Below are 111,655 nucleotides of genomic sequence, written 5' to 3'. Positions count from 1 at the left end.
CGCTTGAGTTCATCCTGGGTCGCTTCCAGTTGGGCGAGCTGTTCCAGCTTGGCCGGCTCCTCGGCGTTCAGGGTCTGGCTGCGGCGGAAGTCTTCCAGCGCCTTCTGCGCGTCGAGCACGTCCTGATAAAGCTTGTCCGCCTGCGCCTTGCTGGCGTTGCGGTCGGCGGCCACGGCCTGCTGGGTCTTGAGCTGCTTGAGCTCCTTCTCCAGGCGTTCCTTCTGGTCGCGTAGGGCGGCGCGGTCGGCCAGGGCCTGCAGGGCCGGCGGCTCGATGTGCGAGAGGTCGATGGTTAGACCCGGCACTTCGAAGCGTTCGCCCTTGAAGGCATCAAGGATCTTCTCGACGCTGCCGACCCACAGGCCGTTCTCGTCGAGGTCCACGCCTTTCTCGCCCAGCGGCAGGCTGAACAGCGCGCCGTTGAACAGGCGCATCAGGCGTTCCACGTCCTGCTGGGAGAATTCCTCGCGCAGGCGGGCGTAGCTGTTGTTGTCGGCATGTTCGAGCTGCTGGCGAACGCCTTTCAGGCGCTTCTCCAGGTCGCGCATGCGTTCTTCCAGGTCTTCGCTGGAGAACTGCCGGGAATGCGCCAGGGCACCGGCCAGTTCGTCGTGGGCGTCCTTGGCGGCGAGCAGCTGCTGCTCCAGCACCTTGGCGTCCTCGACCAGCGCGAAGCGGTTCTTCAGCACGGCCAGTTCGCCCATCCAGCGCTGGATCTCGCTGATTTCGCGCTCCAGGCGCATCAGCTCGGCGGTACTGCCGCGCTGTTCGTTCTGCAGGCCGTCCTGCTCGCGGCGGTAGTGCTCGGCCTGGATTACCAGCTCTTCCTTGCGCGCGCCGGAATAGTCTTCCCAGGTGCCCAGCAGGTTATCCAGCAGGGGCGAGAGGCGGTGCATCTTGCCGCGCAGGATTTCGCGCTGCTGTACGCCGTTGGCCAGGGCCTCGACCAGCGGACCGGCGGCGACCAGGGCCTGGTAATCGCCCTCCATGCGACGCACGTCGCGGAAGGCTTCCTCGCAGGCGGCGATGTAGTCGACGCTGCCCGAGCGCAGGCTGTGCTCGAAGGCATCGAGGAACAGCTGCTTGAGCTTGGCGGCGGTGATCTCGCGCATGTGCAGCAGGTTGATGAACAGCGAGCGGAAGGTCTTCAGGCTCTGTTCGCTGGTGGAGCGCAGCGGGATCAGGGTCAGGTCCAGCGGGATCGAGGTGTGGCCGCCGACCAGCAGGCGACGCAGCTCGTCGGGCTTGAGTTCATAGGACTTGATGCCCTCGCGCTCCAGGTTCGCGTACAGCTCGCGCAGGCGCAGGCAGGTGCCGTTCTTCTGGTAGTGCTCAAGGTCCAGCTCGCCCTGGTAGGCGAAGAACTGGTGGCCGAAGCCGCCGCCCGGACCGCGGCCGCCGACGCCGATCACATGGCGGCCGTGGGGCAGGTCGAGTTCGATGAGGATGTAGCTGGTGTCGGTGGCGAAGTAGAACTTGCGCGAGGCTTCCAGGCTGTACTTGCCGAAGCTCATGTCCGACATGCGCGCGAGGATCGGGAACTGCAGCGCGTTGATCGACGCCGACTTGCCGAGGTTGTTCGCGCCGTACACCGACAGCGGCTGTTCCAGCGGGAAGATGCCGAGGCTGTAGCCGGCGGTGTTGAGCAGGGCGAAGCGGCGGATGCCGTAGCGTTCCTGGGTCATGCCTGGGCCTCCATGTCGGCTTGTTCTTCGGCGATGGCGCGGGCGAGGGCGTCTTCTTCGCTCTCTTCTTCAGCGATGACTGCCGGCTCGTCGATCACGACGATGGCGTCGGCGGGATCTTCGGTAGGCTCGTTGGAATACGACTCCAGGATCACCACCGGCTCGTCGTCCTCGTCCATCAGCACCGGCGCTGTGAATTGCATGTCGCTGCTGTGCAGGTTGGCGGCCAGGTCGCGGTCCTGCTGGACCGACAGGCAGACGTCGAGGAAGCGGTGGATCGGCGGCAGGAAGCGGTACACGCCGTTGTCCTCGGCGGCGAAGCCGAGCTGGGTGAGGCGGCGCATGACCTTCTCTTCCAGTTCTTCCTGGGTGGTCACCTCGGCCTGCAGGAACAGGTCGCGGTACTTCTCCAGCAGCGGCGGCAGCTCGTCGCGGCCGATGCTGCCGCCATCGAGGACGGCCAGCGGGTCGCGGCCCTGGTCGGCGAGGTGTTCGACCAGGATGAAGGTGAACAGCGCCAGGCGCTGGGCGGTCTTGTTCACCTGGGCGCCGATCTGCTCGGGCACGAAGTAGTAGAAGCCGCGGGTATCGCAGACCAGCTCGTAGCCCAGGCTGCGGAACAGCGCGCGGTAGGCGTCCTGCTGGTTGGACAGCTGGCTGTACAGCTCCGGGTCGCGGCGGCTGATGTGGAAGCCCTTGAACAGCTCGCGGAAGATCGGCGCGAGCTGGGTCATTTCGGTGAGATTAATCTGCATGCTGTTCGCTCTTGGTGTCCTTGCCAGCGGTCGGGCCGGCGATCAGGGCGAAGGAGCACAGGCTGACGCTGTGCTGGAGAGTGTCGTATTGGCGGCGCTCGAGGCGGTCGCGCTGGAAGCGGGCATCGCGCGACAGACGCGAGAACCAGTAGAGCAGCTCGTCGGTGGCGCCTTCGGGCTCCTGCTCCAGCAGCCACTGCATCAGGTCCGGCAGCGGCAGCGCGGCCTGGCAGCGGTCGAGCATTTCCCGGGCGGTACGCGGCGAGCGCTGCGGGCCGTCGCTCTTGCGATTGCCGCTGGCCTTGGGGAAGTGCGCCGGCTTGGGCTGGAAGTTGGCCAGCGCGAAGACATAGCTTTCGACCTGGGACGCGGTGCCAAGGAAGTTGCTCTGCGGCCGGGTGAACATCGGCATGGCGGCCTGGGGCACGGCGTCGATGCCCTTGCGGCGGATGACCGACAGCGCGAGAGCGGCGCCACGGGTGATCGCGTTGTGCCGGCGCGCTTCCTCGCGCAGCGGCAGCAGCAGTTCGCGGGCGCGGCGCAGGGTGAGCTGGGCGGTGGTCTGCATTTCCAGGATGCGCGCATGGGTGCGCAGCAGCTGGTCGTCGTCCACCAGTTGGCCGAGACGCGCCTGTTCGCCGAGCAGGCGCAGCAGCACCTGTTCCACGCGGCGCACGCCCTGTTCGAAGGCGCCGTCGGCGGAGACCAGCTGGATCATCGGCTCGACGTATTCGTCCCAGGTCGCCAGGACTTCCGCGTAGCGCTGGCGCAGCGGAATCTGCCGGTCCTGGGTCTTGGCCCGTTCGGCCACGGCGACCAGCGCCTGTTCGTCGTTGGCCAGCTTCTTCAGCACGTCGCGCACGCGCATGTCGAGCAGGCGCAACTGGCGGGCCAGGTCGTTGCCGTCGCGCACCTCGAAGGCATCGCGGATGTAGCCGGCGAGGCGTTCCAGGTGGCGCAGATAGGCTTCGATCTCCAGGCACAGGCCCAGGCGGTGTTCCTGGCGCAGGTAAGCGAGGAAGTCGTGGATCTGCGCGTTCAGCTCGAAACGGTTGGGGCTCTTGGCCACCGGGACGAGGATGTCCAGGCGCACCCACTGGTCGAGCAGGGCGGTGATGTCCACCGGGGTGCTGTCGGGCAACTGGCTGGTGAGCTGGTTGCGCAGCTCCACCAGGCTCAGGGTGCCGGCGTCGAAGCGCTCGCACAGCGGTTCGAGCAGCACCCAGTGTTCGGCGAGGGCGCGGAGTACGCGTCGTGGGTCGATCATCGGCTGAGTCGGGCCTGAAATGAACAAAGGGAGCGATTGTACTGCAAAGGTCCCCCACTGACCGACAGAGTGACGAAACGCGTCAGATTGCGACGGAGTCTCTCGGTCCCGGCGTGAAATGGATCACGGAATTTAGCCGCTAAATAGCTGAATTTTCTGGCATGTTTTCTGCCAGAGTCAGTCGACCACGACTGATTTTCCGCCATGACCTACGACGCCGCACTCGCCAAAGCCCGGTGGGCCGAACTGGAGCGCCAGAACGACCTCGACTGGGACCTGGACGCCATCACCGACCGCAACGAAGCCATCGCCTTCCTGCAGCGCTTCGAGAACCGCCTGTGCATCTATTCGTCCTATGTCGAGAAGCTCTACAGCAACTACAGCTTCGTGATCCCGGAGCACCAGGGCGGCGGCATCACCATCCTCCCGGATGAACAGGCCTGGTTCGACACCTTCCACGACATCCCCGCCGACGCGGTGGAGCCCACCGGCATCCACATCCTGCCGGGCGAGACCATGGGCTACAGCGGCCTGTACCTGAAAATTCCCGGCGAGCACCGCCTGGTGGCCTCCCGAGAGCTGCCGTTCCAGGACGGGCTGAAGGTGCTGATCAACCGCTACCGGATGCGCGAGGACAGCTTCCTGCCGGTGCTGGTCAAGGGCGACCTGCGCGAGTACGAGGCGCGCATGCCCTCGCTGCACCTGCACCGCCTGAACATCGCCAAGCTCCAGTCCCACTCGCGCCTGAACCTGGACTCCATCAAGGGCGCCATTGCCGAGCACCTGATCGGGCTGTTCCGCCAGCGCTGATCCGGTGCCTGTAACGCGGGTGTGACGATGGGTAACAACTCCTGCCTGCTCCTCGCCTTTCGACCCTGCGCATTTCACCTTTGAGGGGCGTTTTTCTCGACTATGGGTCGGGCCGCCCTGGCGACCAAATTCCTATAGTGGCATCACGGGGTCGAGCCTCCGGTCGCTGCTACGGACCGGCGTTGCGCCGGTTGCGCGCCCCCTTCCCATAACAACAGCTCCCCATGAGAGGAGAGAGCCATGCGTCAGTCCTCCGGTCCGCTCATGCGTGCCCTTGCCTTGCTCTGCGGGGGCCTGCTGGCCTGTTCCGCCCAGGCCCGCATGCAATCACTGGATGACGACGAGCTGTCGACGATCTCGGGGCAGGGCGCGATGCTCACCGTCGATGCCTCCACCTACCAGAACTACCAGTACACCCGGCTCAACTTCGGCGCCGACATCAGCCTGCTGACCAACATCGACCAGCTCAGCCTGGGCAACTACACCCGCACCGGCGCCAACACCGTGTCCAACCAGCCGGCCGACATCCTGATCAACAACTTCGCCCTCGGCCGGGTGGACAATGCCAACTCGCCCGACGCCAAGGTGGTGCCGTTCCAGATCCAGGACCCCTACGTCGAATTCGCCTTCCAGACCAACAACGGCGTGCGCCAACTGGTGGGGGCGCGGGTCGGCTTCGGCAAGGCGCAGGGCGACCTGTCCGGCGACATCCTGTCGATCACCGGCAACCTGCAGGGCAAGATCTACGGCCCGGCCTCCATCGCCTACGACTACTACACCCGCAACGGCTGCCCGAACCTGATCAACTGCCTGGCGCTGTCGATTGCCGGCGATACGCCGGTGTACGCCGACGTGGTGCTGCTCAAGGCCGGCACCGGCGAGGCCACCATCAACGGCCAGCCGATCAACCGCGCCACGCAGATCGGCATCGCCAAGGGCGACTCGCTGCATTCGGACGAGGGCGGCCTGGTTGCCGCGCTGATCCCCACCCTGTCGACCACCAACAATTGCCAGGCGCTGGGCCTGACCACCTGCTTCGACCTGACCAACTACAAGACCATCTACATCGGCAAGCCGGGCTCCACCGACATCAATACCGGCGCCCAGGGCATCTTCTTCTCCCTGCAGAACCAGAACGTGCCCTGGCAGGACCTGGCCAACGCCGGCAAGTTCGTGAATACCCAGTCCGGCGCCTTCGCCAACTTCCCCAAGGTCGGCAGTGGCGCGGATACGGTCTACCCGATCCTGATCAACCTCTACGACGCCCTGCGCGGCCTGCCTCGCCAGTCGACCTGCATGGGCTCCCAGGCGGCGGGGTGCTGACATGAGCGCACGCGGCACACTCATCGCCTGTCTGCTCGGCTGGCTGCTCTGCCTGCCGGCCCAGGCCATGAAAGCCCTGGACGACGATCAACTGGGCGAGGTCAGCGGTTCGGGGCTGGGCTTCTTCATCGACGGCTTCAGCTACGACCAGGCCAGCGCCTCGGCGAAGATCACCGGGGTGAAGAACAGCGCCAACCAGGACGTCCAGGTGGACATCACCGGCGCCTACATCAAGGGCGCCGGCAGCCAGCGTGGCACGCTCGACACCAAGGCCTACATGGGCACGCCCATGCACCCGTTCACCTATGGCCCGATCAAGTACAAGGCCGGCGCCAACATCCCGGTCGGGCAGCAGGCGCTGCAACTGAGGACGCCGACCTGGACCGACCCGATCAACGACACCCACAAGTTCGGCCTCTGGTCCTACTACCAGGGCTGCCTGTACGGCGATGCCGGCTGTACCGACCCCACCCGGGCGACGAGCAAGATCAACAGCGAACTCAGCGCCCTGACCACCCAGCGCAACACCCTGCTGACCACCTATTCCAACGACATGGTCACGCTGAAGTCGGGGATCGACGCCGACATGGTCGTGGTCAATCAGCGCGAGGCCCAGGTGGATGCCGCGCAGGTCGTGGTGAACAACAACTACAAGACCATGCAGAACAAATACGCGGTGGCGCCCGCGCGGGTCTGCGACAACGTGCTGGGCATCGCCTGCACCAGCAAGCCGGATTTCGGCACCAAGTACGACTGCTCCCTGATCGCCGGCTGCAGCACCAACACTGGAGTGAAGGCCTACAACGACTCGGTGGACGGCTACAACACCAGCACCTCCAACCTGACCACCGCGCAGCAGAACCTCAGCGCTTCGTGGAACGTCACCCGCAATGGCGTCACCCTCAGCCAGCGCGCCAGCGACTACGACAAGTTCGTCCAGCTCTGCGGCGCGCAAAGCAGCGGCGCCACGACCTGCGTGGGCGGCACCATCACCCGCACGGGGAACAACGTCGCCACCGTGAAGCTGGTGGCCGACGCCATGCCCGGTGCCGCCGGTACCCGCATCCAGGGCCTGGACATCGGCATCAAGACCCGCTTCACCCTGCCCAGCGTCGCCTACAACAGCGACGGCAGCCGTGGCGCCACCACCCAGCGCCAGGACTACTTCTCTATCGCCCTGGAGAACTTCACCCTGAACGGCTCCTACCTCAACCTGTGGGGCGACTCGGCGGGACTGAAGGCCTCCATGAGCCTGCAGATGTACGCCGACAAGCTGATCATCAGCGGCTGCGAAGTCTGCTCCGACAGCGACCGGGTGGTGGCCAAGAACGTCTACTTCGACCTCAACCTGGGCGACGCCAACTACCAGCCGGCGACCCTCACCGTCGCCAGCAACGGCGACCTGATCCTCAACGCGCCGGGCGTCACCTGGGCCAACCACGACGCCTTCTACCAGAACGTGCAGAAGAGCAATATCAGCATCGGCAACCTGAACATCGGCGGTACCGATATCGGCTCCCAGGCCGTGCGCGGCATGCGCATCGACTACCTGAACGTCCGCACCGTCAACCTGCCGCGTCAATAGAAGAGGAGCATCGCCGTGAACCGCCTGCCACGCCGATTCCTGAGTGCCCTGCTGCTGCTCGCCACCGCTGGCGCCCAGGCGGAGCTGCGCAACCTCGACGACAGCGAGATGTCCGACGTCAGCGGCCAGGACGGCGTCAGCCTGAGCGTCAACTTCAATGTCGCTCCGGTGGCCGGCAGCACCCGCTGCCCCAACGGCTGCGGCGCGCGCCTGGCGATCCAGCCGCTCAACAGCACCGGCTTCATCGTGCTCGACAACATCAAGGGCACTTTCAGCTTCGATGGCATGAGCCTGGACATGGTGACCATCAACAGCGGCTTCAACGGCGACGGCGCGCTGTTCAACCGCCAGGCCATGAAGATCGGCCTGACCAACGCCAGCGCCACCAACCTGCAATTCACCCTCGGCGGCGCCAACCAGGGCAAGGTCGCCGCCAGCGGCCTGCAGCAGACCAACCTGCTCACCTATCAGGCCACCGGGGCGATCAAGCTGACCGGGAACGTATACGTGTTCGGCACGCCCTGACCGTCGACCGGCCTTTCCCCCCGGCGCGTTTCACGCGACAATCCCGCCTCGATGTGCCGGCCTGCCCGTGCAGGCTCACTTACAGGTAACCGCCCCTTGATCGAAGAAGCCCGCCGCCGCGCCTACCTCGGCGCCATGCAGGTCGCCAGCTGGCTGCCGCGCGTGGCGTTGCCGTTCGCCGCACCGTCGCGCCCGGAACTGCTGGAAACGCCCGCGCCCATCGTCGTCGAGAAAACGCCGCCGGCGCCTGTCGCCGACGTCGCGCGCGAAGCCGCCCCGGTTGCAGCTCCGGCGGCCGTGCCTGCGGGCGAACCCGGATCGATTGCCGCGCGCCTGCTGCCCAAGGCGGGTGCGCCGGCCAAACCGGCGGCCCCGGTGAAAGCCGAGGAGCAGGCCGAGGCGGAAGCCGAAGCCGTCGTCCGCGCCCCGGTCGCGCCGCCGCCGCGCTTCGCCCTGCAACTGCTGCGTGCCGGCGACTGTGCCCTGCTGGTGGAACTGCCCACCGGCGAGCCCCTGGCCAGCCGCGACCCGGCCTACCTGCTGCTGAAAGACCTGCTGCGCGCCGCGGGCCTGCCGGAAAGCCCGCAACTCCTGGGTGAGCCGGTGCGCTGGCCGCTGCTTGCCGGCGGCAACATGGACCAGGGCCCGCAGGCCGCCCGCGAGTTCGTCCAGGGCTTCGTCGCTGCCCGTCTGGAAGGCGGCGCGCCCTGTCGCCTGTTGTGGCTGGTCGGCATGCCGGCCGTGCGCTACGCCGGCGAGGCGGATGAAGAATCCCTGCTGCGCGAGCTGCAGGTCGAAGGCCTGGGCGTCGCCTGGGCCGTGCCGGGCCTCGAGCGCCTGGCCGAAGAACCTACCTTGAAAGCCGACCTCTGGCGCGCCATGCGCCGCGTTCGGCAACGCTGGACGAGTCAGACCACCGCATGAGCGATGCCGTTTCCTTCCGCCCGATGACCGAGGCGGACCTCGATGCCGTACTCAAGATCGAATACGCCGCCTTCAGCCACCCCTGGACGCGCGGCATCTTCGCTGATGGCCTGAAGAGCTACGAATGCTGGGTGATGTTCGAAGGCACCCAGCAGGTCGGCCACGGCGTGATCCAGATGATCCTCGACGAAGCGCACCTGCTCAACATCACCGTCAAGCCGGAAAGCCAGGGCCGCGGCCTGGGCCTGACCCTGCTGGAACACCTGATGAAGCGCGCCCGCGAACGGGGCGGGGTGGAATGCTTCCTCGAAGTGCGCGAATCCAACCAGCCGGCCTACCGCCTCTACGAGCGCTACGGCTTCAACGAAGTCGGCCGCCGTCGCGGCTACTACCCGGCGGTGGGCGGGCGCGAAGACGCGCTGGTGATGGCCTGCACGCTGGTCGACTGAGCCGGACCATCCCGTAGGGCGTACAACCGTTCGCGGTTGTACGCCGTTACACCGCGCGAACCCTCGGAGCCCTGGCCAGGTTCGAAGTGCATTGCGACCCAGGTCAAACGGCGCATAACGTCGAACGTTATGCGCCCTACGTCCCTGGCAGGTCCGTAGGAGCGGACCTTGTCCGCGAAATCCTGAACCTGCGTACCGATGCCGGAAAGCATCGCGGAGAAGCTCCGCTCCTACGAGAGCTGTTCCTGCCCGCGGCGAGATACACCCCGTAGGAGCGGGCCATGCCCGCGATCGCGCGCATGGCGCGCTCCTACAGGTCAGCTCCTGCGTAGGAGCAACTGTCTTTTGGGCTCCCGCATTCGCGGGAGTGACGGGGGTAATTCACGTTCCTCTGCGTCATCCCCGCGAACGCGGGGCCCCAGAAAACAACGTAGGAGCGGACTCCGTCCGCGATATCCGCATCCCCCACTTCGACTCCCCCCACAAAAACCAGGAAATTTCCCGCCGACCGGGTTTTTCTGACGGCCATTCCTGACTTACCCTTAAGCCCAATAACAACAAGAACATAAGGTCGCAAACATGAATCGCAGCGATGTGATCGTGGTGGGCGCCGGTATTTCGGGGCTGACTGCGGCCTGGCGTCTGGCGCAAGCCGGGCGGCGGGTGAAAGTGCTGGAGGCCAACAAGCGCGTCGGAGGACGAACCCTCAACCACCGTTTCGCCAGCGGCGAAGTGGTCGAGGTGGGCGGCCAGTGGGTCGGCCCGACCCAGGAGCGCATCCTTTCCCTGCTCGCCGAGCTGAACCTGTCGACCTTCGGGCAATGGAACCGCGGCGACAACCTCACCCTGTTCGGCGGCCGTCTCAAGCCCTACCAGGGCACCATTCCCAGGTTTCCGCCCCACGTCCTGCTCGACGTGATGCAGGCCCACGTGCGCCTGGACCGCATGGCGCGGGAAATCCCCCTGAACGACCCCAGCCTGCACCCCAAGGCCAGCCAGTGGGACAGCCGCACCTTCGCCGAATGGCTGCGCCGCAACCTGCGCACCTCCACCGGGCGCAAGGTCTTCGAGCTGATGAGCGGCGCCGTATTCGCCGCTAGCCCCCATGACCTGTCGTTCCTCCACGTGCTGTTCTACATCCGCAGCGGCACCAACCTCGACACCCTGCTCGGCGTCGAAGGCGGCGCCCAGCAGGACCGAGTCCTCGGTGGCTCCCAGCGCATCTGCCAGATCCTCGCCGAGCGCCTGGGCGACGCGGTGCACACCGGCGAACCGATCCGCGCCGTACGACAGAACGCCACCGGCGTCGAACTGGTCAGCGACCGTGGCGTGCACCACGCCTCGCGAGTGATCTTCGCCATCCCGCCTACCCAGCTGTTGCGCATCACCCAGGAACCGCTGCTGCCCAGCTGGCGCGACCAGCTCCTGCAACGCCTGCCGCAGGGCGCGGTGATCAAGTGCATGGCGCTCTACGACAAACCCTTCTGGCGCGAGCGTGGCCTGTCCGGCCAGGCCACCAGCGAAGTCGGCCCGGTGCGCCTGACCTTCGACAACAGCGTCCCCGACTCCCAGCGCGGCGTACTGCTCGGCTTCATCGAAGGCGACGAAGCGCGGCAGTGGAACGCGCGGCCGACGGGCGACCGGCGCGGCCAGGTGCTCGACTGCTTCGCCCGCTACTTCGGCGAAGCGGCGCTCAAGCCAATCGATTACGTGGACAAGTCCTGGGCCGAGGAACCCTTCGCCCGTGGCTGCTATGCCGCGCTGTTCCCGCCGGGCCTCTGGACCAGCGGCGCCGCACGGCTGCGCGAACCCTACGGACGCCTGCACTTCGCCGGCACCGAAACGGCAACGCGCTGGATGGGCTATTTCGACGGGGCCGTTGAGGCCGGGGAACGGGCGGCGAGCGAAGTGCTCGGTGCCGCAGACGAGGGAGGGGAGTATGTGCGACACCTTGGTATTGCGTAGCGACGGGGCCACCTGGTTCGCCAAGAACAGCGACCGCGAGCCCGCCGAACCGCAACGCCTGATCCGCCTGCCGGCCGTGCACGGCGACCGCGCGGCGACGGTGCGCACCACCTACCTGGAAATCCCCCAGACCGCCGAACGCCATGCCGTCATCCTCAGCCAGCCGGCGTGGATGTGGGGCGCCGAAATGGGCGTCAACGAGCGCGGCGTGGCCATCGGCAACGAAGCCGTGTTCACCCGCCTGACCCTGCGCGAAGGCGAAGCCCTGCTGGGCATGGACCTGCTGCGCCTGGCCCTGGAACGCGCGGCGACCGCCCGCGAGGCGCTGGCCGTCATCACCGAACTGCTGGAGCGCCACGGCCAGGGCGGCCCGGCCGGCTACCGCAACAAGCGCATGCGCTACGACAACAGCTACCTGATCGCCGACCGCGACGAAGCCTGGGTGCTGGAAACCGCCGGTCGGCTGTGGGCGGCGAAGAGGGTCGAGCGCTGGGCCATCTCCAACGCCCTGACCCTCGGCCACGACTACGACCTCGCCAGCCCCAACCTGGAAGACCACGCCCGCCGCCTGGGCTGCTGGAACGGCCGGGGCGACTTCCACTTCGCCCGCGCCTTCGACGGCCGCGTGCTGCCCTGGATCGCCGGGGCGCGGCAGCGGCGGCAGCTCAACCAGGACTTCCTCGCCCACTGCCCGGCCAAGGTCGACTGGCTGGCGCTGGTGGTCGCCCTGCGCAGCCACGGTCATCGCGGGCACCGCCTGTCGAGCCACGACAACCGCCAGATCTGCCTGCACGCCGGTAGCTTCTGGCGCCCCTCGCAAACCACCGCCAGCCTGATCGCCCGGCTCGACGGCGGCTCGACGGCGGCTCGCCGCGCATGGCCGCCACCGGCACCTCGGCGCCGTGCCTGTCGCTGTTCCAGCCGCTGGGCTTCGAGGCGGGCGCTGGCGCGGCGCTGCTCAGCCGAGAGGATGCCGCCGTGGAGGAGTCCCTCTGGTGGCGCTTCGAAACCGTGCACCAGCGCGCCCTGGCCGACCCCGGCTTCGCCGACGCCCTGCGCGCCGGCCACGGCTGGCTGGAAACCGAGTTGCTGGCCGTCCTCGACAGGCGCACGCTGGATTGGCCGCGCCTGGCCGCCGAAGCCCAGGCCTGGCACGACGCCTGGCACCAGCTGGCGCAGCAGGAGGCGCTCCGCCCGCCGCGCTGGTGGCGTCTGAACGCGGCCCGCTGAAAGCGTCTTGTCAGGCGCGCGCGTGCTGCGTAAGGTGCCGCAGCCAACGATGAGGAGCCGACCATGAGCGATCTGCAGGAACTGTTCGACAACAACGAACGCTGGGCCGAAGCGATCACCCGCGAAGACCCCGACTTCTTCGCCAAGCTGGCCCGCCAACAGACCCCGCAATACCTGTGGATCGGCTGCTCCGACGCCCGCGTGCCGGCCAACGAGATCGTCGGCATGCTGCCCGGCGACCTGTTCGTCCACCGCAACGTCGCCAACGTCGTGCTGCACACCGACCTCAACTGCCTGTCGGTCATCCAGTACGCCGTCGACGTGCTCAAGGTGAAGCACGTCCTGGTCACCGGCCACTACGGCTGCGGCGGCGTGCGCGCCGCCCTGCAGGACCGCCAGTTCGGCCTGATCGACGGCTGGCTGCGCACCATCCGCGACCTCGCCTACGAATACCGCGAGCACCTCGGCCAGTTCGAGAAGGAAGAGGAGCGCGTCGACCGCCTCTGCGAGCTCAACGTCATCCAGCAGGTGGCCAACGTCAGCCACACCAGCATCGTCCAGAACGCCTGGCACCGCGGCCAGCCGCTCTCCGTGCACGGCTGCATCTACGGCATCAAGGATGGCCGCTGGAAGAACCTCAACGTCACCGTCAGCGGCCTCGACCAGCTGCCGCCGCAATACCGCATGCGTCCGCTGGAACAACTCTGAGCCGACCGTCCGCCCGCGCCCTTCAGTGAGGAGTGCGGGCGGATCATGAAAGAGCAGACGGCGAGCGGAGGTCAGCGATGCATCGGTTGTGCGTGATACCCGGCGACGGCATCGGCCGCGAAGTGGTGCCGGTGGCGGTCAAGGTGCTGCTGCGGCTGCTGCCCGACCTGCGCGTGGAAGAGGCCGAGGCCGGCTGGGCCTGCTTCGAGCGCCACGGCGTCTCGGTTCCCGACTCCACCCTGGCGCGCCTGCGCGCCTGCGGCGCCGGCCTGTTCGGCGCCGTCTCCTCGCCCAGCCACCGCGTCGAAGGCTACCGCAGCGCCATCCTTACCCTGCGCCAGGAGCTGGCGCTGAGCCTCAACCTGCGCCCGGTGCGCTCCCGCCCGCACGTGTCGCCCCATCCCGGCGTCGACCTGCTGATCCTGCGCGAGAACAGCGAAGGCCTCTACAGCGGCCGCGAACACTGGGAATCCGAAGGCGTCGCCATCGCCGAACGGGTCATCACCCGCGCCGCCTGCGACCGCCTGGCCGCCGACGCCTCGCGCATCGCCCGCCTGCGCGGCGCCCGGCGCATCACCCTGGTACACAAGGCCAACGTCCTCCCGCTCACCTGCGGCCTGTTCCGCGACACCTGCCGCGACCGCCTGGTGGAAGACGGCTGGAGCAACGTCCTCGACGAACGCCTGGTCGACGTCGCCGCCCTGCAACTGGTGGAACGCCCCGAAGCCTTCGACCTGATCGTCACCACTAACCTCTTCGGCGACATCCTCTCCGACCTCGCCAGCCACTGGGGCGGCGGCCTCGGCCTGGCCCCCTCGCTCAACCTCGGCGACGGCATCGCCCTGGCCGAACCCGTCCACGGCAGCGCCCCCGACATCGCCGGCACCGGCCGCGCCAACCCACTCGCCGCCATCCTCAGCGCCGGCATGCTGCTGCGCCACCACTGGCAATTGCCCGAACTGGCGGACCGGATCGATGCGGCGGTGGATGGCTTCCTGACGGAGGAGGGGAGTGTGGACTTCGGTGGGGAGACCACCAAGGTGATCGGGCAGGGCGTGTTGCAGCGGTTGGACTGATCGAACGCTCTCGCCGGTCGCCATGCTGTCCGTTGGCCACCGTCGCAAACTGCAAGGAAACAACTCTGATCGGGATGCCGAGTCAGGGGTATTTCCTGTGGGCAAAACAAAAGGGGTTTAGCTTTCGCTAAACCCCTTTCGAGATATGGTGGCTACACCGGGACTTGAACCTGGGACATCAGCATTATGAATGCTGCGCTCTAACCGACTGAGCTATGTAGCCGAGTGGCGCGCATTTTCCGCAGATCGAGGGGGGGTGTCAACCCCTTTTCTTGAATATTTTTCTGATCTATCAATCGTTTAGGCGGAAAGGCCCTGATTTGGGCGGTTGCTGGGCGGGGAGGGCGGCTGCCAGGGCGCGGGAGGGGGATATGGGCGTCTGGGCTGTTCGCGAGCAAGCTCGCTCCTACAAGTGCGGTGGCATAAAAAAGCCCCGGCGGGTGGCCGGGGCTTTTCGGGTCTTGCTGGCGCTTAGACGTTGAAGCGGAAGTGCATTACGTCGCCGTCCTTGACGATGTAGTCCTTGCCTTCCAGGCGCCATTTGCCGGCTTCTTTCGCGCCCTGTTCGCCCTTGAACTGGATGAAGTCGTCGTAGGCGACGACTTCGGCGCGGATGAAGCCTTTTTCGAAGTCGGTGTGGATCACGCCGGCGGCCTGCGGGGCGGTGGCGCCAACGCGGACGGTCCAGGCGCGGACTTCCTTCACCCCGGCGGTGAAGTAGGTCTGCAGGTGCAGCAGTTCGTAGCCGGCGCGGATCACGCGGTTGAGGCCCGGCTCTTCGAGGCCGAGGGATTCGAGGAACATGTCCTTCTCCTCGCCATCGTCCAGCTCGGCGATCTCGGCTTCGATCTTGTTGCACACCGGCACGACCATGGCGCCTTCTTCTTCGGCGATGGCGCGGACGACGTCCAGGTGCGGGTTGTTCTCGAAGCCGTCTTCGGCAACGTTGGCGATGTACATGACCGGCTTGCTGGTGAGCAGGTGGAAGCCGCGGATGACGCGCTTCTCGTCATCGCCCATGTTCTTCATCAGCGAGCGGGCGGGCTTGCCTTCGGTGAAGTGGGGGATGAGCTTTTCCAGCAGGGCTTTCTGCACCAGGGCGTCCTTGTCGCCGCCCTTGGCGTTGCGCGCGACCTTCTGCAGTTGCTTCTCGCAGCTGTCGAGGTCGGCGAAGATCAGTTCGAGGTCGATGATCTCGATGTCGCGCTTGGGGTCGACGCTGTTGGAGACGTGGATGACGTTCTCGTCTTCGAAGCAGCGCACCACGTGGGCGATGGCGTCGGTCTCGCGGATGTTGGCGAGGAATTTGTTGCCCAGGCCTTCACCTTTCGACGCGCCCGCTACCAGGCCGGCGATGTCGACGAATTCCATGGTGGTCGGCAGCACGCGCTCGGGCTTGACGATCTCGGCCAGCGCATCGAGGCGGGCGTCGGGCATCGGCACGATGCCGCTGTTCGGCTCGATGGTGCAGAAGGGGAAGTTTTCCGCCGCGATGCCGGATTTGGTCAGGGCGTTGAACAGGGTGGACTTGCCGACGTTGGGCAGGCCGACGATGCCGCAGTTGAATCCCATGTTAGGTCCCTCGCGCCAGGTGGCGGAAATAGAGGTGTAATCAGGCCTTCTGGCTGTGCAGCTTCTGCATCGCGCGGGTCCAGTCCCCGTCGAGCATTTCCGGCAGCACGCCGAGGGCGGAGTCGATGCTGGTGTCGAGCAGTTCCTGTTCGGCGCGCGGGGCGCGGCCAAGAACGAAACCGGAGACCAGGCTGCTGTGCCCCGGATGGCCGATGCCAAGCCGCAGGCGATGGAAACCGTTCTGGTTGCCGAGCTGGGCGATGATGTCGCGCAGTCCGTTGTGCCCGCCGTGTCCGCCGCCCTTCTTGAGCTTGGCGACGCCGGGGGGCATGTCGAGTTCGTCGTGGGCCACCAGGATGGCTTCGACCGGAATGCGGAAGAATCCGGCGAGCGCCGCCACGGCCTGGCCGCTGCGGTTCATGTAGGTGGTGGGGATGAGCAGACGAACGTCGCGGCCCTTGTGGCTGAACTTGCCAACCAGGCCGAAGTACTTCTTGTCCAGCGACAGGTTCGCGCGTTGCGCGTCCGCCAGTCGCTCAACGAAAAGGGCCCCCGCGTTATGCCGGGTCTGGTCGTATTCAGGGCCTGGATTACCCAGGCCAACGATCAGTTGTACGGCAGTCACGACGGGGGCCCCTTCCTTAAAGGCAATGGTGCGCGCGATTACTCGGCAGCGCCTTCGCCTTCTTCTTTCACTACGCGGGAAGCGTGGATGTTGGCGACGGCCAGGTCGTTACCGTGGGCCAGTTGCACCAGCTCTACGCCTTTCGGCAGTTTCAGGTCGGACAGGTGAACGATCTGACCCAGTTCTACTTTGGCCAGGTCGACTTCGATGAATTCCGGCAGGTCTTTCGGCAGGCAGGAAACTTCGACTTCGGCGATCACGTGGGAGATCTCGCCGCCACCAACCTTGACGCCAACAGCGGTGGCTTCGTTGATGAAGTGCAGCGGAACGTGAGCGGTCAGCTTGTGGCCGGCAACGACGCGCTGGAAGTCAGCGTGCATGACGAAGCCCTTGGACGGGTGACGCTGCAGGGCCTTGATCAGTACGGTTTCCTTGGCGGCACCGACGTTCAGGGTGATCACGTGGCTGAAGGCAGCCTCGTTTTCCAGCAGCTTGGCAACTTCACGCAGTTCCAGGGTCAGGGATTGCGGGGCTTTCTCGCCACCGTAAACCACGGCCGGGATCAGGCCGGCATTACGACGCAGGCGGCGGCTCGCACCTTTCCCCAGGTCGGAACGCTCTTGAGCATTGAGTACAAAATCAACCATTTGTATATCTCCAAAATGACAAGATCGCCCGGACGCTTGCGACCAGCGTTCGGGCGATTTTGCTTAATGCCCCATCGACATGACGGGGCGCTTTACGTCAGCGCTGTTCCGCCTTAGCGGAACATGGCGCTGATCGATTCTTCATTGCTGATGCGGCGCATGGCTTCAGCGACAACCGGAGCGATGTCCAGCTGGCGGATGCGGCCACAGGCTTGTGCAGCAGCGGACAGCGGGATGGTGTTGGTCACTACCAGCTCGTCCAGTACGGAATTTTCGATGTTCTCGATGGCACGGCCGGACAGCACCGGGTGGGTGCAGTAGGCGATGACCTTGGCGGCGCCGTGCTCTTTCAGAGCCTTGGCGGCGTGGCCGAGGGTGCCGGCGGTATCGACCATGTCGTCGACCAGTACGCAGGTACGGCCTTCGACATCACCGATGATGTGCATGACTTCGGACTGGTTGGCCTTCGGACGACGTTTGTCGATGATGGCCAGGTCGACGCCCAGGGACTTGGCGACGGCGCGAGCACGCACCACACCACCGATGTCCGGGGAGACGATCATCAGGTTCTCGAAGCGCTGGTCTTCGATGTCGTCGACCAGTACGGGCGAGCCGTAGATGTTGTCGACGGGGATATCGAAGAAGCCCTGGATCTGGTCGGCGTGCAGGTCAACGGTCAGAACGCGGTTGACGCCTACGACGGTCAGCATGTCGGCAACGACCTTGGCGCTGATGGCCACGCGGGCGGAACGCGGACGGCGGTCCTGGCGGGCATAACCGAAGTAGGGGATGACGGCCGTGATACGAGTCGCCGAGGAGCGGCGGAAGGCGTCAGCCATCACTACCAGTTCCATCAGGTTGTCGTTGGTCGGTGCGCAGGTCGGTTGAATCAGGAAGACGTCCTTACCACGAACGTTTTCGTTGATCTCAACGCTGATTTCGCCGTCGGAGAATTTACCGACAGAAACGTCACCGAGGGGGATGTGCAGCTGCCGTACGACACGGCGTGCCAGATCGGGGTTGGCGTTCCCCGTGAAAACCATCATTTTGGACACGCTGCGGTACCTGTGTCGGCTTGAGGGTAGGCCCGGTTGAGCCAGAAGAAAATGGCAGGGGCGGCTGGATTCGAACCAACGCATGGCAGGATCAAAACCTGCTGCCTTACCGCTTGGCGACGCCCCTGTAGCTTACAACTTGCGGAGCAATGTGTTCGTTGACGCTGTACGTATGACCCTGTGGGTTATGGCAGGGGCGGCTGGATTCGAACCAACGCATGGCAGGATCAAAACCTGCTGCCTTACCGCTTGGCGACGCCCCTGTATCGTACAACCGATTACATTGCTTTTTTCTCAGGCCTGGCCTTGAAGCTTGCGGTGCAACATCGAGATGTTACGACCCTGGGCAACAAAACTTGGCAGAGTGGCCGGAAGTTGGCGGCGAACTTTATCAGCATCGCCTCGGTTTGGGAAGCTCCCAAACACACAAGCTCCGGTGCCGGTCAATCTCGCTTCGGTAAATTTACCTAGCTGGATCAGTGCGTTACGTACATCCGGGTAACGCTTCTCGACGACCGGCTGGCAGTCGTTATGACCGTCCACCCCGAGAAGGCTGCGAACTTTAATGGGCGGAGTATCCCGTGTCAACTCGGGATCGGAGAAAACTTCTGCTGTGCTGACAAAGACTTGCGGTACGACGACGAGGAACCAGGGCTCCTCCAGCGTTACCGGCGTGAGCTTCTCGCCGACACCTTCGGCGAACGCCGCGCGGCCGCGCACGAATACCGGTACGTCGGCGCCCAGGGTCAGGCCCAGCGCCGCGAGACGGTCTTCATCCCAGTCGAGATTCCACAGGTGATTCAGGCCGAGCAGGGTGGTGGCCGCGTCGGAGCTGCCGCCGCCGATGCCGCCGCCCATGGGCAGGCGCTTGTCCAGCCAGATGTCGGTGCCGAGCCGGCAGCCCGATTGTTCCTGCAGCCGGCGCGCGGCCTTGACGATCAGGTTGCTGTCGTGGGGAACGCCTTCGATCTCGGTGTTCAGGCGGATTTCGCCGTCCTCGCGCAGGGCGAATTGCAGTTCGTCGCCGTGGTCGAGGAATTGGAAGAGGGTCTGCAGTTCGTGGTAGCCGTCGGGACGGCGGCCATTGATGTGCAGGAACAGGTTGAGCTTGGCCGGGGCCGGCAGGGTCAGGCGGTCCTGCATGTCACTGCTGGCCCGCTTGCTTCGCCTGGCCGGCGCCCAGTTGGCGCGGCTGCCAGGTCTTCACCACCAGGGTCACGTCCAGATCCTGGCCGTGCAGCTTCAGGCGCTCCGGCAGCCAGTAGCCGTCCTGTTCGCTGTAGCGGGTGTATTCCACTTCCCAGCCGTCCTGTTCGAGCTTGGCCAGGCGGCTGTCGCCGTCCAGGGTCAGACGGCTCTTGCTGTCCGGCGCGGGCAGGCCGCGAATCCACCACAGCAGGTGGGAGACTGGCAGGCGCCAGCCCATCTGTTGTTCCAGCAGCTCTTCGGGGGAGGCGGCTTCATAGCGGCCTTGCCCGGCGACTTCGAGGGTCACCGCGCCTTCGCGGCCGGTCAGGCGCGCGGCGCCACGGCCCAGCGGGCCGGACAGGCGGATGTCGTAGTAGCCCTGGCGTTGCAGCCAGAACAGGGTGCCGCTGCCGGAGTCCTTGGGCGCGCGGATGCCGACCTTGCCGTCGATCTGCCAGCCATCGAGGGTGGCGATGCGGGTCTTGTGGGCGTTCCAGGCGGCGGCGTTGCCCTGGCCTTCGAGGGATTCATGGGTGCCGAAGCCCGAACAGCCTGCAAGCAGGGCGAGGGCGGCGGCGCCGATCAGGTGACGTAAACGCATGGATCAGAGGGTTCCGGAGCCGGTCAGGCGCTTCATGGTGTCGCGCAGGACGGCGCTGTCGGGCTGGGTTTGCAGGGCGGCGGCCCACACCTTGCGGGCTTCGCTCTGCTTGCCCTGGGCCCAGAGCACTTCGCCCAGGTGCGCGGCGACTTCGTGGTCGGGGAAACGCTCCAGCGCCTGGCGCAGATAGCCTTCCGCTGCGCTGAGGTTGCCCATGCGGTAGTTGACCCAGCCCAGGCTGTCGAGGATCGCCGGGTCGTCCGGGTTCAGCTGGTGGGCCTTCTGGATCAGGTCGCGGGCTTCGCTGTAGCGGGTGGTGCGGTCGGCCAGGGTGTAGCCCAGCGCATTGAGCGCCATGGCGTTGTCCGGCTCGCGCTGGATGATCAGGCGCAGGTCCTGCTCCATCTGCGAAAGATCGTTGCGCTTCTCGGCCAGCATGGAGCGGGTGTAGAGCAGGTTGAGGTCATCCGGGAACTGCTTGAGGCCCTGCTGGATGACGTTCCAGGCGCGGTCGACCTGGCCGCGGTTGGACAGGCCTTCGGCTTCGATCAGGTACAGCTGGATGGCGTAGTCCGGCTGGCGCTCGCGGGCTTCGGCGAGGCGGCGGGAGGCTTCGTCGACGCGCTTCTGGTCGAGCAGGATTTCGGTCTGGCGCAGCTGCGCCGGGAGGAAGTCGTTGCCGGGGCCGACCAGGGCGTATTCCTTGAGCGCGGTGTCCGGCTGCTTCTGCTCCTCGGCCAGGCGGCCCAGGTTGAAGTGGGCGGCGTCGACATGGCTGTCGCGCTCGACCAGTTCCTGCAGGTAGACCTTGGCTTCGTCCCAGGCCTGGGCTTCCAGGCAGACCAGCGCCAGGGAGAAGCGCAGGTCGTCGTCATCGGGGAACTGCTCCACCAGCGCGGAGAACTCGGCCTTGGCTTCGTCCAGGCGGTTCTGCTCCACCAGCAGGCGGGCGTAGGCCAGGTGCACGCGCTTGTCGTCCGGGTGTTCCTTGATGCCGTTCTTCAGCAGCGGCAGCGCTTCGTCGCTGCGCTTCATGCTCTGCAGCAGGCGCGCGCGCAGCAGCAGCGGGGCGACGTCGTGCTTGCTGGCGGAGTTGTCTTCGAGCAGGTGCAGCGCTTCCTGCGGGCGGCCGTCCTGTTGCAGCAGCAGGGCCTTGCCGAACAGCAGCTGGCCGTTGTCCGGGTACTTCTTCAGCAGGCGGTCGAAGCTCTGCAGCAGGCCGGCGCGCGTGTCCGGGTCGGTTTCGGCGGCGGACAGCGCGAGGAAGTCGAAGTGGGTGTCGCCTTGGCCATTGAGGACTTTCTCCATGTACACCATGGATTCGTCGTACTGCCCGGTGCGCGCCAGCTGGATGGCGGCGGCGCGCTGGGCGTCGAGGTTGTCCGGCGCGGCCTTGGCCCAGATCAGCGAGGTGTCCAGGGCTTCCTGGTCGGCGCCCAGGTACTCTGCGATGCGGAAGGCGCGTTCGGCGACGCCCGGGTCCTGGGTGGCGCGGGCCTGTTCGACGTAGTTGGCGAGGGCGATGTCGAAACGGTTGCGCTGGCCGGCGAGCTCGGCGGTCAGCAGCGAATACAGAGTCTCTTCGCTGAAGGAGCCGTACTTCTGCTCCTTCTGGGCAGCGGCGGCCTTGTCCTTCTCGGCGGAAGAACCATCCGGGGTTTTATGGGAAAGGGACTGGCAGCCGCCGAGCAGCAGCAGAGCAGTCAGCAGCGCGAGAGACTTGTTCATAGAGGAAGGATGATGACCTAACCTGCGAAATAGCACCCATCATGACATAAGGAATGTGGCAATCCCATGGGCAAGCGCCGCTTCGGGCCTTGTATACGATTTGCAGTGTGCGATACGTCGCGGGTGGTTGTCCTTCACAAGGCTAAGTAGGACAATTGCGGGCTTTCCGATCAGCTCAGCGACCCTGCATGGCCTTCATTGCCCTCGGTATCAACCACAAGACCGCGTCCGTGGCCGTGCGCGAGCGCGTGGCTTTTACTCCCGAGCAGATGGTCGAGGCCTTGCAACTGCTCTGCCGTCTGACGTCCAGCCGCGAGGCCGCGATCCTTTCCACCTGCAACCGCAGCGAACTCTACCTGGAGATCGAGCACCCGGATGCCGGTGACGTGCTGGCCTGGCTCGCCGACTATCACAACCTGAACATCGACGACCTGCGCGCCTGCGCCTACGTGCACCAGGACGACGATGCGGTGCGCCACATGATGCGCGTCGCCGCCGGCCTGGACTCCATGGTGCTGGGCGAGCCGCAGATCCTCGGCCAGATGAAGTCCGCCTACGCGGTAGCCCGCGAGGCCGGCACCATTGGTCCGATGCTCGGCCGCCTGTTCCAGGCGACCTTCAGCACCGCCAAGACCGTGCGCACCGACACCGCCATCGGCGAGAACCCGGTGTCCGTGGCCTTCGCCGCGGTGAGCCTGGCCCGGCAGATCTTCAGCGACCTGAGCCGCAGCCAGGCGCTGCTGATCGGCGCCGGCGAGACCATCACCCTGGTCGCCCGCCACCTGCACGAGCAGGGCGTGAAGCGCATCGTGGTCGCCAACCGCACCCTGGAGCGTGCCAGCCAGTTGGCAGAGCAGTTCGGCGCCCGCGCCATCCTGCTGGCCGACATGCCGGACGAGCTGGTCAACAGCGACATCGTCATCAGTTCCACCGCCAGCCAGCTGCCGATCCTCGGCAAGGGCGCGGTGGAGCGCGCGCTGAAGCAGCGCCGGCACAAGCCGATGTTCATGGTCGATATCGCTGTGCCGCGCGACATCGAGCCGGAAGTCGGCGAACTGGAGGACGTCTACCTCTATAGCGTCGACGACCTCCACGAAGTGGTTGCCGAGAACCTCAAGAGCCGCCAGGGCGCCGCCCAGGCCGCCGAGGAACTGGTCGGCGATGGCGTCGTCGATTTCATGGCGCGTCTGCGCGAACTGGCCGCCGTCGACGTGCTGCGCGCCTACCGCCAGCAGGCCGAGCGCCTGCGCGACGAGGAAACCCAGAAGGCCCAGCGCCTGCTGGCCAACGGCGCCGACCCGATGGAGGTCATGGCGCAGCTCGCCCGTGGCCTGACCAACAAGTTGCTGCACGCGCCCAGCGTGCAGATGAAGAAACTCTCCGCCGAGGGCCGCATCGATGCGCTGGCCGTCGCGCAGGAACTGTTCGCCCTCGAGGAGGGCACTGACAAGCGATGAAAGCGTCCCTCCTGAAAAAGCTGGATATCTTAAGCGACCGCTACGAAGAGCTCACCGCTCTGCTGGGCGACGCCGAGGTGATCAGCGACCAGACCAAGTTCCGCGCCTACTCCCGTGAATACGCGGAAGTGGAGCCGGTCATCCTCGCCTTCCGCGAGTTCCGCAAGGTGCAGTCGGACCTGGAGGGCGCCCAGGCGCTGCTCAAGGACAGCGACCCGGACCTGCGCGAGATGGCCGAGGAAGAAGTCGCCGAGGCCAAGACCGCGCTGGTCGGCCTGGAGGATCGCCTGCAGCGCATGCTGCTGCCCAAGGACCCCAACGACGGCCGCAACGTGTTCCTGGAAATCCGCGCCGGCACCGGCGGCGACGAAGCCGCGATCTTCTCCGGCGACCTGTTCCGCATGTACTCGCGCTACGCCGAGAGGCAGGGCTGGCGCGTCGAGATCATGTCCGAGAACGAAGGCGAGCACGGCGGCTATAAAGAAGTCATCGCCCGTGTCGAGGGCGACAACGTCTACGCCAAGCTCAAGTTCGAGTCCGGCGCCCACCGCGTGCAGCGCGTGCCGGCCACCGAATCCCAGGGCCGCATCCACACCTCGGCCTGCACCGTGGCGGTGCTGCCGGAGCCGGACGAACAGGCGGCCATCGAGATCAACCCGGCCGACCTGCGCGTGGACACCTACCGCTCCTCCGGCGCCGGCGGCCAGCACGTGAACAAGACCGACTCGGCGGTGCGCATCACGCACATCCCGTCGGGCATCGTGGTCGAGTGCCAGGAAGAGCGCTCGCAGCACAAGAACCGCGCCAAGGCCATGGCCTGGCTCGCGGCCAAGCTCAACGACCAGCAGCAGGCCGCTGCCCAGCAGGCGATTGCCAGCACGCGCAAGCTGCTGGTCGGTTCGGGGGACCGCTCCGAGCGCATCCGCACCTACAATTTCCCGCAGGGCCGGGTGACCGACCACCGCATCAACCTCACCCTCTATTCCCTGGGGGAAGTGATGGAAGGCGCGGTGGAGCAGGTGATCGAGCCCCTGCTGCAAGAGTTCCAGGCCGACCAGTTGGCCGCGTTGGGTGACTGAGAGCGCGGGCGACTGAGAGAGCGACAGACCATGGCAACCATCATGACCCTGCTCAACGAGGCGCAACTGCCGGACTCGCCCAGTGCGCGTCTGGATGCCGAGCTGCTGCTCGCCGCCGCGTTGGGCAAGTCGCGCAGCTTCCTGCGCACCTGGCCGGAGCGAGTGGTCAGCCGCGAAGCCCACGACCTCTACGACAGCTTCATCGCCCGCCGCCAGGCCGGTGAGCCGGTTGCCTACATCCTCGGCCACCAGGGCTTCTGGAGCCTGGACCTGGAAGTCGCGCCGCACACCCTGATCCCGCGTCCGGACACCGAATTGCTGGTGGAAACCGCCCTCGCGCTGCTGCCGGCCACCCCGGCCCGCGTGCTTGACCTGGGCACCGGCACCGGTGCCATCGCCCTGGCCCTGGCCTGCGAACGTCCGGGCTGGCAGGTACAGGGCGTGGACCGCGTGGCCGAGGCCGTGGCCCTGGCCGAGCGCAACCGCGAACGCCTGGACCTGGGCAATGCCGCTTTCCGCGCCAGCCAGTGGTTCTCCGAACTGGCCGGCGAGCGCTTCTCGCTGATCGTCAGCAACCCGCCCTACATTCCCAGTACCGACCCGCACCTGACGCAGGGCGACGTGCGATTCGAGCCGTCGAGCGCGCTGGTCTCCGGGGCCGACGGGCTGGATGACATCCGCCTGATCGTCGAGCAGGCGCCGGACCATCTGGAAATCGGCGGCTGGCTGATGCTCGAACATGGCTACGACCAGGCCGACGCCGTGCGCGACCTGCTGCTGACCCGTGGCTTCGCCCGCGTGGAAAGCCGCCGCGACCTCGGCGGCCACGAACGTATCAGCCTGGGGAACTGGACATGCTGAGCGATAACGAACTGCTGCGTTACAGCCGGCAGATCCTCCTGCCGCAGATCGACGTCGACGGCCAGCTGCGCCTGAAGGACAGCCGCGTACTGATCGTCGGCCTTGGCGGCCTGGGCGCCCCGGTGGCGCTGTACCTGGCCGCTGCCGGTGTCGGCGAGCTGCACCTGGCGGACTTCGACAGCGTCGACCTGACCAACCTGCAGCGGCAGATCATCCACGACACCGGCAGCGTCGGCATGGGCAAGGTGGACTCCGCCATGGCCCGCCTGCAGGCGATCAACCCGGACGTGAAGCTGGTCGCCCATCGCCAGGCGCTGGACGTCGATTCCCTCGACGCCGCCGTGGCCGCGGTCGACCTGGTGTTGGACTGCTGCGACAACTTCGGCACCCGCGAGGCGGTGAACGCCGCCTGCGTCGCCGCGAAGAAGCCGCTGGTGAGCGGTGCGGCGATTCGCCTGGAAGGCCAGCTCTCGGTGTTCGACCCGCGCCGCGAGGAAAGCCCCTGCTACCACTGCCTCTATGGCCATGGCAGCGAAGCCGAGCTGACCTGCAGCGAGGCCGGCGTGGTCGGTCCGCTGGTGGGCCTGGTGGGTAGCCTGCAGGCGCTGGAAGCGCTCAAGCTGCTGGCCGGGTTCGGCGAACCGCTGGTGGGCCGCCTGCTGCTGATCGATGCGCTGGGCACGCGCTTCCGCGAACTGCGCGTCAAGCGCGACCCGCAGTGCGCCGTGTGCGGAGTCGCGCATGGCTGACGCTGCGCCCATTGGTGTCTTCGACTCCGGCGTCGGCGGACTCAGTGTCCTTCACGAGATTCGCGCCCGTTTGCCCAACGAGTCGCTGATCTACCTCGCCGACTGCGGGCACATCCCTTACGGCGAAAAGACCCCCGACTACATCCGCGAGCGCTGCCGCGCCATTGCGGATTTCCTCCTGGCCCGTGGCGCCAAGGCGCTGGTGCTGGCCTGCAATACCGCCACTGCCGCCGCGGCCGCCGACCTGCGCGAGCTGTACCCGCAGATGCCGATCGTGGCCATGGAGCCGGCGGTGAAGCCGGCCGCCGAGGCAACCCGCAGCGGCGTAGTCGGCGTCCTGGCGACGACCGGAACGCTCAAGAGCGCGCGCTTCGCCGCGTTGCTCGATCGCTTCGCCGGTGACGTGCGGGTGATCACCCAGCCCTGTCCGGGGCTGGTGGAGCGCATCGAGGCCGGCGATCTGAACGGGCCGCAGACGCGCGACCTGCTGGGGCACTACGTCGAGCCCTTGCTGGCCGAAGGTTGCGACACGCTGATCCTGGGCTGCACTCACTACCCGTTCCTGCGCCCGCTGCTGCGCGAGCTGATCCCTGCGGATATTTCGCTGATCGATACCGGCGCTGCGGTGGCACTTCAGCTGGAGCGTCTGCTGCAGGCGCGCGAGCTGCTGGCGGCGGGGCCTGCACAGCGGACGGAGTTCTGGACCAGCGGACCGGTAGAAGGCCTGGAGAAGGTCATGCCGGTGCTGTGGGGAAGCGACGAGCTCGTCAGTTCGTTCAGCGGATGAAGGAAAAATTACCTGTCAGCGACAAGGCCCTGTCGGCCAAGTTCGATACATGGTCTTATAATGTCCAGCTATTCGCGGGGATTTTTCATTCAGCTTTCTCATTAAGGATGTTTCAATGAAGAAACTACTTTCGCTGGCCGCCTTGGCCGCACTGTCCCTGAGTCAGGTTGTGAGTGTGCAGGCTGCCGGCCTTACCGGCGCCGTGGGGGTAACCGGTCAGGGCGACATGACCTACCGCCTGGGCATGGGCTTTGATTGGGACAAGAGCTGGTGGGAAAGCTCCGCGGGGCATCTGACCGGCTACTGGGATGCCGGCTATACCTACTGGTCGGCGGGTGATCGTGCCGGTGGCCGTCACTCTCTGTCGTTCTCCCCGGTATTCCGCTACGAATTCGCCGGCGAGTCGGCCAAACCCTTCCTGGAAGCCGGTATCGGTATCGCGGCCTTTACCGGTTCGGAAGTGGGTGACCAGGACCTGGGCGGCGCGGTGACCTTCGAGGATCGCATCGGCACTGGCGTGAAGTTCAGCAGTGGCCAGGTTGTCGGCGTACGGGCGTTGCACTATTCCAACGCCGGTCTCGGCCAGCCCAACGAGGGCATCGAGTCCTACAGCCTGTATTTCACGCAGCCTCTGTAACAGGGCGCTGACGAAAAAAGCCGGACCTTGGGTCCGGCTTTTTTGTGCCTGCCGTCTGCGGCTGGGCGGGTTCGCGAGCAAGCTCGCTCCTACGAAGAGCGGCACGGTGCACCGCCTGTAGGAGCGAGCTTGCTCGCGAACAGAAGTCCCCGGTCGCATCGGCGATGGAAGCCGTCTGACCTTCGTCCCGGCGGTTCTCGTAGGAGCGGACTCTGTCCGCGATTGAAGCATCAAGGCTTAGCGGAGAGGCGCTTGAAGGCTTCCAGCGCCCGCTCCCGCGTGGCGGAAAGATCGACCATCGGCTGTGGATAACCTGCCGCGCCGAACAGCCCCAGCCGTGACGGATCGTGAATCGCCCGGCCTTCCACGCCAGCCAGTTCCGGCAGCCAGCGACGGATGAAGCGACCGTCGGGGTCGAAGCGCTCGGATTGCGAGAGGGGATTGAAGATGCGGAAGTAAGGCACCGCATCGGTTCCGGTGGAAGCGCTCCACTGCCAGCCGCCGTTGTTCGCCGCCAGGTCGCCGTCGATCAGGTGACGCATGAACCAGCGCTCGCCTTCGCGCCAATCGATCAGCAGGTTCTTGGTGAGGAACATCGCCACCACCATGCGCAGGCGGTTGTGCATCCAGCCGGTGGCGAGCAATTGGCGCATCGCCGCGTCGATCAGCGGGAAGCCGGTGCGGCCCTGCTGCCAGGCTTCCAGGTCTTGCTTGTCGTAGCGCCAGTTCAGCCTTTCGGTGTCCTCGCGGAAGGCGCGATGCCGGCTCACACGCGGGAAGCCGACCAGGATGTGCTTGTAGAACTCGCGCCAGAGCAGTTCGTTGATCCAGCTGACCGCGCCGCTGTTGCCGGTCTCGAATTCGCCGTGGTTGCTGGCCAGCGCCGCGTACAGGCACTGGCGTGGCGAGAGGACTCCGGCGGCGAGGTAGGGCGAGAGCTGGCTGGTGCCGTCGCTGGCGGGGAAGTCGCGGCGCTCGTGATAGCCGCCCAGGCGTTCGTCGGTGAAGGTTTCCAGGCGTTCGTGGGCTTCGGCTTCACCCGCCGGCCAGTGACTGCGCAAATCCTCAGTGGGTGATTCGAAACCGTCGATCCATTCGGGCAGCGGATCGCTGGCCAGCTCCAGCGGCGCTTGTGCACGCGGTGCCCGTTGCAACATGGGAACGCCCCGGTTGAGGCGCTCGTAGCAGAGCTTGCGGAACTGGCTGTAGACCTGGAAGTAGCCGCCACCCTTGGTGAGCAGGGTGCCGGGGGCGAACAGCAGCTGGTCGAGGTAGCTGCGCAGATCGACGCCCTGGTTGGCCAGCTCGCGCTTCACGGCGGCATCGCGGCGGGCTTCGTGCAGCCCGTATTCCTCGTTGACGTGTACCGCCTCGATGCCATGGCCGCGGCACAGTTCGGCGATCACCTGGGGCGCATCGCTCCAGCGATCCGCCGTGCGCACCAGCAGCGGGATATTCAGCCCGGCAAGCCCGGCGTGCAGCTCACGCAGGTTGCGCAGCCAGAAGTCCACCTTGCACGCCGCGTCGTCATGTTCGCGCCATTGGCCGGGGCTGAGCAGGAACAGGGCGATGACCGGCCCGCGTTCGGCCGCGGCCGCCAGGGCGGTGTTGTCGCGCAGGCGCAGGTCGGTGCGCAGCCAGAGGAGTTGTCGCTTCATGCCGGCTCACCGTTGAGCAGCCCGAGTTCGCGCAGGCAGTGCAGGGCGGCGACCGGGTCCTGCGCCAGGTGCAGCGGTGCCGCCACGTCGGTCAGTTGCTCCTGGTGGATGCGGGCGGCGGCGCCGGCCAGCAGCCGGGGGCACTCGATGCCGGCCAGCAAACGCGGCAGCTGGGCCAGGTTGAGCGTCTGGCTGGAATAGAGCAGCACCGCGCGCGGCTTCAGGCGTTCCACCGCCAGCGCCAGTTCGCCAGGGGGCAGCGGCCAGTCGAAGACTTCCAGCGGACAGCCGGCACTGCTGGCCAGCCAGGCGCTGAGCCAGAGGCCCGGCTCCAGCGGCAGCTCGGAGTGGTTCACCAGCAGCAGCGGTGCGCCGCGCTGCTGGCGATTGTGGTGGTAGAGGCGGGTGCCGAACTTGCTGCGCAGCCAGCCGTGGAAGAACACCCGCTCCAGTTGCGCGCCAAACTGGCCCTGCCAGCGCCGCTCCAGTTGCTCCAGCAGCGGCAGCATCAGGTGCTCGCAGAGGGTGTGGGCCGGGTAGACCGCCAGCGCGCCGTTGAACAGTTCGTCGAGCTGGCGCTCGCTGATCCGGCCGATGGCATCGATGCAGTGTTGCAGCAGGCCGTCCCAGGGGGATGCGTTCGATTCGGCGGCGGGCGTGTCCGGGTTGTCCAGCAGCGCGCGGACCTTGCTCACCGCCACGCCGCGGCCGAGCCAGGTGAGGATGGCCTGGATGCGCGTGATCTGCGCCTCGGAGTAGAGGCGATGTCCCTTGGGTGTACGCTGCGGCACCACCAGCCCGTAGCGCCGCTCCCAGGCGCGCAGGGTCACCGGGTTGACCCCGGTGCGCCGGGCCACCTCGCGGATGGGGAGCCAGCCTTCGGCCAGCGCCTGGCGGTAGTCGTCGTCCGTGTCGCGGTGCGGGTGATCGGCTTTCATGGGGTTCCTGTCGGTACGTCAGATGGCATTGCGCAGGCTCAGGTCTTCGGGATGCGGTTGGAGGTACGCCTGGATATCGACATAGGGATGCGGATGCCGGCGGAAGTGGTGCTTGAGCAGCGTCAGTGGCACCACCAGCGGGATCACTCCCGCGCGGTACTGCTCGATCAGTCGCTGCAGCTCGGCTTTTTCCGCCGCCGGCAGTTCATGCTTGAGGTAGCCGGCGAGGTGCTGCAGCACGTTGCTGTGGGTGCCGCGCGTGGCGCAGCTGCCCAGTGCGCGCATGAAATCGCGGAAGTAGGCCGGGGCGAAATCGTCCAGCGGCTGGTTGCCGATCATCGCCAGGCGCTGGCCGAGGACGCTGTACTGGCGGGGGTTGTGGGCCATCAGCTGGTACTTGTAGCGCGAGTGGAAGGCGATCAGCGCATGGCGCGTCAGACCCTGGGCGCAGAGTTTCTGCCAGGCAGCGTAGGCGAACACGCGGGTGAGGAAGTTCTCGCGGATCACCGGGTCGTTCAGCCGACCTTCTTCCTCCACCGGCAACTCCGGACGAGCCGCGCAGAAGGCTTCCGCGTAGAGCCCGCGAGCGCCCGGCGGGCGCAACTGGCCGTCGGGGCGATAGAGCTTCACCCGCTGCAGTCCGCAGGAGGGTGATTGCTGCATGAAGATGTAGCCGCAGATGTCCTGCAGCAGGCCGGCCTGCTGGCGCCCGAGGTCGCGAAGCGCCTCGCTGACGTCGCGGTCGCCTTCGCGCTGGATCAGCGCCCTGGGGGCGTCGTGGTCACCGACCAGGCGCAGAGTCGGTCGTGGCACGCCGAGGCCGATGGCGACCTCCGGGCAGACCGGGCTGAAATCGAAGTGGCGGCTGAGCACGTCCAGGCACAGGCGTGAGGCCTTGTGTCCGCCGTTGTAGCGCACCGGCTCGCCCAGCAGGCAGGCGCTGATTCCGAGCAGGGGGCGTGGCGGGGTGTTGGGCATGTTGGCGACCGATTTCTTGTACGGATAAAAATATTTGTACAACTATCGACAAGAATAGGCGCACTCTTGTACAAGTGCAAAGACTTGTACAAGTTTGTGAGATCGGCGAGAGGGCTGCGGCCTTCTCTGCGGGAGAAGACCGCAGCGGACTCAGAGGTGTTCCAGCAGGCGGCGGGCGGCTTCCAGGCCGCTCAGCCAGGCGCCTTCGACACGACCCGAGAGGCACCAGTCGCCGCAGGCGTAGATCCCCAGGTCGGCGTCGGCCAGCGCACCGAACTGGTGGGCCTCCATCGGCCGGGCGTACAGCCAGCGGTGGGCGAGGGCGAAGTCGGGGGCGTGCACGGCACAGCCGATCAGCTCGGCGAAGGCGCCACGCAGGTGCTCGATCACGCTCTCCTTGGGCAGGTCGATGTTCTGCTTGCTCCAGCTGCTGCTGGCATGCAGCACCCAGGTATCGAGCTGCCCGTCACGGCCGGGCTTGGAGCGGTTGCAGGCCAGCCAGGAAAGCGGGCCCTCATGCACGAAGCAGCCCTGCACCGGCGTCTGCAACGGCTCGGCGAAGCCCAGGGCGACGGCCCAGGTCGGCTCCATCGGGATGCTCGCTGCCGCCGCCGCCAGCTTCGGTGCGCTGGCCAGCAGCGCGCCGGCCTGGGGCGCCGGGGTGGCGATCAGCACACGGCTGAAGGGGCCGTAGGTCTGGCCTTCGGAGTCCTGCAGGTGCCAGTGCTGCTCGCCGCGATAGACCTCGGTGATGCGGCAGGAGAAGGTGACGGTCTGGTCCTGCAGCAGGGCGCGGGTGATCGCGCTCATGCGCGGGGTGCCGACCCAGCGCGGTTGTTCGTCCGGCGACGGGCTCAGTTCGCCGTCGCGGTACTGGTACAGGGCCGGGTCCCATTCGGCGACCCAGCCTTGTACGCGCCATTTCTGGATGGCGTCGAGAAAACGTCGATCGCGGGCGGTGAAGTATTGCGCGCCGAGATCGAGGGCACCGGCTTCGGTTCGCTTGCTGGCCATGCGGCCGCCGCTGCCGTGGCCCTTGTCGAATAGCTGGACGTCCTGTCCTGCGTCCCGCAGGGCGTGGGCGGCCGAGAGTCCGGCGATACCGGTGCCAATGATGGCAATGGGGGCGCTCATGACGTGCCTCGTTGGTTGTCTGTTTCAGAGTAACGAGCGTGGTTGGCTTGTACAAATGGTTTGATCTGTACAATCGTTTGACTGCCAACGCGCCCGTGATCGGCAGGAATCCGATCATCGGAACCTTCTGCGTCTCATCGGTTCCTTCATGAATGAGAGCAGCCGGTTCCGGCAAATAAAGCGTAGACCCTCAGCGCTGTCCGGGCAGGTGCAAGCGCCGCTGTGTCGTCCAGACTGAGGGTGGGTGGAACACACTGACAAGGAGTTCGCCATGCATATTCTGTTGACCGGTGGCACCGGGCTGATTGGCCGTCGCCTATGCCGCCAGTGGACCGCCGCCGGGCATCGCCTGACGGTGCTCAGCCGCCAGCCGCAGCGGGTCGCCGCGTTGTGCGGCGAGCAGGTGCGCGGGATCGCTGACTTCCAGGACTACGGTGACGAGCCGCTGGACGCGGTGGTCAATCTGGCCGGCGCGCCGATCGCCGACAAACCCTGGAGCGCCGCGCGCAAGGCGCTGCTGTGGGACAGCCGGGTAGGGCTGACCGAACGGCTGGTGGCCTGGCTTGAGTCGCGCAGCCAGCGCCCCAGTGTGCTGATCAACGGTTCGGCGGTGGGCTGGTACGGCGATGCCGGCGAGCGGCCGCTGGAGGAAAACAGCGCGGCGGCCGGCGAGGATTTCGCCAGCGAGTTGTGCCTGGCGTGGGAGCAGATCGCCCGCGAGGCCAAGGCGCTCGGTATCCGCGTGGTGCTGGTGCGCACCGGGCTGGTCCTGGCGCCCGAAGGCGGCTTCCTCAAACGCATGTTGCCGCCGTTCCGCCTGGGGCTGGGCGGCCAGCTGGGGAACGGCCGGCAGTGGATGTCCTGGATCCATATCGAAGACCAGATCGCCCTCATCGATTTTCTTTTGCAGCGGGCCGATGCCGAGGGTCCCTATAATGCCTGCGCGCCGCAGCCGGTGCGCAACCGCGACTTCACTCGTGAACTGGGGCGGGCAGTGCACCGGCCGACCGTGCTGGGCGTACCCGGCTTCGCCCTGCGCCTGATGCTCGGCGAGTTGTCGGTACTGCTGCTCGGTGGGCAGCGTGTAGTGCCGCGCCGGCTGCTGGATGCGGACTTCACCTTCCGCTTCCCCGAGATTCAGGACGCCCTGGCGGACGCCCTGGCGGACGTGCTGCGCGAGCAGCGCTGAGCCACCGCGCCCTGCGGCAATAGCGCCGGGCCGTGGGGCAATCCGCTGCGTGTAAACTGCGCAGCCCCACCGCTCCCGCCCGGCGAGATCGTGAACCGATTCCAAGGACATTGCATGACCCAAAACGCCCTCCTGCTGGTCAACCTGGGTTCGCCGGCTTCCACCCAGGTCGAGGACGTGCGCCGCTACCTCGATCAGTTCCTCATGGACCCCTACGTGATCGACCTGCCATGGCCGATCCGCCGCCTGCTGGTGTCGCTGGTCCTGCGCAAGCGCCCCGAGGAATCGGCCCATGCCTATGCATCGATCTGGTGGGACGAGGGTTCGCCGCTGATTGTGCTCAGCCGCCGCCTGCAGGAGGCGATCCGTCCCTACTGGCCGCACGGCCCGGTGGAGTTGGGCATGCGCTATGGCGAGCCGTCCATCGAGTCGGCGCTGCTGCGCCTGAGCCAGCAGGGCGTCACCCAGGTGACCTTCGCGCCGCTCTACCCGCAGTTCGCCGACAGCACCACCACCACCGCCATCGAGGAAGCGCGCCGGGTCATGCGCGAGCGCGGCCTGAGCTTCGAATTGAAGGTGCTGCCGCCGTTCTATGCCGAAGCGGAGTATCGCCAGGCGCTGGTGGACAGTGTGAAGCCGTATCTGGAACAACCCTACGACCACCTGCTGCTGAGCTTCCACGGCCTGCCCGAGTCGCACATCCGCAAGCTGGTGAAGGACAAGCGCCACGACCTGACCGCCAGCTCCAGCCGCGGGATGAGCGATGAGGTGATGGCGGTCTGTTACCGCAGCCAGTGCCTGCGCACGGCGGAGGATTTCGCTGCAGGCGCTGGGCTTGCGGACGGGACCTGGTCGGTGTCGTTCCAGTCGCGCCTGGGCCGCAACAAGTGGATCGAGCCTTACACCGAGGCGCAGCTGGACAAGCTCGGCAAGCAGGGCGTGAAGCGCCTGCTGGTAATGTGCCCGGCCTTCGTCGCCGACTGCATCGAGACGCTGGAGGAAATCGGCCAGCGCGGCAGCGAGCAGTTCCGCGCGGCGGGCGGAGAAGAGCTGGTGCTGGTGCCCTGCCTGAACGATCAGGAGCTGTGGGCGAAGGCGCTGGCGAAGCTGTGCGAGCGGATGCCGACGGCGGTCTGATTCTACTTCGGCGCGGGGCATTGCCCTCTCCCTAACCCTGGCTGCGCGCCCCGCTCCGAAGGGAGAGGGGACATTCGTGCTGGTCATGCTGCAGTGCTATCCGGCGAGCTCGAATAGCTCCCTCTCCCTTCAGTCAGGTAGGGCGTTATCTGCCACGGCGGATAAAGCGTTCCGCTTTATGCGCCCTACAAATCGGCGAGCGGTTGTCCTGGGCTCTTTGTAGGAGCGAGCTTGCTCGCGAACCCGCTTGGCATCAGAGCCGCCGGACAGTCTGTTCGCGAGCAAGCCCGCTCCTACAGGTGTTTCCAGCAAAACCCCTCAGCCAACTCCTGACCACCCATCCATCAGCCAACGGCCGCCGCCCGCATTCAGAGACCTGATAGTGCGCGCGCCGCCGGTTCACTGTGCCTACCCTGCGGGTTCTCCCCATCGCCATCGCCGCGTTGGCGGCGTCCAGGAGCCCGCATGCACAACAACAATAACGGCTACCCCTCCAGTGCCGTGGCATGGTCCACGGTCGCGATCCTCATGGTCGCCTACGTGCTGTCCTTCATCGACCGGCAGATTCTCAACCTGCTGGTCGGCCCCATCCGCCGCGACCTGGAAATCAGCGACACGCAGATGAGCCTGCTGATGGGCCTGTCCTTCGCGCTGTTCTATACCCTCTGCGGCATCCCGCTCGGACGCATGGCCGACAGCCGCAGCCGGCGCGGGCTGATCACCGTCGGCGTGCTGATCTGGAGCGCGATGACCGCCGCCTGCGGCCTGGCCCGGCAGTATTGGCACTTCCTGCTGTTCCGCGTCGGCGTCGGCGTGGGCGAGGCGGCCTTGTCGCCTGCCGCCTATTCGCTGATCGCCGACAGCTTCCCGGCCCACCGCCGCGCCACGGCCATCAGCGTGTACTCCATGGGGATCTACCTGGGCTCGGGCCTGGCCTTCCTGCTCGGCGGCCTGGTGATCAAGTTCGCCTCGGCCCAGGGTGACGTGCACCTGCCGATCCTCGGCGAAGTGCGGCCGTGGCAACTGATCTTCCTGCTGCTCGGCGCCGCCGGCGTGCTCTTCACCCTGCTGATGCTGGCGGTGAAGGAGCCGACCCGGCGCGGCGTGGGTGCCGGCGTGGTGGTGCCGATGAGTGAAGTCGGCGCCTACCTGCGTGCTAACCGCAAGACGGTGATCTGCCACAACTTCGGCTTCGCCTGCATCTCCTTCGCCAGCTACGGCAGCGGCGCCTGGATTCCGACCTTCTTCGTGCGCACCTATGGCTGGGACGCCGGCCACGTGGGCGTGGTGTACGGCAGTATCGTCGCGGTGTTCGGTTGCCTGGGCATCGTCTGCGGTGGCCGCCTGGCGGACTACTGGGCGAAGCGCGGGCGCACCGACGCGAACATGCGCGTGGGCCTGCTGGCGGCGGTCCTGGCGATCCCCTTCACCCTGGTCTATCCGCTGCTCGATAGTGGCAATGCCGCGGCGGTGCTGATGGCGCCCATCGTATTCTTCCTCGGCATGCCGTTCGGCGTCGCGCCGGCGGCGATCCAGGAGATCATGCCCAACTCCATGCGCGGCCAGGCGTCGGCCATCTACCTGTTCGTGGTGACGCTGCTCGGCCTCGGCGTCGGCCCGACCGCCATCGCCCTGGTGACCGACTACGTGTTCGCCGACGACATGGCGCTGCGTTACTCGCTGCTGATCGTCAGCCTGGTGGCGCTGAGCGCCGGCGCCTTCCTGCTGGCGCGGGGGCTCAAGCCTTACCGTGCAAGCCTGGAGCACCTGAAGAGCTGGAGCCTGAAAGGGGAGAGCGCCGGCGATGCGATGCAGCGCCAGCCGGCGTGATTTCTTCTGTCTTGTTCCGGATAAATCCGTGCCTGGGCCATCCCCCTCACCCCAGCCCTCTCCCTCAGGGGGAGGGGGCTGATCGTGCCAGCTGACGCCAAGGTTTCATCCTGCACCGAACGGTTCTCTCTCCCGCTGGGAGAGGGCTAGGGTGAGGGTAGGCCCGAGCACCGGACTATCTCGTAGAAGCGGGCCATGCCCGCGATGGCGGACAAGGTCCGCCGCTCCAAAAAAAGCCCCGCTGATGCGGGGCTTTTTCATCAGTGCGCCGAAGCCGGCGCTCCGTCACCGACAGGCTTCGGGTCCTCCTTCGCCAGCAGCGTGTACACGCACGGCAGCACGAACAGGGTGAACAGCGTACCCACGCTCATGCCGGTGGCGATCACCACGCCGATGTCGAAGCGGCTCACCGCGCCGGCTCCGGTGGCGAGCAGCAGCGGGATCACCCCGAGCACCATGGCGGCGGTGGTCATCAGCACCGGGCGCAGGCGGATGGCGGCGGCTTCCTCCACCGCCTCGCGCACCGACAGCCCGCGCTCGTGACGCAGCTGGTTGGCAAACTCGACGATGAGGATGCCGTGCTTGCTGATCAACCCGATCAGCGTCACCAGCCCGACCTGGGTGTAGATGTTCAGGCTCGACAGGCCGAGGAACAGCGGGATCAGCGCGCCGCAGATCGACAGCGGTACGGTGACCATGATCACCAGCGGGTCGCGGAAGCTCTCGAACTGCGCCGCCAGCACCAGGAAGATCACCGCCAGTGCCAGGGCGAAGGTGATCATCAACGCGTTGCCTTCCTGCACGAACTGCCGCGAAGCGCCGGCGTAGTCGAAGGCGAAGCCGCGCGGCGATTCCTGCTCCGCGATGCCGCGCACGGTGTCGATGGCCTCGCCCATGCTGACCATCGGCACGCCGGAGATGATCGCCGAGTTGAGCTGCTGGAACTGGTTGAGCTGGCGCGGCCGTGCGCGCTCGTGGAAGGTCACCAGGGTCGACAGCGAGATCAGCTGGCCGCTCTGGCTTTTCACGTAGTAGTTGCTCAGCCAGCCCGGGTTGTCGCGGTAGGCGCGCTCGACCTGGGCGATCACCTTGTAGCTGCGCCCGTCGATGGTGAAGCGATTGATCTCGCCCTCGCCCAGCAGCGCACCCAGGGCGACGCCCAGGTCCTGCATGGTCACGCCCATCTGCGCGGCCTTGGCGCGGTCGATGTCCACCGCCAGTTCAGGTTTGTCGAAGGCCAGGTCCAGGTCGAGGAAGGCGAACTTGCCCGACTCCTCGGCACGCTTCTTCACCCGCTCGGCCACCTGCAGCAGCGACTGGTAGTCGCTGGCGGTGTTGATCACGAACTGGAATGGCAGGCCCTCGCCAGTGCCCGGCAGCGACGGCAGGTTGAAGCCGAAGATCTGCAGGCCGGGGATCTTGTCCAGCTCTCCCTGCACCGCCTGCAGCAGCTCCATCTGGCTGCGCTGGCGCTCGTCCCAGGGCTTGAGCAGCATGCCGCCGATGCCGGTCTGCACGCCGTTGTAGCCGTTGATCTGGAACGCGGAGTAGTACTCGGGGAAGGTGCGGAAGATGCCCTCGAACTCGGCGGTGTACTTCGACAGGTAATCCAGGTTCGCGGTCTGCGGCGCGTTGGACATGATGAAGACGATGCCCTGGTCTTCCTCCGGCGCCAGTTCCTTGTGGGTAAACATCATCAGCAGGGGGATGATCGCCAGCACCAGCGCGGCGAACACCAGCACCACCGGCCGGCTGTTCAGCGTGCCGTGCAGGGTGCGCTGGTAGCGCTGCTTGAGCGCCTCGAAGATCAGGTCCAGGCGATGGGCCAGGCCCGTGGGGTTCTCGTCGTGGCGCAGCAGGCGCGAGCACATCATCGGCGACAGGGTCAGGGCGACGATGCCGGAAATGATCACCGCGCCCGCCAGGGTGAAGGCGAACTCCTTGAACAGCGCACCGGTGAGGCCGCTGAGGAAGCCGATGGGGGCGTACACGGCGGCCAGGGTGATGGTCATGGTCACCACCGGCACGGCGATTTCCCGCGCGCCCTCGATGGCGCCCTGGAACGGCGTCTTGCCTTCCTCGATGTGGCGGTGGATGTTCTCCACCACCACGATGGCGTCGTCCACCACGAGGCCGATGGCGAGCACCATGGCCAGCAGCGTCAGCAGGTTGATCGAGTAACCCATCATCTGCATGAAGAACAGCACGCCGATCATCGACAGCGGGATGGTCACCACCGGGATGATCACCGAGCGCAGCGCGCCGAGGAACAGGAAGACCACCACGATGACGATCAGGATCGCCTCGCCCAGGGTCTTCACCACCTCGTCGATGGAGGCCTGGATGAAGCGCGTGGCGTCGTAGGCGATGGTCACCTTCAGGCTCGGCGGCAGCTGTTCTTCCAGCTCCGGCATCCGGGCGCGGACTTCCTTGATCACGTCCAGCGGGTTGGAGCTGGGCGTGCCCTTGATGCCGATGTACACCGAGGGGATGCCGTTGAACGAGCTGACCGCGTCGTAGCTCGCCGCGCCCAGTTCGATGCGCGCCACGTCGCCCATCAGCACGCGGCGATCGCCCTCGGTCTTGAGTGGAATGGCGGCGAAGGCTTCCGGGGATTTCAGGTCGGTGGAGGCGTTCACCGAGGTGACCACCATCTCGCCCTTCACCTCGCCGGCGGCGGAGAGGAAGTTGTACTGGCGCACCGCGCTGTCGATGTCGCCGGCGGTGATGCCGTAGGCGGCCATCTTCACCGGGTCCAGCCACAGGCGCATGGCGAACACCTGGTTGCCGAGGATCTCGGCCTCGGCGATGCCGGGCAGGGTGGCAAGCTTGGGCTGGATCACGCGGGACAGGTAGTCAGTGATCTGCGGGTTGTTCATCTGCTCGCTGAAGAAGCTGATGTACATCAGCGCCGAGGCGTCGGCGGCTTCCTTGTCCAGTACCGGGTCTTCGGCGTCGGGCGGCAGCTGGGTCTTCACCTCGCCGATCTTCGACAGCAACTCGGTCACCAGGCGGTCGGTGTTGGCGCCGATGTGCGCGTAGATCGAGATCACCGAGTAGTTCTGCCGGCTCACCGAGGTCATGTAGTCAATGCCTTCGGCGCTGGCGAGGCTCTGCTGCAGCGGCTGGGTGATGTAGCCCTGGATGGTTTCGGCGTTGGCGCCGGCATAGAAGGTGGTGACGGTGATCAGCGCGTTTTCCATCTGCGGGTATTCGCGGATCACCAGCCGGCTGAAGGCCTGCATGCCGAGCAGGACGATCAGCAGGCTGACCACGGTCGCCAGCACCGGGCGACGGATGAAGGGATCGGTGAACATACTCTCAATCCTTTGTGTTCGGATTTGCTGCGCGTCGGCCATGCGGCGTTGCCTGGCTCCAACTCGCGAAATCCGTACTCTCGCTGTCCTCGCCAGGGCGAGGCACTGCTGTCTGTTACTGCGCGTCCGGAACGATCGCCACCGGCGTGCCGCTGTCGAGCTTGAGCTGGCCGGAGGTGACCACCCGCTCGCCGGCCTTCAAACCCTCGACGATGACCACGCTGCCTTCGCGGCGCTCGCCGGTCTTGATGAAGCGGCGCTCCACGGCGAGGACGGGCTGGCCCTTGTCGTCGGCCTTCACCTTGCCGTCCTTGTCCTTCTGCGGGCCGACCACGTACACCGAGTTGCCGTAGAGGGTAAAGGCCACGGCGGTTTCCGGGACCACGATGCGCGGCGCGCTGTCGGGCAACTGCACTTCCAGGTTGGCGAACATGCCCGGCAGCAGCTTGCCGTCGGGGTTGGTCATGCTGGCGCGGACCAGCAGGTTGCGCGTCTCGTTGTCCACCCGCGGGCTGAGCGCGTCGATACGCGCCGCGAAGGTCTGCCCGGGATAGGCCGCGACCCGCACGCTCACCGCCTGGCCGGGCTTGAGCAGGGGGAAGTCCTGTTCCGGCAGGAAGAAATCGACCAGCAGGGTGGAGAGGTCCTGCAGGGTGACGATCTCGGTGCCCGGCGAGACGTAGTCGCCCACGTCCACCCGGCGGATGCCGACGGTGCCGTCGAAGGGCGCGAGGATGCGCTTCTTCGCCAGCGCCGCGCGCAGCTGCGCCACGGTGGCGGTGGAGCGGTTCAACTGGGCGGCGAGGCGGTCGTAGTCGCTCCTGGATATGGCCTGACGGTCGATCAGGTTGCGGCCGCGCTCGTATTCCACCTTGGCCAGTCCCAGGTCGGCCTCGGCACTGCGCAGGGTGGCCTGCTCGACGTCGTCGTCCATCTGCAGGATGGGCTGGTCGCGCTTGACCTTGTCGCCGGAGACGAACTGGATATTGCGCACGATGCCCGCGACTTCGGCGGTCACCGTTACGCCCTGTACCGCGCGCAGGGTGCCAATGGCCGGCAGGCGGCTTTGCCATTCGCGCTGCACGGCGTCGGTCGCGGTGACGCTGACCGGCGGGCGCGGTGCCGAGAACATGGCGATCTGTTTCTGGATGGAGAGGTATTTCGAGCCGGCGAGCACCGCAACGATGACGGCAACCACGCCCAGCATGATCAGCATGCGGCGCAACATCTTCCTGTTCCTTGGTACGTGCCTGGCAGCAATCCTCCGCGATTCGCTCGTCCGGATACTGCAGGACGGCCTTCCGTTCGCGGGATGTCGATCAGGCCATGAAGCCGATACGGGGGACGCCCCATTGCGGGGCGGAATTGCGCACCTTATGCCTGATCGGGCGATGAGTCAAAGGGTGGCGATTACAAGGCGTTTCGCGAAGAAACCGATGTGATTGCGCGCAAATTGCGCTGAATCGGTGCGGCGCCGTGGGAGGGACGCCACCGCCGTGTAGCCGATCCTGGCCTGGGGCATTTCGGCGCGTTCGCCGGAGATACCCGCAAGGAGCGGCGGGCAGACACCTGGCGATCGTGCGGTGAGCGGCCCGGAGCGGGTGTTCAGGCCAGGTACAGGTGGTTGTCCCAGAACGCTGGCGGAAGCTCCAGCGGAGCGGCTGCGATGCGCTCGCCACGGCAGTCGTAGAAGCGGCAGCGGCCCTGCCCGGAGGTGACGACGAAACCGTCCTTCACCGCACCCACGCCGGCGCAGTCGGGCAGTGGCGCGTCCAGGCGCACGGCGCCGGTATCCAGGTCCCAGATGAAGAAGCGGTTACCGCGCGGGGCGGTCAGCGCCACCAGGCGCAGGTCGCTGTGGATGGCGACGCTGGCGGTGTACTGGGTCATCGCCAGGCGCTGCTCGTCGGCCAGGGGGAAGGGCTGGAAGGGTTGGCCGGGGCGCTTGATCGCGAGCAGGTCGGCATGGTCGTGGGCGTCGCCCATGTACTGCTGGCCGGCGACTATGGTGCCGTCGGCGGCGATGGCCAGGTGGCGCACGCTGTTCATCTGCTGCGCCAGGGTTTCCCTGGAGATCAGCGAACCGTCGCGCTGCATCAGCACCAGGCTCGGCTCCATGGCGTCGAGGTTCATCTCCACGCGGCTTTCGGCTTCGGTGCGGATGCCGCCGTTGGCCACCACCAGCGTTTCGCCGTCCGGCATCCAGGACACCTGGTGCGGGCCGAGGCCGTGGGTGGAAATCTCGCCCGTGTGGCTGAGCTGGTTGCCGTCGAAGCGGTAGACACCGAGCACGCCGCGGCCCGGATCGGTGGTGTCGTTCTCGGTGGCGTAGAGCCACTCGCCGTCCTTGTGCCACACGCCGTGGCCGTAGAAGTGGCGGTCGGCTTGCGAGTCGAGGGTCTGCAGCAGGCGGCCGTCATTCAGATCGATCAGGTAGCTCTGCCGGCCCGGGCGGCGGGCGACGAACAGCGCCAGCGGCAGGCTCGGGTGCTGCACCACGTCGTGGCAGCGCAGGCCCACCTGCGTGGCGAACACGCGGCTGCCATCCAGGCGGTAGCCCACGGCGTAGTGCTTGCCATCCGCGTCGTCACGGGCGGACAGCAGCAGGGGCTCCTTGCCCTTGCGCGACAGCGTCCAGCCGCCGAGGGTCAGGGCGCCGAGCAGCAGGCTGCCCAGGCCGAGTACGTGACGTCGCAACATGGCGTTCACCTCGTTCAATTTTTCTCTTCGATCGCGCGAGCTAGAGCCAGGCTCTCCAACGACGCATGGGCGACGCGTAGCCGATCAATCGCCGTCGTTGGCGTTGAAGCCCAACTGCACACCCAGTGCTTTCGCCAGATCGCTTTCATGCAGGCGGTGAACGGCATTGAGGCTGTCGTACAGCGCATTCAGTTGCTGGATGCCGGCCTCGTCCTTGAGCAGATCGCTGAGCGGCTTGTCGATCGCCTTCAGCTTGCCGTGTGTGTCGGCGTAGGCGGCGTCGATCTTGCCCGCCAGTTCCTTCTGCTCGGCCGGCAACAGGGCGCGCAGGCCCTTGCTGTCGGTGCCGTTCCACAGCGCCTGGGCGCCGGTCAGGCTGGCGTCCAGGCTCGCCAGGGAGGCGTCGCTGCGCCAGCCTTCGGCCTGGAACGGCTGCGGGATGCCCTTGCTCTGGCGGCCCAGCGGGGTGCCGAGCTTCTTCTTCAGCATGTCCAGGGCGGTGACTTGCACGCGCAGCAGTTCGGCGATGGCTTCGTGGGCGTCGGCGTAGCGGTCGTTGGGGAACTTGGAGAGCTGGGCGAGCATGCCGCCGTCCTGCTTCCACTGCGCCAGGATGCCTTCGGCCAGGGCCTGCTGGTGCGCGCCGATGGCTTCCAGCAGCGGGCAGTAGCGTGCCTTGGTCTCGGCGTTGGCCAGGTCGATCTTCGCGTCGAAGAGGATGTATTCGTAGGCGGTCAGGCCCTGGACCACGACGCTGGACTTATCCAGGGTCGCCGGGGTGATCGGGTTGCCGCTGCCCAGCAGCTGCTCGACCTGGCGCGCGACCAGGTTCTTCTTGTCCGGCCAGAACTGCACCTGCCAGGCGCGGTTGCCCTCGGCCAGCGGGCCGACCAGCAGCGGCTGCAGCTCGGCCCAGGCCTTCTGCGCGGCCAGGTAGTCGGCGCGGGCCTTGGCCAGGTCCTCGTTGCCCTGGCAGTAGGCCAGGGCGCTGGCGGCCAGGGCGCGGTCGGCGTCCACCCAGCGGCTGTAGGTCGGCAGGATCACCTGTTGGGCCAGCGTGGCGCTGGTGGTGGCCTGCGGGTCGGTGGGCGAGCAGGCGCCCAGGGCGATGGCGAGGCTGGTGATCAGTAGGCGGGGGCGGAACATGTTCGGCTCGGCTCCTTAGAGGGAATTCAGGAACGCCAGCAGGGCACTGCGCTGCTCGGCGTCGAAAGTCAGTACGCGCTGCCTGGCCGCTTCGGCTTCGCCACCGTGCCAGAGCACGGCTTCGAGCAGGTTGCGGGCGCGGCCGTCGTGGAGGAACTGGGTGTGGCCGTTGACCGTCTCGGTCAGGCCGATGCCCCACAGCGGCGGGGTGCGCCAGTCGCGCCCGCTGGCGAGAAATTCCGGGCGATTGTCCGCAAGGCCGTCGCCCATGTCATGCAGCAGCAGGTCGCTGTAGGGGCGGATGACCTGGTTGGCCAGTTCCGGCTCGGCGGCATTGGGCCCGGTGGTGAATTTCGGGGTGTGGCAGCTGGCGCAGCCGCTGTCGAAGAACAGGCCCTTGCCGGTCAGCACCTGCGGGTCGTCGACCTTGCGCCGCGCCGGCACCGCCAGGTTGCGGGCGTAGAAGGCGACCTGGTCGAAGATGTGCTGGCTGACTTCCGGCTTGCCGCCGTCGATGGCGTTGCGGCAGTCGACCTGCGCCTCGGTGCAGTCGTCGGTGGGGATCAGGTCGCTGGTCAGGCCCATGTCGCCGGAGAAGGCGTGGGCGTTCTGCTGGGCGACGTTGGGCTGCCCGGCCTTCCAGCCGAAGCGGCCGAGCGCAGTATCCTGGCGCGCATCGTCCCAGACCTGGTTGGCGCGGCCGCGAATGCCGTCGCCGTTGTGATCGTCCGGATCGGCGTTGGCGAGGATGTCCTCCTCACGGATCGATTCGAGCAGGCCCAGGCCGATCATCGGCGGGGCGATGCGTGCGGAGAACTGGGTGTTCGCCTGCATCGGGCCGTAGCCGAGGTTGCTGATGCGCAGGATCGGCTTGCGCAGCTCGACTTTGGTGCCGTCCTTGAAGGTCACCGGCACCGCTTCGTAATCCACCCGCACCTTGCCTTCGGGGGCTACGCCGGGGATGGCCGAATCCTGCAGCTGGCCGCCGTATACGGGCTCGGGCACCACGCCCAGGCGCTTTAGGGTGCGCGCATCTTCCGGGCCGGCCGGAATCGACAGGCGCACCAGCATGGACACGGCGTTGACGTCGTTGGGTTCCGGCGGATGGCCGCGGCCGTCCTTGATGTGGCAGTTCTGGCAGGCGTTGGTATTGAACAGCGGGCCCAGGCCGTCACGTGCGGTGGTGGTGGACGGGGCGATCACCCAGGGGTTGCGGAAGAAGCTGTTGCCGACGCTGAAGTCCAGGCGGCGGCTCGGCGTGAGGTTGGCCGAGGGCATGGAGTAGGCGTTGCGGTCGCTCTGGCCGACCGTGGCGGCGCCGCCGGAAAGCGCTTCGCCCGGCTCGGCCACCGCGTGCCGGGAAGTCTCCGGCTTGCATGCGGCAAGGGCGACGACAGAGAGCAGCGGTACCAGCAGAATGGCGCAACGGTGGAGCATGGACTTCAGTTCCAGAGCGTGAAATTGCAGCAGGTCATCTTATCAGGCGCGCACCAAATGCAAATCTGAAAAATTTGTATTCGAGGTTCAGCCATGCCTGCCCGCGAAAATGACGAAGCCCCGCGCGGCGGGGCTTCGCTGGACATTTTCCGGTTCATGCCGGCGCTGCGACGCGGAGCCGCAGCGCCGGCCGGCGATCAGAACTGGTGATCGGCGGTGTCCGGCTTCAGGTCCTGCACGCCAACCGCGGCGGCAGCCTTCTCGATGGCGCCGGTCTGCTTGACCAGCGAGGCGATGGCGTCGCGGATCTTCTGCTGATCGTCCTTGGCGTCCGGGGCGATCATTTGGTCGAAGTGCACACCGTCCTTCTCGGCACGGTCGACGATGGCCTGCATCTTGGCCTCGGTGGCTTCCAGGTCGGCCTTCAGGTCGCTGTCGGCCTGGGCGTTGGCCTTGGCCACCAGGTCGGACAGGCTCGGGCCTTTCACCACGCTGCCATCCACGCGCTTGTACTCGCCGGTGTAGATGTTGCGGATGCCCTTGGCATCGAAGAACAGGGTGTGGTGGGTGTCGTCGCTGAAGCAGTCGTGCTCGTCTTCGGTGGAGTTGGCTTCCAGGGCGACCTTCATGCGCTCGCCGGCCAGCTCGCCCAGGGACAGGCTGCCCAGGCCGAAGAACATCTTGCGCAGGTTGTTGTCGGCGCTGTCGGCTTCCAGCTTGGCGCGGTAGTTGTCGGCCACGCCGGCTTTCCAGTTGCCGGCCATCTCTTCCATCTGCGCCACCAGCAGGTCGGTGACGGCCTTCAGGTAGGCGGCGCGACGGTCGCAGTGGCCGTTGCTGCAGTCCTTGCCCTGCACGTAGTCGGTGTACTTGCGGTCGCCCGCGCCCGGCTTGGTGCCGTTCAGGTCCTGGCCCCAGAGCAGGAACTCGATGGCGTGGTAGCCGGTGGCGACGTTGGCTTCAGAGCCGCCCAGTTCGTTCAGGCTCAGCAGCTTCTCGCCGGTGATTTCCTTCACGTCGATCTTGTCTTCGCCAACCTGGATCTCGGTGTTGGCGACGATGTTGGCGGTGGCGCCGGCATTGCCTTCGGCGTGCTGGTAGTCCTTGGCGACGTAGTCGATCAGGCCTTCGTCCAGCGGCCAGGCGTTGACCGCGCCTTCCCAGTCGTCAACCACGGCGTTGCCGAAGCGGAAGCCTTCGCTCTGCGAGTAGGGCTTGCGCGCGGCCAGCCAGGCTTCGCGAGCGGCTTTCAGGGTGGCTTCGCTGGGCTTGGCGAGCAGCGCGTCGACGGCGGCCTGCAGGGCCTTGGCGGTGGTCAGGGCATCGCCGAAGGTGGCTTCGGCGATGTCGGCGTAGTTCTTCACCACGACCTTGACCGCGGCCTCGTCGACCTTGGCGGCGGTCGGGGCGTTGCTCTGGGCGCTGGCTGCCGGGGTGGCGGCCTGGTTCGCAGGGGCTTCGGCTTTCTTGTCATCGCCGCAGCCGGCGAGGGAAATGGCGATGGCGAGCAGGCTGGCAGTGGCCCAGGGCATACGTGTCATGACGGGTTCCTTTGAGGTGTAGGAGGCGCACGAGATCGAACTGCGTACGAAAAACGGCAACATAATGCGAAAGATTTGCATTTTTGAAAAGGGTATTCGAGGGGGGCTTTCGCGTCGGGTGGCCAGCAGGTCGCCACTGGGAGGAGTGAATGATGCTGTTCATGCAGGAGCGAGCTTGCTCGCGAACAGCCCGAGCGCCGGTGCCAGGCGGTTCGCGAGCAAGCTCGCTCCTACAGGGGCATGGTGCTGGCGATGGGGGTGGGTATTCCGCCGATCAGGCCGGGGAGGTGTCAGTGACGCTCCACCCCGCCGGAGCCGCCGCCGGCCACTTCGGCCAGGCGCCGGGCCTGCTTGAGGTAGAGGGTCAGCTCGCGCGCCGGCAGCGGCTTGCTGTACAGGTAGCCCTGCCCCTCGTGGCAGCCCTGGGCGATGATGTAGGCCTCCTGCTCGACCGTCTCCACGCCCTCTGCGATCACCTGCATACCCAGGCTCTTGCCCAGCTGGATGATGGCGCGAACGATGGTGGCGTCGTCGTCGTCCAGCAACAGGTCCTGGACGAAGCTCTTGTCGATCTTGATCTTGTCCAGCGGCAGGCTCTTGAGGTAACTCAGCGAGGAGTAGCCGGTGCCGAAGTCGTCGATGGCGATCAACGCGCCGGCGCGGCGCAGGCTGAGCAGGTGCTGGGCGGCGGTGGAGATGTCTTCCATCAGGCCCGTCTCGGTGACCTCCAGTTCCAGCGAGCGCGGCGGCAGGCGGTGCATCTGCAGCAGGTTGCTGACCACACGCGGCAGGGCGTTATGGCGCAGTTGCACGGTGGACAGGTTGACCGCCAGGCGCAGGTCGTCGAAGCCCTGGTCGTGCCATTCGCGCAGTTGCCGGCAGGCCTGGTCGAGGACCCACTCGCCGATGCTGAAGATGCAGCCGTTCTGTTCCGCCAGCGGGATGAACAGGTCCGGCGCGACCCAGCCCTGGGTCGGGTGCTGCCAGCGCAGCAGCGCTTCGACGCCGACCACGCGGTGATCGCGGTAGTCCACCTGCGGCTGGTAGACCAGGTGCAGTTCGCTGCGCGCCAGGGCTTCGCGCAGGTCCTTCTCCAGTTCGCGGCGGCGGCGCATCTCGCTGTCGACGCTGGCGATGTAGAACTGGTAGCGGTTGCGCGAGCGGCTTTTGGCCAGGGTCATGGTCTGCTCGGCTTTCTGCAGCAGCTTTTCGGTGGTCTCGCCGTCCTCGGGGAACAGGGTGATGCCGATGGTGGCGCGCAGGTGCACCAGGTGCTGGTCCAGCTCGAAGGGCGCTTCCAGGTCGTCGAGGATCTGCTGGGCCAGCTCGGCGGCCTCGTAGGGCTGCTCGATGTCGGCCTGGACCAGGGCGAACTGGTCGCCGCCCAGTCGCGCCAGGGCGCCCAGGTGCGCGCTGCGGGTGCGCAGGCGGTCGGAGAGGGCGATTAGCAACTGGTCGCCGAACTGGTAGCTGTACTGCTCGTTGATGCCCTTGAAGTCATCCAGCCCCAGGCACAGCACGGCAACGCGCCGCTGCAGGCGGGAGGCGCCTTCGAGGATCTGGTCCAGGCGCTGCTGCAGCAGCTTGCGGTTGGGCAGGCCGGTGAGGAAGTCGTACTGGGAAATGCGCAGCAGGCTGTCTTCGGCCTCGCGGCGCAAGTGGCCGTTGCGCTCGATGGAGGCGAGCAACTGGTTGGCGGTGGTGACCCACAGGCCCAGCTCGTCCTTCTCGTGGCCGTGGAGCATCGGCAGCTTGTGCTGGCTGGGGCGGTCCGGGTTGATCGAGGCGAGGTGCTCGATGATCTTCGACAGCGGCTTGGTCAGCAGCCAGTGGTAGACCATGAACAGCACCAGGCCCATGGCCAGGGCGCGGAGCAGGCCGGAGAGGAATATGATCCCCGAGGTGGTGACGAAGTCCTCGCCGTAGGGCGCGGTGTCCAGGGTGATCTTCAGGTCGCCGTAGTATTCGTTGGAACCGCCGCGGCCGGCCAGGCGGATGGCGTAGTTCTGCTCGGCGCCAAGGATCGGGTCGGTCAGCCAGCGGGTGGGGGACTCCAGCAGCGGGCGGGACTTTTCCGCCAGCATGGGTTCGTCGGGATGGCCGATGGCGGCATAGCGCACGGCCTCGTGCTGGAACAGCCCTTCGAGGACCTGCATCGCCATGTCCCGGTCCAGGCTGTAGACGGCCTGGGTGGAGGGGTCGCGGACCATCGCCAGGATGCGCTGGGCGTCGTTGTGGACGGCTTGGCGGGCCTTGTGTGCATCGAAAACGATCTGGGCACAGCTGAGCACAACCCCGACCACGAGGGCCGCGAGCAGTACCATTCGCAGCAGCTTGAGGGAGAGGCTGTGCCGGGGGTCCAGTTTCAAGGGTTTTTCCTTGTTCATCGCCGGGGGCGAAAGACTGGTCTGAGTATTGGCAATTGGCGCTATGGCGTCAAAGGGCCATCGTTGCATTTTTGACGGTTTAGGCCATTCAGGTTAGCCGACCCGGGCCTCTTGCGCGTACAGAACGAAGAAACCCGGCACAAGGCCGGGTTTCCAGGGTCACGCTGGGGGGAATCAGGCAGCGAAGTTCTTCGCCACGAAGTCCCAGTTCACCAGGTTCCAGAACGCTTCCACGTACTTCGGACGCAGGTTGCGGTAGTCGATGTAGTAGGCGTGTTCCCAGACGTCGCAGGTCAGCAGCGGGGTGTCGCCGCTGGTCAGCGGGCAGCCGGCGCCGATGGTGCTGGCCAGGGCCAGGGAGCCGTCGGCCTTCTTCACCAGCCAGCCCCAGCCGGAGCCGAAGGTGCCGATGGAGGTCTTGCTGAACTCTTCCTTGAACTTGTCGAAGGAACCGAAGGCAGCGTTGATGGCGTCAGCCAGGGCGCCGGTGGGCTGGCCACCGCCGTTGGGGCTCAGGCAGTTCCAGTAGAAGGTGTGGTTCCACACCTGGGCTGCGTTGTTGAAGATGCCGCCCGAAGAGGTCTTGACGATGTCTTCCAGGCTCTTGCCTTCGAACTCGGTGCCCGGAACCAGGTTGTTCAGGTTCACGACGTAGGTGTTGTGGTGCTTGTCGTGGTGGTATTCCAGGGTTTCCGCGGAAATGTGCGGCTCAAGGGCATTCTTCGCGTAAGGCAGCGGCGGCAATTCGAAAGCCATGTTCTCTCTCCTATCTCACTCAGTCTGGGCTAGCGCGGCGAACGCGCGACCGGTACACGGGGCCGGTTGAAGTATTTGTCGCGGCATCCGGGCGTAGCTGCAATGCGCCCCCAAGGGACCAGGGCAGCGCGCCAGTTGCGTCCGGAAGCCGTGGCTTCCGGCGCCGCGAAGGTCGGATCATAGCACCCGACCCTGGGCATATCCACGCAGCATCTGTAGGGTCAAAGGCCGTGCGGCAGGGCCACGCCGGAGCGTGTCCTCACTATGCTCCGACCGGGATGACGAATCGTCGTTCGGACTTTTTCCGCATCAGGCGGCAAATACCAGTTGCGCCGCCATGCCCAGCATCATCACCGCCACCATCAGGTCCACCAGCCGCCAGGTGGCCGGCCGCGCCAGCCACGGGGCAAGCCAGGCGGCGCCCAGGGCGAGGGTGAAGAACCACAGCAGCGAAGCGCTGGCCGCGCCCATGGCGTAGGCGCCGGGCGCTGCCTGCTGGGCGCCGAGGGAGCCGATCAGCAGAACGGTGTCGAGGTAGACATGCGGGTTGAGCAGGGTCACCGCCAGCGCCGCCATCAGCACCGTGCGGCGCGAGCGCGGACCGGTTTCTTTAGCGTCGGCCATGGCTTCGGGTGCGACTGCACGACGCAGCGCCTTGAGGCCGTACCAGAGCAGGAAGGTGACCCCGCCCCAGCGGGCGATGGCCAGCAGCGTGGGGTTCTCGGCGAGGACCTTGGCCAGGCCGAAGACCCCGGCGCTGACCAGAATGGCGTCGCACAGCACGCACAGCGCCGCCACTGACAGGTGGTGTTCACGGCGCAGGCTCTGGGCGAGGACGAAGGCGTTCTGCGCGCCGATGGCGATGATCAGGCCGGCGGCGACCAGCATGCCGTTCAGGTAGCTCTGCCACATGGTTCAGATTCCTTCCGGGGAGAGGGCGAGGGCGCGCAGCACGTCCAGCGCGCGCGGGCCGTCGGCGTGGGCGACGAACAGATGGTCGTGGTACCAGGCGGCGACCACGTTGCAGCTGATGCCGGCTTTCGCCAGGGCGGTGGCCACGGCGGCGGTGAGGCCGACCGCCTGCAGCGCCGAGTGCACTTCCAGGGTCAGCCAGGCGGCGACGTAGTCGAAGGCCAGCCCGGCGTCCTCGGCTTCGGCGCGCGGCAGGATCAGCGTCAGCCCTTCGCGTTCGCGGAAGCTGCCCAGCGGCTGTAATCCATCAGGCAGTCGGCCGTCGGCCAGGGTACAGAACACGTACTCGCCGTCGTTGAGTACCGGGGTCATGCCGCGCAGCAGCGCGGCCAGGGAGGTTTCGCCAGCCATGGAACAGTCCATCGAAGAAGGGGATTGCTGGCGATTGTCGGGCGTTCGGCTGTATAAGAAAAACCAATGTTGCTGATATCTCATTAGGGAAACTGATCATGTTCGACTACAAGCTGCTCGCTGCCCTGGCCGCCGTGGTGGAGCAGGGCGGTTTCGAGCGCGGCGCCCAGGTGCTGGGGCTGTCGCAGTCGGCGATCTCCCAGCGCATCAAGCTGCTCGAAGCGCGGGTCGGCCAGCCGGTGCTGGTGCGGGCGGCACGGCCGCAGCCGACCGATCTGGGCCGGCGCTTGCTCAACCACGTGCAGCAGGTGCGCCTGCTGGAAGGCGACCTGCAGCAATGGGTGCCGGCGCTGGATGACGGCGCGGCGCCCGAGCGCCTGCGCCTGGCGTTGAACGCCGACAGCCTGGCGACCTGGTGGGCGCAGGCAGTGGGCGACTTCTGTGGCGAGCGCCGTGTGCTGCTGGACCTGGTGGTGGAGGACCAGGAGGTCGGCCTCAAGCGCATGCGCGCCGGGGAGGTGGCCGGCTGCGTCTGCGCCAGCCCGCGTCCGGTGGCCGGCGGGCGTTGCGAACCGCTGGGGGCGATGCGTTATCGCGGTCTCGCCAGCCCGGAATTCATCTCCCGGCACTTCCCCGGCGGCGTGACACCCGAGGGCCTGGTACGCGCCCCGGCCATCGTCTATGGCCCGGATGATCAACTGCAGCATCGTTATCTGCAGACGCTGGGCGTCGACGGTCACTTCAGCTATCACCTGTGCCCATCGTCCGAGGGGTTCGTGCGCATGACCAGCGGCGGCCTTGGCTGGGGGCTGGTGCCCGAGCAGCAGGTGCGGGGTGAACTGGAACGTGGCGAGCTGGTGGACATGCTGCCGGGGCGGGTGATCGACGTGCCGCTCTACTGGCACCACTGGCGCAATGGCGGCGAGCTGCTCGCTGCGCTGACCCGGCACTTGCTGGCGAAGGCGCCGGGCGTTCTGGTGCCGATCAGCCGCGAATGACGATCCTGCCGCTGCCGGGCAATTGCTCGATGCAGCGCGGGCCGAACAGCTTCGATGGGGTGAAGTAGCCGGCGCTGTTCGGATTCGCCAGCAGGTGGCGCACCGCGAAGAGCACGCCGTGAAGGGTCAGGTCGTAGCCGTTGGCGGTTTCCAGCCGCGCGGTGCGGCGTTCGCCACGGGCGTTGCGCACTTCGCCCCAGACCCAGGTGCGCAGCTTGCTGCGGGCCAGTTCGTCGGGGCCGTGGACGCGCTTGTCCACCTGTTCCTTGAGCCAGTCCTGCACGCGGTCGCGGCCCAGCAGCGGGCGCAGCGTGTCCATCATCCGCATGCCGAGGGCGGCGGCCGGTGGCACCGGCAGGTAGACTTCGATGTCGCCGATGCCGGTGGAGTAATAGGCAGTCGCCACGTCGCCCCAGGGGATGGTCACGGCGTGCTTGAGGCCCCGGCCGAAGTCGATGTCGCGGCGTTTGTAGCCCAGCGGCACGTCGCGCAGGCGTCCGGCCTCGCGTACCTTGCCGCCCAGCTTGAGCCCTTCCAGCATGGTCTTGGCGGTACCCGGTGACGGTCCGCTGCCGCTGTCAAAGCCCAGGGCCAGTTGGGTCGCCTCCGGCATGGCTTCCTTCAGGCAGGCCGCCATGCAGTCGGTTGGGATGACGTCGAAGCCCACGCCGGGGCAGAGGACGATGCCGGCGGCCTGGGCGACATCGTCGAGGCTGTGGGCGTGTTCGAAGACGGCAATCTCGCCGGTGATGTCCACGTAGTGCGTGGCGCTGGCAAGGCACGCCTCGATCAGCGGCGCGGCGGTGGCGGAGAAGGGACCGGCACAGTTGGCGAGCACCGCGACATCCGCCAGCGCGGCCTGGGCGGCGGCGCTGTCATTGAGGTCGAAGACCCGGCACTCCAGGCCCAGCGTGCTGCCGAGTGCGTGCAGGCTGGCCGGGTTGCGGCCGCCGAGGATCGGCGCGAGGCCCTCGCGCTGCGCCTGTTCGGCCACCAGCCGGCCGGTGTAGCCGCTGGCGCCGTAGATCATCCAGTGGGGCTTGCTCATGCTCTGCTCTCGGTGAAAAACCAATCCCTAGAGCGTAGTTCCATTCGCCCCCTGGCTGTCACCCACCGCAAGTCGTGCAACCCTGGAGCGCCGGTGCGGTCTGCAAGGATTCGTTTCTGGCGTACAAGGCCAGGGTAGTACGGTGCGGCGGCTGCTAGAGTCCGCGCATTAGAAGAACAGGAGTGGCGTGCATGAAGATTCTGGTCACCGGAGCCAGCGGGTTCATTGGCGGGCGTTTTGCCCGTTTCGCCCTCGAGCAGGGACTGGCGGTGCGGGTGAACGGACGGCGCGCCGAGGCGCTGCAGCCGCTGGTGGCGCGCGGCGCCGAGTTCATGGCGGGCGACCTCGCCGATCCGGCGCTGGTGCGCACGCTGTGCCACGACGTCGACGCCGTGGTGCATTGCGCCGGCGCGGTGGGCGTGTGGGGCAGCCATGAGTACTTCCACCAGGCGAACGTGGCGATGACCGAATCGGTGGTCGAGGCGTGCCTGAAGCAGAAGGTGCGGCGGCTGGTGCACCTGTCGTCGCCGTCGATCTACTTCGATGGCCGCTCCCATGTCGGTATCACCGAACAGCAGGTGCCCAAGCGCTTCGCCAACCACTACGGCTCGACCAAGTACCAGTCGGAGCTGGTTGCCCTCGGTGCCCAGGAGTTCGGCCTCGAAGTGCTGGCGCTGCGCCCGCGCTTCGTCACCGGCGCCGGCGACACCAGCATCTTCCCGCGCCTGATCGCCGCGCACCGCAAGGGCCGCCTGCGGATCATCGGCCAGGGCCTGAACAAGGTCGATTTCACCAGCATCCAGAATCTCAACGACGCCCTGTTCGCCAGCCTGATGGCGGATGACGAGGCGCTCGGCCAGGCCTACAACATCAGCAACGGCCAGCCGCTGCCGTTGTGGGACGTGGTCAACTACGTCATGCGCCGCCTGGAGCTGCCGCCGGTGACGCGGCACATGCCTTATCCGCTGGCCTACACCCTGGCGCTGCTCAACGAAGGGGTGTGCAAGGTGCTGCCGGGGCGACCCGAGCCGACCCTGCATCGCCTCGGCATGGCGGTGATGGGCAAGGACTTCTCCCTGGATATCTCCCGCGCCCGCCAGTACCTCGACTACGACCCGCAGGCGAGCCTGTGGGATGCGCTGGACGAGTTCTGCGACTGGTGGAGATTGCGCGGGGGCTGACGGCTTACGTGGCTATTGAACTGTAGGAGCGGACTGTCAGCCCGCTGCGAGGGCGGGCTTGGCCTGTAGGAGCGAGCTTGCTCGCGAACCGCATGGCGCCGTCGCTTGGGTTGTTCGCGAGAAAGCTCGCTCCTGCAAGAGATAAAGGCGTCAGCGCGAGGAGCGGGCCCCGCCGCGCAGCGGGCCGGAATACTGCTGGTCGCCGCCGCCCTGCATCGGCAGGAAGCTCGGTTCCTGCACCACACGCGGTAGCTTCACGCCGCTCAGCTCGCTCAGGCGTTCGCCCATCCGGCGGGTCTCGTCCCGCGCTGAGTCGGCACAGGCGCGCAACATCTGTTCGATGGCGTCGCTCTGCTGGTACTGGATTTCCAGCGCCTGTTCGTCGCGCAGTCGGCGGCGCAGTTCGCGCATGCAGTCCAGGATAGCCTTGTTGAATTCGATCACCCGACGTGCTCCCCCGCAAAGGCGCCCGGACGGCGCCACCTGTCCGGGACGCGAGCAAGCACCATGCCACGCTGCCGCCGGGCCGGCCGTGGCGGGTTGTCGGGGAACTGCCGGGCTGGCGATGGGGTCTTCTGTGCGCCGATCAGGTGCGTCGCGCTCCGTGATGGCACCCTGCTCACGCCTGTGCCCGAACGGATATACTGCGCACAGCGCAGGCAACACGCCGCTTTATCCCCACAGGTTCACTCCATGCGTAACGACACGTTCGACGAATTCGATGATGTGCCCAGCCTTTCCACCGATTCCGCTGACCGCGACGAGTTCGGTCATCACCCGCGCCGTGTGGTCGAGCCCAGTGGCCGTCCGCTGCCCCAGCCGGTGAAGCGCGGCGGCGGCACCGGGGCGCTGTGGGCGCTGGTCGCCGCCATGGCCATTGCCCTGGGGGGCGTGGCCTGGTGGAGCCACCAGCAGCTGATGCTGATGGAACAACAGCTGATCGCCACCCAGGAGAGCTTCGCCAAGATCAGCGAGGAAGCCTCCGGCCGTCTTGACGACATCCGCGGCAGGTTCGTCGCCAACGAATCCAACGGCACCAGCGACCGCGAAGCGCTGAAGCTGCAGGTCAAGCAACTGCAAGGCCGCCTGGCCGAGCAGGCCAAGGCACAGCAGGCGTCGCTGTCAGAGTTCGACGGCGCCCAGGGCAAGCGCCTGGCGCAGGTCAGCGCCGAGCTCAAGGCCCAGCAGGACAGCGCTGCGCTGTTGATGTCGCAGCTCGAGGGCAAGCTCCAGGCCATCACCGACGAGCAGGCCAAGCTCCGCAGCGTGCAGGCCGACCTTGCCGCCGCCAACCAGCAGATCCAGGGGCTCAACACCGAGATCGCCAACCTGAAGAAGCAGGGTAACCAGAGCCAGGCGATCAAGAGCCTGCAGGACGACCTGATGCTGCTGCGTGCCGAGGTCGACGGCCGCCAGGGCCAGGCCAGCAACGACACCAAGGAGTTCGACGTGTTCCGCATCCAGGTGATGCGCAACATCAACACCCTGCAGCAGCAGGTGCAGAACCTCCAGCAGCAGCTCAGCACGCGCTGACCGCCGCGCTGGCGCAATCGCAAAGGCCCTCGCTCTTCCGGAGCGGGGGCTTTTCGTTTGGGCGATCCCCCTTTGGCCTGCGGAAGTTGCAAGGGCTATGTGGAGGTAGCCGCGGTGTTCGCGCCCTGAGCGTCCGGGACTGTAGAAGCGGACCTTGTCCGCGAAGGGCCGCAGGATTGCGCCGATTTCGCGAATAAGATCCGCTCCTGCAAACGATGATTCCTGATGCGCCCGGCCCGGAAATGAAAAAGGCGCCTTCAATCGAAGGCGCCCTTTTCATTGACGCTGGAGCCAGCCCTTACAGGCGCGGGTAGTCCAGGTAGCCGACCGGGCCCTTGGCGTAGAAGGTTTCCGGGTGCGGTTCGTTCCAGGCGGCGTCCTTCTGCAGACGGGTCACCAGGTCCGGGTTGGCGATGAACGGGATGCCGAAGGCAACCGCATCCGCCTTGCCGCTTTCCAGCCACTGGGTGGCGGTTTCCTTGGTGAAGCGCTCGTTGGCGATGTACACGCCGCCGAAGATCTCCTTGAGTTTCGGGCCGATGCTGTCGTCAGCGGCCTTCTCGCGGGTGCAGATGAAGGCCACGCTGCGCTTGCCCAGCTCGCGGGCCACGTAACCGAAGGTCGCCAGCGGGTCGGCATCGCCCATGTCATGGGAGTCCATGCGCGGCGCCAGGTGCACGCCAACGCGGCCGGCGCCCCACACCTCGATGGCGGCATCGGTGACTTCCAGCAGCAGGCGTGCGCGGTTCTCCACTGAGCCGCCGTACTGGTCGGTGCGCTGGTTGGTGCTGCTCTGCAGGAACTGGTCGAGCAGGTAGCCGTTGGCGCCGTGGATTTCCACGCCGTCGAAACCGGCGGCCTTGGCATTCTCGGCACCGATGCGGTAGGCCTCGACGATGTCGGCGATCTCTTCGGTTTCCAGGGCGCGCGGGGTGACGAATTCCTTCATCGGGCGCACCAGGCTGACATGGCCGGCCGGCTTGATCGCACTCGGCGCCACCGGGGTTTCGCCGTTCAGGTACAGCGGGTCGGAGATGCGGCCCACGTGCCACAGCTGCAGCATGATGCGCCCGCCATTGGCGTGCACGGCCTTGGTGATGTTGCTCCAGCCGCGCACCTGGTCGTCGGACCAGATGCCGGGGGTGTCCGGGTAGCCCACGCCCATCGGGCTCACCGAGGTGGCCTCGCTGAGGATCAGGCCGGCGTCGGCGCGCTGGGCGTAGTACTCGGCCATCAGCGCGTTGGGCACGCGGCCTTCGTCGGCGCGGCAGCGGGTCAGCGGGGCCATGACGATGCGGTTGGGCAGTTCCAGGTCACCGATGACGATGGGATCGAAAAGCGTAGTCATTGCGTTACTCCGGGGCGTGAGGGGGAGGATCAATCGAGGACGGTTTGGGTCTGGTTGGGCTTGCCGCTGAAGGCGATCATCACCGCGATCAGCGCGAGTACGGAGAGCACGGCGCCGGCCAGGGGCACGCGGGTCAGGCCCAGGCCGTGGTCGATGACGCTGCCGCCGACCCAGGCGCCGATAGCATTGCCGACGTTGAAGGCGCCGATGTTCAGGGTGGCGACGAGGTTCGGTGCGGTGCCGCCGACGCGCACCACGTTGACCTGCAGGGCGGGCACCGCGGCGAAGGCGGCGGCGGCCCAGATGAACAGGGTGATCTCGGCCGGAATCAGCGCGGCGCTGGTCCAGCTCAGGACGGTGGAAACCACTGCCATGGTGGCGAACACGCCGGCCAGGGTGGTGCCCAGGCGCCAGTCGGCGAGGCGGCCGCCGATGATGTTGCCCAGGGTCAGGCCGAGGCCGATCAGAACCAGGGTCCAGGTGATGCCGCGTGGGGAAACCTGGGTGACTTCGCCCAGCAGCGGCGCGACGTAGGTGAACAGCGCGAAGACGGCGGCCGAGAACAGTACGGTGGTGCCCAGCGCTAGCCACAGCGGGCCGTTGCGCAGCGCGGCGAATTCCTTGCGCATGTCCACTGCCTCTTCATCGTGCTGCTTCGGCAGCACGCGCCACAGGCCGATGAGCGAAGCCACGCCGATCAGCGTCACCGCCCAGAACGGCGAGCGCCAGCCGGCGATCTGGCCCAGGGCGGTGCCGGCTGGTACGCCGAGCACGTTGGCCAGGGTCAGGCCGGTAAACATCAGGGCCACGGCGGATGCCTTGCGGTTGGCCGGCACCAGGCTGGCGGCGACCACCGAGCCGATGCCGAAGAAGGCGCCGTGACACAGCGCGGTGATGATCCGCGCCAGCATCAGCAGGCCGTAGTTGGCGGCCACCGCGCAGAGCAGGTTGCCGAGGATGAAGATGCCCATGAGCATCAGCAGCGCGGTCTTGCGCGGCAGGCGGGCGGTGAGCAGGGCCATGATCGGCGCGCCGATGGCGACGCTGAAGGCGTAGCCGCTGACCAGCCAGCCGGCGGCGGGAATGCTGACGGACAGGTCGCCCGCGACCTCGGGCAGCAGGCCCATGATCACGAATTCCGTGGTGCCGATGGCAAACGCGGACAAAGCGAGGACGAGAAGCGAAGTGGGCATGCGCCTGCTCCTGGAAAGTGGAAGTTGTCGTGGCAGTAGCCGGGGGTTACAGCGCTTCGCTCAGGTGGCGAACAAAGGCCTGGATGGTCTCTTCATTGCGTTTGAAGAAGTTCCACTGGCCGACTTTTCGACTGGTCACCAGGCCCGCGCGCTGGAGGGTGGCCAGATGCGCGGAGACGGTGGATTGCGACAGACCGGTGCGCTGGTCGAACTTGCCGGCGCAGACGCCGATCTCGAAGGACTGGTGCTCCTGCTCGACGAAGAATTTCTCCGGGTCCTTCAGCCAGCGCAGCATGTCACGCCGCACTGGGTGGGCCAGGGCCTTGAAGATTTCGTCGAGGTCGATACCAGGATCGAGAGTGGGTTGTTCAGTCATGGGCACATCGGTATATCGCGTTGAGACGAACTATATATCGGTCAAAAGCGATATGAATTCGTTTGGGGCGATAGTAATGATCGACACCCGTGATATTAGCCTTCGTCACCGTCGTAGGAGCGGACTCCGTCCGCGATGATTTCCTACCGCGCCGGACCATGCTTTTGTAGGAGCAGAGCTTCTCCGCGAATCTCGGTGCCTGCTGAAGGATTCGCGGACAAGGTCCGCTCCTACGAGATGTCTTTGCGCTCGGGGCGGCCCTCACCCTAACCCTCTCCCAGGGGGAGAGGGGACCGTTCGGTGCAGGAGGAAATCTCGGTCTCAGCCGGCACGGTCTGCCCCCTCTCCCTGAGGGAGAGGGCTGGGGTGAGGGAGAACGAGCCGGCACAGACTGTCCAGAAGTAGACAGTTGCTCCTACGAATATCCGCCCACCTGTTCCGCGACGGATTTCATTCGCGCAGGGCCGGATGAATCCGCGCTACTCTCTGCCCCATGAACTACCTCGCGCACCTCCACCTGGGCGGCGACCGGCCCGCCCAACTGCTCGGCAGCCTCTACGGCGACTTCGTAAAAGGGCCGCTCGCCGGCCAATGGCCTGCCGACATCGAAGCGGCCATCCGTGTGCATCGGCGCATCGACGCCTTCACCGACAGTCACCCTTTGATACACATTGCCAAGACGCGCTTCCCGCAGGAGCGCCGACGCATGGCGGGCGTGCTTCTCGACGTATTCTTCGACCATTGCCTGGCCCGCGACTGGGGGCGTTTCTCCGATGAGCCGCTGGAGCAGTTCACCCATCGCGTCTACGGTGTACTGGGCCGCACGCCCGGCCTGCCGGAGCGCCTGGCGCGCATTGCACCGCGCATGGCCGCGCAGGACTGGCTCGGCAGTTATCGGCAGTTCGAAGTGCTGCAGGACGTGGTCGCCGGGATGTCCCGACGCCTGTCGCGACCGTCCCTGCTGGACGGCGCCTGGGATGAACTGGATCGCCTGTACGAGCCGTTGAGCAGCGATTTTCGTGAGTTCTATCCCGAACTGCAGGCTTTCGTCAGAAAGCTGCCGAATTCGATGGACGGTCCGCCCTGACTTGATATGCGTCAACCGCCCGGCCGCCCATCGCGTGTGCAATAGACACATCTGAAGGACGACGAGAGGAGCAGCATCATGAAGTCGTTAATGGTCGCAACGGATCTGTCCGGCCGTTCGGAAAAGGCCCTGCACCGCGCGGCGGCGCTCGCCAAGCGCTTCGCCTGTCCCTGGACCGTGCTCTACGTGGTCGACGAGGACCAGCCGGCCGCACTGGTCGAGCAGGAGGCCACCCAGGTCAGGATGATGCTGGAGGCGCGCCTGGTGGAGCTGACCGAATGGGCCGGCAGCAGCCCGAAACTGATGGTCGAGCGCGGCGATCCGAATCAGCGGATTCTCTCCGCGGCCAAGAGCCAGGACGTTGAATTGCTGGTGATGGGCGCCCATCGCAAGAGCGTGCTGCGCGACATCTTCGTCGGCACCACCGTCGAGCGTGTACTGCGCGCCGGCCAGCTGCCGGTGCTGGTGGTCAACCAGCCGGCGAGAGGTGAGTACCGTGACCTGCTGTTGGCGCTGGACATTTCCCACGCCTCGGCCAACGCGGTGAATGTCGCGGGAACGCTGGGCCTGCTCGATGGTGCGGTGCGCCGTGGGGTCTACGCCTTCAGCCCGCTGGCCAAGGGCATGATGCAGTACTCCGGGGTCAGCGAGGAGCGGGTCGACGAGTTCGTCGGCACCGAGACGCGCCAGGCCGTGGAGGAACTGAAAACCTTCCTGCACGACGAGCAACTGGACGATCGCATCGATGAACAACTGGTGGCCGTCGGGCTGCCGGGCAACGTGCTGCAGCGGATGGTCGACAAGCATCGGCCCGATCTGCTGGTCATGGGGACTCGGGGCATGGGTGGGATCAAGCGTGCCCTGATCGGCAGTGTTGCCGACTACGCTCTGCGCGAGCTGGATTGTGACATCCTGGTCGTGCCGCCGGAGGCCGGCGCCTAGAGACTGTTTTCAGGCTTCGCCGGGCGGCTCGAGGGTGCCGTCCGGCGCCGCTTGAAAACCGTTTCGTCAGAGTGGGAGCTCGCCGGCCGTGGGTTACGGCGGGCTCCACATCCTTTCTGCTTTTTCTCTGCTTTTCTCAGCCAATCTCAAGCCGCAATGGCGGGCTCTTCCTGTTCGTCGCAGACCACCGCGTGGATCGCGGCATGCGCCTGCTTCGCCAGCAGATTGCGGTCCCGGTGAGCGCTGGACAATGCCGGCAGCAGATGGATTTCCACCACGCCCCGATCATTGCCGAACAACCGCTTCAGGTGGCTGACCAGCTCGTCGTCGCCGATGAAGGGCGCCAGTTCGCACGCCTGGCCGTCACGGCGGTAACGCAGCGCCACCGGCTGCACCGGTACGCCGGCTTCGATGGCGCTGGCCATCAGGCGGCCGTGGAAGGTGCGCAGGCCCTGGCCATCGGTGGTGGTGCCTTCGGGGAAGACGAGCAGCGAGCGGCCGCGCGACAGGTGCGTGGCCAGCTGCGCATTGATCATCCGCGAGTCGCCCGACCCACGGCGAATGAACAGGGTGCCGGCCTTTTCCGCCAGCCAGCCGGCCACCGGCCACTGGCGCACTTCCGCCTTGGACAGGAAGGTCAGCGGCAGCAGCGCGCCGAGCAGCGGAATATCGACCCAGGACACATGGTTGGACACCCACAGCATCGGCTGGCTGGGCAGCTCGCCGTGCACCGTGATCTCGAAGGGCAAGGCGGCGCTCAGGCGCGCCAGGAACCAGCGGGTCAGACGCTGGCGCAGGAGCATCCAGTCGTGGCCGGGCAGGCGTTCCAGCAGGGTGACGAAGCCCGCCAGCGCCAGGCCCAGCGTCAGCACCAGCAACAGGCGGGCGACGCGCAGCCAGGCGCGCAGACTGCGCATCACACCGCCGCCTTGAAATGACGGGCGTAGCGCGGGCAGAGCTCGTCGCGCTTGAGCAGGATGAACACGTCGGCGACGCCGAAGTCCGGGTCCCAGCAGGGCTCGCCGCAGATCTTCGCGCCCAGGCGCATGTAGGCCTTGAGCAGCGGCGGCAGTTCGGCGGTGAGGTTGTCCGGCACATCCATCGGCGGCAGCGGCGTCTTCGGCTCGGCGCGCAGGTTTTCGTGGCACAGGTAACGGTCGCGCAGACGCTGCATCACCGCGCGGACCTGGATGCCGCCGTCGCGCATGGGGATGCTGGCGCAGCCCATCAGGTAGCGGTAGCCGCCTTCGTTGAGCACTTCGGCCAGTTCGCTCCAGAGCACGGCGATGGTGCCGCCATTGCGGTAATCCGGGGCGACGCAGGTGCGGCCGATTTCCAGCACCGGGCCCTGCAGGTTGTCCAGGCCGTCGAGGGCGAACTCTTCCTCGCTGTAGAAGCGGCCCAGGCGCTGGGCGGCGCGATGGTCGAGCAGGCGGGTGGTGGCCACCAGCGCGCCGGTGTTCAGGTCACGCACGCCGATGTGGGCGCAGTGGCGGTCGTAATCGTCCATGTCCAGGCCTTGGTCCGCGCCCTTGAGCTGGGCGTCGAACTCGCTGCTGAACACGCGGTAACGCAGGGCCTGGGCTTCGCGCAGGGCGCGGGCGCCGCGCAGACGTACGGCCTTGAGACGGCGCTGCGCCGGGGTGTCACAGGAGAGGGCGATCTGACTCATGCAAGGCCTCCGTGTGCCGGCCATGCGGGTTGCGGCCGGTCGGCTTTGTTGTGCAAGCTCAGGCTAGGAATGAGCGGTGTCACCCCCATGACGGCGCGGTGATGCTTGTATGACAACGACGAATGGCTTGAAGAAGGAGCGCCGCGATGCCCTGGAAATGCCTGCTCGGCCCGCAGGATCGACTGCCCGCCGGAGTCCCCCTGGACGACTGGTACGCCGAGTTGCTCGAGCGCGCCGGCGCTGTCGGCAGCTTCGAACTGGCGGTCCTTGGCGGACGCCTGGCGGTTACACCGGGGCTGGCCTTCCTCGCCGGCTACCAGGCCGCCCTGCGCGCGCTCTGGCCCGCGGCGCCGCTTAGCCTTGGCGCGCTGTGCGTGACCGAGAAGAAGAGCGTGCGTCCGGCGGATTTGCAGACTCGCCTGGACGGCCTGGTACTGCGGGGCCAGAAAGACTTCGCCACCGCGGCCGACCGCGCGGCCTGGTGGCTGGTGGCGGCGCGCGATGAAGACGAAGGTGAAGCCCCGCGCCTGGCGATGGCAGTAGTGCTGGCCGGAGCACCAGGCGTGACGCTGGAGCCGCTGCCGGCCCTGCCGCTGCTGCCGGATATTCCCCATGCCCGCCTGCTGCTCGACGGCACCCATTGCGAGCGCCTGCCCGGCGACGGCTGGGAGGCCTACAGCAAGCCCTTCCGCACCCTGGAAGACACCCATGTGCTGGCTGCCCTCTGCGCCTGGCTCTACGGCCTGGCCAACGAGCTGCACTGGCCGGCGGCGCTGACGTTGCGCCTGGTCGGCGTGCTGGCCGGCTGTGCGGAAGTGAGCCGGCAACCGGCCGCTCAGGCGGAAGCCCATCTGCTGCTGGCCGGGGTGTTCAGCCAGTTCGAGGACCTGTCGGCAGCGCTGGATGCCGCGTTCGCCACGGCCGATCCGGCGCTGGCGGCGGCGTGGAGGCGTGACCGTGGTGTCCTCGCGATTGCCGGCGCGGCACGGGCCAAACGCCTGGAGAAAGCGCGCGTGGCGCTGGGGCTTGATCCAGGTCAGTGAGCGCGAGGGAAGGGCTGGTTAGCCTTTGCGGCCGTTTCTGAAGTCGTACTCAGAAATATCCGCACGGCTACCCACTGTTTTCCCACTCTCTCGACAGGAACTCCCCCATGCGACGCGAACCCATCGTGCTGTTCGACGACGGCAAACACCAGTGCCTGTGTTTCGACGATCTGGTGAGTGGCGACGGGGTCCAGTCCAACCAGTTCCTGATCGTCGACCACGAGAAACGCCTGCTCCTCGATCCGGGTGGCGACCTGACCTACACGCCGTTGTCGCTGGAGCTGTCCAAGCTGTTCCCGCTGCAGGACCTGGACTACATCTTCGCCTCGCACCAGGACCCGGACATCATCGCCGCCCTCGACAAGTGGCTGCTGCACACCCGCGCCAAGGTCATCTGCTCCAAGCTCTGGGCACGCTTCCTGCCGCACCTGACGGCCAACTACCTGGCGGTCAACCACGGCATCTCCACCTATGACCGGGTCATCCCGCTGCCCGACCGTGGCGAGTCCGTGCAACTGGGGCGCTGCCAGCTGAAAATGATCCCTGCGCACTTCCTGCATTCGGTGGGCAACTTCCAGGTCTTCGATCCGGTGAGCAAGATCCTTTTCTCCGGCGACATGGGCGCCTCCCTGGTGGATGACGCCAACCCCGTGCAGGATTTCGCCGCCCATCTGCCGCACATGGAAGGCTTTCATCGCCGCTACATGGCCTCCAACAAGGTCACCCGCCTGTGGGCCTCGATGGTGCGCGGCATGGACGTCGAGATGATCGTTCCGCAGCACGGCCGGCCTTTCGTCGGCAAGGCGATGATCAGCGCCTTCCTCTACTGGATCGAGAACCTGCAGTGCGGCATGGACCTGCTGGGGCCGGAGGATTACCAAGTGCCGCGCTGAGCGCCTCTGACCGATCGCGCCAATCGTCCTTGAACTAGGCACGATCGGCGCTTAATCCGTCATCTTCGCCGTGCTAGGGTGCGGGCCGACCCGATAACAAGAGGCCCACCGATGCCCACCTTCCCGCGCTTTGCCCCGCGCAGGCCGCTGCTGCGTGCCCTGGCGCTCGCCAGTTGCCTGCTCGGCGGCCATGCCTCTGGCGCCGACACCTGGCCTGAGGCTGACTGGTCCCACGGGGCCACGCCCAGCGGCGCCGCCGTCCAGGCCTTCGAGAACTACGCCTTCCCCATTCGCGACGACGCCACCCGCAAGGGCGTGCGCACCGACGCCGTGGTGGTGATCCGCGACGGCCAGCTGATCTACGAACGCTATGCTGGCCCGACGCGCGCCGAGACGCCGCACCTGGCCTGGTCGATGAGCAAGAGCCTGATGGCCAGCGTGCTCGGCGTGGCGTATGGAGAGGGCCGCTTCCAGCTCGACGACCCGGTGGCGAGCCACTACGCGCCGTTCGCTGCGCACCGTGACATCACGATGCGCCACCTGCTCAACTGGGCCTCGGGCCTGGCCTGGCAGGAAGACTACGAATACGCGCCGGTGCGTTCCTCGGTGGTGGCGATGCTCTACACCCGAGGCCGCGACGACATGGCGAAATTCACCGCCGACTTCCCGCTCGACGCCATTCCGGGGCAGCGCTTCCGCTACTCCAGCGGCGACAGCAACGTGCTCTCGGCGACCCTCAAACAGATGGTCGGTCCGCAGGCCTACGCGGACTATCCCTGGACTGCGCTGTTCCAGCCGTTGGGCATCCAGTCGGCGGTGTGGGAGCGCGATGCCAGCGGCACCTTCGTCGGCTCCTCCTACGCCTACATGACCGCCCGCGACATGGCCCGCATCGGCCTGCTGATGCAGCGCGGCGGACGCTGGAAGGACCGTCAGCTGCTGCCGCAGGCGTGGCTGCAGTTCGTCCTCGCGCCGTTCCCCAACTACAAGCCGCAGGCGGAAAAGCCCGGCGAGGCGGTACCCGGCGGCCAGTGGTGGCTGAACCGCGCGGTAGCCGGCGCCCCGGCGCCCTGGCCGAGCGCGCCGGAGGACACCTTCGCCGCCCTCGGCCACTGGGGCCAGGCGCTCTACGTGATCCCCGAAGAGAAACTGGTGATCGTGCGCTACGCCGACGACCGCGACGGCAGCTACCAGCACGACGCCTTCCTCAAGCTCGCCCAGGCGGCCTTCGCCCAGCCGGAGGTGCAGCCATGATCCGCCGTCACCCGGTCCTGACCGCGCTGCTTCTGCTGCTGCTCCTGCTCGTCGCCACGGCCTGGCAGAACCGCGTCCACCTGGCCGCCTTCCCCGGCATCATCGGCGCCTACACGGCCAAGGAGTACTGCTCCTGCCGCTACGTCATGGGGAACTCGGCGGACTATTGCCGGGCCTATACGAAGCAGTACGTGCCGACCAGCGCCTTCCTCGACGACGAAGCGCACAAGCGGGTGACCGCCCGCGGGCTCGGCAGTACCCAGACAGCCGCCTGGCTCGGTACGCGCGAAGGATGCCGGCTGATGTCCCAGGCGGACGAATTGCCCAACCACTGACGGGTACGTTCCACGGAGCGGGGCGCCCCGCTCTGGAGGAATGATGTCTTCTCTGAAATGCGCGCTGATGGGAGCGTTGCTGATTCTCGCCAGTCCGCTGGCGCTGGCCGAGTGGCAACTGGACGGCGACACCTCGCGGATCAGCTTCGTCTCGGTCAAGCGTGGCAAGATGGTGGAAGTGCAGCGCTTCGACCAGCTCTCCGGGCAGATCGACGACAAGGGCGCGGTACGCCTGGTGGTGCCGCTGGCCTCTATCGACAGTGGCCTGGCGCTGCGCGATGAGCGCATGCGCAACTCGTTCTTCGAGGTCGAGCGCTACCCGGAGGCGATCATCACCAGCCAGCTCGACCTGAGCCTCTACGATGACCTGCGAGTGGGCCAGTCGCGGGCGGAAACCCTCGATTTCAACCTCGATCTGCACGGCCAGCAGCGCCGGTTGAAAGCCGAGGTGCTGGTCATTCGGTCCAGCGAGGAGCGAATCGAGGTGACCACCCTGGAGGCGCTGGTGCTAAAGCTGATCGACTTCGATCTGGAAGAGAAGCTGGAACCGCTCAAGGAGGTCGCCAACCTCCCGTCCATCACCCCCGAGGTGCCGGTGTTCGCGGTGCTGGGCTTCCGTCAGGTGATCAAGCAGGCACCGTGATGGTTCCCGTAGGAGCGGACTCCGTCCGCGATTGACCGCGTGTCGTGCGGTTCGCGAGCTTGCTCGCGAACCCGCCTGACGCCGGCCTTGCCAGCTGATCGCGGACGGAGTCCGCTCCTACGAAAGGCTGCCTCACTATTGCAGGCCGATACCCAAGGAAAAGCGCAGCTTTTAGCCGCGGGTCAGACTGGCGTGGTAACCGCGACAGTGGGCACCTGGTGCTCTACCTGGAAGCCGAAACCACAACTGGCGGAGGTGGCGAGGATGAGCACGAACAGCAGTGCGATCTTCATGGCGGTTCTCCTGCGTTTCAGGATCGGGCGACTTCCAGTCTACGCCCCGGCCGCCGATGCGCGCCGAAGACCAGGAAACTGCCCGCGGCGAACAGCCAGGCGCTGATACCGCCATACCCGAGCACCCAGCCGAAGCCTTGCACCAGTGCGGCCCGCGCACGTTCCGGATCGTCGGCACCCAGCTGGCCGCTGGCGATGGTCGCGGCCAGTTGCAGACGCGCTTCGCCTTCCACGCTCGACAGTCCCGCAGCGACGCCCCAGAGCAGGAGCAACCCCATCACCGCGATGTTGAGTGCCAGGGAAATCATCCGTGCGCTCATGTCGATGCCCGAGGCCATTCCGGCGCGTGCCGCGGGTACGGCGGCGGTGGAGGTGTTGGTCACCGTGGTGTTGGTCAGGCCCAGGCCGATGCCGGCCAGCACGCAGCCGGGCAGCAGGGTCAGCCAGCTGGCGTCCTCGGCGGTGCTGCCCCAGAGCATCAGGAAGAAGCCGGCGCCGATCACGAACAGCCCACCGGGGATCACCCAGCCCGGCTGGAAGCGATGCGCGAGGCGTTCGGCGATGGGCGGCACCACCAGCGTGGGCAGGGTGTAGGCGAGCAGCGACCAGCCGGCCTTCACGTCGTCGTAGCCGAGCACGCCGTGGTAGTAGACCGGCAGGTAGATCATCAGCGGCCAGAAGCTCACGTTCATCCCCGCCGAGCCGAACATGGCGCCGGAGAAGGCGCGGATGCGCAGCACGGAGAAGTCGAACATCGGGTGGGCGACGCGGCGTTCGATCACGATGAAGGCCGCCAGGCAGGCAAGGCTGGTCAGCAGGATCGCCAGCGCCCGCGGGCTGGTGAAGCCCATGTCGGCGCCTTGGGTGATGTAGAAGACGGTGCCGAGCACGGCCAGCGACAGGCTGAACATGCCGCCCAGGTCGAGCCTTTCGGCGTCCGGGTCGCGGGATTCCACTGCGCCGTATTGCGCCAGGGTCAGGGTGAGCAGGGCGAGCGGCCCGTGCACCAGGAACACCCATTGCCAACTGGCCAGGGCGACGATGGCGCTGCCGATGATCGGCCCGAAGCCCAGGCCGATGCCGAAGATCACGCCCCAGGCGGCGAAGGCGCGGACGCGCTCGGCCGGGTCGCTGAACTGGCTGGTCAGCACCGCCACCTGGCAGATCAGCATGACCCCGCCGGCCGCGCCCTGCAGGAAGCGCCCGGCGATCATGGTCGGCATGTTGCTCGCCAACCCGCAGAGCAGCGAGGTGAGGCCGAACAGCGCCAGGCTGATGACGAACAGGCGCTTGCGGCCGAAGCGGTCGGCCAGGGTGCCGGCGGCCATCAGCACGCTGGTGACGGCGATGGTGTAGGCATTCATCACCCATTGCAGGTCCTGGAAATCGCCGTGCAGCACGCGCTCCAGGGCTGGCAGGCTGGCCGGCACGCTGGAAATCTCCAGGCCGAACATCATCGAGGACAGGCACACCGCGGCCAGGGCGACAAGGTTGCGGGGATTGTGGATGGTGGTCATGAGGGCGGCTCCAATTCAGGACCTCCATTCTGGAAGAGAACAAGGTTCCCTATTGACTCCATTTCGTCCCATCATTGGTGCTTGTCAGGATTCAAAAGGGCAGGCCGATGGATGACCGATTCGATGGCATCGCCACCTTCGTCCAGGTGGTGGATGCCGGCAGCTTCGCCGTGGCGGCGGAGCGCCTGAACCTCACGCGCTCGGCGGTGGGCAAGGCCATTGCCCGGCTGGAGGCGCGCCTCGGCGTGCGCCTGTTGCAGCGCACCACGCGCAGCCAGAACCTCACCGACGATGGCCAGGTGTTCTACGACAGCTGCGTGCGCGCGCTGGCGGAACTGGACGCCGCGCACACCGTGCTGGAAGGTGGACGGTTGGAACCGCGTGGACGTCTGCGGGTTAGCGTGCCGATCTCCTTCGGCCACCTCTGCGTGGTACCGCTGATGCTGGAGCTGGCGCGGCAGTACCCGACGCTGAAGATCGACCTGTCCTTCACCGACCGCCGTGTCGACCTGGTGGAAGAGGGCTTCGACCTTGCCGTGCGCATCGGCCCGCTGGGCGACAGCGCCACGCTCGCCGCGCGCAAGCTGGGCGTGCAGTACACCAGCATCGGTGCGGCGCCCTCGTATATCGCCGAGCACGGCATGCCCAGCGGCCTGGACGATCTCGCTGGCCATGCCGCCATCAGCTACTCGGTCGCCGGCGTCACTTCGCCCTGGGACCTGCGCGACGACGAGGGCCAGGCGAAGCGTATCGACATCGACCCGCAGCTGAGCATGGACGACCTGCAGGCGATCACCGCTGCTGCCGTGGCGGGCTTCGGCCTGGCGCGCCTGCCTTCCTGGCTGCTGGCGCGGCATGTGAAGCTGGGCGAGCTGGTGGTGGTGAAGGGGCGCTGCAACCTGCCGCCGCTGGACATCCACGCGGTGTGGCCGAAGACCCGCTACATGCCGTCGAAGATCCGTTGCGCCATCGATGCGCTGGTGGCCGGGATTCCCGCGCTGCTCGCCGACTGAACCATTGGTGCCGCCGTCTGCCCAAGGGCTCGCCTGTCGGCTGGTTTGCAAGCTATCGGCGGGCCGCTATCGTTGGCCGTTGTTCCGTCCGTTTTTCATGTAAGGGATTTCATGCGCTCGCTGTTCGCCTTCCTCCTCGCGGCTGGATTCGCCGTCTCCGCCCAGGCTGCCTGGTACCTCGACTACGAGTCGTCGCGGCTGACCTTCGTCACCAGCAAGAACACCGATGTCGCCGAGGTGAGCCGCTTCCTGGTGATGCACGGCAAGGTCGACGAACAGGGTCAGGCCGAACTGCGCATCGAGATGGACTCGGTGAGCACCGGCATTCCGCTGCGCGACGAGCGGGTGCGCGAGACGCTGTTCGACACCGAGAAGTACCCGGATGCGCGGATCACCGCCCGTCTGGACCTGCGGCCGATCACTGACCTGGCCAGTGGCGTGCAGATGGAGATGCGTCTGCCGCTGCGCCTGGAGCTGCGCGGTCAGTCGAAGGACTATCGCACCGACGTGCTGATCACCCGCCTGGACGAACACCGCTTCCAGGTGGTGACGCTTTCGCCGGTGGTGGTCAACGCCGCTGACTTCGGCCTGGCCCCGGGCGTGGCCCAGCTGCGCAAACTGGCCGGGCTGAACAGTATCGGCCTGTCGGTGCCGGTGGGCGCCGTGCTGATCTTCGCCTCGCGGTGAGTGGACCGATCTTTCCCTGGCGAAGCGCCAACCGCTTCGCCCTGCTCTGCGATGGAGAGCGCTTCTTCCCGCGCATGTTCGAAGCCATCGACAGCGCCGAGCGCCAGGTCGAGCTGGAGCTTTACCTGGTGGAGAGCGGCAGTTGCGCCGAGGCTCTTCTGGACCATCTGCTGGCTGCCTGCGCGCGCGGTGTGCGGGTGCGCTGCCTGTTCGATGCCTTTGGCAGCCTGAAGCTTTCCAGCGCCTGGACGCGGCAGCTGGTGGAGGCGGGCGGCGAGCTGCGCCAGTACAACCCGCTGAACTGGAAGGGCGGGCTGCGCAACCTGTACCGCGATCACCGCAAGCTGCTGCTGGTGGACGGACGCATCGCCTATGTCGGCGGCACGGGCGCTACCGACGAGTTCTGGTCGGCGCGGGACAACCGCAGCGACTGGCACGAAGTGATGGTGGAAATGACCGGCGCCATCGTCGCCGACTGGCAGCGCCTGTTCGAGCGCCAGTGGCACGCCACCTTCGGCGTGCGCGCGTGGAAGCCCCGCGAGGAGGTACTGCTGACCCGCCTGCCGCCGCTCCCCAGTGCGGGGGATGGCCTGGCGCGGGTCGCCTACGCGGACGCCAGCCAGCACCGCGACATCCTGCAGTCGCTGGTTCGCTCACTGCGTGGGGCACACACGCGCATCTGGCTGGCCACGCCGTATTTCCTGCCGACCTGGAAGGTCCGTCGTGCGCTGCACAAGGCCGCCAAACGCGGTGTCGACGTGCGGCTGCTGCTTACCGGCCGGCTCACCGATCATGCGCCGGTACGCTATGCTGGCCAGCGCTATTACCCACGCCTGTTGCGTGCGGGCGTGCGGATCTTCGAGTACCAGCCACGTTTTCTTCATCTGAAGATGGTACTGGTCGATGACTGGACCAGTGTCGGCTCCTGCAACTTCGATCATTGGAACCTTCGCTTCAATCTGGAGGCCAATGTAGAAGCGTTCGATCCGCAGTTCACTGCGGCGGTCGCCGAGTGTTTGTGCACGGACTTCGAGCAGAGCCGCGAGATAGACCTCGGCAGCTGGCACGCCCGGCCCTGGTGGAAGCGCGTGCGTGAACGGCTATGGGGCTCCCTCGACCGGCTGGTGGTGAATTTTCTCGACCGCCGGCGTTGATCCGGCGGAGCGCCCGAACCGGTTTTTCGAATAGGAGAGCGGCGTTGAGTACGATTCAGAAGGAACGATTCATCGGCCTGGAGTGGCTGCGCTTCCTGTTGGGTATCTACGTGGTGATCTACCACACCCTGCACAGCTACCCGGCGGAGCAGAAGTTCGCAGGCCTCGACGACCTGACCAGTCTGGGGTTCTTTGCCACCAGCACCTTCTTCGTGTTGTCGGGCTTCCTGCTCTGCCACGTCTACGTCAGCGACGGGCAACTGCGTGAAAGCCCGCGCAGCTTCTTCACCAAGCGGCTGTCCAACCTTTACCCGCTGCACATCTTCTCGATCCTGCTGACAATCGCCGTGCTGCTGACTGTCAGTGGACTGGGCATCGGCCCGGACATCAACCAGGCCACGCCGCGTTTCGTCATCTACGACACCAACGAAGTGATCGGGCGACTGCAGCCGCAGCTGTTCCATCACTGGATGAGCGACCGCGAGCTGCTGTTCAACAGCATCCTGCAGCTCACCATGATGCAGGCATGGAACCCGTATTACCTGACCTTCAACGCGCCGCTGTGGTCGTTGTCGACGCTGTTCTTCTTCTACCTCTGCTTCCCCTATGTGGCGCCTAGGCTGGCGCGTGTGCAGCACAAGTGGCGGCTGCTGATCATCCTCTGGCTGCTGTACCTGGTGCCGCCGCTGCTGGTGGTGGCCAGCCAGGAGTACGGCATGCCCTGGACCGGCCTGCTGCACCGCAACCCGCTGTTGCGCCTGCCGGAGTTCCTCAGCGGTATCGTCGCCTACGGGCTGTTCCGCCAGTACAAGGATGCCGGCCGCACGCCGGGGCGCGGGCTGACATTGGCCATGGGGGGCTTCGTGCTGCTGAATTTCCTGGTGGCGGACTACCTCTACACCCACGGCGCCAAGTTCTGGTACTTCCTGCTGCACAACGGCCTGCTGCTGCCGGCGCAGTTGATGCTGGTGTACCTCAGTGCGTTGCCGCGCGACTCCGGCAGCAGCCTGATCCGCCGCTGGTCGCCGCGCCTGGGGGCGGCGTCGCTGTCGTTGTTCGCCCTGCACGTGCCGCTGTTCACTCTGTTCTCGCGGACCGAGAAGCTGATCCGCGCACCGGGGGACTGTCTGGCCGACTGGGCTTTCTGCGTCGACGCCGCGACCCATCAGCAGCTGTCGCTGTGGCTGTACCCGCTGTTCCTGCTGTTCATGGTAACGAGCTGCGTGCTGGTGCAGGAGCGCTGCGTGGTGCCGGTGCGCAAGTGGCTGGTGCGGCATTTGCTGCCGGTGCCGTCGTCACGGTCGCGGGTGGTGACGGAGTCCTGAGCCTTTGCCGTCGGCCTTGCCGACGGTTCGCGGGCATGGCCCGCTCCTACAGGGAAACTCGGTGCCGCTGCTCTTGTAGGAGCGGGCCATGCTCGCGAGCTGCAATGCACCGATGGATCACGATGCGCGCCGACCTCAACCCACCTGCGCCTGCCAGTCGTTGAGGTTGTAGTAGTTGGTCACCCGCGCGACCTTGCCGTCGCGGATCTCGAAGAAGGCGCCGGCCGGCAGCACGTAGGTCTGCCCGTTGGCCGGCGGCAGGCCCTCGTCGGTGCTCAGGTACTCACCATGCACGACGAACTCCGCCGCGCCGCGCGTGCCGTCGTCGCTGACCATCACCACGATATCCGCCAGACGCTCGCGGTAGCAGCGGTTCATGTGCTCCATGAAGCGTGCGAAGGCCGCCTTGCCCTGTTGGCGCTCGCCCTGGTTGATGTCGTGCACCACCTCCTCGTGCAGCAGGCCGAGGAAGGTGGGCATGTCGCCGGCGTTGAAGGCGGCGTAGTAGGCACTGATCAGGGCCTTGGCGTGCATGGGTATGCTCCTGTCGCGGGTAGGGCTTAAGGCGGGTTTGTCGGCCATGATAGGTTGACCTGTCAGCCATCACTTTGCCGTTTGCGGCATCCAGCGGACGAAAACGACCATGCCCACGGACATCCGCCTGCTCAGCGGCGGCGCCATCCGCCCCTTCATCGATGATCTGGCGCGCCTGCGGATCACCGTGTTCCGCGAGTTCCCCTATCTCTACGAAGGCACCCCGGAATACGAGGCGAACTACCTGGATACCTACGTGCGCTCGCCCTGGAGCTTGTGCGTGCTGGTGCTCGATGGGAGCCACGTGGTCGGCGCCTCCACAGGCCTGCCGCTGGCGGACGAGACCGACGAGTTCCAGCGGCCCTTCCTCGAACAGGGCTGGAACCCCGAGCGTATCTTCTACTTCGGCGAATCGGTGCTGTTGCCGGCCTACCGCAATACCGGCCTGGGCCTGCGCTTCTTCGAGGAGCGCGAGCGTTATGCGCGGGGGCTGCAACGCTTCGACTGGTGCGCCTTCTGCGCAGTGCAGCGGCCGCCGGACCATCCGGCGCGCCCCGCCGGTTACCGGACGCTGGATGAGTTCTGGCGGCGCCGTGGCTTCACTCCCCATCCGGAGCTGCACACCGAGTACCACTGGCGCGACGTTGGCGAGTCGGGCGAAAGCGCCAAGCCCATGTCCTTCTGGCTCAAGGAGCTGACCTGATGATCCGTGTTGCCGCCTGCCAGTATGCCATCGAGTTGCACGAAAACTGGGAGGCCTACGCGCAGCACCTGGAAAACCTCTGCGCCGAAGCGGCGGGGCAGGGCGCGCGCCTGCTGGTGCTGCCCGAATATGCTGGACTGGTGCTGAGCGGCTTGCTGCCGATGGAGGTGCGCAGCGATCTGCACGGCTCCATCGCCGGCCTGCAGCCTTGGCTGCCCAAGTGGTTGACGCTGTGCGAATCCATCGCGCGGCGCATGAACCTCTATTTCGTGCCGGGCTCCGCACCGGTGCTCGACGCGGACGGCCGTTACCGCAACCGCGCCTGGCTGTTCGGCCCCAATGGCCTGCTCGGCACCCAGGACAAGCTGCTGATGACGCGCTTCGAGCGCGAGCAGTGGAACATTGTCGGTGGCGAAGGCTTGCGCGTGTTCGAGACGGAATTTGGCCGGCTGGGCATCCTGATCTGCTACGACAACGAATTCCCGCTACTGGCGCGTACCCTCGCCGAGCAGGAGGTGGACCTGATCCTCGCGCCCAGCTGCACTGACACCGAGGCCGGCTACCACCGCGTGCGCATCGGTGCCCAGGCCCGTGCGCTGGAGAACCAGATCGCGGTGCTGCATTCGCCCACGGTGGGCCTCGCGCCCTGGTCGCCGGCCCTGGACGAGAACGTCGGCCGCGCCGGCCTCTACGTGCCGCCGGACTACGGCATGCCTGCAGATGGCGTGCTGGCGCTGAGCGAGGAATTGATGCCTTCGGAAAGCCGCTGGTTGTTGCACGACCTGGACCTGGACGAAGTACGCCGGGTACGCCGCGAAGGGCAGGTATTTACCCGCCGCGACTGGCCGGAGCAGTTCACGACGGGGCGGTTGCAAATCCTCAGCTGAGGAGACCCGGACTTTCGACGGGTGGCAAGGCGCGGTGCCGTGGTTATGCTCCGGGCATAACCATAAGAGGGACACCCCATGCTCCGACTGGCCCTGTGCGCCTTCCTCCTGCTGCTGGCCGGCTGCAGTTCGCCCGGTGCGTTCTTCGGCGCGCTCGATGGCCCGATGTTCAGTGCGCAGCCGAGCGATCCGCAGCATGCGACGGTGTACATCTACCGTCCGCAGAACCAGTGGTCCGACGAGGAGCTGGAGGCGCCGGGGCTGTTCCTCAACAACGAGCTGATCGGCAGCCTGCCGAGCAACGGCTACTTCGCCATGACCTTCGCGCCGGGCAGCTATCCCTTACAGATGCGTCGCCCGCTGCTGGGCAGCTTCTGGACCTTCTTTGCCGGTGGCACCCTGGACTTCACTCTGATCTCAGGCTTCGCCCTGGAGGCCAAGGCCGGCGAGGTCTACTACCTGCGCTACGACGAAAGCCACACGCCGCCCAAGTTCCAGCACAACGCCGGGGAGGGCGCCGGCCCGCTGAACCTGGTGGGCAATGAGCTGGGCTCGCGGGAGATCCCCGCCACGCGCCAGGTGCAGGAGCCGGTGAGCATTGCTGCGGACGGCAAGGAAGTGCCGCGCTAGCAGCGAGGGCGTTATCCAGGTTGTGAGCCTGCATCCCCTGGAACAGTGCTGTTTCATTATTAGCTGCCTAAGGAATTTTCGGCCTGTGCTTTGGGAATCCGAGCGATTTCGAGGCCCTTGGCGGCGGCACAAGAATCGTGACTCCACTTTCCTGGAGTCACGCTATGGAACAAGCCGACAGCAACAAGATCGGGGTGGTGGCGGCCACCCTGATGGTGGCGGGAAACATGATGGGCTCGGGGGTTTTCATGCTCCCGGCCAACCTCGCCACCACCGGTGGCATCGCCCTCTACGGGTGGTTCATCACCATCGTCGGCGCCGTGTCGCTGGCTCTGGTCTTCGCCAAGTTATCGGCGATCGATCCTGCGGCGGGCGGCCCCTATGCCTATACGAAGAAGTCCTTCGGCAACTACATGGGTTACCAGACCAACCTGATCTACTGGTTGGCCAACGTGGTGGGCAACGTCGGCCTCGCGGTCGCCGGCCTGGGTTACCTCTCTCACTTCTTCCCCAGCCTGAAGGACCCGCTGGTGTCCGCCCTGGGGCAGATCGCAGTGATCTGGTTCTTCACCTACGCGAACATCCTCGGTCCGTCGGTGGTCGGCAAGCTGCAGTCGTTCACCACGATCTTCGCCCTGTTCCCCATCATCGGCATGGCGCTGCTGGGCTGGTTCTGGTTCAGCGGCGACATCTACGAGGCGGGCTGGAACGTGTCCGGCAAGAGCGGCTTCGAGGCGGTGGGGTCGACGCTGAACTACACGCTCTGGGCTTTCATCGGTGTGGAGAGCGCCTCTGTGTCGGCGGGCGTGGTGCGCGACCCCGCGCGCAACGTGCCGATCGCGACGGTCGGCGGCGTCCTGATCGCAGCGGTCTGCTACGTGCTCAGCTCCACGGCGATCATGGGCATGATCCCGAACAAGGACCTGCTCGCCTCCAGTGCCCCCTTCGCCGATGCGGCGCGTCTGGCGCTGGGTGATACCGCCGCCAACATCGTGGCCCTTTGCGCGGCGATCGGTTGCCTCGGCTCGCTGGCCGGCTGGACGCTGTTGGTCGGGCAGACCGCCAAGGCGGCAGCGGATGACGGTCTGTTCGGCAAGGTCTTCGCCAAGGTCAATGCCAAGGGCGTGCCCTCGGCAGGCCTGGCCATCGTCGCGGCGATCATGAGCATCCAGGTGCTGGCGACCATGTCGCCCACCGCCAGCGAACAGTTCGGCAAGATCGCGTCGATCGCGGTGATCATGACGCTGTTGCCCTACATCTACTCGGCCATCGCCATCAAGGTGATGGGCTACCAAAAGATGCCCGCGCGGCAGTATGGATTCTACACCTTCGTCGGCATCATCGCGGCCATCTACAGCCTCTGGGCGATGGTCGGCTCCGATGGCGAGCAGACCCGCTGGTCGCTGATCTTCGTGGTCTCCACGATCATCTTCTACGAGCTGTCGATCAACAGCATGCGCACCGTCGAGGAAACCGGCGTGCATCCGGGCGGCGTGTCGCCGGGCTGGATCCGCTTCGGCACCCTGGCGCTGACCATCCTCGCGCTGGTGGCCATGTTCTGGGTCTCGGTCGGCCGCCACGACAACCTCAACCTGCGTCCCCGGGTGCCGCAACCGGCAGCCGCCGTCTCCACCACCGCTGCCGCACCGGCCGCCGTGGTACCCGCCTCCAACTGATCCCTTCGCCTGCACGCGCCTTCTCCGATGGCGCTGAAGGCGGGGCAGGCGCCTGCCTGGCTGGCGGCTCGAGTGCCGCCAGCCGATTCAAGGAGTTTCCATGTCCGAGTCCGTTACCAAGAACACACTGGATGTCGTGGTGCTGATGGTCCACGAGGCGCTGGAGCAGCCCTCGTCAGCGGGGCGAGCTGCGCGTGCGCTGGTTCAGGATCTCGAACGTCGTGGCGTGACCGTGCTGCTCGCTGCGACCGCCGACGACGCCTGTGCCGTCATCGATTCGAACCCGGCCCTGCAATGCGTGCTGCTGAACTGGGAGTTGCCCGACGGGGCGCAGCCGGTGCTGGACAGGTTGCGCCAGCGGCATGCGCAGCTGCCTGTCTTCCTCATGGCATCGCGCGGCAACGCAGCTTCTATCGACCTGAAGGCGCTGCGCCAGTCGGACGACTTCATCTGGCTGCTGGAAGACACCACCGACTTCATTGGTGGCCGGATCATTGCCGCCGTCGAGCGTTATCGCGACGTGGTGTTGCCGCCGATGTTCAAGGCGCTGATGAAGTTCTCCCGCGTCTACGAATACTCCTGGCATACCCCGGGCCATACCGGCGGCACCGGCTTCCTCAAGGCCCCGGCCGGGCGCGCCTTCTTCGACTTCTTCGGCGAGGAGTTGCTGCGCTCGGACCTGTCGATCTCCGTCGGCGACCTCGGCTCGCTGCTCGATCACAGCGGCCCCATCGGCGAGAGCGAGCGTTACGCTGCGCGAGTTTTCGGCGCCCATCGCAGCTACCACGTTACCAACGGCTCCTCGACCTCCAACCGGGTCATCCTGATGGCCAGCGTCACTCGTGATCAGATCGCCCTGTGCGACCGCAACTGCCACAAATCGGCCGAGCACGCGATGACCATGTCCGGGGCGATCCCGACCTACCTGGTGCCGTCACGCAACCATCTAGGCCTGATCGGCCCGATCCTGCCCGAGCGCCTGACGGCAGTGGCGGTGAAGCGTCATATCGCCGACAACCCGCTGGTGCACTCGGGCATCGACCCTACGCCGCGCCACGCGATCATTACCAACTCCACCTACGATGGCCTTTGCTACAACGTGGCGCGAGTCGAGGAGCTGCTCGGCCAGAGTGTCGACCGCCTGCACTTCGACGAAGCCTGGTACGGCTATGCGCGCTTCAACCCGCTCTACCACAAGCGTCACGCCATGCATGGCGATCCGGCGGAGCACACGGCGGATCGCCCCACGGTATTCGCCACCCAATCCACCCACAAGCTGTTGGCGGCGTTGTCCCAGGCCTCGTTCATCCATGTGCGCGATGGGCGTAACCCGGTCGATCACGCGCGCTTCAACGAGTCCTTCATGATGCACGCGTCCACCTCGCCGCAGTACGCGATCATCGCTTCCAACGATGTGTCGGCAGCGATGATGGACGGACAGGGCGGGATGGCGCTGACCACTGATGCGATCCGTGAGGCGGTGGCATTCCGTCGTTTGCTGGCGCGCTTGAACAACGACTTCGCCGAGCAGGGCGACTGGTTCTTCGACGCCTGGCAGCCCGATGAGGTGCGTGATCCGAAGACGGGCCGCAAGGTGCGGTTCTTCGAGGCGGACGAGGAGCTGCTGGTCGGCGACCCGCGTTGCTGGACCCTGGCGCCGGGCGCTCGCTGGCACGGTTTTGGCGAGATCGAGGATGGCTACTGCATGCTCGATCCGATCAAGGTTTCGGTGGTGACGCCGGGCGTCTCGCCCAGTGGTGCGCTGATGCCGGTCGGCATTCCCGCTGCGGTGCTCACGGCCTACCTGGCGCAGCAGGGCATAGTGGTGGAGAAGACCACCGACTTCACCCTGCTGTTCCTCTTCTCCATTGGTGTGACCAAGGGCAAGTGGGGCACGTTGGTGAACGCGCTGCTGGGCTTCAAACGCGACTACGACGCGAACCTTCCGCTGTCACGCGCGCTGCCGCAGCTGGTCGCCAGCTGGGCGGAACGCTACGGCGACATGGGGCTCAAGGACCTCTGCGACCGGATGTTCGAAAACATGGCCGAACTGCAGACCACCACCCTGATGGGGCAGGCCTTCTCGTTGCTGCCCGAGCCGCGCCTGACGCCAACTGCCGCCTACGAGCAACTGGTGAAGAACAACATCGAGCGACTGACCCTGGACGAAATGAGCGGCCGTACCGTGGCGACCGGCGTAGTGCCCTATCCGCCGGGCATCCCGCTGCTGATGCCGGGCGAGAATGCCGGTGCGGGTGACGGACCTGTACTGGGTTACCTGAAGGCGCTGGAAGCTTTCGATCAGCGCTTCCCGGGCTTCGCCCACGACACCCATGGCGTCGAGGTGGAGGACGGTTTCTACCGGATCGCCTGCCTCAAGGAGTGACGTCCGCCGGCGTGCAGACCCGTCCGGTGCATGGATGAAAGTTTCGAAGGGCTCGGCGTCAAACCAGCAATGGCAAGCCCCTGACGGGCGTATCGGGAGACCGGTACGCCCGTTCTTTTTTTGCGATGCAAGACCGTTTACGCGCAGTAGTTTCTCGGAGTCTTGCTCAGATCCTGTAGGAAATTGGCGTAACTGATCTCGGGCCTGTCCGTATCTGATTCCGCCCCGATTTCAGCGCTCCGGATGCCGATTAAGGTAGCGAATCCCGCCTCGGGCTACGGCCTCTGGTGCAGCCTTTCCAGCTGTCCCGCTGGGCTGTCGGTGAACCGTCCTCACTAGGAGTCGCTATGTATCTTCGGTCCGCTTTTGCCGCGCTGGCACTCAGCTGTCTCCCTCTGACCGGTTGCATGACCGATCAGGAGTTTCTTGCGCAGAACCAGAGCGCCGCGATCAACGCGACCGTCTCGCGCGCCAGGTTCGAGCTCAATTGCCAGGATGTGACCGTCTCGGTCCTGTCGAGCAAGGTCACCCAGGTTCGGTTCGCCAACGTGAACAACCGAACCGAATACACCATCGGCGCCCGCGGCTGTGGGCGCCAGGCGGTGTACATCACCTACTGCCTGGATCCGAGCACCTGCAATGCCATCAGCGATACCGCCCGGGTTGCCGAGTAGCGATGGGATTGCCGCGCGTCGAGCCCTGTTTCCACACCACCGAGCCCAAGGAGGGTTCAACCATGCATATCCTCAAGTCCCTGCCGCTGATCAGTGCCCTGGCATTCGCGATTGCGGCCCCGGCGATGGCTGCGGATATCCCGCTGGGTACTGCCGTCGAGGCCGACGAGGTCGTGACCAAGGTCGTTTCCGTCGATGCCAAGGATCGCCGCATCGTGGTCGAAGACGTGGCAGGCAAGCCGGTCACCGTGCAGGTCACTGATGCCGCTCAGGACCTGGGCCATCTGAAAGCAGGTGACTACATCGCGGCACTGGTCATCCACTCCGCCGCCTTCGACTTCGACACCAAGGTACAGAGCCAAGCCCCGGGCGGTATCGAGGCCGATGGTGCCGCACTGGCTACCCCGAGCAATCCGCATCCGGGCGGTGATGCTTTCCGCATGGCGCGTGTGCAACTGAAGATCGTCGGGATCAACGTCAAGAAGCATGAGCTCAGCTTCGAAGGTCCGGACGGCACCACCAAGGTCGTTTCCGTCGACGATCCGAAGCTGCGCAGCAAACTGGGCGAGTTGAAGATCGGCCAGATGCTCAACGTGACCTATGAGGACACCTTGCAGATCGTCACCGCCCATCCGGTCGCACAGGCAGCAGCGCCGGCCAAGTCCACCAATTGATTCAACCCCGGAGCTCCTGAGAGAGCACAGGAGCTCCCTCCCTCGCTTTTTTATCGCCGCCCGGCGATGACCAATGGAATTCACCATGCGTTTGACTGATCTCGGCTGCCATTGCGCAGTGTTATTCGCCGCTGTTTGCCTCGCGGCCTGCGGACCGGATGGAAAGGCCCCTGCAGGCGCCGCTCCGATAGACGTCACTACCGTGACGACGAAGCCCGAGAGCTTGCCGGCGAGCATCACCTTCGTCGGCCAGACGCAAAGCCCCCAGGCCGTGGACATTCGTGCGCGAGTGAATGGCTTCCTCCTCAAGCGCAACTACGTCGAGGGGAGCATGGTGAAGACCGGCCAGTTGCTGTTCGAGATCGATCACGCGCCATTCCTGGCTGATCTCGCCTCGGCCAAGGCCGAGTACGAGGCGCAGAAGGCACGCTACGAGCGGGCCAAGGCCAATCTGGATCGCGTCCTGCCGCTGGCAGCGGAGAAAGCCCTGAGCCCGAAGGACCGTGACGACGCCATTGGCAGCGCCAAGGCCGCGGAGGCCTCCATGCAGGCGGCGCTGGCCCAGGTCAGGACCCAGGAGCTGAACCTCTCCTACACCTATATCCGTTCGCCGGTAGAGGGTGTCAGCGACTACGCGAAGGTAAACGACGGTACCTACGTCAATACCAGCAACAGCCTGCTGACCACGGTGTCGACCCTGGATCCCATGCGGGTGGTCCTGAGCGTGAGCGAGGAGCAGTTCCTCGCCATGCGCAACCTGGTCGACCGCGGCCGCCTGGTCATGCCCGCCGACGGGCGCATGGAGGCCGATCTGCTGATGGCCGATGGCTCCAGCTATCCGCATACCGGCGTGGTGACCTTCACCTCGACCTCGTTCAGCCAGCAGACCGGCACCTTCATGGTGCGTGCCGATTTTGCCAACCCCAAGGGCGACCTGCATCCGGGGCAGTTCGTGCGCGTCACGCTCAAGGGCGCGAGCTACCCCAATGCCATCCAGGTGCCGCAGCGGGCGGTCATGCATGGGCCGAAAGGCGATTTCGTCTATATCGCCGGCACCGATGGCAAGGCCGAGGTTCGCCCGGTGCAGGTGGCCGAGCCGTCCGGTGCCTTCTGGCGGGTCGAAGACGGCCTCAAGGGCGGGGAGCAGGTGGTGGTCGACGGCGCGGGGAAACTCATGCCCGGCGCACCACTGAAAGTGACCGGCGCGGCGCCTGCCGGCAGCTTCGGCGGCCCCGCCGCGAAGCCTGAGTGAGGAGCCCGCCATGCTTTCGCGCTTCTGTATCGACCGACCGATCTTCGCGATGGTGCTGTCGCTGATCATCATCATCGCGGGCGGCGTGTCGATCTTCGCCCTGCCGGTGGCGCAGTATCCGGACATCACCCCCATCCAGATTACCGTGACGGCGACCTATCCGGGCGCCGACTCGCAGACCATCGCTTCCACCGTCGCCGCACCTATCGAGACGCAGGTCAACGGCGTGGACAACATGTTGTACATGCAGTCGGTCAGTTCGCCCACCGGGCAGATGACCCTCAACGTGTACTTCGATATCGGTACCGACCCGGACATCGCCCAGGTCCAGGTGCAGAACCGCGTCAGCCAGGCGCTGGCGCAACTGCCGCAGTCCGTCCAGGCGAACGGCGTCAACGTGCAGAAGCGCTCCTCCAGTTTCCTCATGCTGCTGGCGATCTACTCCCCTGACGACAGCTTCGACCAGCAGTACGTCGGCAACTACGCCAACCTGTACGTGCTGGACACGATCAAGCGCATCCAGGGAGCGAACCAGGCACAGATCATGGGTGACGCCGACCTTGCCCTGCGTATCTGGCTCAAGCCTGACCGGATGGCCGAACTGGGTATCACCGCGAACGACGTGCAGAACGCCGTCAGCCAGCAGAACCAGCAGTTCGGCGCCGGCAACATTGGCCAGGCCCCCTCCCAGGGACAGATGGAGCTCACCTATCCCCTGGTGACGCCGGGGCGCATGAAGACCGCCAAGGAGTTCGAGGACATCATCTTGCGCGCCGACTCCAACGGGACCGCTATCGTGCGCCTGGGCGACGTGGCCAGCGCGGAGATCGGACTCAATCAGTACACCATGCGCTCGGCTATCAACGGCAAGACCGCCACTCTGATCGCCGTCTACCAGCAGGCCGGGTCCAACGCGCTGGAGGTCTCGAAGAACGTCCGCGCGGCCCTGTCGGATATGTCCAGGACTTTCCCCCATGGCATCGACTATGTCGTCTCGCTGGATACCACGGAATTCGTACGCTCCTCCATCCACGAGGTGGAGGTAACGCTGCTTATCGCCATCGCGCTGGTGGTGCTGGTGGTGTTCGTCTTCCTGCAGAGCGTGCGCAGTACCCTGATCCCGGTCGCCGCGGTGGTGGTGGCGGTAGTGGGCACCTTTGGCACCCTGCTGGCGCTGGGGTTCTCCATCAACCTGCTGACGCTGTTCGCCCTGGTGCTGGCGATCGGCATCGTGGTGGACGATGCCATCGTGGTGGTGGAGAACGTCGAGCGGAACATGGAGGAGTTCAAGCTCAGTGCCCGCGATGCGACGATCAAGGCGATGGAGGAAGTGACCGGGCCGGTCGTCGCCATCGTGCTGGTGCTGTGCGCAGTGTTCATTCCCGTGGCGTTCGTCAGCGGGACTACGGGGCTGCTGTATCGGCAGTTCGCCCTGACCATCGCCTGCTCGGTGGTCATCTCCGGCTTCGTGGCCCTGAGCCTGTCGCCGGCCCTGGCCTCGCTGATTCTCAAGCCTGGGCAGCACGCCCGCTGGAAAGGCTTCCAATGGTTCAACACGGCCTTCGACAAGCTGACCCATGGCTACGTCAGCCTGGTCTCCGTGGTGGTGCGGCGGATGCTGGTGGCGCTGGCGCTGTTCGCCGGCATGCTGCTGTGCATCTACGTGCTGTTCTCGCGCATCCCCACCAGTTTCGTGCCGGAGGAAGACCAGGGCTACCTGCTGGTGGCCGTGATGATGCCCGACTCGGCAAGCCTCGACCGGACCGAGGCCACCACCGAGCAGGTCGCCACCTTGTTCCGTCAGCATCCTGCCGTGCAGGACGCTTCCGCGGTGTCCGGCTACAGCTTCATCGACGGACAGAACCAGACCAACATGGGCACGGTGTTCATCAACCTGAAGCCGTCCGAGCAGCGCAAGGGCTTCGCGCTCTCCGCCGATGGCGTGATACAGGCACTGTATCCCAAGCTCGCGAGCATTCCCCAGGCGCGGATCATCCCGATCAACCCGCCGTCGATCCCCGGTCTGGGCACCCAGGGCGGCTTCGAGTTCTGGGTGGAGAACCGTGGCGACGGCGATGCCAAGGAGCTGCAGAATGCAACCTGGAAGATCATTGGCGCCAGCGCCAAGCGCCCTGAACTGTCCGGTCTGATCAGTACCTTCCAGGCGTCCACCCGGCAGATGCGCATCGCCGTGGACAACTCGAAGGCCGAGACGCTGGGCGTACCCATGGCCGATGTCTATGGGGCGCTGCAAACCCAGTTCGGCTCTTCCTACGTCAGCCAGTACGTGCTGGGCAGCCGGGTATGGCAGGTGATCCTGCAGGGTGCGCCGCAATACCGCGGCTCGCCGACGGACCTGGGCTATCTCTACGTCAAGCAGAAGAACGACAAGATGATCCCGCTGTCCGCCCTGGTGAAGACCGAGTTCACGTCCGGCCCGAGCCTGGTGACGCGCTTCAACAACTTCCCGGCGGCCAAGATCACCGGTAACGCGGGCGCGGGCTACAGTTCCGGTGACTCCATCGCGGCGATGCAGCAGCTTGCCACCCAGGAGCTTCCCGCAGGCTACAGCTACGCGTGGAGCGGCGAAGCCTTCGAGGAGAACAAGTCGGGCAATACCACAGTGCTGGTGTTCATCTTCGGCATCATCATGGTGTTCCTGATCCTGGCGGCACAGTACGAGTCCTGGTCGCTGCCGCTGACTGTGCTCAGCGCGGTGCCGTTCGGCATCTTCGGTGCGCTGGTGGCGATCTGGGCGCGCGGCATTCCCAACGACGTGTACTTCCAGATCGGCCTGGTCACCCTGGTGGGGCTGGCGGCGAAGAACGCGATCCTGATCGTCGAGTTCGTCATCCTCCAGCGCCAGGCGGGGCTTTCCCCGCTGGACGCGGTGCTCAAGGCCGCCGAGCTGCGTCTGCGTCCGATCATCATGACTTCGCTGGCCTTCATCTTCGGCGCCGTGCCGCTGGCCATCGCCACGGGCGCCGGGGCCAACTCTCGCCACTCCATCGGCACCGGCATCATCGGTGGCATGCTCGCCGCCACCAGTCTGGCGCTGCTGTTCGTACCGTTGTTCTCCTACCTGGTCGAGCGCGCTGGCGAACGGCGCAAGAAGAACAAGGGAGTCGCGCCAGCGCCTGTCGTCGCGAGCGCCAACGATAGCGGCTCTGCCACGGAGGCCCACTGATGGACGCCCGGAAACTCTTGCTGACGCTGGCGTTGGCCTGCGTCTCGGGCTGCATGATCGGTCCGGACTATCAACGGCCGGACATCACCGTGCCATCCTCGTTCCGGGCTCACCTGACGGATACCACTGCCGGGGTCGCCGGCCCCTGGTGGGGGCAGTTCGGCTCGCCGACCTTGACCTCGCTGGTCAGCGAAGGCCTGCGCAATAACCTTGATCTGCAGCGGGCCACCGCGCGCATCGAACAGTTCCGTGGACAATTGCGCACTGTCCGCGCGGGGCTGTTCCCGCAGCTCGGCCTGGGGCTAAATGCCCAGCGTGGGCGGAGCGATCAATTTGTCGATACGCCCCTCTCGGGCTTCGATGGTGTCGCCAATCAATATCAGAGCGGCCTGAGTGCCAGCTGGGAGATCGATCTCTGGGGCCGTCTGCGCCGGCAGAGCGAGGCGGCCAGCGCGCAATTGCTGGGAGCCCAGTACGCACAGCGTGGTGTGGCGCTCAGCCTCGCCAGCTCGATCAGCGAAGGCTATCTCAACCTGCTCGCGCTGGATGAGCAACTCGTCATCGCGGAGCAGACAGCACAGGCGCGCAAGGATGCGCTGGATATCTTCCAGAAGCGTTATGACCGTGGTGTGGTGAGGCAGATGGAGCTCAGCCAGGCGCAGAACGATTACTGGGCGACCCAGGCCTCGATACCGCCTTTGAAGGCCAGGATCGCTGCGGCGGAGAACTCGCTGTCGGTGCTGCTCGGTCGTGTACCGGGTCCCATCGTCCGTGGCGAACGCCTGTCTTCGTTGCGTCCACCGAAGCTGCCGGATGTACTGCCGGCCAGCCTGCTATCGAGACGGCCGGACCTGTTGCAGGCAGAGCAGGCGGTGGTGGCCAGCAATGCGATGGTCGGTGCGACACAGGCGTTGTACCTGCCGGACCTGAACCTTTCCGGGATGATCGGCTTCAGCCGTGGCGAGAGCGGACAATTGTTCGAGAGTGCTTCGAAGATCTGGAACCTGGCCCTGGGCCTGAACCAGACCGTCTTCGATGCCGGAGCGATATCCGGGCAGGTGCTCGAAGCGAAGTCCCAGTACCAGCAATCGGTCCTGGCCTACCAGGGAGCCGTCCAGTCGGCACTGAAGGATGTGAACAACGCTCTGGTCGACACCCGCGAATCGGCTGCGCAGCATGCGGCCGTCGAGCGGCAGGTGAGTGCGTTGCAGACCTATGCCAGTCAAGCTCGCCGGTTGTATGAAGGTGGGTACTCGACCTATCTGGACGTCACGACTTCGGAGGAGAAACTCTTCGACGGACAGCTTCAGGAAGTGGACAGTCGGCTGGCTACGCTGAATGCATTCAATTCGCTGTACCTGGCGGTCGGCGGTGATCTGGGAGCGCAGCGGTGTAGTAGCGGCGTATTACCCGCTGTCTGCTCGACTGACTAAGCTCTCCCGCATGCCCGGCCACCAAGGCCGGGCCCTGCCGGGAGGATGCCCAGATGGCCGCGAAGAAGATCCTGATGCTGGTCGGCGACTACGCCGAAGACTACGAAACCATGGTGCCGTTCCAGGCACTGCTGATGGTCGGGCACATCGTCCATGCCGTCTGCCCGGACAAGAAGGCCGGCCAGAGCATCCGCACCGCGATCCACGATTTCGAAGGCGACCAGACCTACAGCGAGAAGCCAGGCCACAACTTCGCGCTGAACGCCACCTTCGCCGATGTGCGCGCCGAGGACTACGACGCGTTGCTGATCCCCGGTGGCCGCGCCCCGGAATACCTGCGCCTGAACGCGAAAGTCATCGAACTGGTGAAAGCCTTCGACGCCGCGAAGAAGCCCATCGCCGCCGTCTGCCATGGTGCCCAGTTGCTGGCCGCTGCCGGCGTGCTCAAGGGGCGCGCGTGCAGCGCCTACCCGGCCTGCGGTCCGGAAGTGACCCTGGCCGGTGGCGAGTATGTGGACATTCCGGTGGACGCCGCCCACGTCGATGGCAACCTGGTCACCGCCCCGGCCTGGCCGGCGCATCCGGCATGGTTGGCGAAGTTCCTCGACGTGCTGGGCACGAAGATCAGCCTGTAGACTGGCCCATCATCGAAGCTGGAGAAGCCGTCCATGTGCGAACTCTATGTAAAGGCCGACCCGATCCTCTATGAGTCGCGCTCTCGCTCGCTGCGCATCCGTGGCGTGGTCACCACGCTGCGCCTGGAGAACCAGTTCTGGGACATCCTGCGGGAGATTGCCGAGGTGGACGGCATGACTACCAACCAGTTGATCGCCAAGCTCTATGACGAGGTGATGGACTATCGCGGGGAGGTGGTGAACTTCGCTTCCTTCCTGCGGGTGAGTTGCACGCGATTCCTGGCCCAGCGCCGCGATAACGTTGTGGAGTTGAACCGGGTGCCGCGCAGCGCGTGATCGATTGTGCGGGCCATGCCCGTCTTTCGCGGACGAAGTCCGCTCCTACAGGAGAACACCGCCGTCGCAGGCTCTTGCAGGAGCGGATCTTGTCCGCGAAATCGGCACGATTCTGCGGGATTCGCGGACGAAGTCCGCTCCTACGGTGATGCACCGTAGCTACCGGTTCTTGTAGGAGCGGATTTATCCGCGATTGCCCGGCCGGTGCGCCGAAGCCACAAACATCCCATGCATGAAAAAGCCCGGCACTTGGCCGGGCTTTTTCATAGGGAGAAGGTGAAGGATTACTTCACTTCCACCGCCAGGTTCTCGGCGATCTTCTTCTGCCAGATGGCCGGGCCGGTGATGTGCACCGACTCGCCCTTGGTGTCGACCGCAACGGTCACCGGCATGTCCTTCACTTCGAACTCGTAGATTGCTTCCATGCCCAGTTCGGCGAAGGCCAGGACCTTGGACTTCTTGATCGCCTGGGCGACCAGGTAGGCGGCGCCGCCTACGGCCATCAGGTAGACGGCCTTGTTGTCCTTGATCGCTTCGATGGCGATGGGGCCGCGCTCGGACTTGCCGATCATGCCCAGCAGACCGGTCTGCTCGAGGATCTGGCGGGTGAACTTGTCCATGCGGGTCGCGGTGGTCGGGCCTGCCGGGCCAACCACTTCGTCACCGACCGGATCGACCGGGCCGACGTAGTAGATGAAGCGGCCTTTCAGGTCCACCGGCAGCTCTTCGCCCTTGTTCAGCATGTCGACCATGCGCTTGTGCGCGGCGTCGCGGCCGGTGAGCATCTTGCCGTTGAGCAGGATGGTCTCGCCCGGTTTCCAGCTCTGCACTTCTTCCGGGGTGATCTTGTCCAGGTCGACGCGGCGCGCGGACGGGCCGGCTTCCCAGACGATTTCCGGGTAGGCGTCCAGGGACGGCGCTTCCAGTTCGGCCGGGCCCGAGCCGTCGAGCACGAAGTGCGCGTGGCGGGTGGCGGCGCAGTTGGGGATCATGCAGACCGGCAGGGACGCTGCGTGGGTCGGGTAGTCCATGATCTTCACGTCGAGCACGGTGGTCAGGCCGCCCAGGCCCTGGGCGCCGATGCCCAGCTGGTTGACCTTCTCGAACAGCTCCAGGCGCAGCTCCTCGATGCGGTTCTGCGGGCCGCGGGCCTTCAGTTCGTGGATGTCGATCGGGTCCATCAGGACTTCCTTCGCCATCACCGCGGCCTTCTCGGCGGTACCGCCGATGCCGATGCCGAGCATGCCCGGCGGGCACCAGCCGGCGCCCATGGTCGGAACGGTCTTCAGCACCCAGTCGACGATGGAGTCGGACGGGTTGAGCATGGCCATCTTCGACTTGTTCTCGGAGCCGCCGCCCTTGGCCGCGACGTCCACTTCCACGGTGTTGCCCGGGACGATGGAGTAGTGGATCACTGCCGGGGTGTTGTCCTTGGTGTTCTTACGCGCACCGGCCGGGTCGGCCAGGATGGAGGCGCGCAGGACGTTTTCCGGCAGGTTGTAGGCGCGACGCACGCCTTCGTTGATCATGTCGTCGACGCTCATGGTGGCGCCGGCCCAGCTCACGTCCATGCCCACGCGAACGAAGACGGTGACGATGCCGGTGTCCTGGCAGATCGGGCGATGGCCGGTGGCGCACATGCGCGAGTTGATCAGGATCTGCGCCATCGAGTCCCGGGCGGCCGGCGATTCTTCGCGCAGGTAGGCCTCATGCATGGCCTGGATGAAATCAACCGGGTGGTAGTAGGAGATGAACTGCAGGGCATCGGCGACGCTCTGGATCAGGTCGTCTTGCTTGATCACGGCCATGGAGCACGGTCCTCTTCAGGCAGGTATTACAGGCGCAAGGCCTGTTACGTCGGGAGTTCGCCGGCACGGTTCCGGCGAAAAAAGGCGCCGTAGTATACCGCTGCGGCCGCTTGCCGCGCACCCGCCGGTGATCCGACATTGGTCACAGGGGGCCGCCGCTGTTTTTAAAAAGCCACACGGGCGCCCACATTCCGGTCGGCTAGGCATCCGGGCGCTTTGATAGTAGATTGAAGGCCACGTGCCATTACGGGATGGAGCCCCATGAGCACACTGCTGAAACAGCGCGCCTTACAAAAACTACTCATCAGGCGATTCGGCATGGCCGTCGGCACCTATGCGCTGGCGCAACTGTTGCTATGGATGGCGGTGTTCGGCGATTTCTTTCGCGGCACCGTTGCCTTCGCACTTGGTTGCACCGTATTGGTGGTGGCGAGCCAGCTTGTCTTCTTCTGGTTGTTCCTCACCGGGCGCAACCAACGCTTCTCCGACCCCAGCATGACCGAGCCGCAGGTGCTGGTCGCGCTCCTCTGGCACACCCTGTTCCTGGCCAACGTCGATACCGCGCGGGGCACCCTGATGGTGTTCTACGTGCTGATCCTGCTGTTCGGCGTGTTCCAGTTGCAGCCCAGGGTTTTCGCCCGCTGCGCGGCGCTGGCGTTCATCGCCTTCGCCGGCCTTAACCTGTGGGAGGCCTTCCAGCAGCGCCTCGAAGTGCCCGCCCAGGCGATTCTGCAACTGCTGGTGCTGTTCATCGTGCTGGTCTGGCTCAGTCTGTTCGCCGGCTATGTCCAGGCCTTGCGCCAGCGCATGCGCCAACGCCGTTACGCGCTGCAGGCGCACCAGGACACGCTGCGCGGGATGATGCGCCAGCTGGAGGACCTGGTGGCCACCGACGAGCTGACCGGCCTGTACAACCGCCGTCACTTCCTGCGCCTGGCCGGCCGCGCGCTGGACGAGATGCAGCTGAGCCAGCGTCACGGTCTGGCGCTGATCGACCTGGACCACTTCAAGCGCATCAACGATATCCACGGCCACGCCGCTGGCGACCGCGTGCTGCAGACCTTCGCCGCGGTGGCGCGTGCGTGCCTGCGCGAGGGCGACATCCTGGCGCGCTACGGCGGCGAGGAGTTCGTCCTGCTGCTGCCCAATGCCGACGCCGACCGCCTGGCCACCTGCTGCGAACGGCTGCGCACGGCCTATGCCGCCGCCGAGCCGATAGGGGTGAATATCGAAGTGCTGAGCCTCTCGGCGGGGATGACCCTGCTGGAGCCGACCGACGATCTCGACGAGGCCTTGCAACGGGCCGACCAGGCGCTCTACCGTGCGAAACGCAGCGGACGTAACCGCTGCGATGCCGCATGGGAGTGGACGCGTGCCTGAGATACAGGCCGGATCGCAACGCTTTTCGGTAAGCCCCGGAGTCAACCTGCTCGATGCCCTGCACGGGGCCGGCGTCGCCGTGCCCTACAGCTGCCGTGCCGGCAGCTGCCATGCCTGTCTGGTGCGCTGCACCCGCGGCGAGGTGCTCGATGCGCAGCCCGATGCGCTAGACACCGCGCGGCGCGAGGAGGGCTGGCGCTTGTCCTGCCAGTGCCGGGTCGTTGAAGACCTCGCCGTGGAAGTCTTCGATCCGCAGCGCGATGGGCTACCCGCCAGCGTCGCCGAACTGGACTGGCCGGCGCCGGACGTGCTGCGTTTGCGCCTCATCCCGCAACGCCCGCTGCGCTACCGCGCCGGGCAGCACCTGATCCTCTGGAGCGCCGAGGGCGTGGCGCGGCCGTACTCGCTGGCGAGCGTGCCGGGTGTCGATCCCTGGCTGGAGTTCCACATCGATTGCCGCCTGCCCGGTGCCTTCAGCGACTTCGCCCGCCAGCTGAAGCCGGGTGACAGCGTCCGCCTGGGCGAGCTGCGCGGCGGCGCCTTGCACTATGACCCCGAATGGCATGAGCGGCCGTTGTTGCTGATGGCGTCGGGAACCGGCCTGGCGCCACTCTGGGGCGTGCTGCGCGAGGCGTTGCGCCAGCATCATGCCGGCCCCATCCGGGTCATTCACCAGGCCCATGACGCTGCCGGCCACTACCTCGCCGGACCGCTGCGGGCGCTTGCCGCCGCGCACCCGGAACTGGAGGTGACGCTGATGACCACGGCCGAGTCGGCCGCCGTTATGGCACAACTCCGGCTTGTTTCGCGACGGACCCTCGCCTTACTCTGCGGCCACCCCGACAGCGTCGATGCCTTCGCCCGCCGCCTCTATCTCTGTGGCGTACCGCGCGGCCAGACGCTCGCCGACCTGTTCCTGCCCCACGCCTGAGCCGGCGCGCGGCTCCACCCAACAGAATTCCAAGAAGAAGGATTTGCCATGAGCGAACAGATTCTCGTCGAACGCGAACAGGGCCTGCTGATCCTGCGCCTGAACCGTCCGGACAAGATGAACGCGCTGACCCGCACCATGTATTCCGCCCTGGCCGACGCGCTGGAGGCGGCGCAGACGGACCGCTCCGTGCGTGTGGTGATGATCACTGGCGGCGCCGAGTGCTTCACCAGTGGCAATGACATCGTCGATTTCCTCCAGCAGCCGCCCAGCGGCCCGGACAGCCCGGTGTTCCGCTTCATGCGCGCGCTGATGGACTTCACCAAGCCGGTAGTCGCGGCAGTGGCCGGCCCCGCCGTGGGCATCGGCACCACCCTGCTGCTGCACTGCGACCAGGTTTTCGTTGCCCAGGGCACCAAGTTCAAGATGCCTTTCGTCAACCTCGGCCTGTGCCCGGAGTTCGGCTCCAGCTTCCTGGTGCCGCGCCTGGTCGGCCCGGTCAAGGCTGCCAGCCTGCTGATGCGCGGTGAGGGATTCACCGGCGAGCAGGCGGTGGCGTACGGCATCGCCAATGAAGCGCTGGCCGATGGGGCCGCCGCCATCGAGCGCGCCCACGAGGTCTGCCAGGCGCTGCAGCAACTGCCGCCAGCGGCGGTGGCGTTGAGCAAGCGTCTGCTCAAGGCGCCCTACATCGAGCAACTGCGCCAGGTGGTGGCGGAGGAAGGGCAGCTCTTCGTCGAGCGCCTGCACTCGCCGGAGGCCCAGGAGGCGCTGAGCGCCTTCACCCAGCGCCGCCAGCCGGATTTCTCGAAGTTCCTGTGAGGCACCTGTTGACGCCGTACCCCTTGTAGGAGCGGGCCCTGCGCGCGATCGCGGGCATGGCCCGCTCCTACAGTGGAATGCCGGTGTCACCCGGTGGCGTAGGAGCGGACTCTGTCCGCGATAGGTCCGCATCGCGGGTAATGGTTGCCCACACAATCTGTGGAGTGCGCTGTGGATAAGCTCTGGGACGACCCGGCTAGCCCACGGAAGACGCGGCCTGCAGGGGATTGAGCGGTATTTGAGCGACGCCTGGCAGGTTGCCCACATAAGGTGTGGAAGGTGCTGTGGATAAGCTTGGGGCCAAGGTGCCGAGCCCGCACGGCGCCTGGCTTTCAGCGCATTGGTTGCCCTTTGAGCAACCCCAAATGAAAAGGCCGCCCGAGGGCGGCCTTTTCAGTGGCACAACAGGATCAGACCAGCAGGTCGCCCACGTGCAGCACCTTCATGGTGTTGGTGCCGCCCTGGGTGGTGTAGCTGTCGCCCTTGGTCAGGATCACCCAGTCACCCTTGGTCACCACGCCGCGCTGCAGCAGCGCGTCGACGGCTTCCTGGCTGACACGCTCCGGCGGCAGGGCGGCCGGGTCGAAGGGGATGGTTTCCACGCCGCGGAACAGCGCCACGCGGGCCTGGGTTTCGCGGTGCGGGGAGTAGGCGAAGATCGGTACCGAGGAACGGATGCGCGACATGATCAGCGGGGTATAGCCGCTTTCGGTCAGGCAGATGATCGCCTTGATGCCGGGGAAGTGGTTGGCGGTGTACATGGCCGCCAGGGCGATGCTCTCGTCGCAGCGCTCGAAGGTCTGGCCGATACGGTGGCTGGACTTCTTGGTGGTCGGGTGCTTCTCGGCGCCGGCGCAGATGCGCGCCATGGCCTTGACCGCTTCCACCGGATATTCGCCGGCGGCGGATTCGGCCGAGAGCATCACGGCGTCGGTGTAGTCGAGCACGGCGTTGGCCACGTCGGAAACTTCCGCGCGGGTCGGCATCGGGTTGTGGATCATCGACTCCATCATCTGGGTCGCGGTGATCACGGCCTTGTTGTAGCGGCGCGCGTGCAGAATGATCTTCTTCTGGATGCCCACCAGCTCGGCATCGCCGATTTCCACGCCGAGGTCGCCACGGGCCACCATCACGGCGTCGCTGGCACGGATCAGGCCGTCCAGGGCTTCGTCGTCGGCCACGGCTTCGGCGCGTTCGATCTTCGCCACCAGCCAGGCGGTGCCGCCGGCTTCGGTGAGCAGACTGCGGGCGTATTCCATGTCCTTGGCGTCACGCGGGAAGGACACGGCAACGTAGTCCAGGTCCATGCTCGCGGCCAGTTTGATGTCGGCCTTGTCCTTCTCGGTCAGGGCCGGCGCGGTGAGACCGCCGCCACGGCGGTTGATACCCTTGTGGTCGGACAGCGGGCCACCGATCAGCACTTCGCAGACCAGTTCGTCAGCCTTCACTTCCTTCACCGCCATGACCACGCGGCCATCGTCCAGCAGCAGCTCGTCGCCCACGCCGCAGTCCTTCACCAGGTCCGGATAGTCGATGCCGACCACTTGCTGGTTGCCTTCGGTGCGCGGGTGGCTGGTGGAGAAACGGAAGGTGTCGCCGACCGCCAGTTCGATGCGCTTGTTGGCGAACTTGGCGATGCGGATCTTCGGACCCTGCAGGTCACCCAGCAGCGCCACGAAGCGGCCATGCTTGGCGGCGATGTCGCGGACCAGCTTGGCGCGGGCGCGGTGTTCGTCGGGAGTTCCGTGGGAGAAGTTCAGGCGGGCGACGTCGATCCCAGCGAGGATCAGCTGTTCCAGGACTTCGGGGGAGTTACTGGCTGGGCCGAGGGTGGCGACGATCTTGGTGCGGCGAAGGGACATGCGGGACTCCTAGGGGAAAGCAAGCAGCGGTCAGGCGGCCCGGAGAACCTGCGGCGGTTCTCTGGGCTGCCAGGACGCCATCTTACTCTGTTTCAGATGACAGGGTTTCAGCTGACAGGTCTGATCACCAGCAAATCGCATTCCACTTCTTCGAGCACCCGTTCGGCGGTCTGGCCGATCAGCGCGTTATCGAACTGCCCTCGGGCGACCGCGCCCATCAGCAGCAGGTCGATGCCGTTGTCGCGCACGTAGGCGGGGATCACCTCTTCGGCAAAGCCCTGGCCCAGATGGCTGCGGGTACGGTCGATGGCCGGGTATTGCGTCAGCAGGGCATCGAAGGCGTCGCGGTGGTGCGCCTCGGTGCGCCGCACGTAGTCGTCATAGTTGGCCAGCAGCTCGGCATTGAAGGCCAGGGTCTGCGGGACGGCGACATAGGCGTGCAGGTAGTGCGCCTGCAGATTCAGGCGCTGCTCGAACTCGCGGGCCACGCCGATCAGGCGATGCTCAAGCGCCGCCGGTTTATCGCTGGCGTGCAGCGGGTCGAGCGCCGCGCACAGGCGTTCGCCGCGCCACTGGCCGTGCTGCACCAGCCACAAGGGCTGCGGACAGTGGCGGATCAGCTGCCAGTCGTGATTGGTCAGCACCAGGCGCTTGAGCAGGCTGTGGTGGTGCGCGGACTTGAGCACCAGGTCGGGCTGGCTCTGCTCGCAGTACAGGACGATCTGCCGGTGCAAGGGTTTGCCCCAGAGCGCCTGGCACTTCACCTCGATGCCGGCCTGGCGCAGGGGCGCGGCGAGTTGCTCAAGCCGCGCCAGGCGCAGGTCGAGCAGGCTCTGCCGGCCCCGTTCGAGGTCGGCCTGGTCCAGCAGCAGGCTGTTGTCCAGGGCCGGGTTGAACTCGCAGGCCAGCAGTTCCAGGCGGGCGCCGCTGCGTTCGGCGATCCACTGGGCGCGGGTGAGCGCGGGCTGGTCTTCGCGGGTGGGGTCGATGACGACGAGCAGGTGCTGGAGTTTCATGTCGGCTTCCTCGCGCGGGCTGCGACCATTGCAGACCAAGCCTAGCGCGTAGCGCTTGATCTGGGTCAGCGAGGGAGGGATTGCCGATGACGGCCGTGGCGCGGACGTGAGCATCGTCACCGCCGCGCACACGGGGCCCGGAAACACTCAGTTGCGCTGGCTGTTCAGTGCCCGGTCGAGATGGTTCGCTGCCTTGCCGGCGAGGTCGCCGTTGGGGTACTCGGCCAGTTGCCGACGCAGGTAGGCGATGGCCTGGTCGCGGTTGGCGTGGGGGTTGTCCGGCGCCATGTACATCAGGCCGAGCTGGTAGAGCGCCTTTTCGCGGATGTCCGCCGGAATGGCCGGGTCATTGGCGCCCAGCAGATAGAGCTGCGCGGCTTCGTCGACGCGGTCCTTGAGCACCGCGCGGCGCGACAGCAGGGTCATGTCCGGGTCGAGGCTGGGCTTGTTCAGGTCGAGGTTGTATTGCGGCTTCCAGTCCGCCAGCAACTCGCGGGCATTCTTCTGCACCGGGTCCTTGGCGCGCTGGCGGATCATCAGGATGCGCGCATCGGCGTGGGCGGCGGCCTGGGTGCCGGGGAATTCGCGGTCGATGCGCTGGAAGTACTGCAGCGCCTTGGCGTCGTCACGCTGGTCGTTGAAGCGGCTCATGTAGATCAGGCCGATCTGGTACAGCGCGATGGCGCGCACTTCCGGGCCGTAGCGGGTGTTGTCGTAGCCGGTCAGGTAGAGCTGCTCCGCTTCGGCGCTCTTGCCGTCGCGGATGGCCTGGGCGCTGTAGGTCAGCAGGTCGCCTTCCTCTTCCACCGCGGCGGTCATGCGCTTGTTCTTCAGCTGCTTGTATTCGGCGACTTCACCTGTGGTGACCTGTGCGACGAACAGCGGCGTGGTGGGGGCGCAGGCGGCCAGCAGGGGCAGGAGCATGGCAAAGGGCAGGGCGAAAGCTGAGCGCATGGCATCTCCTTGGCGCCAGGGCGTGATCCGCGCCAGTCTAGTGGTGGGCTTCAGTACGGCCAAGACAGGCCGATACACTTCCCAACGGAGGATATGCCCATGCGAACCCTGGCCACCCTGCTGCTGCTCCTGAGTGTTACCGGATGCACCAGCTGGTCGATGAATTACCACCTGAACAACGCCTATCGCTCGTACAAGAGCGGCGATTGCGAGCGGGTCATGCTCGAACTCTCGGAAACCGAGCGCAACAGCCGCGCGCGGCCCTGGCTGCAGCCGGAAATCTCCATGCTGCGGGGGCAATGCCTGGAGCGGCAGAAGTTCTTCGTCGACGCCGCACAGACCTACCAGTTCATCATCGCCCGCTATCCGACCAGCGAGTATGCTTACCGCGCCAAGGCCCGGCTGGAGACGCTGCGCCTGAATGGCCGTCTTCCCGGCGATACCGCGCGCAGTTATCCGGTCACGCCCTGACCGCCGGTCGGTGGCGAACTTGAGCGCCCCCGATCGCTGACTAATCTCATGGAGTGACTTCACGGAGGAGGCTGGAATGCGTGCGCTGTGGCTCTGCGTCTGGTGTTTTCCCCTGTTGGCTAACGCCGACATCTATCGCTGGACCGACGCGCAGGGCAAGGTGCATTTCAGCGAAACCCCACCGCCGGGGGCTCAGCGCATCGAAGTGAAGCCCCAGGTCGTCGAGCGTGACGCGGCGACCCGCGAGCGGGAGGAGCGCGCCACCCGCTTCTACGATGCCCGTCGTGACGAGCAGGCCGCCGCACAAGCCAAGGCGACCGAACAGCAGGCCAAGCTGAGCGCCCAGTGCGCGCAGTGGCAGCAGGGCCTGGACAACCTCAGTCTGGGCGGTCGCTACTTCACGCAGGAAAGCGACGGTAAACGCACCTACTACAGCGATGCACAGATCGACGCCGCCCGTCGCGAGCTCGAAGCGCGCCTGGCGGAAGGTTGTCGTTAGGACTGGCCCCGAACGGGCGGCATTGCCATACTGGACGATATTTCATAGCGAAACGCCATTATGCGCCATTCACGACACATCGAGCGCCATCAGCTGCCCTACTACCTGAAGGTGTTCAACAGCATCACCGACAAACCCATGGGCTACCTGGGCAACGTCTCGCTGGACGGGATGTTGCTGATCAGCCAGCTGCCGATGCTGGTGGGCGGCCGTTTCGACATGCGCCTGAAAATCCCCGGCCACGACGGCAAGCTGCAGCTGATCGAGTTTTCCGCCACCTGCCAGTGGTGCCGCGAGGACGTCAATCCGGGCAACTACGACTCCGGCTTCAGCCTGGTGGCGCCGCCGATGGAGTATGTCGAGCTGGTCGATGCACTACGCCGTTATTTCAGTTTTCGCCGTCAGGTGGAGTCGGTCTGAGGCGCAGGACGCGCTGAACCGATCTGGCGGTGGCGGAAGGCAGGACGCCGGGACATTCCCGCCGTCAGAACAAGGTGTGACCTCGATCCCCATGCGCTCCGAGCTTGGCCCTGTCGTCGGCGGCTGAGCTCGGCGTATCGGCGTACAACCGCGAACGGTTGTACGCCCTACGTTCCTTTTATCTCCGATTGCGCGACAGCCGCCTTGTAGGAGCGAGCTTGCTCGCGAATTGCCTTCCACTGTTATTTCAGCGTGGCCTGTAATGCTTATCGCGGGCATGGCCCGCTCCTACAGGTGCGCTCGGTGCGTCTCTTGTAGGAGCGGGCCATGCCCGCGATGCTCTTGAAGACCTCCAGAAAAATTTCCGCACACGCCGGAGCACTTCTCCGGAGGCCGAAATGCTACAGCGCCCCTGCCTTCTTCCACCCCAGATAGCGACTGACCAGCTCCGGCCCAAGCTGGCTGGGACGTGCGTCCAGCACCGGCACGCCATGGGCGATCAGCTTCTCGTGCAGCCCGGCACGGGCATTCAGGTATTCCACGGTGCCACAGTAGGCCAGCGCTTCTTCGTAGCCTTCCACGGGCGCCTGCCGCAGGCGGTCGAGCACCTCCTCGCGCAGGCTGGCCACCAGCACCCGGTGTTGCCGGCCCAGGCGCTTCACGGCGGCCACCAGGTCCTCGTCGTCCTCGTCGCGCAGGTTGGTGATGATCACCACCAGGGCGCGGCGGCGCTGGCGGGTGAGCACGGCCTGCACCGCCGCGGTGTAGTCCGCCGCGCGCTGGCTGCTGTCGAGGTCGTAGACGCCGTTGAGCAGCACGCTCAGCTGCGCGCTGCCCTTGCCCGGTGGCAGGTGGCGCGGCTGGTCGCCGGCAAAGGTCATCAGGCCCACGGCATCGCCCTGGCGCAGCGCGACGTAGGCCAGCAGCAGGCTGGAATTCAGGGCATGGTCGAAGTGCGACAGGTCGCCGTCGTGGCTGCGCATGCGTCGGCCACAGTCGAGCAGGAAGAGGATCTGCTGGTCGCGCTCGTCCTGATACTCGCGGGCAATCGGCGTGCGCTTGCGCGCGGTGGCTTTCCAGTCGATCTGCCGCAGGGTGTCGCCGTCGCGGAATTCGCGCAGCTGGTGGAATTCCAGCCCCAGGCCACGGCGCTGTCCGGCGCGCACGCCGATGCGGTTCAGCCAGTGGTCCACGGCCATCAGTTCGGCGCCGTAGATGCGCGCGAAGTCGGGGTAGACACGGGTTTCGCTGCGCTCTTCCAGGTAGCGCCGGCCCTTCCACAGGCGCAGCGGGCTGGACAGTTCGATCTCGCAGCGCGGGAAGACGAAGTGTCCGCGCGACAGGGGACGCACGCGATAGCCCAGTTCGGTCTGCTCGCCCGGGCGCAGCTCGACCACCTGCGGCAGGTACTCGAAGTCCATGGCGCCGGGCAGGTGATCGAACAGGGTCACGCGCTGTGCCTGCCCGTAGCGATGGTGCAGGTGCAGGCGCACCTCGCTCCAGCGGCCCAGCGGCAGGTTGCCGCTCAGTTGCCGTTCCAGGCGCGGCGACGGCAGACGGCGCAGCCACAGGGCATCGACCAGGGCGAGCACGGCCAGGGCGCACAGGGCACCCCACCATAGGCGGCCGAGCAGCGGCGCCGAGGCGTCCAGGGCCGTGGCGGTGCCCAGGGCGATGGCCACGGCCAGCAGCACGCCGAGCAGCGCGAGAAGGGCGCGCGATGGCTTCATAGGCGCGGTGCCGGTACCTGGTCGAGCAGCTGTTGCAGCACCTGGTCCACCGACAGGCCCTCGATGTCCAGCTCCGGCGACAGCCGCACGCGGTGACGCAGCACTGCCAGGGCGCTGCCCTTGACGTCGTCCGGCAGCACGAAGTCGCCACCGCGCAGCAGCGCCCGCGCCCGTGCACAACGCACCAGCGCGATGGACGCGCGCGGCCCGGCGCCCAGGGCCAGACCCGGCCAGTTACGGGTGGTGCGGGCAACGCGCACGGCGTAGTCGAGCACCTGGTCATCAATGGGCAGATCGGAGGCGATCTTCTGCAGGGCCAGGACGTCCTTTTCCTTGAGCAGAGGACGGATCGGCGCGACGTCGAGCATGTCGCTGCGCGCCGAGCGGGTCACCTGGCGCACCAGGGTCTGCTCCTCGGCTTCCTGTGGATAATCGATGCGCAGCTTGAGCATGAAACGGTCCAGCTCCGCCTCGGGCAGCGGGTAGGTGCCTTCCTGCTCGATGGGGTTCTGCGTGGCCAGCACCATGAACGGCTGCGGCACCGGCAGGGCGCGGCCTTCGAGGGTGACCTGGCGCTCCTGCATGACTTCCAGCAGCGCCGCCTGGGTTTTGGCCGGGGCGCGGTTGATCTCGTCGGCCAGCAGCAGGTGGGTGAACACCGGACCCTTGCGCAGCTTGAACTGCTCGGTGGCGAGGTCGTAGACCGCGTGGCCGGTGACGTCGCTGGGCATCAGGTCGGGGGTGAACTGGATGCGCGCGAAACCGCCGTCGAAGCAGCGGGCGAGGGCGCGCACCAGCAGGGTCTTGCCCAGGCCGGGGACGCCTTCGATGAGCACGTGGCCGCCGGCGAGCAGCGCGGTCAGCACATCGTCGATCACGCCCTGCTGGCCGATCAGCGCCTTCTGCAGTTCATGGCGCAGCGCCTGGGCCAACTGGCTGGCGCGCTGGCGCTGGGCCGCGGGGTTGGATGACGGGCTGGCTTGTTCTGGAATTTGTTCGCTCATAGGGAATTCCTGAGGCTCTGCAGGTGGGCGACCTGACGGGTGAATTCGGCGATGGCCATGCGCTGCTGCGGATAGGGGCGCATGGCCTGGCTGATGGCGCTGACCGGCAGCCGCGTCATGCGGCCCAGGGTCTGCCACTGTTCGGCGACGGGCAAGCGCTCGAAGCCCGGCTGGCGCTGCCGCGCGCGGCGCAGGATGTCGCGTTGCAGCCCCTGCAGCAGGGCGATCTGCCCGCGCTGGCGGAGGATGAAGTCGGCGCCGGCGCGCAGGTGTTCCTCCAGTTGCCGGCGTCCGCGCGCGGGGCTGGGTTGCAGCGGGCCCTGGCGCAGCCCCTGGCGCCACAGGGCGAGCGCCAGCAGCAGGATGCAGGCGACCAGCGCCTGCGGGAAGTAGCGCGCGAGCAGGGAGAACAGGCTGTCGCCGTCGGCGCGATAGACTAGGGTCACGCTGCTGTCCTGGGTCAGGTACCAGAGCAGCCAGGCGTTGTCGTAGTCGCCCAACTGGGTGTTCTGCCAGATCCAGTTGTCGGTCAGCACGGTGACCAGCCCTTGGCCCTGTTGCAGTTGCAGCAGGTGGGTGGCTTTGGCGCTGTTGGCCCAGGCGTAGGCGAGGTTCTTCGAGTCGAACAGGTGGTATTCGGTGTCGAAGTCGATGTAGGCCGGCGCCTTTTCGTTTTCCAGGTAGAGCTTGGTCAGCTTCGGATAGGGATCCTCTTCCTCGGCTGACTCCGTTGCTTCGGGGTTGTCGGTAGCGGGAGCGGCGGGTTGCCCGGCCGGCTGTTCCTGTGTGGCAGGTTCCGCATCGGACTTGTCTTCCGGTTGGGCGGCGCCCTTGTCCTTGTCGAGGTCTTCGGTGAGGAACTGCTGCACACCCAGGCGATCGAGCAGCAGGTCGCCGCTCTTGCCTTCCTGCTCGTCCCACAGGCGTTCGGCGGTGACCACCAGGTGGCCGCCACGCATGGTCCAGTCGAGCAGGCGTTCGCTCTGCTTCGGCGTGAGGTTCTCGCGGCTGCCGAGCAGGATCAGGGTGTGGCCGTTGCTCGGCAGCTGGTCGAGCACTTCCATCCCCTTCGCTGCGCGGACCTTCAGGCCGCGTCCGCGCAGGTAGGCTTCGGCGGCCAGGTAGGGATTGGCACGGGCCTCCGGGGCGGGGCCGTGCTCGATGGTCTCGGGATAGGGCGTGAGGTGGGTGTAGAGGTAGTACCCGGCGGCACCCAGCACCAGCAGGATGGCCAGGGTGATCAGCAGGACGACGGGGCGCTTCATGCGCGCACCTCGTTGCCGAACAGGCTGCGCCATTGCTCGCACAGCTCATGCTTGAGCCCGTCCTGGGGCGTGCGATGGCCGTAGGCGAGCGCCTGCCAGTGCAGGGTCAGGGTACGGGTGAAGCTGTCCAGCGACGGGTTGTCGAGGGTTTCGACCCGCGCCAGTACCTCGCCTTCGGTGGTGGAGTCGCGCAGCGGCACGCGGAAGTCATGCAGCAGGCGGCTGAGCAATGCACGGTAGAGCAGGCCCAGTGCTGCGCGCGGCTGCTCGTCCCAAAGGCGCTCGGCTTCGCTGGCGACATCCGAGGGCAGGGTTTCCGGGGCCAGTTCCAGGCCGAACAGCACGCTCGGCACCTCACGGCGCGGGCGCTGCGGCAGGCCGATGCGGCCGGCGAACAGGCGCAGCCATTCGCGGTAGCGCCAGACGAGCAGCGCGACCACGGTGAGCAGCGCGCCCCACAGCAGCACTTCGATGACCTGTGCGACATACCTGAACGCCTTCCAGTGCCCCAGGGCCTCGAAGAAGCGCTTCAGGCTCTGTTCATCCTCCTTGCTCGGCTTGTCCTTGGCCGGGTCGTTCAGTCGCCAGCGGGTCACCGTCTCGCTGTTGCGGAACGGCGGAGCGGCGAGAATGGCCTCGGCGGCGTGGCGCGACTGCTCGCTGTTCAGCACCTGGTTCTGCAGGCGCGGGGCTTGCGGGCCGTTGGGGTTCTGGTCGGGCAAGGGGCAACTGCGGCCCGGCGGGTCGGCGGCCCAGGCGCTGGCGCCGGGCAGCGGCGCCAGGCAGGCGGCGGCCACCAGCAGCAGGGCGTAGGCGCTGCCGATCAGGCGTTGGCGCAGGCGGCGCAACACCAGCTCGATATCCCAGGCTTCCAGTTCGGTGCGCCGGTTCAGGTAGAGGGTGAAGCCGCAGGCCACGTAGACCGGCTCCCAGACCACCAGAATCAGCGCATAGAGCAGGTTGCTCAGGTGCTCCAGCCAGGCCCATTCGCCGTCGGCCAGGCTGATCAGCGATTGCCATTTCCAGTCCGCGACCCACTGCTGCGGCAGGAGCAGGTAGAGCAGCACGGTCAGCCCGAGCCACAGGGCCGATTCGAAGTGCATGCCGATCACCGTCAGCCAGGTGGCGCCGCCGGCATTGCGCTGGCCGAGGACCACCAGGCGCTGGCTGCGGGCCTGGCCCTTGAGCCCTTCGAGCTGCAGCACCGGCAGGTCGAAGCTGCGCGTGGGGCTTGCGCGGCGCCACAGCAGGCTGGGCAGCAGCTGGTTCCTGAGCAAGCCGGGGAAGGCCCGCAGGGCCTGCTTGAGCGTCGGTGTGTCGTCGAACAGGGCACGCGACAGGATATACAGCGGGAGGCGCTCGAAGGCCGGCTTGAGCCACCAGAACAGCAGGATCGCCCAGCCCGAGTGGTTCCATAGCAACAGGGTGAGCAGCGCGAACACCGGCAGGGTGACCAGCGCCCAGCTGGCCATCAGCAGGCCGGCGTGGCGGCGTGCCAGGAGTATCCCCAGGTCCAGGGCTTCCCACGGGCTGCGCGGGCGGATGGCGACGCTGGCGTCAGTCAGGCGCATGGCGGCTCCGTCCGGCAAACAGGAAATAGCCGCCGACCAGCAGCCACAGGCAGGCGCCGACGACGTACTTCACGCTGGACGGGAACTGCGTGACCGATGACCAGTAGCCTTCGACGAAGGCGGCGATCAGCAGCAACAGGATCACCCCGGCGACCAGCTGCACGGCGCGGGCAGCGGCCTGGCGCAGCGCATCGAGGCGGCTCAGGCGGCCGGGGGCGAGCAGCGCCCAGCCGAGCTTCAGGCCGGCGGCGCCGGCGAAGGTGATGGCGGTCAGCTCGAAGGCGCCGTGGCCGATGACGAAGGACCAGAAGGTCTCGATGTAGCCGACCTGGGTCAGGTGCCCGGCCGCAGCCCCGATCATCAGGCCGTTGAACAGCAGGAAGAACAGGCTGCCCAGGCAGAACAGCAGGCCGCTGGCGAAGGTCTGAAAGGCGATGCCGATGTTGTTCATGATGTAGAAGGCGAACATCTTCCAGTCGTCGCCGGTGTCCCGTTCGCTCATCGGGCCGAGACGCCGCGCCTCCGGCGAGTACATGGTCTCCATCTCGGCGACGCGCTCGGGCGCCATCACGCTGTAGGTGAGGTCGGGGAAGTGATAGGTCAGCAGCCCCATGAGCAGGGCGCTGCCATACAGCAGCAGGCTGGCGACCAGGATGAAGCGCCACTCCTCGCGCACCAGGCGCGGGAAGCCGGCGGTGATGAAGCCGAGGATGCGCGCGCCGAGGTGACTGCGGTGCCGGTAGAACTGCTGGTGCCCGCGCATGGCCAACTGCTGCAGGTAGTCGATCAGGTGGCTGCTGTAGCCGCGCTCCTGGGCCAGCGCCAGTTGCTGGCAGATGCGCCGGTAGTCCGCGGCGAATTCGTCGGGGCGCTCGGAGGCTTCCTGGCGCTTGCCGTTTTCCAGTTGCTCCAGGCGTTTGCCGAAGCGCTTCCAGGCGCCCTGGTGGCGCTGTTCGAAGAGGGCCTGCTTCATGGCATCACCCGACCGCTGCCGAGCAGGCCGCTGGCGATGGCATTGAGGCGCGCTTCCGCCTGTTCGGGGGGGACGCCCAGGGGCTCGGCGAGGATGCCGGCGAGCTCTTCGCGGCGCGCCGCGGACAGCTGTCCGGCGCGCTCGGCGAAGCCCATCATCGCGCGCTGCTCCTCCAGCTTCAGCGGCCAGGGCGCCAGCTCCGGCGCAACCTCTGGCGGCTGCGGACGGCCCGGCGGCGGGTCGCGGTAGATCACCAGCGTGCCGGCGGCCAGGTCGCCCAGGCGCTTGAACGCCGGGTTGGACAGGCAACTGAGCAGGCCCAGGGTGTAGCCGAAGGGCAGGATGTCGGCGAAACGCAGCAGGTTGCGCAGCAGCGAGGCGGACCAGCCGATCGGCGTGCCGTCATCGTGAACCACGCGCAGCCCCATCATCTGCTTGCCCGGCGAGCGCCCCTGGTTGAGCACTTCGAACAGCACCATGTACCACCAGGTCATGACGAAGGTGAGCAGCAGGCCGAGGCCCGTGCCGAGCTGGCCGAGGAAGGCCAGCGCCATGAACAGGGCGAACATCAGCAGGGCGCGGATGCCCAGGTCGACCAGGTAGGCGATCGCCCGTGGAATCACGCCGGCGGGACGTAGCAAGAGGTCGATCCCTTCCGGCGTCTCCACGTGGTAGCGGGTATCCAGCGCGGGGCTGGGCGGACGTGCGTCCGGGCGTGGAGCGGCGGCTGCGGTCAAGGGGAGTCGCTATCGATGGCTGGAAGGCAGATGCTAGCCAGCGCGCTGCGGCGAGGCAACCGCGCTGGCGGCAATTGGCGAACGGGGTTCAATTGGCGGGCGGCAGTACGCCGAATATCCGCCGGTACAGCACGCCGCCGGAAATGATCAGCAGCGGAATCGTCCACACCAGGCCGATGCCCAGCGGCAGCATGCTGAGGAACGTGATCAGGCAGAGGGTGAGGTACAGGCCGAGGATCTTGAACCAGTGCCGGGTAATCGCCTTGCGCGAGGCTTCCAGCGCCTGCCAGGGGCTGAGCTTGCGCTCGACCGCCAGCGGAATCGCCAGTTGGTAGGCGAGGCTCAGGTAGAGGCCGGGAATGATCAGCAGCAGCAACCCGACGTACATCAGCAGCGTCATCAGCAGGCCGGTGACGAGCAGCGGGACGAACAGTGCGAAGTGGCTGAACATCTCGTCGAAGGAGACCTTCTGGTCGGCGGCGCGGCGGATGCCGAGCATGGCAACCCCGGCGGCCAGGGGATAGCAGACGGCTCCGGCGAGAATGCTCGCAATTACTTGTGCGACTTGTCCCATCGGCGTCTGGGATTCCGTCACGCCGAATCCGAGCCCCAGTGCCAGGCCGAAGGCGAAGCTGATCGTCTGGATTGCCACGATGTAGACCAGCGTGGCTGCGATCAGCAGCCCCTTCATCCCCTTGACCCGCTTCCACGCTTCGCTGATCACCTCGCCAATCGAGAAGTCGTAGCCACGGGCGAGGGCCTCCTCCACGGAGGGGACCGCCAGTGCGGACGGGCTGGATTGCAGGTCGCTTTGCGGCGGGCTGTAGGGATTCTGCGCAGAGATTTCTTGCATGGCAGTTCCTTTCCTTCAGATGAGTCCATTCGCGGTGAAGCATAGGATGGCGCTTGGCCACGAGCCAGCGCCGTGGTTTGGAAGTGCGGCCGGGTGCACTGTTAGACTGCGGCGCAACCGCACGCAGGCAAGGAAACGCGCCATGACCGCCAGTATCTTCTGGTACGACTACGAAACCACCGGCATCGACCCGCGCCGCGACCGGCCGCTGCAGGTTGCCGGTATCCGCACCGACGAGGCGCTCAACGAGATCGGCGAGTCGCTGAACCTCTACTGCCGTCCCAGCGACGACATCCTCCCCCATCCGGCGGCCTGCCTGGTCACCGGGATAACCCCGGATCGCCTGGAAGAGCGCGGCCTGGGCGAAGCCGAGTTCATGACTCGCCTGCATGCCGAGCTGGCGCAGCCGGGCACCTGCGTCGCGGGCTACAACACCCTGCGCTTCGACGACGAGATGACGCGCTACAGCCTGTACCGCAACTTCTTCGATCCCTATGCCCGCGAGTGGCAGGGCGGCAACAGCCGCTGGGACCTGATCGACATGGTGCGCACCTGTTACGCCCTGCGTCCGGAGGGCATCGTCTGGCCCGAACAGGATGGCGTGGTCAGCCTGAAGCTGGACCGGCTCACCGTCGCCAATGGCATCGAACACGGCCAGGCCCACGACGCCCTGTCGGACGTGCGCGCGACCATCGCCCTGGCGCGGCTGATCCGTGACCGCCAACCCAAGCTCTACGACTACCTCTACCGCCTGCGCAGCAAGCAGGGCGTGCTGGACCAGATCCGCCTGCACGAGCCGCTGGTGCACGTGTCCGGGCGCTTCTCCGGCGCGCGCCACTATCTGTCAGTGGTCCTGCCGCTGGGCTGGCACCCGCGCAACCGCAATGCCCTGATCGTCTGCGACCTGGCCGCCGATCCTGCGCCCCTGCTGGACCTGGACGCCGAGACTCTGCGCCAGCGCCTGTATACGCGCCGGGATGAACTGGCCGAAGGCGAACTGCCGGTGCCGTTGAAACTCCTGCATATCAATCGCTGCCCGGTGGTGGCGCCATTGAAGGTGCTCCGCCCGCAGGATCGCGAACGCATCGGCCTGGACCTGGACGGATGCCTGAAGACTGCGCAAACCCTGGTGCAGGCCAAGGCGCTCTGGCAGGACAAACTGGCGCCGATCTATGCCGAGGAAAGTTTCGCCGCGAGCGAGGACCCGGAGCAGCAGTTGTACGACGGATTTATCGGAGATCGGGATCGCCGGTTGTGCGAACAGGTGCGCCAGGCAGATCCCGAGCGACTGACCAAAGAACAATGGCCGTTCGATGATCCGCGACTTCCAGAACTTCTGTTCCGATACCGCGCACGTAATTTTCCGGAAACTTTGTCTGCCACCGAACAGCAACAATGGCAGGACTTCTGCCGTGCGCGCCTGAGTGCGCCAGAGTGGGGGGCGCCCAATACTCTGTCGAACTTCGACAGCGCAATGGCCGAACAGATGAGTAATGCCGGTGCGGAAAACCGCGCGGTGCTTGAAGCCTGGGCGAAGTATGCACTCGCGTTGCGCGAGCGCTATGGCCTCTAGCGTTCGGCAGGCAATAAAAAACGCCAGCGCAAGGCTGGCGTTCTTTATTGCGCGAAGCGCTTAGCCCAGCAGCGTGGCCCAGCCTTCGACGGCCTCGGCGCCCCACTTGGCCTTCCATTCCTTGAGGGTCTTGTGGTTGCCGCCCTTGGTCTCGATGACTTCGCCGGTGTGCGGGTTCTTGTATTGCTTGACCTTGCGAGCGCGCTTGCTCACGGTGCTCTTCGCGGCACGCGGCGATTTGCTCAGCTTCGCGTCCGGATCGAGCAGGGCGATGATATCGCGCAGGGATTTGCCGTAGCTGCCCATCAGTGCGCGGAGTTTCTCTTCGAACTCAAGCTCTTTCTTCAGCTTGTCGTCCTGTTCGAGGGATTTCAGGCGCTCTTGAAGTTCCTTGATGGCTTCTTCGGTGGCGCGGTACTCGTTGATCAGCGACATGTTGGGTACCTTATTCTTGAGGTCCAGCGGTGGCGGATAGTTTGTAGCACCCATAATAGTCAGCGCAGTTGTTCAAGTAAACTGCGGAGAAAACTTTTGTGGGTAATTAGTCAAGTATTTAAGTTATTAGCCAGAGGGATTTAACCGGATTACTTGGCGCCCGCCCTAATTGGCTCTCGTCGACCGCTCCCGGGCAATGCTGAACTTTTCCCCTCCAGCCGCTAGAATGGCGGCCTTCGCGATGTATCTGGAGTACACCCATGCGCACTTTTCGACTGGTGATCGCCTGCCCCGACGGGGTCGGCATCGTCGCCAAGGTGAGTAATTTCCTGGCCACTTACAACGGCTGGATCACCGAGGCCAGTCACCATTCCGATAATGACAACGGCTGGTTCTTCATGCGGCATGAAATCCGTGCCGACTCCCTGCCGTTCGACCTCGATGGCTTCCGCCAGGCCTTCGCGCCCATCGCGCGCGAGTTCTCCATGGAATGGCGTATCACCGACTCGTCGGTGAAGAAGCGCGTGGTGCTGATGGCCAGCCGCGAATCGCACTGCCTGGCCGACCTGCTGCACCGCTGGCACAGCGGCGAGCTGGATTGCGAGATCCCCTGCGTGATCGCCAACCATGACGATCTGCGCAGCATGGTGGAGTGGCACGGCATTCCGTACTTCCACGTTCCGGTGGACCCGAAGAACAAGCAACCGGCCTTCGAGCAGGTGTCGCGCCTGATCGACGAGCACCAGGCCGACAACGTGGTGCTGGCGCGCTACATGCAGATCCTGCCGCCGGACCTGTGCCAGAAGTACCGCCACCAGGTGATCAACATCCACCACAGCTTCCTGCCGTCCTTCGTCGGCGCCAAGCCGTACCACCAGGCCTCGCTGCGCGGCGTGAAGCTGATCGGCGCGACCTGCCACTACGTGACCGAGGAGCTGGACGCCGGCCCGATCATCGAGCAGGACGTGGTGCGCATCACCCACCGCGACAACGTCGAGGACCTGGTGCGCCTGGGCAAGGACGTGGAAAAGCTGGTGCTGGCCCGCGGCCTGCGCTATCACCTGGAAGACCGCGTGCTGGTGCACGACAACAAGACCGTGGTGTTCGACTGATCCGCAGTCGGTCGTTCGCTACACTGGGTACTCCGCACGCGCCTGCCGTCGCCTGACGGCCGGCGCTGCGCCCAACCGGAGTGTGCCGCGATGAGCGACCCGAAGAACCCCGGCACCGCCACCCCGCCGCTCACCCTGGGCGAAGGCTGTGTCCGCCGCTACGACCCCGACGCCCTGAGCGAGGACGATGGCACCGAGTTTCCCGGCGCCGCCGAACTCTGGGATTCGCTCAAGCCGAAAACGCCATCCGAAGGCGACAAGCCTTCCGAAGACTGAGGCTCAGAGCCTGTTTACGATCTTGTGAGCTAGAGCAGTAGAAGGCGGAAAACGCCCGAAGAGCGGAGTTTACAGCTGTAAATGAGCATCTGAGGGCGGTTTCCAACGCCCTACGGCCGACGCGCAACAGATCGTAAATAGGGTCTCAGTCTTTTTCCCGCAGCCCGATCAACTTGCGCAGCAACGGCCGCCCCGCCAGCAGGGCGAATACCGGCGCGCCCATCACCAGATAGAAGTAGTAGGTCACCACGCGCCAGATGAGGATAGCCGCGGCCGCGGTCGATTTGCCCACCAGTGGGGCGAGCAGTGCGGCGGAGGTCAGCTCGGTGCCGCCGGCACCACCGGGCAGCAGGGTAGCCAGGCCGGCGGCCAGCGACAGCAACTGGATCAGGAAGGTCCAGGCCCAGTGCAGGTCCACGCCCATGGCACGCAGGGTGAGGTAAAGCACCGAGAAGCGCAGCGTCCAGTGACAGCAGGTGAGGAAGAAGATCAGCCCCAGGCGCCGTTTCGGCTGACGCAGGCTGCTCACCAGGGTGTCGCGGAAGTGCAGGCATTTGCGTGCCCAGTGCAGGCGCCTGCGCGGCTTCATGCCCAGGCGTGCGAGCAGGCGGCCGATAGCCTTGATCGCCCGGCGCTGGAAGCGCGCCAGCAGCACCACGCCGAAGAGGATGCCGCCCAGCAGCGCGCCGCTGGTGATCAGCGAGGTTTCCAGGTTCGGGCTCACGCTGTGGGACAGAGCCCATACCAGCACCGCCGCCAGCGCGCAGAGGAAGAACATCAGGTCGCTGAGCTGGTCCACGGCGAAGATCGCGCTGCTGTGCGCCGGGCGCATGCCGTGGCGCGAGAGCAGGGCCATCAGCGTCAGCGGGCCGCCGGTGCCGCCCGGGGTGGCGTAGAAGGCGAACTCCGACGCCATGATGATGCCCACCGACTGGGCCCGACCGATGTCGCCGGCGCGGCCGTTGAGCAGCACGCGCAGCTTCTGCGCGTTGATCAGCCAGCACAGCAGGATCATGCCGAACATGATCAGCAGGCTGTCCAGGGGGAACGCCAGGACCTGGGTGAGCATCTGCCGGCCGCCCAGGGCCAGGGGGATCAGCGAGGCGCCGATCAGGCCCAGCAGCAGCCACCAGCCGCGACTCACGGGCGCGCCTCCGGCAGGGGCGGGGCGATGGGCAGGGCAGCGTGGAACGGGGAAGTGTGCGGGGTGAATCGCTGTTTCATGCAGAGTGGACCGTCAGCGCGGGACTGCGTTCGCCGAACTTTCCGTGGGCTGGGCGCCGCCGTGTGGCGGCGCCCAAGGCTCACTCGGCGGATTTCTCGGCTGAAGAGACGCCGGCGCCTTCTTCCAGCGCCTTGTTCTCCCAGCCTTCCTCGCCGGGCAGGATCAGGTTGAGCAGGATGGCGACGATGGCGCACAGGGCGATGCCCTTCAGGCCGAAGTCGTCCGGGCCGGTGCCGGTGCCGATCAGCACGCCGCCGATGCCGAACACCAGGGTCACCGAGACGATGCACAGGTTGCGCGCCTGGGACAGGTCGACCTTGTGGCGGATCAGGGTGTTCATGCCCACCGAGGCGATGGTGCCGAACAGCAGGCAGAGGATGCCGCCCATCACCGGTACCGGGATGCTCTGCAGGATGGCGCCGAACTTGCCGATGAAGGCCAGGCCGATGGCGAACACCGCCGCCCAGGTCATGATCTTCGGGTTGTAGTTCTTGGTCAGCATCACCGCGCCGGTCACTTCCGCGTAGGTGGTGTTCGGCGGGCCGCCGAACAGGCCGGCGGCGGAGGTGGCGATGCCGTCGCCCAGCAGAGTGCGGTGCAGGCCCGGGGTCTTCAGGTAGTTCTTGCCGGTCACGCCGCCCACGGCGATGACGCCGCCGATGTGCTCGATGGCCGGGGCCAGCGCCACCGGGACGATGAACAGGATGGCCTGCCAGTTGAACTCCGGCGCGGTGAACTTCGGCAGTTCCAGCCAGGGCGCGGCAACGATCTTCGCCACGTCGACCACGCCGAAGGCGAAGGACAGGCCGTAGCCCACCAGCACGCCGGCGATGATCGGCACCAGGCGCAGCATGCCCTTGCCGAACACGGCGACGATGAGGGTGGTGACCAGCGCCGGCATGGAGATCAGCATGGCGGTCTTGTAGGGGATCAGCTCGCTGCCGTCACCGGCCTTGCCCATCGCCATGTTGGCGGCGATCGGCGCCATGGCCAGGCCAATGGAGATGATCACCGGGCCGATCACCACCGGCGGCAGCAGGCGGTCGATGAAACCGGTGCCCTTGATCTTCACCGCCAGGCCCAGGAAGGTGTAGACAAAGCCCGCCGCCACCACGCCGCCCATGGTCGCGGCCAGGCCGAACTGGCCCTTGGCGAGGATGATCGGGGTGATGAAGGCGAAGCTCGACGCGAGGAACACCGGCACCTGGCGGCCGGTGACGATCTGGAACATCAGGGTGCCGAAGCCGGCGGTGAACAGCGCGACGTTCGGGTCCAGGCCGGTGATCAGCGGCATCAGCACCAGCGCGCCGAAGGCCACGAAGAGCATTTGCGCGCCGGAGATGACCTGGCGCCACAGCGGATCGTTGAATTCATCGGCCATGAATCAGGCGTCCTTCTGCTTGGTGCCGAAGATCTTGTCACCGGCATCGCCCAGGC

General features: G+C 66.3%; 100 protein-coding genes, 3 tRNA genes and 2 pseudogenes (2 of these 105 only partly in view). 54 read left to right on the top strand and 51 right to left on the bottom strand.

Features of this window, described 5'->3' with window-relative positions:
- The 3 genes in view from mksF to mksB are tightly spaced (each overlapping or abutting the next) and all read right to left on the bottom strand, a layout consistent with a single transcriptional unit that may run on beyond the window.
- Positions 1-1,685 carry the 5' portion of an Mks condensin complex protein MksF gene (mksF, locus tag ACQ5BL_RS11980; RefSeq protein ID WP_243809272.1) on the bottom strand. The gene continues 1,150 nt to the left of window position 1, outside the view, so only the first 1,685 of its 2,835 coding nucleotides appear in the window; it begins with the start codon at positions 1,683-1,685; the stop codon falls past the left edge of the window.
- Positions 1,682-2,440, bottom strand: a complete 759-nt coding sequence (mksE, locus tag ACQ5BL_RS11975) for an Mks condensin complex protein MksE (RefSeq protein ID WP_192400948.1) — start codon at positions 2,438-2,440, stop codon at positions 1,682-1,684. The genes mksF and mksE overlap by 4 nt, the downstream gene beginning before the upstream one ends.
- A complete protein-coding gene (mksB, locus tag ACQ5BL_RS11970; RefSeq protein WP_243809271.1) occupies positions 2,430-3,707 on the bottom strand; it encodes an Mks condensin complex protein MksB in 1,278 nt (425 codons plus the stop codon). The genes mksE and mksB overlap by 11 nt, the downstream gene beginning before the upstream one ends.
- 204 nt (positions 3,708-3,911) lie before the next feature.
- Between mksB and ACQ5BL_RS11965 the strand changes: the two genes are divergently transcribed.
- From ACQ5BL_RS11965 to ACQ5BL_RS11920, 10 genes and pseudogenes are all read left to right on the top strand, one after another.
- Entirely contained in the window at positions 3,912-4,517 is a 606-nt protein-coding gene (locus ACQ5BL_RS11965) for a hypothetical protein (protein ID WP_243809270.1), read from the top strand.
- A gap of 240 nt (positions 4,518-4,757) precedes the next feature.
- Entirely contained in the window at positions 4,758-5,840 is a 1,083-nt protein-coding gene (locus tag ACQ5BL_RS11960) for a hypothetical protein (RefSeq protein ID WP_207888365.1), read from the top strand.
- A gap of 1 nt (position 5,841) precedes the next feature.
- Positions 5,842-7,425 (top strand): hypothetical protein, encoded by a 1,584-nt coding sequence (locus tag ACQ5BL_RS11955; RefSeq protein WP_243809269.1) that lies wholly within the window; start codon positions 5,842-5,844, stop codon positions 7,423-7,425.
- Between the two features lie 15 nt (positions 7,426-7,440).
- The gene (locus tag ACQ5BL_RS11950) at positions 7,441-7,950 is read left to right on the top strand and encodes a DUF6160 family protein (protein ID WP_243809268.1); all 510 of its coding nucleotides are present in this window, start codon (positions 7,441-7,443) and stop codon (positions 7,948-7,950) included.
- A 96-nt stretch (positions 7,951-8,046) separates the two neighbouring features.
- A complete protein-coding gene (locus ACQ5BL_RS11945; RefSeq protein ID WP_243809266.1) occupies positions 8,047-8,874 on the top strand; it encodes an energy transducer TonB in 828 nt (275 codons plus the stop codon).
- Positions 8,871-9,323, top strand: a complete 453-nt coding sequence (rimI, locus tag ACQ5BL_RS11940) for a ribosomal protein S18-alanine N-acetyltransferase (RefSeq protein ID WP_207888361.1) — start codon at positions 8,871-8,873, stop codon at positions 9,321-9,323. Before ACQ5BL_RS11945 ends, rimI begins: the two co-directional genes overlap by 4 nt.
- A gap of 579 nt (positions 9,324-9,902) precedes the next feature.
- A complete protein-coding gene (locus ACQ5BL_RS11935; protein ID WP_243809264.1) occupies positions 9,903-11,288 on the top strand; it encodes a flavin monoamine oxidase family protein in 1,386 nt (461 codons plus the stop codon).
- Positions 11,263-12,518: pseudogene (locus ACQ5BL_RS11930) on the top strand (C69 family dipeptidase). Before ACQ5BL_RS11935 ends, ACQ5BL_RS11930 begins: the two are co-directional and overlap by 26 nt.
- A 63-nt stretch (positions 12,519-12,581) precedes the next feature.
- Positions 12,582-13,226: a carbonate dehydratase gene (can, locus tag ACQ5BL_RS11925; RefSeq protein WP_207888358.1), complete on the top strand. Its 645-nt coding sequence runs from the start codon at positions 12,582-12,584 to the stop codon at positions 13,224-13,226.
- Positions 13,227-13,303: 77 nt separating this feature from the next.
- Positions 13,304-14,302 carry an isocitrate/isopropylmalate dehydrogenase family protein gene (locus ACQ5BL_RS11920; protein ID WP_243809262.1) on the top strand — a complete coding sequence of 333 codons (999 nt, stop codon included), beginning with the start codon at positions 13,304-13,306 and terminating at the stop codon, positions 14,300-14,302.
- 146 nt (positions 14,303-14,448) lie between these two features.
- Here ACQ5BL_RS11920 and ACQ5BL_RS11915 read toward each other — a convergent pair.
- The 10 genes and pseudogenes from ACQ5BL_RS11915 to ACQ5BL_RS11870 all read right to left on the bottom strand — a co-directional run bounded on the left by ACQ5BL_RS11915 (position 14,449) and on the right by ACQ5BL_RS11870 (position 21,761).
- Positions 14,449-14,525 (bottom strand) — tRNA-Met (locus ACQ5BL_RS11915).
- Between the two features lie 248 nt (positions 14,526-14,773).
- Positions 14,774-15,874, bottom strand: coding sequence for a redox-regulated ATPase YchF (gene ychF, locus ACQ5BL_RS11910; RefSeq protein ID WP_243809260.1), 1,101 nt, complete (start codon positions 15,872-15,874; stop codon positions 14,774-14,776).
- 40 nt (positions 15,875-15,914) lie between these two features.
- A complete protein-coding gene (pth, locus tag ACQ5BL_RS11905; RefSeq protein ID WP_193452056.1) occupies positions 15,915-16,499 on the bottom strand; it encodes an aminoacyl-tRNA hydrolase in 585 nt (194 codons plus the stop codon).
- Between the two features lie 38 nt (positions 16,500-16,537).
- Positions 16,538-17,146: a 50S ribosomal protein L25/general stress protein Ctc gene (locus tag ACQ5BL_RS11900; protein ID WP_207886085.1), complete on the bottom strand. Its 609-nt coding sequence runs from the start codon at positions 17,144-17,146 to the stop codon at positions 16,538-16,540.
- A 113-nt stretch (positions 17,147-17,259) separates the two neighbouring features.
- Entirely contained in the window at positions 17,260-18,201 is a 942-nt protein-coding gene (locus tag ACQ5BL_RS11895) for a ribose-phosphate pyrophosphokinase (protein ID WP_015478849.1), read from the bottom strand.
- Between the two features lie 52 nt (positions 18,202-18,253).
- Positions 18,254-18,328 (bottom strand) — tRNA-Gln (locus ACQ5BL_RS11890).
- Between the two features lie 61 nt (positions 18,329-18,389).
- Positions 18,390-18,464 (bottom strand) — tRNA-Gln (locus ACQ5BL_RS11885).
- 31 nt (positions 18,465-18,495) lie between these two features.
- Positions 18,496-19,344: a 4-(cytidine 5'-diphospho)-2-C-methyl-D-erythritol kinase gene (ispE, locus tag ACQ5BL_RS11880; protein WP_243806639.1), complete on the bottom strand. Its 849-nt coding sequence runs from the start codon at positions 19,342-19,344 to the stop codon at positions 18,496-18,498.
- A gap of 1 nt (position 19,345) precedes the next feature.
- Positions 19,346-19,990, bottom strand: coding sequence for a lipoprotein insertase outer membrane protein LolB (gene lolB / locus ACQ5BL_RS11875; RefSeq protein ID WP_243806636.1), 645 nt, complete (start codon positions 19,988-19,990; stop codon positions 19,346-19,348).
- A 3-nt stretch (positions 19,991-19,993) separates the two neighbouring features.
- A pseudogene (locus ACQ5BL_RS11870) lies at positions 19,994-21,761 on the bottom strand (tetratricopeptide repeat protein).
- A gap of 145 nt (positions 21,762-21,906) precedes the next feature.
- Between ACQ5BL_RS11870 and hemA the strand changes: the two are divergent.
- The 6 genes from hemA (at position 21,907) to ACQ5BL_RS11840 (ending at position 27,288) form a co-directional block, all read left to right on the top strand.
- Positions 21,907-23,175: a glutamyl-tRNA reductase gene (gene hemA / locus ACQ5BL_RS11865; protein ID WP_243806633.1), complete on the top strand. Its 1,269-nt coding sequence runs from the start codon at positions 21,907-21,909 to the stop codon at positions 23,173-23,175.
- Positions 23,172-24,254: a peptide chain release factor 1 gene (prfA, locus tag ACQ5BL_RS11860; RefSeq protein ID WP_243806631.1), complete on the top strand. Its 1,083-nt coding sequence runs from the start codon at positions 23,172-23,174 to the stop codon at positions 24,252-24,254. Before hemA ends, prfA begins: the two co-directional genes overlap by 4 nt.
- A 30-nt stretch (positions 24,255-24,284) precedes the next feature.
- Positions 24,285-25,115, top strand: a complete 831-nt coding sequence (prmC, locus tag ACQ5BL_RS11855) for a peptide chain release factor N(5)-glutamine methyltransferase (RefSeq protein ID WP_243806622.1) — start codon at positions 24,285-24,287, stop codon at positions 25,113-25,115.
- On the top strand, positions 25,109-25,864 hold the full coding sequence (locus tag ACQ5BL_RS11850) for a molybdopterin-synthase adenylyltransferase MoeB (protein ID WP_207886078.1): 756 nt from the start codon (positions 25,109-25,111) through the stop codon (positions 25,862-25,864). Before prmC ends, ACQ5BL_RS11850 begins: the two co-directional genes overlap by 7 nt.
- Positions 25,857-26,651 carry a glutamate racemase gene (gene murI / locus ACQ5BL_RS11845; RefSeq protein WP_243806620.1) on the top strand — a complete coding sequence of 265 codons (795 nt, stop codon included), beginning with the start codon at positions 25,857-25,859 and terminating at the stop codon, positions 26,649-26,651. The genes ACQ5BL_RS11850 and murI overlap by 8 nt, the downstream gene beginning before the upstream one ends.
- A gap of 115 nt (positions 26,652-26,766) precedes the next feature.
- Positions 26,767-27,288, top strand: coding sequence for an acyloxyacyl hydrolase (locus ACQ5BL_RS11840; RefSeq protein ID WP_243806618.1), 522 nt, complete (start codon positions 26,767-26,769; stop codon positions 27,286-27,288).
- A 230-nt stretch (positions 27,289-27,518) separates the two neighbouring features.
- Here ACQ5BL_RS11840 and phrB read toward each other — a convergent pair whose 3' ends face one another.
- From phrB to ACQ5BL_RS11820, 4 genes are all read right to left on the bottom strand, one after another.
- Complete coding sequence (gene phrB, locus ACQ5BL_RS11835) at positions 27,519-28,946, bottom strand: deoxyribodipyrimidine photo-lyase (protein WP_243806616.1); 1,428 nt, start codon at positions 28,944-28,946, stop codon at positions 27,519-27,521.
- Positions 28,943-29,884, bottom strand: a complete 942-nt coding sequence (locus ACQ5BL_RS11830; RefSeq protein WP_243806614.1) for a MerR family transcriptional regulator — start codon at positions 29,882-29,884, stop codon at positions 28,943-28,945. Before ACQ5BL_RS11830 ends, phrB begins: the two co-directional genes overlap by 4 nt.
- Positions 29,885-29,902: 18 nt before the next feature.
- Positions 29,903-30,862, bottom strand: a complete 960-nt coding sequence (locus tag ACQ5BL_RS11825) for a YbgA family protein (RefSeq protein ID WP_243806613.1) — start codon at positions 30,860-30,862, stop codon at positions 29,903-29,905.
- Positions 30,863-31,012: 150 nt separating this feature from the next.
- A complete protein-coding gene (locus tag ACQ5BL_RS11820) occupies positions 31,013-31,996 on the bottom strand; it encodes an NAD(P)/FAD-dependent oxidoreductase (protein WP_207886072.1) in 984 nt (327 codons plus the stop codon).
- A gap of 271 nt (positions 31,997-32,267) precedes the next feature.
- On the opposite strand from ACQ5BL_RS11820, the gene ACQ5BL_RS11815 reads away from it, so the two are divergent.
- The 3 genes from ACQ5BL_RS11815 to ACQ5BL_RS11805 all read left to right on the top strand — a co-directional run bounded on the left by ACQ5BL_RS11815 (position 32,268) and on the right by ACQ5BL_RS11805 (position 36,152).
- Complete coding sequence (locus ACQ5BL_RS11815; protein ID WP_243806611.1) at positions 32,268-33,185, top strand: TIGR01777 family oxidoreductase; 918 nt, start codon at positions 32,268-32,270, stop codon at positions 33,183-33,185.
- A 114-nt stretch (positions 33,186-33,299) separates the two neighbouring features.
- Positions 33,300-34,322: a ferrochelatase gene (hemH, locus tag ACQ5BL_RS11810; protein ID WP_243806609.1), complete on the top strand. Its 1,023-nt coding sequence runs from the start codon at positions 33,300-33,302 to the stop codon at positions 34,320-34,322.
- 465 nt (positions 34,323-34,787) lie between these two features.
- Positions 34,788-36,152, top strand: coding sequence for a spinster family MFS transporter (locus ACQ5BL_RS11805; RefSeq protein ID WP_207886069.1), 1,365 nt, complete (start codon positions 34,788-34,790; stop codon positions 36,150-36,152).
- Positions 36,153-36,412: 260 nt separating this feature from the next.
- Here ACQ5BL_RS11805 and ACQ5BL_RS11800 read toward each other — a convergent pair whose 3' ends face one another.
- From ACQ5BL_RS11800 to ACQ5BL_RS11755, 10 genes are all read right to left on the bottom strand, one after another.
- Positions 36,413-39,469, bottom strand: a complete 3,057-nt coding sequence (locus ACQ5BL_RS11800) for a multidrug efflux RND transporter permease subunit (protein ID WP_243806606.1) — start codon at positions 39,467-39,469, stop codon at positions 36,413-36,415.
- 115 nt (positions 39,470-39,584) lie between these two features.
- Positions 39,585-40,697 (bottom strand): efflux RND transporter periplasmic adaptor subunit, encoded by a 1,113-nt coding sequence (locus tag ACQ5BL_RS11795; RefSeq protein ID WP_243806597.1) that lies wholly within the window; start codon positions 40,695-40,697, stop codon positions 39,585-39,587.
- A 377-nt stretch (positions 40,698-41,074) separates the two neighbouring features.
- Positions 41,075-42,169, bottom strand: coding sequence for a DUF1513 domain-containing protein (locus ACQ5BL_RS11790; RefSeq protein WP_243806595.1), 1,095 nt, complete (start codon positions 42,167-42,169; stop codon positions 41,075-41,077).
- 84 nt (positions 42,170-42,253) lie between these two features.
- On the bottom strand, positions 42,254-43,315 hold the full coding sequence (locus ACQ5BL_RS11785; RefSeq protein WP_243806593.1) for an imelysin family protein: 1,062 nt from the start codon (positions 43,313-43,315) through the stop codon (positions 42,254-42,256).
- Positions 43,316-43,330: 15 nt separating this feature from the next.
- Positions 43,331-44,752: a di-heme oxidoredictase family protein gene (locus ACQ5BL_RS11780; protein ID WP_243806591.1), complete on the bottom strand. Its 1,422-nt coding sequence runs from the start codon at positions 44,750-44,752 to the stop codon at positions 43,331-43,333.
- 197 nt (positions 44,753-44,949) lie between these two features.
- Positions 44,950-46,293 (bottom strand): imelysin family protein, encoded by a 1,344-nt coding sequence (locus ACQ5BL_RS11775; protein ID WP_243806583.1) that lies wholly within the window; start codon positions 46,291-46,293, stop codon positions 44,950-44,952.
- Between the two features lie 290 nt (positions 46,294-46,583).
- Positions 46,584-48,662, bottom strand: a complete 2,079-nt coding sequence (locus ACQ5BL_RS11770; protein WP_243806581.1) for a putative bifunctional diguanylate cyclase/phosphodiesterase — start codon at positions 48,660-48,662, stop codon at positions 46,584-46,586.
- Between the two features lie 192 nt (positions 48,663-48,854).
- On the bottom strand, positions 48,855-49,436 hold the full coding sequence (sodB, locus tag ACQ5BL_RS11765) for a superoxide dismutase [Fe] (protein ID WP_152225940.1): 582 nt from the start codon (positions 49,434-49,436) through the stop codon (positions 48,855-48,857).
- A gap of 309 nt (positions 49,437-49,745) precedes the next feature.
- Positions 49,746-50,348, bottom strand: coding sequence for a LysE/ArgO family amino acid transporter (locus ACQ5BL_RS11760; protein ID WP_243806580.1), 603 nt, complete (start codon positions 50,346-50,348; stop codon positions 49,746-49,748).
- Positions 50,349-50,351: 3 nt separating this feature from the next.
- Positions 50,352-50,759, bottom strand: coding sequence for an ACT domain-containing protein (locus ACQ5BL_RS11755; RefSeq protein WP_243806573.1), 408 nt, complete (start codon positions 50,757-50,759; stop codon positions 50,352-50,354).
- 92 nt (positions 50,760-50,851) lie between these two features.
- Here ACQ5BL_RS11755 and ACQ5BL_RS11750 point away from each other — a divergent pair, with 92 nt between their 5' ends.
- The gene (locus tag ACQ5BL_RS11750) at positions 50,852-51,757 is read left to right on the top strand and encodes a LysR family transcriptional regulator ArgP (protein WP_243806731.1); all 906 of its coding nucleotides are present in this window, start codon (positions 50,852-50,854) and stop codon (positions 51,755-51,757) included.
- Here ACQ5BL_RS11750 and ACQ5BL_RS11745 read toward each other — a convergent pair.
- Positions 51,744-52,805, bottom strand: a complete 1,062-nt coding sequence (locus ACQ5BL_RS11745; protein WP_243806568.1) for a saccharopine dehydrogenase family protein — start codon at positions 52,803-52,805, stop codon at positions 51,744-51,746. The genes ACQ5BL_RS11750 and ACQ5BL_RS11745 overlap by 14 nt on opposite strands.
- A gap of 191 nt (positions 52,806-52,996) precedes the next feature.
- On the opposite strand from ACQ5BL_RS11745, the gene ACQ5BL_RS11740 reads away from it, so the two are divergent.
- The gene (locus tag ACQ5BL_RS11740; RefSeq protein WP_207886058.1) at positions 52,997-53,986 is read left to right on the top strand and encodes an NAD-dependent epimerase/dehydratase family protein; all 990 of its coding nucleotides are present in this window, start codon (positions 52,997-52,999) and stop codon (positions 53,984-53,986) included.
- A gap of 150 nt (positions 53,987-54,136) precedes the next feature.
- Here the strand turns inward: ACQ5BL_RS11740 and ACQ5BL_RS11735 are convergent, their stop codons facing one another.
- Complete coding sequence (locus tag ACQ5BL_RS11735) at positions 54,137-54,427, bottom strand: hypothetical protein (RefSeq protein ID WP_243806730.1); 291 nt, start codon at positions 54,425-54,427, stop codon at positions 54,137-54,139.
- Positions 54,428-54,679: 252 nt separating this feature from the next.
- Between ACQ5BL_RS11735 and ACQ5BL_RS11730 the strand changes: the two genes are divergently transcribed.
- Complete coding sequence (locus tag ACQ5BL_RS11730) at positions 54,680-55,519, top strand: ATPase (protein WP_243806567.1); 840 nt, start codon at positions 54,680-54,682, stop codon at positions 55,517-55,519.
- 298 nt (positions 55,520-55,817) lie between these two features.
- On the opposite strand, the gene ACQ5BL_RS11725 is transcribed toward ACQ5BL_RS11730, so the two are convergent.
- Genes ACQ5BL_RS11725 through ACQ5BL_RS11715 form a run of 3 tightly spaced genes read right to left on the bottom strand, consistent with a single transcriptional unit; the run spans position 55,818 to position 58,436 of the window.
- Complete coding sequence (locus ACQ5BL_RS11725) at positions 55,818-56,867, bottom strand: alkene reductase (protein ID WP_243806566.1); 1,050 nt, start codon at positions 56,865-56,867, stop codon at positions 55,818-55,820.
- A 29-nt stretch (positions 56,868-56,896) separates the two neighbouring features.
- A complete protein-coding gene (locus tag ACQ5BL_RS11720; protein WP_243806565.1) occupies positions 56,897-58,060 on the bottom strand; it encodes an MFS transporter in 1,164 nt (387 codons plus the stop codon).
- Between the two features lie 46 nt (positions 58,061-58,106).
- The gene (locus ACQ5BL_RS11715) at positions 58,107-58,436 is read right to left on the bottom strand and encodes an ArsR/SmtB family transcription factor (RefSeq protein ID WP_243806564.1); all 330 of its coding nucleotides are present in this window, start codon (positions 58,434-58,436) and stop codon (positions 58,107-58,109) included.
- Between the two features lie 493 nt (positions 58,437-58,929).
- Between ACQ5BL_RS11715 and ACQ5BL_RS11710 the strand changes: the two genes are divergently transcribed.
- Together ACQ5BL_RS11710 and ACQ5BL_RS11705 are read left to right on the top strand one after the other, a co-directional pair.
- The gene (locus ACQ5BL_RS11710) at positions 58,930-59,523 is read left to right on the top strand and encodes an ACP phosphodiesterase (RefSeq protein WP_243806563.1); all 594 of its coding nucleotides are present in this window, start codon (positions 58,930-58,932) and stop codon (positions 59,521-59,523) included.
- Between the two features lie 78 nt (positions 59,524-59,601).
- The gene (locus ACQ5BL_RS11705; protein WP_243806562.1) at positions 59,602-60,465 is read left to right on the top strand and encodes a universal stress protein; all 864 of its coding nucleotides are present in this window, start codon (positions 59,602-59,604) and stop codon (positions 60,463-60,465) included.
- Between the two features lie 146 nt (positions 60,466-60,611).
- Here ACQ5BL_RS11705 and ACQ5BL_RS11700 read toward each other — a convergent pair whose 3' ends face one another.
- Both ACQ5BL_RS11700 and olsB read right to left on the bottom strand, forming a co-directional pair.
- Complete coding sequence (locus tag ACQ5BL_RS11700; protein WP_243806561.1) at positions 60,612-61,382, bottom strand: lysophospholipid acyltransferase family protein; 771 nt, start codon at positions 61,380-61,382, stop codon at positions 60,612-60,614.
- Entirely contained in the window at positions 61,382-62,137 is a 756-nt protein-coding gene (gene olsB / locus ACQ5BL_RS11695; RefSeq protein WP_243806560.1) for an L-ornithine N(alpha)-acyltransferase, read from the bottom strand. Before olsB ends, ACQ5BL_RS11700 begins: the two co-directional genes overlap by 1 nt.
- A 146-nt stretch (positions 62,138-62,283) precedes the next feature.
- Here olsB and ACQ5BL_RS11690 point away from each other — a divergent pair, with 146 nt between their 5' ends.
- The 5 genes from ACQ5BL_RS11690 (at position 62,284) to ACQ5BL_RS11670 (ending at position 66,305) form a co-directional block, all read left to right on the top strand.
- Complete coding sequence (locus ACQ5BL_RS11690) at positions 62,284-63,180, top strand: acyl-CoA dehydrogenase family protein (RefSeq protein ID WP_243806558.1); 897 nt, start codon at positions 62,284-62,286, stop codon at positions 63,178-63,180.
- 107 nt (positions 63,181-63,287) lie between these two features.
- Positions 63,288-64,073 (top strand): MBL fold metallo-hydrolase, encoded by a 786-nt coding sequence (locus ACQ5BL_RS11685; protein ID WP_243806556.1) that lies wholly within the window; start codon positions 63,288-63,290, stop codon positions 64,071-64,073.
- Between the two features lie 111 nt (positions 64,074-64,184).
- Positions 64,185-65,327 (top strand): serine hydrolase domain-containing protein, encoded by a 1,143-nt coding sequence (locus ACQ5BL_RS11680; protein WP_243806554.1) that lies wholly within the window; start codon positions 64,185-64,187, stop codon positions 65,325-65,327.
- Complete coding sequence (locus tag ACQ5BL_RS11675) at positions 65,324-65,662, top strand: amidase (protein WP_243806552.1); 339 nt, start codon at positions 65,324-65,326, stop codon at positions 65,660-65,662. The genes ACQ5BL_RS11680 and ACQ5BL_RS11675 overlap by 4 nt, the downstream gene beginning before the upstream one ends.
- Positions 65,663-65,729: 67 nt before the next feature.
- Positions 65,730-66,305 (top strand): YceI family protein, encoded by a 576-nt coding sequence (locus ACQ5BL_RS11670; protein ID WP_243806728.1) that lies wholly within the window; start codon positions 65,730-65,732, stop codon positions 66,303-66,305.
- Between the two features lie 310 nt (positions 66,306-66,615).
- Here ACQ5BL_RS11670 and ACQ5BL_RS11665 read toward each other — a convergent pair whose 3' ends face one another.
- The gene (locus tag ACQ5BL_RS11665) at positions 66,616-68,115 is read right to left on the bottom strand and encodes an MFS transporter (RefSeq protein WP_243806550.1); all 1,500 of its coding nucleotides are present in this window, start codon (positions 68,113-68,115) and stop codon (positions 66,616-66,618) included.
- Positions 68,116-68,222: 107 nt separating this feature from the next.
- Here ACQ5BL_RS11665 and ACQ5BL_RS11660 point away from each other — a divergent pair, with 107 nt between their 5' ends.
- From ACQ5BL_RS11660 to ACQ5BL_RS11645, 4 genes are all read left to right on the top strand, one after another.
- Positions 68,223-69,128: a LysR family transcriptional regulator gene (locus ACQ5BL_RS11660; protein ID WP_243806531.1), complete on the top strand. Its 906-nt coding sequence runs from the start codon at positions 68,223-68,225 to the stop codon at positions 69,126-69,128.
- 111 nt (positions 69,129-69,239) lie between these two features.
- Entirely contained in the window at positions 69,240-69,815 is a 576-nt protein-coding gene (locus tag ACQ5BL_RS11655) for a YceI family protein (protein ID WP_243806529.1), read from the top strand.
- Entirely contained in the window at positions 69,812-70,969 is a 1,158-nt protein-coding gene (locus ACQ5BL_RS11650) for a phospholipase D-like domain-containing protein (RefSeq protein ID WP_430293128.1), read from the top strand. The genes ACQ5BL_RS11655 and ACQ5BL_RS11650 overlap by 4 nt, the downstream gene beginning before the upstream one ends.
- 44 nt (positions 70,970-71,013) lie before the next feature.
- Positions 71,014-72,294, top strand: coding sequence for an acyltransferase family protein (locus tag ACQ5BL_RS11645; RefSeq protein ID WP_207886041.1), 1,281 nt, complete (start codon positions 71,014-71,016; stop codon positions 72,292-72,294).
- A 135-nt stretch (positions 72,295-72,429) separates the two neighbouring features.
- Here the strand turns inward: ACQ5BL_RS11645 and ACQ5BL_RS11640 are convergent, their stop codons facing one another.
- Positions 72,430-72,828, bottom strand: coding sequence for a nuclear transport factor 2 family protein (locus ACQ5BL_RS11640; RefSeq protein ID WP_243806526.1), 399 nt, complete (start codon positions 72,826-72,828; stop codon positions 72,430-72,432).
- A gap of 109 nt (positions 72,829-72,937) precedes the next feature.
- Here ACQ5BL_RS11640 and ACQ5BL_RS11635 point away from each other — a divergent pair, with 109 nt between their 5' ends.
- The 12 genes from ACQ5BL_RS11635 to ACQ5BL_RS11580 all read left to right on the top strand — a co-directional run bounded on the left by ACQ5BL_RS11635 (position 72,938) and on the right by ACQ5BL_RS11580 (position 87,301).
- Positions 72,938-73,531: a GNAT family acetyltransferase gene (locus ACQ5BL_RS11635; RefSeq protein ID WP_243806524.1), complete on the top strand. Its 594-nt coding sequence runs from the start codon at positions 72,938-72,940 to the stop codon at positions 73,529-73,531.
- A complete protein-coding gene (locus ACQ5BL_RS11630) occupies positions 73,531-74,418 on the top strand; it encodes a carbon-nitrogen hydrolase family protein (RefSeq protein ID WP_243806522.1) in 888 nt (295 codons plus the stop codon). The genes ACQ5BL_RS11635 and ACQ5BL_RS11630 overlap by 1 nt, the downstream gene beginning before the upstream one ends.
- Before the next feature lie 78 nt (positions 74,419-74,496).
- The gene (locus ACQ5BL_RS11625) at positions 74,497-75,048 is read left to right on the top strand and encodes a DUF2846 domain-containing protein (RefSeq protein WP_243806520.1); all 552 of its coding nucleotides are present in this window, start codon (positions 74,497-74,499) and stop codon (positions 75,046-75,048) included.
- Positions 75,049-75,212: 164 nt separating this feature from the next.
- Positions 75,213-76,724: an arginine/agmatine antiporter gene (adiC, locus tag ACQ5BL_RS11620; protein WP_430293127.1), complete on the top strand. Its 1,512-nt coding sequence runs from the start codon at positions 75,213-75,215 to the stop codon at positions 76,722-76,724.
- A 100-nt stretch (positions 76,725-76,824) separates the two neighbouring features.
- The gene (locus tag ACQ5BL_RS11615) at positions 76,825-79,110 is read left to right on the top strand and encodes an Orn/Lys/Arg decarboxylase N-terminal domain-containing protein (protein WP_243806516.1); all 2,286 of its coding nucleotides are present in this window, start codon (positions 76,825-76,827) and stop codon (positions 79,108-79,110) included.
- Between the two features lie 407 nt (positions 79,111-79,517).
- Positions 79,518-79,784 (top strand): hypothetical protein, encoded by a 267-nt coding sequence (locus ACQ5BL_RS11610; protein WP_243806514.1) that lies wholly within the window; start codon positions 79,518-79,520, stop codon positions 79,782-79,784.
- Between the two features lie 62 nt (positions 79,785-79,846).
- The gene (locus tag ACQ5BL_RS11605; protein WP_430293126.1) at positions 79,847-80,458 is read left to right on the top strand and encodes a hypothetical protein; all 612 of its coding nucleotides are present in this window, start codon (positions 79,847-79,849) and stop codon (positions 80,456-80,458) included.
- Positions 80,459-80,660: 202 nt separating this feature from the next.
- Complete coding sequence (locus tag ACQ5BL_RS11600; protein ID WP_243806510.1) at positions 80,661-81,710, top strand: efflux RND transporter periplasmic adaptor subunit; 1,050 nt, start codon at positions 80,661-80,663, stop codon at positions 81,708-81,710.
- A 10-nt stretch (positions 81,711-81,720) separates the two neighbouring features.
- Positions 81,721-84,897 (top strand): efflux RND transporter permease subunit, encoded by a 3,177-nt coding sequence (locus ACQ5BL_RS11595; RefSeq protein ID WP_243806508.1) that lies wholly within the window; start codon positions 81,721-81,723, stop codon positions 84,895-84,897.
- The gene (locus ACQ5BL_RS11590) at positions 84,897-86,330 is read left to right on the top strand and encodes an efflux transporter outer membrane subunit (RefSeq protein WP_243806506.1); all 1,434 of its coding nucleotides are present in this window, start codon (positions 84,897-84,899) and stop codon (positions 86,328-86,330) included. The genes ACQ5BL_RS11595 and ACQ5BL_RS11590 overlap by 1 nt, the downstream gene beginning before the upstream one ends.
- A gap of 53 nt (positions 86,331-86,383) precedes the next feature.
- Positions 86,384-86,965 (top strand): DJ-1/PfpI family protein, encoded by a 582-nt coding sequence (locus ACQ5BL_RS11585; protein ID WP_243806505.1) that lies wholly within the window; start codon positions 86,384-86,386, stop codon positions 86,963-86,965.
- Between the two features lie 33 nt (positions 86,966-86,998).
- A complete protein-coding gene (locus tag ACQ5BL_RS11580; RefSeq protein WP_017519692.1) occupies positions 86,999-87,301 on the top strand; it encodes a ribbon-helix-helix domain-containing protein in 303 nt (100 codons plus the stop codon).
- A gap of 284 nt (positions 87,302-87,585) precedes the next feature.
- On the opposite strand, the gene ACQ5BL_RS11575 is transcribed toward ACQ5BL_RS11580, so the two are convergent.
- Positions 87,586-89,109, bottom strand: coding sequence for a fumarate hydratase (locus ACQ5BL_RS11575; protein ID WP_243806503.1), 1,524 nt, complete (start codon positions 89,107-89,109; stop codon positions 87,586-87,588).
- Positions 89,110-89,370: 261 nt separating this feature from the next.
- Here ACQ5BL_RS11575 and ACQ5BL_RS11570 point away from each other — a divergent pair, with 261 nt between their 5' ends.
- From ACQ5BL_RS11570 to ACQ5BL_RS11560, 3 genes are read left to right on the top strand one after another with little or no spacing between them, the layout of a single operon-like run.
- The gene (locus tag ACQ5BL_RS11570) at positions 89,371-90,489 is read left to right on the top strand and encodes a GGDEF domain-containing protein (RefSeq protein WP_243806501.1); all 1,119 of its coding nucleotides are present in this window, start codon (positions 89,371-89,373) and stop codon (positions 90,487-90,489) included.
- Entirely contained in the window at positions 90,482-91,420 is a 939-nt protein-coding gene (locus ACQ5BL_RS11565; RefSeq protein ID WP_243806499.1) for an iron-sulfur-binding ferredoxin reductase, read from the top strand. The genes ACQ5BL_RS11570 and ACQ5BL_RS11565 overlap by 8 nt, the downstream gene beginning before the upstream one ends.
- Before the next feature lie 48 nt (positions 91,421-91,468).
- Positions 91,469-92,242, top strand: a complete 774-nt coding sequence (locus ACQ5BL_RS11560; RefSeq protein WP_243806497.1) for an enoyl-CoA hydratase-related protein — start codon at positions 91,469-91,471, stop codon at positions 92,240-92,242.
- A 410-nt stretch (positions 92,243-92,652) separates the two neighbouring features.
- Here ACQ5BL_RS11560 and pyk read toward each other — a convergent pair whose 3' ends face one another.
- From pyk to ACQ5BL_RS11545, 3 genes are all read right to left on the bottom strand, one after another.
- Complete coding sequence (gene pyk / locus ACQ5BL_RS11555; protein WP_207886023.1) at positions 92,653-94,104, bottom strand: pyruvate kinase; 1,452 nt, start codon at positions 94,102-94,104, stop codon at positions 92,653-92,655.
- A gap of 107 nt (positions 94,105-94,211) precedes the next feature.
- A complete protein-coding gene (locus ACQ5BL_RS11550) occupies positions 94,212-95,120 on the bottom strand; it encodes a universal stress protein (protein ID WP_243806496.1) in 909 nt (302 codons plus the stop codon).
- Positions 95,121-95,267: 147 nt separating this feature from the next.
- Positions 95,268-96,074 (bottom strand): tetratricopeptide repeat protein, encoded by an 807-nt coding sequence (locus tag ACQ5BL_RS11545; RefSeq protein WP_207886021.1) that lies wholly within the window; start codon positions 96,072-96,074, stop codon positions 95,268-95,270.
- Positions 96,075-96,173: 99 nt separating this feature from the next.
- Between ACQ5BL_RS11545 and ACQ5BL_RS11540 the strand changes: the two genes are divergently transcribed.
- The 3 genes from ACQ5BL_RS11540 to ACQ5BL_RS11530 all read left to right on the top strand — a co-directional run bounded on the left by ACQ5BL_RS11540 (position 96,174) and on the right by ACQ5BL_RS11530 (position 97,464).
- Positions 96,174-96,545, top strand: a complete 372-nt coding sequence (locus ACQ5BL_RS11540; protein WP_207886020.1) for a tetratricopeptide repeat protein — start codon at positions 96,174-96,176, stop codon at positions 96,543-96,545.
- 76 nt (positions 96,546-96,621) lie between these two features.
- The gene (locus ACQ5BL_RS11535) at positions 96,622-97,044 is read left to right on the top strand and encodes a DUF4124 domain-containing protein (RefSeq protein WP_243806495.1); all 423 of its coding nucleotides are present in this window, start codon (positions 96,622-96,624) and stop codon (positions 97,042-97,044) included.
- Positions 97,045-97,104: 60 nt separating this feature from the next.
- Entirely contained in the window at positions 97,105-97,464 is a 360-nt protein-coding gene (locus ACQ5BL_RS11530; RefSeq protein WP_243806494.1) for a PilZ domain-containing protein, read from the top strand.
- Between the two features lie 401 nt (positions 97,465-97,865).
- Here the strand turns inward: ACQ5BL_RS11530 and ACQ5BL_RS11525 are convergent, their stop codons facing one another.
- From ACQ5BL_RS11525 to ACQ5BL_RS11495, 7 genes are all read right to left on the bottom strand, one after another.
- On the bottom strand, positions 97,866-99,194 hold the full coding sequence (locus ACQ5BL_RS11525) for a DUF58 domain-containing protein (RefSeq protein ID WP_243806493.1): 1,329 nt from the start codon (positions 99,192-99,194) through the stop codon (positions 97,866-97,868).
- Entirely contained in the window at positions 99,191-100,198 is a 1,008-nt protein-coding gene (locus tag ACQ5BL_RS11520; protein WP_243806492.1) for an AAA family ATPase, read from the bottom strand. The genes ACQ5BL_RS11525 and ACQ5BL_RS11520 overlap by 4 nt, the downstream gene beginning before the upstream one ends.
- Positions 100,195-101,463: a DUF4350 domain-containing protein gene (locus tag ACQ5BL_RS11515; protein ID WP_243806491.1), complete on the bottom strand. Its 1,269-nt coding sequence runs from the start codon at positions 101,461-101,463 to the stop codon at positions 100,195-100,197. The genes ACQ5BL_RS11520 and ACQ5BL_RS11515 overlap by 4 nt, the downstream gene beginning before the upstream one ends.
- The gene (locus ACQ5BL_RS11510) at positions 101,460-103,034 is read right to left on the bottom strand and encodes a DUF4129 domain-containing protein (RefSeq protein ID WP_243806490.1); all 1,575 of its coding nucleotides are present in this window, start codon (positions 103,032-103,034) and stop codon (positions 101,460-101,462) included. The genes ACQ5BL_RS11515 and ACQ5BL_RS11510 overlap by 4 nt, the downstream gene beginning before the upstream one ends.
- Entirely contained in the window at positions 103,021-104,007 is a 987-nt protein-coding gene (locus ACQ5BL_RS11505; protein WP_243806489.1) for a stage II sporulation protein M, read from the bottom strand. Before ACQ5BL_RS11505 ends, ACQ5BL_RS11510 begins: the two co-directional genes overlap by 14 nt.
- Positions 104,004-104,693 carry an RDD family protein gene (locus ACQ5BL_RS11500; RefSeq protein ID WP_279577287.1) on the bottom strand — a complete coding sequence of 230 codons (690 nt, stop codon included), beginning with the start codon at positions 104,691-104,693 and terminating at the stop codon, positions 104,004-104,006. Before ACQ5BL_RS11500 ends, ACQ5BL_RS11505 begins: the two co-directional genes overlap by 4 nt.
- A gap of 139 nt (positions 104,694-104,832) precedes the next feature.
- Positions 104,833-105,597 (bottom strand): DUF975 family protein, encoded by a 765-nt coding sequence (locus ACQ5BL_RS11495; protein WP_243806488.1) that lies wholly within the window; start codon positions 105,595-105,597, stop codon positions 104,833-104,835.
- A 142-nt stretch (positions 105,598-105,739) separates the two neighbouring features.
- Between ACQ5BL_RS11495 and sbcB the strand changes: the two genes are divergently transcribed.
- Positions 105,740-107,170 (top strand): exodeoxyribonuclease I, encoded by a 1,431-nt coding sequence (sbcB, locus tag ACQ5BL_RS11490; protein ID WP_243806487.1) that lies wholly within the window; start codon positions 105,740-105,742, stop codon positions 107,168-107,170.
- A gap of 60 nt (positions 107,171-107,230) precedes the next feature.
- Here the strand turns inward: sbcB and mvaT are convergent, their stop codons facing one another.
- Positions 107,231-107,605, bottom strand: coding sequence for a histone-like nucleoid-structuring protein MvaT (gene mvaT / locus ACQ5BL_RS11485; RefSeq protein WP_152225797.1), 375 nt, complete (start codon positions 107,603-107,605; stop codon positions 107,231-107,233).
- Positions 107,606-107,865: 260 nt separating this feature from the next.
- Here mvaT and purU point away from each other — a divergent pair, with 260 nt between their 5' ends.
- Complete coding sequence (gene purU, locus ACQ5BL_RS11480; protein WP_207886010.1) at positions 107,866-108,717, top strand: formyltetrahydrofolate deformylase; 852 nt, start codon at positions 107,866-107,868, stop codon at positions 108,715-108,717.
- Between the two features lie 90 nt (positions 108,718-108,807).
- Positions 108,808-108,993, top strand: a complete 186-nt coding sequence (locus ACQ5BL_RS11475; protein ID WP_243806486.1) for a hypothetical protein — start codon at positions 108,808-108,810, stop codon at positions 108,991-108,993.
- Between the two features lie 145 nt (positions 108,994-109,138).
- Here ACQ5BL_RS11475 and ACQ5BL_RS11470 read toward each other — a convergent pair whose 3' ends face one another.
- From ACQ5BL_RS11470 to upp, 3 genes are all read right to left on the bottom strand, one after another.
- Positions 109,139-110,137 carry a lysylphosphatidylglycerol synthase transmembrane domain-containing protein gene (locus ACQ5BL_RS11470; RefSeq protein WP_243806484.1) on the bottom strand — a complete coding sequence of 333 codons (999 nt, stop codon included), beginning with the start codon at positions 110,135-110,137 and terminating at the stop codon, positions 109,139-109,141.
- Between the two features lie 160 nt (positions 110,138-110,297).
- Positions 110,298-111,599 (bottom strand): uracil-xanthine permease family protein, encoded by a 1,302-nt coding sequence (locus ACQ5BL_RS11465; protein WP_243806482.1) that lies wholly within the window; start codon positions 111,597-111,599, stop codon positions 110,298-110,300.
- 3 nt (positions 111,600-111,602) lie between these two features.
- A protein-coding gene (upp, locus tag ACQ5BL_RS11460; RefSeq protein ID WP_207886006.1) for a uracil phosphoribosyltransferase crosses the window boundary here: on the bottom strand, positions 111,603-111,655 show its 3' end. 586 nt of this gene lie beyond the right edge of the window; only the last 53 of its 639 coding nucleotides appear in the window; the start codon falls outside the window, past its right edge; its stop codon occupies positions 111,603-111,605.

This window comes from Pseudomonas sp. B1-22 (assembly GCF_050474425.1).
Classification (GTDB): Bacteria; Pseudomonadota; Gammaproteobacteria; order Pseudomonadales; family Pseudomonadaceae; genus Pseudomonas.
This window is presented reverse-complemented; position numbering and strand designations above follow the sequence as displayed.

Bases quoted from the DNA above. Each gene is read 5' to 3' on its own strand.
- mksE (WP_192400948.1), bottom strand. From the start codon at position 2,440: ATGCAGATTAATCTCACCGAAATGACCCAGCTCGCGCCGATCTTCCGC.
- mksB (WP_243809271.1), bottom strand. From the start codon at position 3,707: ATGATCGACCCACGACGCGTACTCCGCGCCCTCGCCGAACACTGGGTG.
- ACQ5BL_RS11965 (WP_243809270.1), top strand. From the start codon at position 3,912: ATGACCTACGACGCCGCACTCGCCAAAGCCCGGTGGGCCGAACTGGAG.
- ACQ5BL_RS11960 (WP_207888365.1), top strand. From the start codon at position 4,758: ATGCGTCAGTCCTCCGGTCCGCTCATGCGTGCCCTTGCCTTGCTCTGC.
- ACQ5BL_RS11955 (WP_243809269.1), top strand. From the start codon at position 5,842: ATGAGCGCACGCGGCACACTCATCGCCTGTCTGCTCGGCTGGCTGCTC.
- rimI (WP_207888361.1), top strand. From the start codon at position 8,871: ATGAGCGATGCCGTTTCCTTCCGCCCGATGACCGAGGCGGACCTCGAT.
- ACQ5BL_RS11935 (WP_243809264.1), top strand. From the start codon at position 9,903: ATGAATCGCAGCGATGTGATCGTGGTGGGCGCCGGTATTTCGGGGCTG.
- can (WP_207888358.1), top strand. From the start codon at position 12,582: ATGAGCGATCTGCAGGAACTGTTCGACAACAACGAACGCTGGGCCGAA.
- ACQ5BL_RS11920 (WP_243809262.1), top strand. From the start codon at position 13,304: ATGCATCGGTTGTGCGTGATACCCGGCGACGGCATCGGCCGCGAAGTG.
- ychF (WP_243809260.1), bottom strand. From the start codon at position 15,874: ATGGGATTCAACTGCGGCATCGTCGGCCTGCCCAACGTCGGCAAGTCC.
- ACQ5BL_RS11900 (WP_207886085.1), bottom strand. From the start codon at position 17,146: ATGGTTGATTTTGTACTCAATGCTCAAGAGCGTTCCGACCTGGGGAAA.
- ispE (WP_243806639.1), bottom strand. From the start codon at position 19,344: ATGCAGGACCGCCTGACCCTGCCGGCCCCGGCCAAGCTCAACCTGTTC.
- lolB (WP_243806636.1), bottom strand. From the start codon at position 19,990: ATGCGTTTACGTCACCTGATCGGCGCCGCCGCCCTCGCCCTGCTTGCA.
- hemA (WP_243806633.1), top strand. From the start codon at position 21,907: ATGGCCTTCATTGCCCTCGGTATCAACCACAAGACCGCGTCCGTGGCC.
- prfA (WP_243806631.1), top strand. From the start codon at position 23,172: ATGAAAGCGTCCCTCCTGAAAAAGCTGGATATCTTAAGCGACCGCTAC.
- prmC (WP_243806622.1), top strand. From the start codon at position 24,285: ATGGCAACCATCATGACCCTGCTCAACGAGGCGCAACTGCCGGACTCG.
- ACQ5BL_RS11850 (WP_207886078.1), top strand. From the start codon at position 25,109: ATGCTGAGCGATAACGAACTGCTGCGTTACAGCCGGCAGATCCTCCTG.
- murI (WP_243806620.1), top strand. From the start codon at position 25,857: ATGGCTGACGCTGCGCCCATTGGTGTCTTCGACTCCGGCGTCGGCGGA.
- ACQ5BL_RS11840 (WP_243806618.1), top strand. From the start codon at position 26,767: ATGAAGAAACTACTTTCGCTGGCCGCCTTGGCCGCACTGTCCCTGAGT.
- phrB (WP_243806616.1), bottom strand. From the start codon at position 28,946: ATGAAGCGACAACTCCTCTGGCTGCGCACCGACCTGCGCCTGCGCGAC.
- ACQ5BL_RS11830 (WP_243806614.1), bottom strand. From the start codon at position 29,884: ATGAAAGCCGATCACCCGCACCGCGACACGGACGACGACTACCGCCAG.
- ACQ5BL_RS11825 (WP_243806613.1), bottom strand. From the start codon at position 30,862: ATGCCCAACACCCCGCCACGCCCCCTGCTCGGAATCAGCGCCTGCCTG.
- ACQ5BL_RS11820 (WP_207886072.1), bottom strand. From the start codon at position 31,996: ATGAGCGCCCCCATTGCCATCATTGGCACCGGTATCGCCGGACTCTCG.
- ACQ5BL_RS11815 (WP_243806611.1), top strand. From the start codon at position 32,268: ATGCATATTCTGTTGACCGGTGGCACCGGGCTGATTGGCCGTCGCCTA.
- hemH (WP_243806609.1), top strand. From the start codon at position 33,300: ATGACCCAAAACGCCCTCCTGCTGGTCAACCTGGGTTCGCCGGCTTCC.
- ACQ5BL_RS11805 (WP_207886069.1), top strand. From the start codon at position 34,788: ATGCACAACAACAATAACGGCTACCCCTCCAGTGCCGTGGCATGGTCC.
- ACQ5BL_RS11800 (WP_243806606.1), bottom strand. From the start codon at position 39,469: ATGTTCACCGATCCCTTCATCCGTCGCCCGGTGCTGGCGACCGTGGTC.
- ACQ5BL_RS11795 (WP_243806597.1), bottom strand. From the start codon at position 40,697: ATGTTGCGCCGCATGCTGATCATGCTGGGCGTGGTTGCCGTCATCGTT.
- ACQ5BL_RS11790 (WP_243806595.1), bottom strand. From the start codon at position 42,169: ATGTTGCGACGTCACGTACTCGGCCTGGGCAGCCTGCTGCTCGGCGCC.
- ACQ5BL_RS11785 (WP_243806593.1), bottom strand. From the start codon at position 43,315: ATGTTCCGCCCCCGCCTACTGATCACCAGCCTCGCCATCGCCCTGGGC.
- ACQ5BL_RS11780 (WP_243806591.1), bottom strand. From the start codon at position 44,752: ATGCTCCACCGTTGCGCCATTCTGCTGGTACCGCTGCTCTCTGTCGTC.
- ACQ5BL_RS11775 (WP_243806583.1), bottom strand. From the start codon at position 46,293: ATGACACGTATGCCCTGGGCCACTGCCAGCCTGCTCGCCATCGCCATT.
- sodB (WP_152225940.1), bottom strand. From the start codon at position 49,436: ATGGCTTTCGAATTGCCGCCGCTGCCTTACGCGAAGAATGCCCTTGAG.
- ACQ5BL_RS11760 (WP_243806580.1), bottom strand. From the start codon at position 50,348: ATGTGGCAGAGCTACCTGAACGGCATGCTGGTCGCCGCCGGCCTGATC.
- ACQ5BL_RS11755 (WP_243806573.1), bottom strand. From the start codon at position 50,759: ATGGCTGGCGAAACCTCCCTGGCCGCGCTGCTGCGCGGCATGACCCCG.
- ACQ5BL_RS11745 (WP_243806568.1), bottom strand. From the start codon at position 52,805: ATGAGCAAGCCCCACTGGATGATCTACGGCGCCAGCGGCTACACCGGC.
- ACQ5BL_RS11740 (WP_207886058.1), top strand. From the start codon at position 52,997: ATGAAGATTCTGGTCACCGGAGCCAGCGGGTTCATTGGCGGGCGTTTT.
- ACQ5BL_RS11730 (WP_243806567.1), top strand. From the start codon at position 54,680: ATGCGTAACGACACGTTCGACGAATTCGATGATGTGCCCAGCCTTTCC.
- ACQ5BL_RS11725 (WP_243806566.1), bottom strand. From the start codon at position 56,867: ATGACTACGCTTTTCGATCCCATCGTCATCGGTGACCTGGAACTGCCC.
- ACQ5BL_RS11720 (WP_243806565.1), bottom strand. From the start codon at position 58,060: ATGCCCACTTCGCTTCTCGTCCTCGCTTTGTCCGCGTTTGCCATCGGC.
- ACQ5BL_RS11715 (WP_243806564.1), bottom strand. From the start codon at position 58,436: ATGACTGAACAACCCACTCTCGATCCTGGTATCGACCTCGACGAAATC.
- ACQ5BL_RS11710 (WP_243806563.1), top strand. From the start codon at position 58,930: ATGAACTACCTCGCGCACCTCCACCTGGGCGGCGACCGGCCCGCCCAA.
- ACQ5BL_RS11705 (WP_243806562.1), top strand. From the start codon at position 59,602: ATGAAGTCGTTAATGGTCGCAACGGATCTGTCCGGCCGTTCGGAAAAG.
- ACQ5BL_RS11700 (WP_243806561.1), bottom strand. From the start codon at position 61,382: ATGCGCAGTCTGCGCGCCTGGCTGCGCGTCGCCCGCCTGTTGCTGGTG.
- olsB (WP_243806560.1), bottom strand. From the start codon at position 62,137: ATGAGTCAGATCGCCCTCTCCTGTGACACCCCGGCGCAGCGCCGTCTC.
- ACQ5BL_RS11690 (WP_243806558.1), top strand. From the start codon at position 62,284: ATGCCCTGGAAATGCCTGCTCGGCCCGCAGGATCGACTGCCCGCCGGA.
- ACQ5BL_RS11685 (WP_243806556.1), top strand. From the start codon at position 63,288: ATGCGACGCGAACCCATCGTGCTGTTCGACGACGGCAAACACCAGTGC.
- ACQ5BL_RS11680 (WP_243806554.1), top strand. From the start codon at position 64,185: ATGCCCACCTTCCCGCGCTTTGCCCCGCGCAGGCCGCTGCTGCGTGCC.
- ACQ5BL_RS11675 (WP_243806552.1), top strand. From the start codon at position 65,324: ATGATCCGCCGTCACCCGGTCCTGACCGCGCTGCTTCTGCTGCTGCTC.
- ACQ5BL_RS11670 (WP_243806728.1), top strand. From the start codon at position 65,730: ATGGGAGCGTTGCTGATTCTCGCCAGTCCGCTGGCGCTGGCCGAGTGG.
- ACQ5BL_RS11665 (WP_243806550.1), bottom strand. From the start codon at position 68,115: ATGACCACCATCCACAATCCCCGCAACCTTGTCGCCCTGGCCGCGGTG.
- ACQ5BL_RS11660 (WP_243806531.1), top strand. From the start codon at position 68,223: ATGGATGACCGATTCGATGGCATCGCCACCTTCGTCCAGGTGGTGGAT.
- ACQ5BL_RS11655 (WP_243806529.1), top strand. From the start codon at position 69,240: ATGCGCTCGCTGTTCGCCTTCCTCCTCGCGGCTGGATTCGCCGTCTCC.
- ACQ5BL_RS11640 (WP_243806526.1), bottom strand. From the start codon at position 72,828: ATGCACGCCAAGGCCCTGATCAGTGCCTACTACGCCGCCTTCAACGCC.
- ACQ5BL_RS11635 (WP_243806524.1), top strand. From the start codon at position 72,938: ATGCCCACGGACATCCGCCTGCTCAGCGGCGGCGCCATCCGCCCCTTC.
- ACQ5BL_RS11630 (WP_243806522.1), top strand. From the start codon at position 73,531: ATGATCCGTGTTGCCGCCTGCCAGTATGCCATCGAGTTGCACGAAAAC.
- ACQ5BL_RS11625 (WP_243806520.1), top strand. From the start codon at position 74,497: ATGCTCCGACTGGCCCTGTGCGCCTTCCTCCTGCTGCTGGCCGGCTGC.
- adiC (WP_430293127.1), top strand. From the start codon at position 75,213: ATGGAACAAGCCGACAGCAACAAGATCGGGGTGGTGGCGGCCACCCTG.
- ACQ5BL_RS11615 (WP_243806516.1), top strand. From the start codon at position 76,825: ATGTCCGAGTCCGTTACCAAGAACACACTGGATGTCGTGGTGCTGATG.
- ACQ5BL_RS11610 (WP_243806514.1), top strand. From the start codon at position 79,518: ATGACCGATCAGGAGTTTCTTGCGCAGAACCAGAGCGCCGCGATCAAC.
- ACQ5BL_RS11605 (WP_430293126.1), top strand. From the start codon at position 79,847: ATGCATATCCTCAAGTCCCTGCCGCTGATCAGTGCCCTGGCATTCGCG.
- ACQ5BL_RS11595 (WP_243806508.1), top strand. From the start codon at position 81,721: ATGCTTTCGCGCTTCTGTATCGACCGACCGATCTTCGCGATGGTGCTG.
- ACQ5BL_RS11590 (WP_243806506.1), top strand. From the start codon at position 84,897: ATGGACGCCCGGAAACTCTTGCTGACGCTGGCGTTGGCCTGCGTCTCG.
- ACQ5BL_RS11585 (WP_243806505.1), top strand. From the start codon at position 86,384: ATGGCCGCGAAGAAGATCCTGATGCTGGTCGGCGACTACGCCGAAGAC.
- ACQ5BL_RS11580 (WP_017519692.1), top strand. From the start codon at position 86,999: ATGTGCGAACTCTATGTAAAGGCCGACCCGATCCTCTATGAGTCGCGC.
- ACQ5BL_RS11575 (WP_243806503.1), bottom strand. From the start codon at position 89,109: ATGGCCGTGATCAAGCAAGACGACCTGATCCAGAGCGTCGCCGATGCC.
- ACQ5BL_RS11570 (WP_243806501.1), top strand. From the start codon at position 89,371: ATGAGCACACTGCTGAAACAGCGCGCCTTACAAAAACTACTCATCAGG.
- ACQ5BL_RS11560 (WP_243806497.1), top strand. From the start codon at position 91,469: ATGAGCGAACAGATTCTCGTCGAACGCGAACAGGGCCTGCTGATCCTG.
- pyk (WP_207886023.1), bottom strand. From the start codon at position 94,104: ATGTCCCTTCGCCGCACCAAGATCGTCGCCACCCTCGGCCCAGCCAGT.
- ACQ5BL_RS11550 (WP_243806496.1), bottom strand. From the start codon at position 95,120: ATGAAACTCCAGCACCTGCTCGTCGTCATCGACCCCACCCGCGAAGAC.
- ACQ5BL_RS11545 (WP_207886021.1), bottom strand. From the start codon at position 96,074: ATGCGCTCAGCTTTCGCCCTGCCCTTTGCCATGCTCCTGCCCCTGCTG.
- ACQ5BL_RS11540 (WP_207886020.1), top strand. From the start codon at position 96,174: ATGCGAACCCTGGCCACCCTGCTGCTGCTCCTGAGTGTTACCGGATGC.
- ACQ5BL_RS11535 (WP_243806495.1), top strand. From the start codon at position 96,622: ATGCGTGCGCTGTGGCTCTGCGTCTGGTGTTTTCCCCTGTTGGCTAAC.
- ACQ5BL_RS11530 (WP_243806494.1), top strand. From the start codon at position 97,105: ATGCGCCATTCACGACACATCGAGCGCCATCAGCTGCCCTACTACCTG.
- ACQ5BL_RS11525 (WP_243806493.1), bottom strand. From the start codon at position 99,194: ATGAAGCCATCGCGCGCCCTTCTCGCGCTGCTCGGCGTGCTGCTGGCC.
- ACQ5BL_RS11520 (WP_243806492.1), bottom strand. From the start codon at position 100,198: ATGAGCGAACAAATTCCAGAACAAGCCAGCCCGTCATCCAACCCCGCG.
- ACQ5BL_RS11515 (WP_243806491.1), bottom strand. From the start codon at position 101,463: ATGAAGCGCCCCGTCGTCCTGCTGATCACCCTGGCCATCCTGCTGGTG.
- ACQ5BL_RS11510 (WP_243806490.1), bottom strand. From the start codon at position 103,034: ATGCGCCTGACTGACGCCAGCGTCGCCATCCGCCCGCGCAGCCCGTGG.
- ACQ5BL_RS11505 (WP_243806489.1), bottom strand. From the start codon at position 104,007: ATGAAGCAGGCCCTCTTCGAACAGCGCCACCAGGGCGCCTGGAAGCGC.
- ACQ5BL_RS11495 (WP_243806488.1), bottom strand. From the start codon at position 105,597: ATGCAAGAAATCTCTGCGCAGAATCCCTACAGCCCGCCGCAAAGCGAC.
- sbcB (WP_243806487.1), top strand. From the start codon at position 105,740: ATGACCGCCAGTATCTTCTGGTACGACTACGAAACCACCGGCATCGAC.
- mvaT (WP_152225797.1), bottom strand. From the start codon at position 107,605: ATGTCGCTGATCAACGAGTACCGCGCCACCGAAGAAGCCATCAAGGAA.
- purU (WP_207886010.1), top strand. From the start codon at position 107,866: ATGCGCACTTTTCGACTGGTGATCGCCTGCCCCGACGGGGTCGGCATC.
- ACQ5BL_RS11475 (WP_243806486.1), top strand. From the start codon at position 108,808: ATGAGCGACCCGAAGAACCCCGGCACCGCCACCCCGCCGCTCACCCTG.
- ACQ5BL_RS11465 (WP_243806482.1), bottom strand. From the start codon at position 111,599: ATGGCCGATGAATTCAACGATCCGCTGTGGCGCCAGGTCATCTCCGGC.